Origin of the sequence: Embleya scabrispora (genome assembly GCF_002024165.1) — a bacterium.
Taxonomy (GTDB): domain Bacteria; phylum Actinomycetota; class Actinomycetes; order Streptomycetales; family Streptomycetaceae; genus Embleya; species Embleya scabrispora_A.
On sequence record NZ_MWQN01000001.1, the window covers coordinates 4,129,445 to 4,244,787 of the forward strand.

At 72.1% G+C, this 115,343-nt stretch carries 93 protein-coding genes and 4 pseudogenes (2 of these 97 running past the window's edge); 55 read left to right on the forward strand and 42 right to left on the reverse strand.

Annotated elements, in window-relative coordinates:
• Positions 1 to 556, forward strand: the 3' portion of a protein-coding gene (locus B4N89_RS18280) for a DivIVA domain-containing protein (RefSeq protein WP_235618682.1). The gene continues 104 nt to the left of window position 1, outside the view; only the last 556 of its 660 coding nucleotides appear in the window; its start codon lies off the left edge, out of view; its stop codon occupies positions 554 to 556.
• Complete coding sequence (locus tag B4N89_RS18285; protein ID WP_078976895.1) at positions 553 to 1,143, forward strand: DNA-3-methyladenine glycosylase I; 591 nt, start codon at positions 553 to 555, stop codon at positions 1,141 to 1,143. The genes B4N89_RS18280 and B4N89_RS18285 overlap by 4 nt, the downstream gene beginning before the upstream one ends.
• Positions 1,144 to 1,196: 53 nt before the next feature.
• On the opposite strand, the gene B4N89_RS18290 is transcribed toward B4N89_RS18285, so the two are convergent.
• Positions 1,197 to 1,994, reverse strand: a complete 798-nt coding sequence (locus tag B4N89_RS18290) for an enoyl-CoA hydratase/isomerase family protein (protein ID WP_078976896.1) — start codon at positions 1,992 to 1,994, stop codon at positions 1,197 to 1,199.
• A gap of 282 nt (positions 1,995 to 2,276) precedes the next feature.
• Here B4N89_RS18290 and B4N89_RS18295 point away from each other — a divergent pair, with 282 nt between their 5' ends.
• On the forward strand, positions 2,277 to 2,444 hold the full coding sequence (locus B4N89_RS18295) for a DUF3117 domain-containing protein (protein ID WP_078976897.1): 168 nt from the start codon (positions 2,277 to 2,279) through the stop codon (positions 2,442 to 2,444).
• A 125-nt stretch (positions 2,445 to 2,569) separates the two neighbouring features.
• On the opposite strand, the gene B4N89_RS18300 is transcribed toward B4N89_RS18295, so the two are convergent.
• Positions 2,570 to 3,205 carry an O-methyltransferase gene (locus B4N89_RS18300; protein ID WP_078979442.1) on the reverse strand — a complete coding sequence of 212 codons (636 nt, stop codon included), beginning with the start codon at positions 3,203 to 3,205 and terminating at the stop codon, positions 2,570 to 2,572.
• Between the two features lie 997 nt (positions 3,206 to 4,202).
• Between B4N89_RS18300 and sigE the strand changes: the two genes are divergently transcribed.
• The 5 genes from sigE to B4N89_RS18330 all read left to right on the forward strand — a co-directional run bounded on the left by sigE (position 4,203) and on the right by B4N89_RS18330 (position 9,413).
• Complete coding sequence (gene sigE, locus B4N89_RS18310) at positions 4,203 to 4,820, forward strand: RNA polymerase sigma factor SigE (protein WP_101897113.1); 618 nt, start codon at positions 4,203 to 4,205, stop codon at positions 4,818 to 4,820.
• Positions 4,821 to 4,924: 104 nt separating this feature from the next.
• Complete coding sequence (locus tag B4N89_RS18315) at positions 4,925 to 5,545, forward strand: anti-sigma factor family protein (protein WP_161500751.1); 621 nt, start codon at positions 4,925 to 4,927, stop codon at positions 5,543 to 5,545.
• A 218-nt stretch (positions 5,546 to 5,763) separates the two neighbouring features.
• On the forward strand, positions 5,764 to 7,791 hold the full coding sequence (locus B4N89_RS18320; RefSeq protein ID WP_235618683.1) for a trypsin-like peptidase domain-containing protein: 2,028 nt from the start codon (positions 5,764 to 5,766) through the stop codon (positions 7,789 to 7,791).
• Between the two features lie 214 nt (positions 7,792 to 8,005).
• On the forward strand, positions 8,006 to 8,470 hold the full coding sequence (locus B4N89_RS18325; protein WP_078976901.1) for a sec-independent translocase: 465 nt from the start codon (positions 8,006 to 8,008) through the stop codon (positions 8,468 to 8,470).
• Between the two features lie 298 nt (positions 8,471 to 8,768).
• Positions 8,769 to 9,413, forward strand: coding sequence for a hypothetical protein (locus B4N89_RS18330; protein ID WP_078976902.1), 645 nt, complete (start codon positions 8,769 to 8,771; stop codon positions 9,411 to 9,413).
• A gap of 129 nt (positions 9,414 to 9,542) precedes the next feature.
• Here B4N89_RS18330 and B4N89_RS18335 read toward each other — a convergent pair whose 3' ends face one another.
• Entirely contained in the window at positions 9,543 to 10,691 is a 1,149-nt protein-coding gene (locus tag B4N89_RS18335; protein WP_414646377.1) for an Mrp/NBP35 family ATP-binding protein, read from the reverse strand.
• A gap of 98 nt (positions 10,692 to 10,789) precedes the next feature.
• Between B4N89_RS18335 and B4N89_RS18340 the strand changes: the two genes are divergently transcribed.
• Genes B4N89_RS18340 through B4N89_RS18350 form a run of 3 tightly spaced genes read left to right on the forward strand, consistent with a single transcriptional unit; the run spans position 10,790 to position 13,483 of the window.
• Positions 10,790 to 11,695 (forward strand): amidohydrolase family protein, encoded by a 906-nt coding sequence (locus B4N89_RS18340; protein ID WP_078979445.1) that lies wholly within the window; start codon positions 10,790 to 10,792, stop codon positions 11,693 to 11,695.
• 42 nt (positions 11,696 to 11,737) lie between these two features.
• Complete coding sequence (locus B4N89_RS18345; RefSeq protein ID WP_078976903.1) at positions 11,738 to 12,214, forward strand: macro domain-containing protein; 477 nt, start codon at positions 11,738 to 11,740, stop codon at positions 12,212 to 12,214.
• A gap of 18 nt (positions 12,215 to 12,232) precedes the next feature.
• Positions 12,233 to 13,483 (forward strand): benzoate/H(+) symporter BenE family transporter, encoded by a 1,251-nt coding sequence (locus B4N89_RS18350; RefSeq protein WP_078976904.1) that lies wholly within the window; start codon positions 12,233 to 12,235, stop codon positions 13,481 to 13,483.
• On the opposite strand, the gene B4N89_RS18355 is transcribed toward B4N89_RS18350, so the two are convergent.
• The 3 genes from B4N89_RS18355 to B4N89_RS18365 all read right to left on the reverse strand — a co-directional run bounded on the left by B4N89_RS18355 (position 13,458) and on the right by B4N89_RS18365 (position 15,953).
• A complete protein-coding gene (locus B4N89_RS18355) occupies positions 13,458 to 14,039 on the reverse strand; it encodes a TetR/AcrR family transcriptional regulator (RefSeq protein WP_078976905.1) in 582 nt (193 codons plus the stop codon). The genes B4N89_RS18350 and B4N89_RS18355 overlap by 26 nt on opposite strands.
• A 71-nt stretch (positions 14,040 to 14,110) precedes the next feature.
• Positions 14,111 to 14,689, reverse strand: coding sequence for a DUF1003 domain-containing protein (locus B4N89_RS18360; RefSeq protein WP_201260858.1), 579 nt, complete (start codon positions 14,687 to 14,689; stop codon positions 14,111 to 14,113).
• Entirely contained in the window at positions 14,679 to 15,953 is a 1,275-nt protein-coding gene (locus tag B4N89_RS18365) for a magnesium transporter MgtE N-terminal domain-containing protein (protein WP_078979446.1), read from the reverse strand. The genes B4N89_RS18360 and B4N89_RS18365 overlap by 11 nt, the downstream gene beginning before the upstream one ends.
• A 154-nt stretch (positions 15,954 to 16,107) precedes the next feature.
• On the opposite strand from B4N89_RS18365, the gene B4N89_RS18370 reads away from it, so the two are divergent.
• Together B4N89_RS18370 and B4N89_RS18375 are read left to right on the forward strand one after the other, a co-directional pair.
• Positions 16,108 to 16,887: a hypothetical protein gene (locus B4N89_RS18370; protein WP_078976907.1), complete on the forward strand. Its 780-nt coding sequence runs from the start codon at positions 16,108 to 16,110 to the stop codon at positions 16,885 to 16,887.
• Positions 16,888 to 17,010: 123 nt separating this feature from the next.
• A complete protein-coding gene (locus tag B4N89_RS18375; RefSeq protein WP_078976908.1) occupies positions 17,011 to 17,970 on the forward strand; it encodes a hypothetical protein in 960 nt (319 codons plus the stop codon).
• A 25-nt stretch (positions 17,971 to 17,995) separates the two neighbouring features.
• Here B4N89_RS18375 and B4N89_RS18380 read toward each other — a convergent pair whose 3' ends face one another.
• Positions 17,996 to 18,553 (reverse strand): hypothetical protein, encoded by a 558-nt coding sequence (locus tag B4N89_RS18380; protein WP_078976909.1) that lies wholly within the window; start codon positions 18,551 to 18,553, stop codon positions 17,996 to 17,998.
• A gap of 115 nt (positions 18,554 to 18,668) precedes the next feature.
• On the opposite strand from B4N89_RS18380, the gene B4N89_RS18385 reads away from it, so the two are divergent.
• From B4N89_RS18385 to gltX, 4 genes are all read left to right on the forward strand, one after another.
• Positions 18,669 to 19,637 (forward strand): HpcH/HpaI aldolase/citrate lyase family protein, encoded by a 969-nt coding sequence (locus tag B4N89_RS18385; protein ID WP_078976910.1) that lies wholly within the window; start codon positions 18,669 to 18,671, stop codon positions 19,635 to 19,637.
• Between the two features lie 214 nt (positions 19,638 to 19,851).
• Complete coding sequence (locus tag B4N89_RS18390) at positions 19,852 to 20,193, forward strand: STAS domain-containing protein (RefSeq protein ID WP_078976911.1); 342 nt, start codon at positions 19,852 to 19,854, stop codon at positions 20,191 to 20,193.
• Positions 20,194 to 20,279: 86 nt separating this feature from the next.
• Positions 20,280 to 20,747 (forward strand): ATP-binding protein, encoded by a 468-nt coding sequence (locus B4N89_RS18395; RefSeq protein WP_235618684.1) that lies wholly within the window; start codon positions 20,280 to 20,282, stop codon positions 20,745 to 20,747.
• A 109-nt stretch (positions 20,748 to 20,856) separates the two neighbouring features.
• On the forward strand, positions 20,857 to 22,227 hold the full coding sequence (gltX, locus tag B4N89_RS18400; RefSeq protein ID WP_235618945.1) for a glutamate--tRNA ligase: 1,371 nt from the start codon (positions 20,857 to 20,859) through the stop codon (positions 22,225 to 22,227).
• A gap of 80 nt (positions 22,228 to 22,307) precedes the next feature.
• On the opposite strand, the gene B4N89_RS18405 is transcribed toward gltX, so the two are convergent.
• The 3 genes from B4N89_RS18405 to B4N89_RS18415 form a co-directional block, all read right to left on the reverse strand.
• A complete protein-coding gene (locus tag B4N89_RS18405; protein ID WP_078976914.1) occupies positions 22,308 to 23,624 on the reverse strand; it encodes a hypothetical protein in 1,317 nt (438 codons plus the stop codon).
• A 262-nt stretch (positions 23,625 to 23,886) separates the two neighbouring features.
• A complete protein-coding gene (locus tag B4N89_RS18410; RefSeq protein ID WP_143658007.1) occupies positions 23,887 to 25,485 on the reverse strand; it encodes a hypothetical protein in 1,599 nt (532 codons plus the stop codon).
• 376 nt (positions 25,486 to 25,861) lie between these two features.
• Positions 25,862 to 27,553, reverse strand: a complete 1,692-nt coding sequence (locus B4N89_RS18415; RefSeq protein ID WP_078976916.1) for a hypothetical protein — start codon at positions 27,551 to 27,553, stop codon at positions 25,862 to 25,864.
• Positions 27,554 to 28,150: 597 nt separating this feature from the next.
• Here B4N89_RS18415 and B4N89_RS18420 point away from each other — a divergent pair.
• Together B4N89_RS18420 and B4N89_RS18425 are read left to right on the forward strand one after the other, a co-directional pair.
• Entirely contained in the window at positions 28,151 to 28,699 is a 549-nt protein-coding gene (locus tag B4N89_RS18420; RefSeq protein WP_078976917.1) for a hypothetical protein, read from the forward strand.
• A gap of 907 nt (positions 28,700 to 29,606) precedes the next feature.
• On the forward strand, positions 29,607 to 30,152 hold the full coding sequence (locus tag B4N89_RS18425; protein ID WP_078976918.1) for a hypothetical protein: 546 nt from the start codon (positions 29,607 to 29,609) through the stop codon (positions 30,150 to 30,152).
• Between the two features lie 226 nt (positions 30,153 to 30,378).
• On the opposite strand, the gene B4N89_RS18430 is transcribed toward B4N89_RS18425, so the two are convergent.
• The 4 genes from B4N89_RS18430 to B4N89_RS18445 all read right to left on the reverse strand — a co-directional run bounded on the left by B4N89_RS18430 (position 30,379) and on the right by B4N89_RS18445 (position 37,532).
• Positions 30,379 to 31,506 carry a hypothetical protein gene (locus B4N89_RS18430; protein ID WP_078976919.1) on the reverse strand — a complete coding sequence of 376 codons (1,128 nt, stop codon included), beginning with the start codon at positions 31,504 to 31,506 and terminating at the stop codon, positions 30,379 to 30,381.
• A 340-nt stretch (positions 31,507 to 31,846) separates the two neighbouring features.
• On the reverse strand, positions 31,847 to 34,210 hold the full coding sequence (locus B4N89_RS18435) for a WxL domain-containing protein (RefSeq protein ID WP_143658008.1): 2,364 nt from the start codon (positions 34,208 to 34,210) through the stop codon (positions 31,847 to 31,849).
• Between the two features lie 435 nt (positions 34,211 to 34,645).
• Positions 34,646 to 35,968: a WxL domain-containing protein gene (locus B4N89_RS18440; RefSeq protein ID WP_078976921.1), complete on the reverse strand. Its 1,323-nt coding sequence runs from the start codon at positions 35,966 to 35,968 to the stop codon at positions 34,646 to 34,648.
• A 307-nt stretch (positions 35,969 to 36,275) separates the two neighbouring features.
• Positions 36,276 to 37,532, reverse strand: coding sequence for a hypothetical protein (locus B4N89_RS18445; RefSeq protein ID WP_078976922.1), 1,257 nt, complete (start codon positions 37,530 to 37,532; stop codon positions 36,276 to 36,278).
• 736 nt (positions 37,533 to 38,268) lie between these two features.
• Between B4N89_RS18445 and B4N89_RS18450 the strand changes: the two genes are divergently transcribed.
• The 9 genes from B4N89_RS18450 to B4N89_RS18495 all read left to right on the forward strand — a co-directional run bounded on the left by B4N89_RS18450 (position 38,269) and on the right by B4N89_RS18495 (position 49,786).
• Positions 38,269 to 39,105: a hypothetical protein gene (locus tag B4N89_RS18450; protein ID WP_143658009.1), complete on the forward strand. Its 837-nt coding sequence runs from the start codon at positions 38,269 to 38,271 to the stop codon at positions 39,103 to 39,105.
• 339 nt (positions 39,106 to 39,444) lie between these two features.
• Positions 39,445 to 41,043 carry a hypothetical protein gene (locus tag B4N89_RS18460; RefSeq protein WP_143658010.1) on the forward strand — a complete coding sequence of 533 codons (1,599 nt, stop codon included), beginning with the start codon at positions 39,445 to 39,447 and terminating at the stop codon, positions 41,041 to 41,043.
• A gap of 281 nt (positions 41,044 to 41,324) precedes the next feature.
• On the forward strand, positions 41,325 to 43,214 hold the full coding sequence (locus tag B4N89_RS18465; RefSeq protein WP_078976926.1) for a WxL protein peptidoglycan domain-containing protein: 1,890 nt from the start codon (positions 41,325 to 41,327) through the stop codon (positions 43,212 to 43,214).
• A 23-nt stretch (positions 43,215 to 43,237) separates the two neighbouring features.
• Entirely contained in the window at positions 43,238 to 44,416 is a 1,179-nt protein-coding gene (locus tag B4N89_RS18470; protein ID WP_143658011.1) for a hypothetical protein, read from the forward strand.
• A complete protein-coding gene (locus B4N89_RS18475; RefSeq protein ID WP_078976928.1) occupies positions 44,413 to 45,210 on the forward strand; it encodes a hypothetical protein in 798 nt (265 codons plus the stop codon). Before B4N89_RS18470 ends, B4N89_RS18475 begins: the two co-directional genes overlap by 4 nt.
• Before the next feature lie 47 nt (positions 45,211 to 45,257).
• Positions 45,258 to 46,658: a hypothetical protein gene (locus B4N89_RS18480; protein ID WP_078976929.1), complete on the forward strand. Its 1,401-nt coding sequence runs from the start codon at positions 45,258 to 45,260 to the stop codon at positions 46,656 to 46,658.
• Between the two features lie 170 nt (positions 46,659 to 46,828).
• Entirely contained in the window at positions 46,829 to 47,659 is an 831-nt protein-coding gene (locus B4N89_RS18485) for a hypothetical protein (RefSeq protein ID WP_078976930.1), read from the forward strand.
• Between the two features lie 133 nt (positions 47,660 to 47,792).
• Positions 47,793 to 48,464 carry a response regulator transcription factor gene (locus B4N89_RS18490; protein WP_020556678.1) on the forward strand — a complete coding sequence of 224 codons (672 nt, stop codon included), beginning with the start codon at positions 47,793 to 47,795 and terminating at the stop codon, positions 48,462 to 48,464.
• 56 nt (positions 48,465 to 48,520) lie between these two features.
• Complete coding sequence (locus B4N89_RS18495) at positions 48,521 to 49,786, forward strand: ATP-binding protein (protein WP_078976931.1); 1,266 nt, start codon at positions 48,521 to 48,523, stop codon at positions 49,784 to 49,786.
• Between the two features lie 92 nt (positions 49,787 to 49,878).
• Here the strand turns inward: B4N89_RS18495 and B4N89_RS18500 are convergent, their stop codons facing one another.
• Positions 49,879 to 50,457: a GtrA family protein gene (locus B4N89_RS18500; RefSeq protein WP_078976932.1), complete on the reverse strand. Its 579-nt coding sequence runs from the start codon at positions 50,455 to 50,457 to the stop codon at positions 49,879 to 49,881.
• Entirely contained in the window at positions 50,454 to 50,951 is a 498-nt protein-coding gene (locus tag B4N89_RS18505) for a GtrA family protein (protein ID WP_201260859.1), read from the reverse strand. The genes B4N89_RS18500 and B4N89_RS18505 overlap by 4 nt, the downstream gene beginning before the upstream one ends.
• A gap of 211 nt (positions 50,952 to 51,162) precedes the next feature.
• Between B4N89_RS18505 and B4N89_RS18510 the strand changes: the two genes are divergently transcribed.
• Entirely contained in the window at positions 51,163 to 52,302 is a 1,140-nt protein-coding gene (locus B4N89_RS18510; protein WP_078976934.1) for a 5-(carboxyamino)imidazole ribonucleotide synthase, read from the forward strand.
• Positions 52,299 to 52,802, forward strand: coding sequence for a 5-(carboxyamino)imidazole ribonucleotide mutase (gene purE / locus B4N89_RS18515; RefSeq protein ID WP_078976935.1), 504 nt, complete (start codon positions 52,299 to 52,301; stop codon positions 52,800 to 52,802). Before B4N89_RS18510 ends, purE begins: the two co-directional genes overlap by 4 nt.
• 86 nt (positions 52,803 to 52,888) lie before the next feature.
• Here the strand turns inward: purE and B4N89_RS18520 are convergent, their stop codons facing one another.
• The gene (locus B4N89_RS18520; RefSeq protein WP_078976936.1) at positions 52,889 to 53,320 is read right to left on the reverse strand and encodes a CoA-binding protein; all 432 of its coding nucleotides are present in this window, start codon (positions 53,318 to 53,320) and stop codon (positions 52,889 to 52,891) included.
• 105 nt (positions 53,321 to 53,425) lie between these two features.
• Positions 53,426 to 54,745, reverse strand: a complete 1,320-nt coding sequence (locus B4N89_RS18525; RefSeq protein WP_078979447.1) for a UDP-glucose dehydrogenase family protein — start codon at positions 54,743 to 54,745, stop codon at positions 53,426 to 53,428.
• 216 nt (positions 54,746 to 54,961) lie between these two features.
• Here B4N89_RS18525 and B4N89_RS18530 point away from each other — a divergent pair, with 216 nt between their 5' ends.
• Complete coding sequence (locus B4N89_RS18530; RefSeq protein WP_078976937.1) at positions 54,962 to 56,122, forward strand: acyl-CoA dehydrogenase family protein; 1,161 nt, start codon at positions 54,962 to 54,964, stop codon at positions 56,120 to 56,122.
• Between the two features lie 105 nt (positions 56,123 to 56,227).
• On the opposite strand, the gene B4N89_RS18535 is transcribed toward B4N89_RS18530, so the two are convergent.
• Entirely contained in the window at positions 56,228 to 57,652 is a 1,425-nt protein-coding gene (locus B4N89_RS18535; RefSeq protein WP_078976938.1) for a DHA2 family efflux MFS transporter permease subunit, read from the reverse strand.
• 1,702 nt (positions 57,653 to 59,354) lie between these two features.
• Entirely contained in the window at positions 59,355 to 59,816 is a 462-nt protein-coding gene (locus B4N89_RS18540) for a hypothetical protein (protein WP_143658012.1), read from the reverse strand.
• A gap of 203 nt (positions 59,817 to 60,019) precedes the next feature.
• On the opposite strand from B4N89_RS18540, the gene B4N89_RS18545 reads away from it, so the two are divergent.
• Positions 60,020 to 60,859, forward strand: a complete 840-nt coding sequence (locus tag B4N89_RS18545) for a helix-turn-helix domain-containing protein (protein ID WP_078976940.1) — start codon at positions 60,020 to 60,022, stop codon at positions 60,857 to 60,859.
• Positions 60,856 to 61,050: a DUF397 domain-containing protein gene (locus tag B4N89_RS18550; protein WP_078976941.1), complete on the forward strand. Its 195-nt coding sequence runs from the start codon at positions 60,856 to 60,858 to the stop codon at positions 61,048 to 61,050. The genes B4N89_RS18545 and B4N89_RS18550 overlap by 4 nt, the downstream gene beginning before the upstream one ends.
• Before the next feature lie 389 nt (positions 61,051 to 61,439).
• On the opposite strand, the gene B4N89_RS18560 is transcribed toward B4N89_RS18550, so the two are convergent.
• Positions 61,440 to 62,081 (reverse strand): GntR family transcriptional regulator, encoded by a 642-nt coding sequence (locus tag B4N89_RS18560; RefSeq protein ID WP_101897319.1) that lies wholly within the window; start codon positions 62,079 to 62,081, stop codon positions 61,440 to 61,442.
• A 98-nt stretch (positions 62,082 to 62,179) separates the two neighbouring features.
• On the opposite strand from B4N89_RS18560, the pseudogene B4N89_RS51485 reads away from it, so the two are divergent.
• Positions 62,180 to 62,713 (forward strand): annotated as a pseudogene (locus B4N89_RS51485) (YbhB/YbcL family Raf kinase inhibitor-like protein); the annotation flags it as partial.
• A gap of 51 nt (positions 62,714 to 62,764) precedes the next feature.
• Positions 62,765 to 63,217: pseudogene (locus tag B4N89_RS51490) on the forward strand (SRPBCC family protein); the annotation flags it as partial.
• Between the two features lie 90 nt (positions 63,218 to 63,307).
• Here the strand turns inward: B4N89_RS51490 and B4N89_RS18570 are convergent.
• The 4 genes from B4N89_RS18570 to B4N89_RS18585 all read right to left on the reverse strand — a co-directional run bounded on the left by B4N89_RS18570 (position 63,308) and on the right by B4N89_RS18585 (position 68,280).
• Positions 63,308 to 64,498: a serine hydrolase domain-containing protein gene (locus tag B4N89_RS18570; protein ID WP_414646378.1), complete on the reverse strand. Its 1,191-nt coding sequence runs from the start codon at positions 64,496 to 64,498 to the stop codon at positions 63,308 to 63,310.
• A gap of 304 nt (positions 64,499 to 64,802) precedes the next feature.
• Positions 64,803 to 65,405, reverse strand: coding sequence for an acyltransferase (locus tag B4N89_RS18575; RefSeq protein ID WP_078976945.1), 603 nt, complete (start codon positions 65,403 to 65,405; stop codon positions 64,803 to 64,805).
• 46 nt (positions 65,406 to 65,451) lie between these two features.
• Complete coding sequence (locus tag B4N89_RS18580; protein ID WP_143658013.1) at positions 65,452 to 66,984, reverse strand: glycosyltransferase; 1,533 nt, start codon at positions 66,982 to 66,984, stop codon at positions 65,452 to 65,454.
• 222 nt (positions 66,985 to 67,206) lie between these two features.
• Complete coding sequence (locus B4N89_RS18585; RefSeq protein ID WP_078976947.1) at positions 67,207 to 68,280, reverse strand: glycosyltransferase family 2 protein; 1,074 nt, start codon at positions 68,278 to 68,280, stop codon at positions 67,207 to 67,209.
• 350 nt (positions 68,281 to 68,630) lie between these two features.
• Here B4N89_RS18585 and B4N89_RS18590 point away from each other — a divergent pair, with 350 nt between their 5' ends.
• The 4 genes from B4N89_RS18590 to B4N89_RS18605 all read left to right on the forward strand — a co-directional run bounded on the left by B4N89_RS18590 (position 68,631) and on the right by B4N89_RS18605 (position 76,449).
• Positions 68,631 to 70,157, forward strand: coding sequence for an LCP family protein (locus tag B4N89_RS18590; protein ID WP_078976948.1), 1,527 nt, complete (start codon positions 68,631 to 68,633; stop codon positions 70,155 to 70,157).
• A 78-nt stretch (positions 70,158 to 70,235) separates the two neighbouring features.
• Positions 70,236 to 71,624, forward strand: a complete 1,389-nt coding sequence (locus B4N89_RS52650) for an LCP family protein (protein ID WP_078976949.1) — start codon at positions 70,236 to 70,238, stop codon at positions 71,622 to 71,624.
• Between the two features lie 153 nt (positions 71,625 to 71,777).
• A complete protein-coding gene (locus B4N89_RS18600; RefSeq protein WP_078976950.1) occupies positions 71,778 to 73,610 on the forward strand; it encodes an HSP90 family protein in 1,833 nt (610 codons plus the stop codon).
• 10 nt (positions 73,611 to 73,620) lie between these two features.
• Positions 73,621 to 76,449 (forward strand): hypothetical protein, encoded by a 2,829-nt coding sequence (locus tag B4N89_RS18605; protein WP_078976951.1) that lies wholly within the window; start codon positions 73,621 to 73,623, stop codon positions 76,447 to 76,449.
• 78 nt (positions 76,450 to 76,527) lie between these two features.
• Here the strand turns inward: B4N89_RS18605 and B4N89_RS18610 are convergent, their stop codons facing one another.
• The 7 genes from B4N89_RS18610 to B4N89_RS18645 all read right to left on the reverse strand — a co-directional run bounded on the left by B4N89_RS18610 (position 76,528) and on the right by B4N89_RS18645 (position 86,490).
• Entirely contained in the window at positions 76,528 to 77,001 is a 474-nt protein-coding gene (locus B4N89_RS18610; RefSeq protein ID WP_078976952.1) for a DUF6299 family protein, read from the reverse strand.
• A 70-nt stretch (positions 77,002 to 77,071) separates the two neighbouring features.
• On the reverse strand, positions 77,072 to 77,563 hold the full coding sequence (locus B4N89_RS18615; protein WP_235618686.1) for a GNAT family N-acetyltransferase: 492 nt from the start codon (positions 77,561 to 77,563) through the stop codon (positions 77,072 to 77,074).
• Between the two features lie 470 nt (positions 77,564 to 78,033).
• Entirely contained in the window at positions 78,034 to 79,872 is a 1,839-nt protein-coding gene (locus B4N89_RS18620; protein ID WP_143658015.1) for an LCP family protein, read from the reverse strand.
• A gap of 342 nt (positions 79,873 to 80,214) precedes the next feature.
• Complete coding sequence (locus B4N89_RS18625) at positions 80,215 to 81,720, reverse strand: LCP family protein (RefSeq protein WP_161500752.1); 1,506 nt, start codon at positions 81,718 to 81,720, stop codon at positions 80,215 to 80,217.
• A gap of 156 nt (positions 81,721 to 81,876) precedes the next feature.
• A complete protein-coding gene (locus tag B4N89_RS18630; protein ID WP_078979450.1) occupies positions 81,877 to 83,274 on the reverse strand; it encodes an LCP family protein in 1,398 nt (465 codons plus the stop codon).
• Positions 83,275 to 84,321: 1,047 nt separating this feature from the next.
• On the reverse strand, positions 84,322 to 85,647 hold the full coding sequence (locus B4N89_RS18640) for an LCP family protein (protein WP_143658016.1): 1,326 nt from the start codon (positions 85,645 to 85,647) through the stop codon (positions 84,322 to 84,324).
• Positions 85,648 to 85,743: 96 nt separating this feature from the next.
• Entirely contained in the window at positions 85,744 to 86,490 is a 747-nt protein-coding gene (locus B4N89_RS18645) for a TIGR03089 family protein (RefSeq protein ID WP_078976957.1), read from the reverse strand.
• Positions 86,491 to 86,614: 124 nt separating this feature from the next.
• Between B4N89_RS18645 and B4N89_RS18650 the strand changes: the two genes are divergently transcribed.
• Positions 86,615 to 87,757, forward strand: coding sequence for a peptidoglycan recognition protein family protein (locus tag B4N89_RS18650; protein ID WP_101897116.1), 1,143 nt, complete (start codon positions 86,615 to 86,617; stop codon positions 87,755 to 87,757).
• 31 nt (positions 87,758 to 87,788) lie between these two features.
• Here B4N89_RS18650 and B4N89_RS18655 read toward each other — a convergent pair whose 3' ends face one another.
• Positions 87,789 to 89,021 carry a glycosyltransferase family protein gene (locus B4N89_RS18655; protein ID WP_143658017.1) on the reverse strand — a complete coding sequence of 411 codons (1,233 nt, stop codon included), beginning with the start codon at positions 89,019 to 89,021 and terminating at the stop codon, positions 87,789 to 87,791.
• An 82-nt stretch (positions 89,022 to 89,103) separates the two neighbouring features.
• Here B4N89_RS18655 and B4N89_RS18660 point away from each other — a divergent pair, with 82 nt between their 5' ends.
• Together B4N89_RS18660 and B4N89_RS18665 are read left to right on the forward strand one after the other, a co-directional pair.
• Positions 89,104 to 90,033 carry a DNA-3-methyladenine glycosylase family protein gene (locus B4N89_RS18660; RefSeq protein ID WP_201260860.1) on the forward strand — a complete coding sequence of 310 codons (930 nt, stop codon included), beginning with the start codon at positions 89,104 to 89,106 and terminating at the stop codon, positions 90,031 to 90,033.
• A 123-nt stretch (positions 90,034 to 90,156) separates the two neighbouring features.
• Positions 90,157 to 90,600: pseudogene (locus tag B4N89_RS18665) on the forward strand (SRPBCC family protein); the annotation flags it as partial.
• A gap of 366 nt (positions 90,601 to 90,966) precedes the next feature.
• Here B4N89_RS18665 and B4N89_RS18670 read toward each other — a convergent pair.
• Together B4N89_RS18670 and cofD are read right to left on the reverse strand one after the other, a co-directional pair.
• Positions 90,967 to 92,301, reverse strand: coding sequence for a coenzyme F420-0:L-glutamate ligase (locus B4N89_RS18670; RefSeq protein ID WP_078976961.1), 1,335 nt, complete (start codon positions 92,299 to 92,301; stop codon positions 90,967 to 90,969).
• Positions 92,301 to 93,263, reverse strand: coding sequence for a 2-phospho-L-lactate transferase (cofD, locus tag B4N89_RS18675; RefSeq protein ID WP_078976962.1), 963 nt, complete (start codon positions 93,261 to 93,263; stop codon positions 92,301 to 92,303). Before cofD ends, B4N89_RS18670 begins: the two co-directional genes overlap by 1 nt.
• Positions 93,264 to 95,127: 1,864 nt before the next feature.
• Between cofD and B4N89_RS18680 the strand changes: the two genes are divergently transcribed.
• Positions 95,128 to 96,123, forward strand: coding sequence for an NAD-dependent epimerase/dehydratase family protein (locus B4N89_RS18680; RefSeq protein WP_078976963.1), 996 nt, complete (start codon positions 95,128 to 95,130; stop codon positions 96,121 to 96,123).
• A 49-nt stretch (positions 96,124 to 96,172) separates the two neighbouring features.
• On the opposite strand, the gene B4N89_RS18685 is transcribed toward B4N89_RS18680, so the two are convergent.
• Entirely contained in the window at positions 96,173 to 97,291 is a 1,119-nt protein-coding gene (locus B4N89_RS18685; RefSeq protein WP_078979452.1) for a sensor histidine kinase, read from the reverse strand.
• The gene (locus B4N89_RS18690) at positions 97,288 to 97,980 is read right to left on the reverse strand and encodes a response regulator transcription factor (protein ID WP_078976964.1); all 693 of its coding nucleotides are present in this window, start codon (positions 97,978 to 97,980) and stop codon (positions 97,288 to 97,290) included. The genes B4N89_RS18685 and B4N89_RS18690 overlap by 4 nt, the downstream gene beginning before the upstream one ends.
• A 154-nt stretch (positions 97,981 to 98,134) precedes the next feature.
• Between B4N89_RS18690 and B4N89_RS18695 the strand changes: the two genes are divergently transcribed.
• Genes B4N89_RS18695 through B4N89_RS18705 form a run of 3 tightly spaced genes read left to right on the forward strand, consistent with a single transcriptional unit; the run spans position 98,135 to position 100,157 of the window.
• Positions 98,135 to 98,863, forward strand: coding sequence for a glycosyltransferase family 2 protein (locus B4N89_RS18695; protein ID WP_078976965.1), 729 nt, complete (start codon positions 98,135 to 98,137; stop codon positions 98,861 to 98,863).
• Positions 98,860 to 99,480 (forward strand): TIGR04282 family arsenosugar biosynthesis glycosyltransferase, encoded by a 621-nt coding sequence (locus tag B4N89_RS18700; protein ID WP_078976966.1) that lies wholly within the window; start codon positions 98,860 to 98,862, stop codon positions 99,478 to 99,480. Before B4N89_RS18695 ends, B4N89_RS18700 begins: the two co-directional genes overlap by 4 nt.
• Positions 99,477 to 100,157, forward strand: coding sequence for a class I SAM-dependent methyltransferase (locus B4N89_RS18705; protein ID WP_078976967.1), 681 nt, complete (start codon positions 99,477 to 99,479; stop codon positions 100,155 to 100,157). The genes B4N89_RS18700 and B4N89_RS18705 overlap by 4 nt, the downstream gene beginning before the upstream one ends.
• 26 nt (positions 100,158 to 100,183) lie before the next feature.
• Here B4N89_RS18705 and B4N89_RS18710 read toward each other — a convergent pair whose 3' ends face one another.
• Together B4N89_RS18710 and B4N89_RS18715 are read right to left on the reverse strand one after the other, a co-directional pair.
• Positions 100,184 to 100,657: a hypothetical protein gene (locus tag B4N89_RS18710; protein WP_078976968.1), complete on the reverse strand. Its 474-nt coding sequence runs from the start codon at positions 100,655 to 100,657 to the stop codon at positions 100,184 to 100,186.
• Complete coding sequence (locus B4N89_RS18715) at positions 100,654 to 101,820, reverse strand: molybdopterin-dependent oxidoreductase (RefSeq protein ID WP_078976969.1); 1,167 nt, start codon at positions 101,818 to 101,820, stop codon at positions 100,654 to 100,656. Before B4N89_RS18715 ends, B4N89_RS18710 begins: the two co-directional genes overlap by 4 nt.
• Before the next feature lie 113 nt (positions 101,821 to 101,933).
• Between B4N89_RS18715 and B4N89_RS18720 the strand changes: the two are divergent.
• Positions 101,934 to 103,067: pseudogene (locus B4N89_RS18720) on the forward strand (glycosyltransferase 87 family protein); the annotation flags it as partial.
• Positions 103,068 to 103,288: 221 nt separating this feature from the next.
• On the opposite strand, the gene B4N89_RS18725 reads toward B4N89_RS18720, so the two are convergent.
• Together B4N89_RS18725 and B4N89_RS18730 are read right to left on the reverse strand one after the other, a co-directional pair.
• Positions 103,289 to 103,726, reverse strand: a complete 438-nt coding sequence (locus tag B4N89_RS18725) for a rhodanese-like domain-containing protein (protein ID WP_078979453.1) — start codon at positions 103,724 to 103,726, stop codon at positions 103,289 to 103,291.
• Entirely contained in the window at positions 103,723 to 104,286 is a 564-nt protein-coding gene (locus B4N89_RS18730) for a cysteine dioxygenase (RefSeq protein WP_078976970.1), read from the reverse strand. The genes B4N89_RS18725 and B4N89_RS18730 overlap by 4 nt, the downstream gene beginning before the upstream one ends.
• A 942-nt stretch (positions 104,287 to 105,228) precedes the next feature.
• Between B4N89_RS18730 and B4N89_RS18735 the strand changes: the two genes are divergently transcribed.
• From B4N89_RS18735 to B4N89_RS18745, 3 genes are all read left to right on the forward strand, one after another.
• Complete coding sequence (locus B4N89_RS18735; RefSeq protein WP_078976971.1) at positions 105,229 to 105,498, forward strand: WhiB family transcriptional regulator; 270 nt, start codon at positions 105,229 to 105,231, stop codon at positions 105,496 to 105,498.
• A 132-nt stretch (positions 105,499 to 105,630) separates the two neighbouring features.
• Positions 105,631 to 109,386: a glycosyltransferase family 2 protein gene (locus tag B4N89_RS18740; RefSeq protein ID WP_078976972.1), complete on the forward strand. Its 3,756-nt coding sequence runs from the start codon at positions 105,631 to 105,633 to the stop codon at positions 109,384 to 109,386.
• Entirely contained in the window at positions 109,383 to 110,852 is a 1,470-nt protein-coding gene (locus B4N89_RS18745) for a DUF5719 family protein (RefSeq protein WP_078976973.1), read from the forward strand. The genes B4N89_RS18740 and B4N89_RS18745 overlap by 4 nt, the downstream gene beginning before the upstream one ends.
• 84 nt (positions 110,853 to 110,936) lie before the next feature.
• Here B4N89_RS18745 and B4N89_RS18750 read toward each other — a convergent pair whose 3' ends face one another.
• Positions 110,937 to 111,302 (reverse strand): metallopeptidase family protein, encoded by a 366-nt coding sequence (locus tag B4N89_RS18750; RefSeq protein WP_078976974.1) that lies wholly within the window; start codon positions 111,300 to 111,302, stop codon positions 110,937 to 110,939.
• A gap of 266 nt (positions 111,303 to 111,568) precedes the next feature.
• On the opposite strand from B4N89_RS18750, the gene B4N89_RS18755 reads away from it, so the two are divergent.
• From B4N89_RS18755 to manA, 5 genes are all read left to right on the forward strand, one after another.
• On the forward strand, positions 111,569 to 111,943 hold the full coding sequence (locus B4N89_RS18755; protein WP_174861553.1) for a DUF3499 domain-containing protein: 375 nt from the start codon (positions 111,569 to 111,571) through the stop codon (positions 111,941 to 111,943).
• Positions 111,944 to 112,049: 106 nt separating this feature from the next.
• The gene (locus tag B4N89_RS18760) at positions 112,050 to 113,420 is read left to right on the forward strand and encodes a phosphomannomutase/phosphoglucomutase (protein WP_078976976.1); all 1,371 of its coding nucleotides are present in this window, start codon (positions 112,050 to 112,052) and stop codon (positions 113,418 to 113,420) included.
• A 103-nt stretch (positions 113,421 to 113,523) separates the two neighbouring features.
• Complete coding sequence (locus tag B4N89_RS18765; RefSeq protein WP_078976977.1) at positions 113,524 to 113,709, forward strand: Trm112 family protein; 186 nt, start codon at positions 113,524 to 113,526, stop codon at positions 113,707 to 113,709.
• Positions 113,706 to 114,887, forward strand: a complete 1,182-nt coding sequence (locus tag B4N89_RS18770; protein ID WP_078976979.1) for an SIS domain-containing protein — start codon at positions 113,706 to 113,708, stop codon at positions 114,885 to 114,887. Before B4N89_RS18765 ends, B4N89_RS18770 begins: the two co-directional genes overlap by 4 nt.
• A gap of 2 nt (positions 114,888 to 114,889) precedes the next feature.
• Positions 114,890 to 115,343: the beginning of a mannose-6-phosphate isomerase, class I gene (gene manA, locus B4N89_RS18775; RefSeq protein ID WP_078976982.1), read on the forward strand. It continues 785 nt past the right edge of the window; the window shows 454 of its 1,239 coding nt (coding positions 1–454); its start codon is at positions 114,890 to 114,892; its stop codon lies beyond the right edge, outside the window.

Sequence of the window (115,343 nt, forward strand, 5' to 3'; positions counted from 1 at the left end):
CGAGCTGCGGATGCCCGGCGACCGCCCGCTCACCAGCGCCGACGTCGACCACATCCGCTTCCCGGTGGTCTTCCGGGGCTACCGGATGAGCGAGGTGGACCTGGTGCTGGACCGGCTCACCGGCGAACTCGCGGCGCGCGACGCACGCATCCTGGAACTCGAGTACAAGCTCGCCGGCACCACGCCGGTCGGCGTCGCGTCGGCGATGGCGGGCGTGACCGCCGCCGGGGCGAGCGCGTTCGGCGCGAGCGGGCACGCCCCCGCGCCGCGCGGCTCGGGCACCTCGCCGGCGAAGCCGGAGCGCACCGAGGCCGCGGGCTCGACAGCGGTCGACGCCGAGGCCGCCGAACCGGGGGGCGAACCGCTGGGCGAACCGGCCGTCGACGCGGACGAGACGTCGGAGTCGAACGCGGACGTGCCGGCCGCCGAGCCGGCCCCGGCCCCCGAGGCCGCCGTGGACGAGGCGAGCAACGAGGCGAAGGACCGGGCCGAGTTCGAGCCGGAGGACGGCGGGGCGAACAGGGACGACGAGGCGAAGGGCGACCCGAAGTCATGACCGCCGCCGCCCCCGTCGTCGGTGGTCCGGTCCCGGGACCGGACGGACTGCTGCGCTGCCCGTGGGGCGCCACCGGCCCCGACGACTACCGGCAGTACCACGACACCGAATGGGGCGTCGCGGTCCACGGTGAGGACCGGCTGTTCGAGCGGCTGTGTCTGGAGGCGTTCCAGTCCGGTTTGTCCTGGTTGACCATCCTGCGTCGGCGCGAGGGCTTTCGGGCCGCCTTCGCCGACTTCTCCATCGCGCGGGTGGCGGCCTTCGACGACACGGACCGCGCGCGGCTGCTCGCCGACGAGGGCATCATCCGCAATCGGGCCAAGATCGACGCCGCCATCGCCAACGCGCACGCGGCACAGGCCCTCCAGGGCGGCCTGGACGCCCTCGTGTGGTCCTTCGCACCTTCCGGCCGCCGGAAGGCCCCCAAGGCCCTCTCGGACGTCCCGGCGGTCACCGACGAGTCCACCGCCCTGGCCAAGGAGCTCAAGCGCAGGGGTTTCCGCTTCGTCGGCCCGACCACGGCCTACGCGATGATGCAGGCCTGCGGCCTGGTCAACGACCACCTGGAGGCCTGCGTCTCCCGCTGACCCGCCCCCGCCTCGACCCGGCGGGCGGCGTCCGCCCCGCCGGGTGGTGGGCGTCAGCGGCCGAGGAAGGTGGGCTTTTCCTTGGCGACGAAGGCGGCCACCGCGATGCGGTGGTCCTCGGAGGAGCCCGCCCGCAGTTGCAGTTCGTCCTCCTTGGCCAGGGTGTCGACCAGGGAGTGCGAGGCGCCGTAGGCGACCGATTCCTTGAGGGCGGCCAAGGCCACGGTCGGGCCCTCGGCGAGGCGGTGGGCCAGGTCGCGGGCGGTGTCGAGGACCTCGTCGGCCGGTACCACCCGGTGGGCCAGGCCCAGTTCCAGCGCCTCGGCGGCCTTGACCGTGCGGGGCAGCATCAGCAGTTCGATCGCCCGGGCCTGGCCGACCAGGCGCGGCAGCGTCCAGGACGCGCCCGAGTCGGCGGTCAGCGCGACCCCCGCGAAGGCGGTGTTGAAGCCGGCCGTGTCCGCCATGATCCGGAAGTCGCAGGCCCAGGCGATCGCCGCACCGGCCCCGGCGGCGACCCCGTTGACCGCCGCGACCACCGGCTTGGCCATCGTCGCCAGCGCCGTCACCAGCGGGTTGTAGTGCTCGCGCACGGTCGCGAAGGTGGCGTCGTGGCCGGTGTCCAGCTGACGGATGTGCGCCTTCAGGTCCTGGCCGGCGCAAAACGCCCGACCGCTGCCGGTCAACAGCACCGCCCGGACCGCCGGATCCTCGGCGGCGCGCAGGACCGCGTCGCGCAACGCGATCTTGGTCGGCTCGTCGAGCGAGTTCATCGCCTCGGGCCGGTTCAGCGTGACGGTCGCGACTCCGTCGGCGAGGTCGTACCGCACAATCTCGGCCTTGTCGGTCATGACTTGCCTCCACATCACATACATCGCCGCAGGTGGGATGTGCACAGCATGCCGGAAGCCGGATCCGGCCGGCGTCCCGCCCCTGACGGACCGTCAGCTGCATTTCCGAGCCGGGACGGACCATCTCATTCCGCGCCGTACGGACGGGGTCGGAGAGGTCGACGGGACCCGATGTTGCTCACCCCACCGTTCGATGCGGGATAATGGTCCCTGATCAATGCTCTCGAAGACCGGTGGCCGGTTTGAGCACCGGTGCGTCGATATGCAGGAAGGGGAACGAGCATGGCGGCCATGAAGCCGCGGACGGGCGACGGCCCGCTCGAGGTGACCAAGGAAGGGCGGGGCATCGTCATGCGCGTTCCGCTTGAGGGCGGTGGACGGCTCGTGGTCGAGCTGTCGGCCGATGAGGCCGGCGCCCTGAGCGAGGCGCTGAAGAACGCCGTGGGCTGACCCCCTGGGGCGACGCCCTCGACGAAAGTCGTGATGCGACGGCCCCGGCACGGACATGGAGACTCATGTTCGTACCGGGGCCGTCGGCATGTGCCCGGTCGGGCCGCACGTCGGCCCGGTCCGGCTCAGCCCCGGCGGGCCGCGCACAGCAGGCCGTCGCCGACCGGGAGCAGCGCCGGCACCAGCGACTCGTGCTCGCGGATCACCCGCAACACGTCGCGCACGGCGGCGGTCTCCGCGTCGCGGTGCGCCGGATCGGCCACCCGGTCGCGCAGCAGCGCGTTGTCGAAGCAGACCACGCCGCCGGGCCGCAACAACCGCAGCGCCTCGGCGAGGTAGTCCAGGTATTCGAGCTTGTCCCCGTCGCAGAACACCAGGTCGTAGCCGCCGTCGGCGAGCCGGGGCAGCACCTCCAGGGCCCGGCCCGGGATGAACCTGGCGCGCCCGCTGGGAAAGCCCGCCTCGGTGAAGGTCTCCTTGGCGAGCCGCTGGTTCTCGGGATCGGCGTCGACCGTGGTGAGCACCCCGTCGGAGCGCATGCCGCGCAGCAGGTAGAGGCCGGACACCCCGGTCCCGGTCCCGATCTCGGCGACCGCCTTGGCCTCGACCGCGGCGGCGAGGAAGCGCAGCGCGGCGCCGCCGCCGGGACCTATCGGGAGCACGCCGACTTCCCGGGCGCGGGCGCGGGCGCCCGCGAGGACGGCGTCCTCGCCGACGTACTCTTCCGCGAACGCCCAGCTCGCCTGGCGATTGCCGGAAATGGCTTCCTCCTCTGTCCCGGCCGCCCGTTCGCGCTCGAAACGGGTCGGCCACCTGAGCGCAAGCGTATTACCGAGGCGTCCCCCCACCACCCGGGGAGCGCCGCCCAACCGCCCACCCCACCCCGCCGCCCCCCACCCCACGGCGCGTCAGCGCCCCCGACAGTGGCCACCCACGCGATCGACGCGCGAAGCGCGGAGAGCGGCGGAGCCGCCGCTTGTTTCTTTGGGCTGGGCGACCCGGAGCGAAGCGGAGGGGCGCACAGCCGCGAGCGGGGTGCCGCTTTTCTGCGGAGGAGCGAAGCGGGGGAGCAGAAAAGCGGTGCCTCGCGAGCCGGCGCGAAGCGCCCAACAAGAAGCAACGCCGCGCCCACGACCGCGCCCACCCACCCGTCCCTCGCGCCTCGATCCCTCGCGCCTCGATCCCTCGCGCCTCGATCCCTCGCGCCTCGATCCCTCGCGCCTCGATCCCTCGCGCCTCGATCCCTCGCGCCTCGATCCCTCGCGCCTCGATCCCTCGCGCCTCGATCCCTCGCGCCTCGATCCCTCGCGCCTCGATCCCTCGCGCCTCGATCCCTCGCGCCTCGATCCCTCGCGCCTCGATCCCTCGCGCCTCGATCCCTCGCGCCTCGATCCCTCGCGCCTCGATCCCTCGCGCCCCGATCCCTCGCGCCCCGGTCCTCGCGCCTCGATCCCCGAGCCCCGTCCCTCGCGCCCCGACCCCCGCGCCCCGGCCCCCAACCGCCCGACCCCCGCGCCCCGACCCCCGAGCGCCCCACACGGGAACCCCCCGCGAATATGGTTCGTTGACCCCCACGGAAGACAGGTGAACACGAGGCTCGTGGTCTCGCGGCACCGGAGGTGGGGTCGGACCGGGGCTCGGCGCCCTTATCCGGGCTTAACAGGCAGGACGCTTATGGTGGTTGCGCTACTCGGAAGAGGAGGTGTGGCAGTGGTCGACCGTCGCGGGGAACAATCCTGTACTCGCGAGCCGTCGCCGATGCCGGATCACGTGGCCGAAGCCGCAAACGCAACCAGCAGCCCAGCCCAGGCCGAATGGGTCCCGCCGACGTGGGAGGACATCGTCCGCACCCACTCCGCGCGGGTGTATCGGCTCGCCTACCGCCTCAGTGGCAACCCGCACGACGCGGACGACATCACCCAAGAGGTGTTCGTCCGAGTGTTCCGATCGTTGTCGAGCTACACGCCCGGCACGTTCGAGGGTTGGCTGCACCGCATCACCACGAACCTTTTCCTCGACATGGTTCGGCGCCGTCAGCGCATCCGCTTCGAGGGTCTGGGCGACGACGCGGGCGAACGCCTCGCCGGTCGTGAGCTCTCGCCCGCGCAGGCATACGACGACGCCCACCTGGACGCGGATGTCCAGCAGGCGCTGGACGCGCTCGCGCCGGAGTTCCGCGCCGCGGTCGTACTGTGTGACATCGAGGGCCTGTCGTACGAGGAGATCGCCACCACGCTCGGAGTGAAACTCGGGACCGTGCGCAGCCGCATCCACCGCGGCCGGTCCCAGCTCCGTGCGGCGCTGCGGCATCGTGCTCCCCGGAACAAGGCAGGCCAGGAGACGGCTGCGGAGGTTCGGACCACGGTGCGGAGATGAGGGACCGTGAGCAGTGAGCCCGGCGACCGCTTGGGCAGGGGGGTAGTGAGTGCCACACGGCTGGGGCGCGCCGCGACCCGATGTGGGGCATGCGAGGTGGGCACATGAGCCACCCCGACGACAAGCTCGCCGCCTATGTTGACGGCGAACTGGGCCATGAGGCCCGCGAGAAGGTGCTGGCGCACCTCGCCGAATGCGCGGATTGCCGCGTGGAGGCCGAGGAGCAGCGCCAGGTGAAGCAGTTGCTCGGCAACGCGCGCCAACCCGGCCCCTCCGAGGACCTGATGGCGCGGCTGCTCGCGCTCGGGGAATCCGCCGAGGAGCCGCCCGCGCCGCCTGCGGGCGGCGATCGATTCATGTTCCCGGCCGCCGGGCGACCGACGGGCTCGACCCGCGCACGTTCGCGGTCGACCGGCCCGCGGGCGGGCCGGCCCGGCAACATGCCCGAGCGGGTGCGTCCGCCGGTGAGCCGGCGTCGGCTGACGTTCGCGGCGGCCGGCGCGTTCTCGATGATGGCCGTCGCGCTGAGCAGCGCCTTCGTGCCCGGCGGTACCAGCGGCGGCACCGAGGGCCGACCCGCGGCCCCGGCCGTCGAGCGCTACCTGGTGGAGCAGGCCGCGAGCACCACCGCGCTGCCTGCGGGCAAGTCGGCCAAACGCTCCGAGCCGGTGCTCGCGGGAGCGTCCCTGACCGTGCCGGTCGCCACGATCGAGGCCCGGCCCTAGGCCGCAGGCCGGTACACCCGACCCCGTGCGTCGATGCGCCGGGGCCGGGGCGCCCGCGCGGATCCGCGCGGGCGCGGTGCTTTCGGGCGGGTTCGCGTGCGGGAGGTGACGGGTATCCGCTGCCGCCGGGACGCCGGCGAGCGGCACGCGCAAGACTGTGGCCGGGCCGGAGAAGCAGCGGATGCCCCGGCACACCGGGAGCGGTAGGAAGGCACACGATGAGCGACGCATACGGCCGTGGGGGAGCGGAGCCGCCGCGAGGCGACGACGCGCCGGCCGGACCGGCACCCGAGCACGACCCCGGCGCGGAACCGGCGGCCTTCCCGCCCGGCGGCCCGCGGGTGTCGACCGACCCCGGAGAGGACACACCCGACGGCGCGGCTCCGGACCCTGCGGCTCCCGGCCGGGTGTCGCACGAGGAGCCGCCCACCGAGGTCCGACCGGTGTCGGGGGCCGAGGACTCCGGCGGGGACGACTCCCGGGCGTCGGATGCGGACGCCGAGTCGGCTCGACGGGATGCCGCCGGTGCGGGCTCGGCCGCGCCCGGTGGTTCGCACGCGGCGGGTGAGGATTTCGCCCGGTCGCGGCGGGATGGCTTCGACGGGGTTCGTGGGTCGCGCGCCGCCGACGGCGTTGCCGACTCGGGGCGTCCCGGTGCGGCCGACGACGAGCCCGCCGCGTTTCCGGCGCGGATGTCGTTGGCCAAGGAGGTGCCGGCCGGTGCGGCCGTCGAGCCGCCGCCGGCCGATCCCGCCGTCGAGCCCGACGCGTTCGGGGTGCCGACGCCCGATGTCCGGGACGCGGTGACCGCCGAGGTGCCCGTGGTGCACGGCACCGCCGAGTTGCCGGTCGCGGACGACCCCGGCTACGACCCGTTCGCCCCGCCGCCGCAACCGCCGCCCGCCGGGCCGCCTCCGCAGCAGCCGACCGGGCAGTGGCCGGGATATCCGGGGCAGCCCGCGCAGCCCGGGCAGCCCGGTCCCTACGGTGTGCCGGCCGGCGTCGCGCATCCGGGCTACGGGCCCTATGGGCCGTACCCGTCGTATGCCCCGCAGACCGGCTACGCGCCCTACCAGGCCGTGCCGTACGGCTACGCCGTCCCCGGGGACATGACCGGGGCGGGTGGACCCACGGAGGACCTGGGTCGGCGCTATGGACGCCGGCTGGTGGTGTGGGCCGCGGCCCTCGCACTCGTGGCCGGGTTGATCGGCGGCGGCATCGGGGCCTGGATCGCCGATCGGCACGACACCAAGATCCGCCTGGGCGACCCGCCGCAGAGCGGTCCGGCCCGGGGCAAGGACACCATCGCCGGCCTCGCGGACCGCACGTTGCCCGGCGTGGTGTACATCCACGCCAAGACCGGTCGCGGCGAGGCCACCGGCACCGGCTTCGTGCTGGACACCGCCGGCGACATCCTGACGAACAACCACGTCGTGGAGTCGGCCGCGTCCGGCGGCACGATCACGGTGACGTTCAACGACGGGCAGCGCACCACCGCGACGCTGGTCGGCCGGGACGCCGGTTACGACCTCGCGGTGATCCGGGTATCCGGGGTCCAGGGTCTGCACCCGCTGCCGCTGGGCAACTCCGACGGCGTGCAGGTCGGCGATCCGGTGATCGCCATCGGTGCGCCGTTCAACCTGGAGGGCACCGTCACCTCCGGGATCATCAGCGCCAAGGACCGCGCGGTGAGCGCCGGTTCCTCCGGCAGCGACGTGTCCTACATCAGCGCGCTGCAGACCGACGCGCCGATCAACCCCGGCAACTCGGGCGGGCCGCTGATCGACGCGGCGGGTTCGGTGATCGGGATCAACTCGGCGATCCGCTCGGCCGGCGGCGCCGGCCAGGGCAATCCGTTCGGGGCGCAGCAGGAGGCGGGCAGCATCGGCCTCGGCTTCGCGATCCCGATCAACCAGGCGCGCCGGGTCGCGCAGCAGTTGATCGACACCGGGAAGGCCTCGCATCCGGTGATCGGTGTCTCGCTCGACGTCGCCTACACGGGCGACGGCGCCCGGATCGCGTCGGAGGACGTCAAGGGCACGCCGCCGGTGCGTCCGGGCGGGCCCGCCGAGCGGGCCGGGCTCAAGCCGGGTGACGTGATCAAGGCGATCGACGGCCGCCGGGTGCACGACGCGAACGAGTTGATCGTGGCGATCCGGTCCAAGGCGCCCGGCGGCGTGGTCAAGCTCACCATCGAGCGCGACGGCGCGGAGCGCACGGTCGACATGACCCTCGAGGCGGGCTGACCCGGAGGCCGGCCGGCCCCGAGGGGCCGATCGGCCGCCAAGCAGGATGACTCGGACATGACGTACACATGGCCGGGTGATCACATCTTTTGCCAATAGGCGCCAAGCGACCGGTTCGGTGCCGCCCGCGCCCTTCCGCTCGGGGGGTCGACGACTACTCTGAGGGGGTTCGGTCACCCGACCGAACCCCCTCGCGCAATCTCGTGGAGTCCAGGTGTTCGACGTCGGTGCACCCGAGATGGTCGCGCTCGTCATCCTCGCGATCGTCATCTTCGGTCCCGAGAAGCTGCCGAAGATGATCGGCGACGTGGCCCGCACCATTCGCAAGTTCCGCGAGTTCTCCTCCGGGGCCCGCGCGGACCTGAAGAAGGAACTGGGTCCGGAGTTCCAGGACATGCACCTGGAGGACCTGAACCCGAAGACCTTCGTCCGCAAGAACCTGATGGGCGACGGCGACGACGATCTGGGCATCCGGGAGTTGCGCGACTCGCTCGGCAAGGACTTCGAGGACATCAAGGGTCTGGCGAGCGGCAACCTCTTCGAGCCGGACGTGCCCGACACCTCCCACCGCCCGGCGGCCGGGCAGTCGTCCGCGCCGAAGACCTCGCTGCACAAGAACGCCGGCGCCGCCCGGGTCGAGCCCGGCGAGCGTCCGCCGTACGACGCCGACGCCACCTAGGTCGATCCGCTCGCCCCGGCCGGGGATTCGGGGCCCGGAATCCGGCCGGCCGTCCGGCGCCGGAGACGGCGTCGGAGCATCCCGCGTATTCGGGCACCATGCGGTCTCGGAGCGCCCGCGTATTCGGGCACTATGGAGCCGGAGTACACGGGCAGTGTGTGGTCGGTGACTCGGCGGATACATGTATCGCACGGCTCGTCCACCCGGATCGTCCGGGGGAGTGGTCGCCCGACATGGCAGACCGAGGCAGCCGGCGCGGCGCCGTCGCGCCGCGCGAGAGGACCTGATGAGGCGGAGCATGGACACAATCAGCCACGCGGGCGAGGCGCTGCCCGCCGACGGGGCCGGCAGGCCCGATCTGCTGGCGGAATACCTGAACGCGGACTTCCCCTGGTACGGCCTGGACGAGGGCTGGAACGGGCGGCGTTGGTTGTCCTCGGTGTGTCGGGGTCGGGGCACGATCGACTACGGCACGCTGGGCCACGGCGATCTGCCCAGCCGCCGGCCCGGTGATCCCACGCCCCGCCGGTTCGTGTCCGTGGTGACCGTTCCGCAGCGGCCCAAGCGGCCGGCCGGCGACGGCACGGGGCAGATGGAGGCCACGTCGAAGGCGAGCGCGGCATCACTCGCAGGGGTGGCGCTGCTCGCGGAGAGTTGGCCGTGGCAGTTGGACCGCGCGACCCGTGCGGAGTGGCTGGATCAGCAGACGAACATCGCGTGGGACCTGTCCGACAATCTGCCCGGGCCGGGGTGGACGGACCTGGCGATCCCGGTCGACGGGGTGCCGGCGCGTTTCCGCTACCGGGAGTCGGCGTACGGCTGGGTGCTCGCGGGAGAGAGCGCGGGCGTGTACCTGGGGGTGTACGGCCGGGGCGCGAGCGCGTACGGCCTGGGCCTGTCCCGCTCGGTGGACCTGCGCACGTACGCGACGCCGGACGGGTGAACGCCCGCACCCCGCCGCGCCGCCTCGGAGAAGCAGCCGCATGACGGTTCCGTGCGGCTGCTTCTCCGGCGGTCCGCTGTACGGCACCGGACGACGCGACCCGATCCGACCCGATCCGCCGGGCAGGCGCTAGAAGTTGCGCAGCGGGGTCAGGCCGAGTTGGAGGCCGGAGAGGCCGCGCTCGCGACCGCCGAGCTTCGCCGCGACCGCGTCGAGCGCGACGGCGGCGGGCGAGTCGGGCGCGTCGACGACGACCGGGCGGCCGGTGTCGCCGCCCTCGCGCAGCCGGGTGTCGATCGGGATCGAGCCGAGCAGCGGGACCTTCGTGCCGGTGGCCGCGGAGAGCCCGTCGGCGACACGCTGTCCGCCGCCGGAGCCGAACACGTCGACCATCTCGCCGCAGTGCGGGCAGGGCAGCCCGGCCATGTTCTCGATCACGCCGGCGATCGTCTGGCGGGTCTCGACCGCGATCGTGCCGGCCCGCTCGGCGACCTCGGCGGCGGCCTGCTGCGGCGTGGTCACCACCAGGATCTCCGCGTTGGGCACCAACTGGGCGACCGAGATGGCGATGTCGCCGGTGCCCGGCGGGAGGTCCAGGAGCAGGACGTCGAGGTCGCCCCAGTAGACGTCGGCCAGGAACTGCTGGAGCGCGCGGTGCAACATCGGCCCGCGCCAGACCACCGGCGCGTTGCCGGGGGTGAACATGCCGATCGAGATGACCTTCACGCCCAGCGCCGACGGCGGCATGATCATGTTCTCGACCTGGGTGGGCTTGCCCTCGACGCCGAGCATGCGCGGCACCGAGTGGCCGTAGATGTCCGCGTCCACCACGCCGACCTTCAGGCCCTGCCCGACCATCGCCGCGGCCAGGTTCACCGTGACCGAGGACTTGCCGACGCCGCCCTTGCCCGAGGCCACCGCGTAGACCCGGGTCAGCGAGCCGGGCTTGGCGAACGGCACCTCGCGCTCGGCCTGCCCGCCGCGCAGGTGGCTCGCCAGCTCCTTGCGCTGCGTGTCGCTCATCACGTCGAGTTCGACGCCGACCGAGGTCACCCCGGGCAGCGCGGCCACGGCGGTCTCCACCCGGCTGATGATCGTCTCGCGCATCGGACAGCCGCTGACCGTCAGATAGACCGCGACCTCGACCCGACCGTCGGCCAGGATCTCGACGGATTTGACCATGCCCAGTTCGGTGATGGGCCGGTGGATCTCGGGGTCCTGGACGGTCGCCAGGGCATCCTGGACGTCGTCCGCCGAGGGCAGGGTTGCAGAAGCCATACCGTGAGCTTACGACCCTCGCGCCGGAACCCTTTGCGAGCATCGGGATCCGAGCCTGCGGCGGGGGCTGTGAACCGACGGGGAGGTGCCGCGTGACGATGTCGGCCGAGCGGACGCGAGTGGCGGAGTTCCGCCGGGCCCTGGGCCTGGCGACGCTGATCGACGTGCACACGCACTTCATGCCCAAGCAGGTGCTCGACAAGGTGTGGGCGTACTTCGACGCGGCCGGTCCGCTGATCGGCCGGCCGTGGCCGATCACCTACCGCCTGGACGAGGACGCGCGGGTGGCCACGCTGCGCGGCTTCGGCGTCTCGGCGTTCACGTCGATGCTGTATCCGCACAAGCCCGCGATGGCCGCGTGGCTGAACGCGTGGTCGCGCGAGTTCGCCGCGCGGACTCCCGACTGTCTGCACACGGCCACGTTCTTCGCCGAACCCGACGCGGCCAAGTACGTGCGTGAGGCGATCGACGCGGGCGCGGTGGTGTTCAAGGCCCATGTCCAGGTCGGTGGCTGGGATCCGACCGATCCGCTCCTGGACGACGTGTGGGGCACGCTCGCCGACGCCGGGGTGCCGGTGGTCGCGCACTGCGGATCCGGGCCGGTGCCCGGGGCGCACACCGGGCCGGAGCCGATCGCCCGGGTGCTGGCCCGGCATCCGCGGCTGGCGCTGATCGTCGCGCACATGGGGATGCCGGAGTACGGCGCGTTCCTGGACCTGGCGGCGCGCTATCCGAGGGTGCACCTGGACACCACGATGGCGTTCACCGAATTCGTCGAGGAGGCCGCCCCGTTCCCGCCGGCCGACCGGCCCCGGCTGCTCGACGCGGCGGATCGCATCCTGTGGGGCAGCGACTTCCCGAACATCCCCTACGGCTACGCCGACGCGCTCGCCGCGCTCACCCGGGTCGACCTCGGCGACGACTGGCTGCGCGCGGTGTGCCACGACAACGCGGCGCGGCTGTTCGGGCTCACCCCGGGCCGGGCCCCGCGCGCCCGCCCGTAAACCCGTACCGGCGCGTCGGCGCGGCCGGCTACCGTGCCGGGGGTGGAGACGATCGGGTACGTCCGGGGCGATGCCACCACGCCACTGGGCAAGGGCGTCAAGGTGATCGCGCACGTGTGCAACGACCGCGGCGGCTGGGGCAAGGGCTTCGTGCTCGCGCTGTCCAAGCGGTGGCCGGAGCCGGAGGCCGACTACCGGCGGTGGTATCGCGAGCGGGCGGACAACGACTTCGGGCTCGGCGCGGTGCGGCTGATCCGGGTGGACACCTACCTGTGGGTGGCCAACCTGATCGGTCAACACGGCACCCGTACCGGCAGCAAGGGCCCGCCGGTGCGCTACGACGCGATCGACCGGGCCCTGCGCACCCTCGGCGAGCGGGCGCTCGAACTCGGCGCGTCGGTCCACATGCCGCGAATTGGCTGTGGCCTGGCCGGGGGCACGTGGGGCAGGGTGGAGCCGCTCATCCTCGAACGGTTGAGCGGGCGCGGTGTCCCGGTCACCGTCTACGACCACGACTGACCACGAGGCGGGCGCGCGGTGACCATCCGAACTCCGACGGACACCGACGCGGGCACCGGGGCCGCGGCGCCGGCGGCCCGGCCCAACCTGTGGCGCGACGCCTCCCTCTCGGCGGTGCTCGCCGGCCTGATCGCGGTCCTGGTCTCCTACTCGGGGCCGCTGGTGATCGTGCTGTCCGCCGCGGCCGGCGCGGGGCTGAGCCCGGCGCAGACCGGCTCGTGGGTGTGGGCGCTGTCCATCGGCAGCGGGCTGACCTGCCTGGGGCTGAGCCTGTACACCCGGATGCCGATCGTCACCGCGTGGTCCACCCCCGGAGCCGCGCTTTTGGTGACCAGCCTGGGCTCGTACGCGTATCCCGAGGCGATCGGCGCGTTCGTGGTCACCGGCGTGCTGATCACCGCGATCGGGGTGACCGGCGTGTTCGGCCGGTTGATCCGCAAGGTGCCGAGCGCGGTGGTCTCCGCGATGCTCGCCGGGATCCTGTTCTCGTTCGGCACCGGGGTGTTCACCTCGGTGCGCACCGCGCCGTGGATCGGCGGCGGGGTGCTGCTCGGCTACCTGGTGGCCAAGCGGTTCGTGCCGCGCTACGCGGTGCTCGTCGCGCTCGTGGTCGGGGTGGGTTGCGCGGCGGCCGGTTCGCGGTTGCACGTACACGTGGACTCGTTCGAGATCGCCCGGCCGGTGTGGACCACGCCGCACCTGTCCGTACCGGCGCTGATCGGGATCGCCGTGCCGCTCCTGGTGGCCACGCTCGCCTCGCAGAACGCGCCCGGAATGGGGGTGCTGGCGGCCTCCGGCTACCGGCCCGACGACCGGGTGCTGATCGGCTCCACCGGCGCGGTGTCCACGCTGCTCGCGCCGTTCGGATCGCACGCGATCAATCCGGCCGCGATCACCGCGGCGATCTGTACCGGACCCGAGGCGCACCGCGACCCCCGCAGGCGTTATGTCGCGGGGGTCGCGTGCGGCGTGTTCTACCTGGTCGTGGGGATGTTCGGGTCGACCCTGGTCGCGGTGTTCGCGGGCCTGCCCAAGGAACTGGTCGCCGCGGTCGCGGGCGTCGCGCTGTTCGGCGCGCTGGCGAGCGGGCTCGGCGGCGCGATGGCCGACGACGAGCACCGGGAGGCGGCGCTGATCACCTTCCTGGCCACCGCCTCGGGAGTGACCATCCGGGGCGTCGGGTCCGCGTTCTGGGGCCTGATCGCGGGGGTTCTGGCCCATGTGGTGCTCTCGTCGGGGTGGTTCAGCCGGGCGAGGGCACGCCCATGAGCACGCGCATGCCCTCGGCGAGGTCGCGGCCGGTGGGGGCGTTGTCCGGGTCGAGCATCCACTGGCCGACCACGCCCAGGAGCAGTGCCTGACACAGCGCCCCGACCGTGCCGGTCAGGTGCTCGTTGCCCTCCTCGGGCAGGCCCAGGAAGATCGAGGCGAGGCCGGAGCGACCCTCGTCCTGCGCCGCGCCGAGCACCTTGCGGATCTCCGGCAACTCGTCGAGGTAGGCCAGGATCTCGAAGTTGGCGGCCCACATCATCCGGTGCGACTCCATCAGGTCGACGACCCGCGTCCAGATCGCCTCGAACCGCTCCGGCGGCGCGGCCCGGTTCCCGACCGCCTCGGCCAGCGCACCGGACAACTCGTCGCCCCACCCCTCGATCGACTCCAGGAGCGCCTGCTGCATGAGCGCGTCCTTGGATCCGTAGTGGTAGCCGATCGAGCCCAGATTGGTCCCCGACGCGGCGACGATGTCGCGCGCGGTGGTGCGCATGTAGCCCTTTTCGTACAGGCAGCGTTTGGCTCCGGCCAGCAGGTCTTCGCGATGTCCCATGGCCCGATGGTAGCGCTCTTCTAGACAGATGTCTTATACGAGTGAATGATACAACTGTATAAGACGGGAGACTACTCGGACTCCGGCGGGCGCGGCCCTCGGCCCAGGTGCGCGTCGGTGACCTCGCGGCCCATCAGCCACCCGTCCGTCTCCCGTCGCTCGTCCAACTCCTTGAGCATGGACTGCAGTTCCGAGCGCAGGAAGTCGCGCGTGGCCACCTCGCCGAGGGCGATCCGCAGCGCCGCGACCTCGCGGGTCAGATACTCGGTGTCGGCGATGTTGCGCTCGTTGCGGGCCCGGTCCTGCTCCAGGTTGACCCGGTCCCGGTCGTCCTGGCGATTTTGCGCGAGCAGGATCAGCGGCGCCGCGTACGACGCCTGGAGGGACAGCGCCAGGGTCAGGAAGATGAACGGATACTCGTCGAACCGCAGCGCCGGCGGCACGAAGATGTTCCAGCCGATCCACACGATCACCGTGGCGGTCATGTAGACCAGGAACCGGCCGGTGCCCAGGAAGCGGGCGATCCGCTCGGAGAACCGGCCGAACGCCTCCGGGTCGTACGCGGGCAGCAGCGGACGCCGCCCCGGATCGCGCGGTTGATCCAGGCGCGGACGCCGCCGCTTGTCGGCGCTCGTGCTCTCACGTGCCACGGCGGACACTCCCGTCTCCGTGTATCGCGCCCTCGCGCCAGTCCTCGGGCAGCAGGTGGTCGAGCACGTCGTCGACGGTGACCGCGCCGAGCAGGTGGTCGTCCTCGTCCACCACGGGCGCGGCGACCATGTTGTAGGCGGCCAGGAAGCTGGTCACCTCGGCGAGCGGGGTGTCCGGCCGCAGCGGCATCAGGTCGGTGTCCAGGACCGCGCCGACCAGGGTGAACGGTGGATCGCGCAGCAGCCGCTGGAAGTGCACCGTGCCCAGATACTTGCCGGTCGGCGTCTCGGTCGGCGGCCGGCACACGTAGACCTGACTGGCCAGCGCCGGCGACAGGTCGGCGTTGCGCACCTGCGCCAGCGCCTCGGCGATGGTCGCGCCCGGCTCCAGCACGATCGGCTCGGTGGTCATCATGCCGCCAGCGGTGTCCTCGACGTAGGTCAGCAGCCGGCGCACGTCCTCCGCCTCCTCCGGCTCCATCAGCCCGAGCAGGCGCTCCGCGGTGTCCTCGGGCAGCTCGGAGATCAGGTCGGCCGCGTCGTCGGGGTCCATCGCCTCCAGCACGTCGGCCGCGCGCTCCTCCTGGAGCTGGCCCAGGATCTCCACCTGGTCGTCCTCGGGCAACTCCTCCAGCACGTCGGCGAGCCGGTCGTCGTCCAGCGCCGCAGCCACCTCCGCACGGCGCTTGGCGGACAGGTTGTGCAGCACGTTGGCCAGGTCGGCGGGGCGCAGCTGCTCGAACGTGGCGAGCAGGTTGGCCGCGCCCTGCTGGTCCTCGGGGCGCTCGAAGCCGACCACCGCGTTCCAGTCGACGGTGATCGTCTCGCCGCGTCTGCGGCGCAGCGCCGAGGTGCCGCCCTTTTGCACGAAGAGCTTGGAGATCAGCCAGTCGCGCCCGCGCCCGAGCGCCATCGCCACGTCGAGGACGGTGACCGACTCGTCGTTCTCGGCCAGCGCCACCCGCCGGTCCAGCATCTCGGCGAGCACCAGCGTCTCGCTCGGTCGCTGCTCGAAACGGCGCATGTTGACCAGCCCGGTGGTGATCACCTCACCGGTCTCCACGCTGGTCACCCGGGTCATCGGGACGAAGATCCGGCGTCGGGTGGCCACCTCGACGACCAGGCCGAGCACCCGCGGGGGCAGTTGGGCGGTGCGCAGCATGACGACGACGTCGCGCAGCCGGCCGACGTGGTCGCCGTTGGGATCGAACACGGCCACGCCCGCGAGGTGCGAGATGAACACCCGCCCGGATGACGCACCCATTGCCGTGGTCCCTCCGTTGCCGATGTCCGCCGCCGACGTGGCGCGCCGCCGATGTGTGTGCCCGCTCGTGCCGGGGGCATCCCAGTCGGTCAGGCTACCGGTGAAGGTGGGCATGATTCCGACACCTCGTGCCCGGCTCAGTACAGTGCCGCCCGTGCGCTTGCCTCAGACGAAGACCACGATCGCCCTCCTGACCGCCTGCGTCCTCGCCGGCACGGCGTGTTCGAAGGCGGAGACCGGGCTCGGTTCGGAGTCCGCGGACGCCATCACCGGCAAGGCCAAGGCGGCGGCGGCCGGGACCGGGGCGGTGCACGTGCAGGGGGTGTGGAAGATCCAGACCCAGCAGTTCCGGATCGACCTGCGACTCAAGCGCGACGGCGGGGTGGGCACCGTGGTCACCGCCGACAGCACCATCGAACTGCTGCGCGTCGGCCAGGATCTGTACGTCCGCGGCGACGCCCGGCTGTACCAGGGCCGGGACGGGCGCGGCGGGGCGGACGTCGAGCAGTCGGCACAGGCGTTGCGCGACAAGTTCGTCAAGGTGCCCGCCTCCGACCCCAGTTACGCGCGACTGTCCGGCTTCACCCGGATGCAGGACATGATCACCGATCTGATCCGGCTCAACGGCAAACTCAAGAAGGACGGCCGGGAAAAGGTGCGGGGCGTCGAAACGCTCAAGGTGGTGGCCGATCGTGGGCGTGGCGGCGAGTTGCGGGTGGCGCTGACCGGGACGCCGTACCCGCTCAAGTACATTCCGTCGCCGAGCGGCGGAGCGCTCGAACTGTTCGAGTACGACCAGGACTTCCCGTTGGTGCTGCCCCATGCCGACGAGGTGCTGGACTACGGCACGCTGACCGACGGCAAGGACCCGTCGGGCAAGCCGACCGGCAAGCCCACGGAAAAGCCCGGCGGGCCGGTGCCGGGCACCGACTGAGCCCGGCCGCGCGGGCTCCGGGATACCGTTTCCGGGAGCACGACGCGGGAGCACGACGCCGCGGACGGGCGTCGAGGCGGTCGGCGAAATCTACGAGACATCGAACGACGAGGGAACCAGGCGATGGATCACGTGCGACGCGGCTTCGTGGTGGCGACGGCGGCGGTATCGGTCACGGTGCTGGTCGCCGGATGCAGTCCGGGACGGCCCGCGCACCGCTCGTGGCAGGCGCCGGTGGACGAGCCGACGGCGGGCGCGCCGCTGGGCAACCAGGTGGACGGGCTCGACCCGGCGGCGATCCTGCAGCGGGCCCAGGCCGCGACGGCCGCCGCCAAGTCGGTTCACGTGAAGGGGGAGTTGGCCGTCCCGGGCACGGCGGGCAAGCCGGCCAAGCCGTTCAGTGTGGACATGCGCTTCACCAGCACCGGCAGCGAGGGCCGGATCGTCGAGGACAACACGACCGCGTACATCACCCGGGTGCAGAACCAGGTCTGGTTCCGGGGCGACGCGAAGTTCTGGTCCAGGGTCGAGGGCGCCGGCTCGGAGGTGGGCAACCACGACAAGTTCGTCCAGGTGCCCTCCGGCGACAAGAAGTACGGCGGCATCGTCGAGAACACCTACGTCGAGCGGCTGACCAACAAGCTCATGGGCAAGCCGGGCAAGCTGGAGAAGGGCGCGGTCAAGCAGGTCAACGGACACCGCGCGATCGCCCTGGAGAACCGCACGCCGGGCGCGGGCGGCATCATCTGGGTGGCCACCGAGGGCGCCCCGTATCTGCTGCGCATGGAGTCCGCCGCCGACGCGCGCCAGGCCGGCGCCTTCGACTTCCTCGCCTACGGCGCGCGGGTCGACCTGCACGCGCCGGAGCCCAAGGACGTGGTGGACAAGGACCTGACCACGCCGGGGCGCTCGACGAGCGGCAGCAACGGCTCCTCCACCGGCTCCGGCGGCTCGACCGGGCGCCCGTCGACCGGGGCGCCCGCCACGGGCTCGTCGGGCAGTACCCGCCGACCCGACATCGGGCGCACGTCCAAGCCGCCGGTGCCGACGGGGCTCGGGCGCGATTCGGTGCTGTTCTCCTGAGTCGCGCCCGGTGCGCCGGCGCGGGTCAGTCGCGCCGACGCAGCCGGCCGATCGACCAGTTGAGCGGGGACGCGCCCCGGGTCACCGCGGGTGAGCCGATCGGCACCGCGCGGCCGGCGTCGTGGGGCAGCGCCCGGGCGGACGCGGTGGGGGTGAGCCGGACCAGGTCGCACTCCCGGGCCCAGCGCGCGGGCTGCTCCTCGCCGTCGGGCGCGTTCAACCGGGCGGCGTGCAGGGCGAGTACGGCCGGCTCGTAGGCCGGGTCGCCGGGCGCGACCACGGCGACCCGGGCGGTCCAGCCCGGCAGCCGGCCGCCCTTGTCCTTGCTGCGCACGTCCACGAGCACGGTCGCGGCGGCGGTCAGGCCCGGCACGAACTGCTCCACCGCGCCGGGCTCGCGGGCGGTCACCAGCCACGAGGCGCCGTCGAGCCACACGTGCCAGACGGGGCGGGCCGGGGCGGGGGCGACGGTGAGCCACAGGAGGCCGGACTTCTTCGCGGCTTCTTCGAGCAGTGCCGCCTCTTCGAGCAGGGCCGCTGCTTCGCGCGGGGCGCCTTCGGGCGTGCCGTCGGTGTCCGTCATGCGCCACAGCGTCCCACAACGCGCGAGCCCCGAACGTGCGCCACCTCATAGTCCCTTTCGGGTGACCCGTCGGTAACCTGACCGCACGATCCGCAGCACTGGGAGGACCAGAGACATGGCCGCCACATCGCGTAGCTTGCGTTCCCGCCGTTCCTGTATGGCCGTACCCGGCAGCAACCCGCGCTTCATCGAGAAGGCGCAGGGGCTCCCGGTCGACCAGGTGTTCCTCGACCTGGAGGACGCCTGCGCCCCGCTCGCGAAGGAGGGCGCGCGGCACACCATCGTCGACGCGCTCAACAACGGCGACTGGGGGGACCGGATCCGCGTCGTGCGGGTCAACGACTGGACCACCCACTGGACGTACCGCGACGTGGTCACCGTGGTCGAGGGCGCGGGCGCCAACCTCGACGCGATCATGCTGCCCAAGGTTCAGGACGCGGGCCAGGTCAAGGCGCTGGACCTGCTGCTCACCCAGATCGAGAAGACGGTCGGCCTCGAGGTCGGCCGGATCGGCATCGAGGCGCAGATCGAGAACGCCCGCGGCCTGGTCAACGTGGACGAGATCGCCGCCGCGTCGCCTCGCGTGGAGACGATCATCTTCGGCCCGGCCGACTTCATGGCGTCGATCAACATGAAGTCCCTGGTGGTCGGCGAGCAGCCGCCGGGCTACGACACGGGTGACGCGTACCACTACATCCTGATGCGCATCCTGATGGCCGCGCGGGCCAACGACCTCCAGGCGATCGACGGCCCCTACCTCCAGATCAAGGACGTCGAGGGCTTCCGTCGGGTGGCCGGCCGCTCGGCCGCGCTGGGCTTCGACGGCAAGTGGGTGCTGCACCCCGGCCAGATCGACGCCGCGAACGAGCTGTACCAGCCCACCCAGGCCGACTACGACCACGCCGAGATGATTCTCGACGCCTACGACTGGTGCACCTCCGCCGAGGGCGGGATGAAGGGCGCCGCGATGCTCGGCGACGAGATGATCGACGAGGCCTCGCGCAAGATGGCCCTGGTCATCTCCGCCAAGGGCCGCGCCGCCGGGATGCGGCGCACGCGAAAGTTCGAGCCGCCGAAGGGCTGATGTGTCATCCGTACGACGGCGAGGGGCGGATTTCCGGGCAGCCGGACCCGCCTCTCGGCGCAGACCGGGCGGCTCGGATCGCGCCCCCGGATCGGCTCCGCGCCGGGTCGTTGCGACCGTGGATCGGTGTCCGACGCCCACCGGGGCGGGGCGGTCGTCTATCGTGTGCCCGGGCCGGAGTACTTCGGCGGGCAATGGGCAGCAGGAGGCTGGCATGCAGGGTGGCTTGACGGTGTCCGTGCACACCCAGGGCACCTCTTCGATCGTCACGGTCGCCGGTGAGATCGATGTGGACAGCGCCGCCGCGGTGCGGGACCGTCTGTTCGAGTGTGTCGAACGGGGCAGTGTGCGTCTGGTGATCGACTGCTCCGAGCTCGACTTCTGTGATTCGACCGGGTTGAACGCGTTCCTCGCCGCCCGACTGCGTGCGCAGGCCGCGGGCGGAGCGGTCCACCTCGTGGGCGTTCAACCTGCCGTTGCGCGGGTATTCGAGATCACCGGTGCGGTACAGGGGTTCACTTTCCACGAGACCCTGGCAGAGGCGGTCGGAGAGTAGCCCGTGACTTCTGGTGTCCTCCAGCGGGATGCGGGCAACTATCACCGCGTAGCGGCGTGAGCGAGGTGAGCCAATAGATGTGCGCCATGCGATCGCAGGCGCCCGGCGACGGGGAGGCCTGTTTCTCCACCCCACCGCTTCGTCAGGTGCGGAGACTGCCGTTCGAGGGTGCGGCGGGGGCGGTGGCGCGGTCGCGGACGTTCATCCGCAACACGCTCCACGCGTACGGATGGACGGGCTCCGACGACGAGCAGGTGGTGCTGACCTCGGACGACGTGCTGCTCGTCGCGGTCGAGTTGGTCACCAACGCGTGCCTGCACGCGGGCGGCCCGGTGGAGCTGCGGGTCGTGCGGACCAGCGAACTGCTGCGGATCGAGGTGGACGACCGCAGCGAGGAGCCGCCGCAGGCGAGGGCGCCGCATTCCGGAACGCGACCGGGGGGACACGGGCTGCACATCATCCGCCGGTTGACGCTGGACTGGGGTGTGGTCGTGCACCGGGAGCAGGGCAAGACGGTCTGGGTGGACATGCCCGTTCCCGAGGCGATGCGCTGAGCCGACGGGGCGGGGGCGTACCGGGCCGAGGCCGGTCCGGGCGGCCGATACCCTGGTCCGCATGTCTGCCTCTTCGGTTCGTGTTCGCTTCGCTCCCTCTCCCACCGGCATGTTCCACGTCGGTGGCGCTCGTTCCGCGCTGTACAACTGGGCCGTGGCGCACAAGGCCGGCGGCGTGTTCGTGTTGCGGATCGAGGACACCGACGAGGCGCGCAACCGGCCGGAGTGGACCGACGGCATCCTGAGCGCGCTCGCGGCGATCGGGATCAGCCCGGCCGACCCGGCCTTCGAGGGCCCCTACTTCCAGTCGCGGAACGCGACGCTGCACCGCGAGTCGGCGGTCCGGCTGTTCGAGGCCGGCCGGGCGTACCACTGCGACTGCACGCGCGAGGACCTGGAGGCCCGGACCGGCTCCAAGCACCTGGGCTACGACGGCTTCTGCCGCGATCGCGGCCTGGCGGCGGGCGACGGGCGCGCGCTGCGCTTTCGTACCCCGGACGAGGGCGTCACGGTGGTGGCCGACCTGGTGCGCGGCGACACCGAGTTCCCGAACGCCTCGCTCGAGGACTTCGTGATCGCCCGGGGCAACGGCTCGGCGGTGTTCCTGCTGGCGAACGTGGTCGACGACGTCGACCAGAAGATCACCATGGTGATCCGCGGCGAGGAGCACCTGTCCAACGCGGCCAAGCAGCAGCTCCTGTGGGAGGCGCTGGGCGCGACCCCGCCGCAGTGGGCGCACCTGCCGGTGATCGTGAACGAGAAGCGGCAGAAGTTGTCCAAGCGCCGGGACAAGGTGGCGCTCGAGTCCTACCTGGACGAGGGCTACCTGCCCGACGCGCTGGTGAACTACCTGTTCCTGCTCGGGTGGGGCCCCAAGGACGACATCGAGATCCGGCCGTACGCCGAGCTGGAGCAGTTGTTCGACCTGCGTGACGTGAACAAGTCGTCGGCCTTCTTCGACGTGAAGAAGTTGTCCTCCTTCAACGCGGACTACATCCGCGCGCTGGACGCGGACGCCTTCGTGCGCGCCTGCGAGCCGTGGCTGCTCGGGCCGAAGGCGCCGTGGGCGAAGGAGGCGTACGACCCGGCCGTGTTCGCCGAGGTGGCGCCGCTGGTGCAGACCCGGATCACGGTTCTGGACGAGGTGCCGATGTACGTCGACTTCCTGTTCCTGGCCGAGCCCGCCGACGACGAGGCGGCCTGGGCCAAGGCGATGAAGCCGGGCGCGGCCGACGTGCTCACCAGCGCCCGCGAGGAACTCTCCCGGGCCGAATGGACCGTCGACGCGCTCAAGGCCGCGGTGGAGGCCGCCGGCGCCGCCCACGGCCTCAAGCTGTCCAAGTCCCAGGCCCCGGTCCGCGTCGCCGTCACCGGCCGCACCATCGGCCTCCCGCTGTTCGAATCCCTCCAGGTCCTCGGCCGCGACCGGGTCCTGACCCGCGTCGACCGCGCCGTCGAGCGCCTGGCCGAGACGGAGTAGCCGCCGCCCCCGGACGGGGCGGGCCCGCACACCGGTTGCCGGTGTGCGGGCCCGCTGTGTGGTCGGGTGATGCCGACGCGTCAGCTGATCGAGAGGGTCAGCGTGGCGCTGTAGGTACCGGGCTTTTGGTACGCCGGCACCGCCACGGCGATCGCGGCGCCGGCCGTGAAGGTGCCGCCGCCGTGTGCTCCCGCCGGCGCGGAGGCCAGTGTCGAGCCACCCGCGACCCGGCCGGGGGAGCCCGGTGTCGCGGTGCCCGGGGAGGCCGGATCCGTCCGGACCGAGGGCGTCCAGGTGAATCGGTCGGCCGGAATTCGACCACCCTCGGGCGAGGCGAAGTCGGAGACGTCCGCCGTCAGCGTCCAGCCGAGCGAGCCGCCGCGCACGTCGGTGACGGTGACGGGGTTCAGCGCGCCGGTCATCGCCTGTGCGGTGCCGTTCAGGGTGATGTCGGAAAGCTTTGCCGTACCTGCCTCTTGACGAAGCGTCAGGCCGCCGGGAAGGACCGTTCCGGTCACCCGCGTGACGCTGCCGGGGCTTGCGGTGACCCGGGTCAGCTCCCGGGTCGCGCTGAACGTGCCCACCATGACGCGCAGATACACCTTGTCGAGGACGGGTATGGACCCCGACGTGTCCGCGTCGACCGTCACGGATCCGGCCAGGTGTCCGTTTCGGGCACCGCCGGTGACGGAGCCCACCCATTCCGGGAGGCAGGCTTCGGTCGGTGTCGCGCACACCTCGACCCTGGCGTCGCCGTCGGGCCAGCCCTCACCGGTGAATTCGACGCGCCGGCCGGTGACGATTCGGGTCGGGGTCACGTTCAAGGTGGGTCCGGGGCCGATGTCCACCGTGCGTGAAACGGCGGCCGGGACGGTGGGGGAGCAGGTCATCGCGGGAAAGGGCGAGAGGTTCTCGAACATCTCGTAGGGGCCCGGGGTGAGGGTGATCGGGCCGCTCTCCGGAAGCCGGAACGTGCCGGTGAGGTCGTCCACATCGATGCTCGCTCCGGGCGACTCCGGTTGGCGGCGTGGCCATCCGGAGACGGTGAAGGTGGTCGACCGCGAACCGCCCACCGAAACCTCGGCGCGGACTCCCATCCGCAGGCCGCCGCTGCCGGGTGGGACGGGGACCGACGGGCGGGTCTGCCAGTGCCAGGTCACCGTGATCAGTTCACCGGCGCTGTAGAGCGCCTTCTGCGGTTGCACGGTCAGGTCGATCCGCGGCTCGTCGACACCCCACACGGGGCTGGTGGGGCCGTTGAGGACACAGCGCTCCGGGAAGGCCACCGCGGCAGCGCCCGCCGGGGCCGCGACGACCACGAGGCCGGTGGTCGCGACGGTGATCGCCGTCGCGAGACTCGTCAGGACGCGACGAGTGATGTGTCTGGTTCGGTGCACGAAACTCCTTGCCGGGGTCCGGAATCGGCGGCCGCGACGGACGAGGGGCATCGGGTGGGCAACCCGGCGCAGCGGCCACCGGCGCGATGTTTGGCGGAGTCAATGATTATGGACCGCGGCTTGGATCGCACGCGAATTCGAACGCCGGTTCGGGCGCGTGGCGCGGGCTACGGCACGCCGACGGGATCGGGCCCACGACCGCACGGCGGACGGCCCCCGCGAGCGAAGTCGCGGGGGCCGTCCGGGTGTTCGGGTGCGTGGGTCAGCTGATCGAGAGGGTCAGGGTGCTGGTGTAGGTGCCGATGGCCTGGTAGGCCGGGACGGCGAGGGACAGGTCGGCGTCGGCGGAGAAGGTGCCGCCCGTGCTCGCCCCGGCCGGGGCCGAGGCCAGGGTGGCGCCGGTGCCGATCGGGCCGGTGCTACCGGGCACCGCGGTGCTCGGCGAGCCGGCGCCGGTGGTCACCTTCGGGGTCCAGGTGAACTTGTCGGCGCCGATCTTGCCGCCGTTGCCGTTGCTGAAGTCGGCTACCGAGCCGGTGAGGGTCCACCCGGTGTTGCCGCCGCGGAAGTCCTTCACGGTCACGGTGTTCAGCGCGCCGGTCATGTTCTGCGCCTGACCGTTGAGCGTGATGTCCGACAGCTTGATGGCGCCGGCTTCCTGGGTGATGGTCAGACCGCCGGCGACGACGTTGCCGGTCACCGTCTGGCTCAGGTCGCGGCCGGGAACGGTGACGCGGAACGGCTTGGTCACCGCGGTGTCGTCCGAGCCCTCGTTCACCTTGATCGCGGTGATGGTGTCCTTGCTCACCACGAGGTCGGTGATGTTGATGGTCCCGTCCGCGGCGGCCTCGGTGTACGCGCTGACGTCGTCGTCCTGGACGTCGCCGGCCATGCCGTACGCCAGGACGTAGTTGCCGGGCGTCCAGCCGGAGCCGGTGATCACCACGGTGGTGCCGACCGGGCCGTGGTCGACGCTGAGCGAGATCTTGCGCTCGACCGCCTTGACCTTGACCACGCCGCTCAGCGCCTCGACGCCGCTGCCCTTGACCTTCACCTTGTAGTCGCCGGCCGCGACGTTGTTGTTCAGGGTGACGGTGCCGGCGAGCTTGTTGCCCGCCCCGACGGCGAGCGTGTTGCCGGTGATCCTGCCGGCGTCGCAGGCCGAGCCGTCGGCGGCGCACAGCTCCGGAGTCAGGGTGCCGGCGGGCCAGTTGTCACCGGCGATGGTGATCTGACCGCCCGCGTTGACCTCGCCGGGCGTCGCGGTGACGGTCGGGTCCTCGCTGCTGGAACCCTCGACGTTGATCGTGGTACCGGGGGCGACGGGCGTCACCGGGGTGCACGCCGTGGCGACGTCGCTGCCGATCCCGGCGTCCACGTACGACGTGTAGTTGCCGGGGGCGAGGTTGAGCGTGCCGGGCTTGGTCAGCGTGACGCTCGCCGTCATGTCCGACAGCTTCAACTCCTCGCCGGGCGCGGCGTCGGGGTTGATGCGCGGACCCTCCACGGGCAGGGAGGCGGTTTGCGCGCCGGTGAGCAGGACCTCGCCCTTGGGCAGCGCCTTGTTCTCGCCGACGTGCATGCCGAGGGGCGTGTTGATCGGCACCACGCCGTACTTCAGCCACTTCCACGTCACGGTGACCTGGTCGCCGACCGTGTAGGTCGCCTTCGCCGGGGTGACCTGGATGTCCATCTTGAGGTCACCGTCGGCGATGTTGTCCAGGAACGGGTTGGTGCAGTGCGCGCGGTAGTCGACCGGGGCCGCCGAGGCGGACGGCGCGAGAGCGATCAGACCGGCGGTACCGGCCATCGCCAGCGTGCCGATCAGCGCGGTGCTTCTGCGTGGAGCGATTCTTCGCATTCGGGACACTATTCTCCTCGCCGGGATGGAATATGCCTACCGTCACTGTGGAGCAGAACTTCGACATCCGGGGAGAATGACCTGCGGCGTTTGTCGCCGGCGAGGGCGAGGTCGGCCGAACCCTCGTCCGGAATGTGCGGGGTGCGTGGCGGTGGTCGGCAATAGATGGTCCGACACCGTATTCATCCGGTAATCGCTGACAAAGTCAATAACTGTTCCGCGGGAATCCTGTTGGCACGTGTCAACAAGATCGACTTCCGGTGGAAGCGGGATGGGAATGGTGTATTCCGGTTCCGAAAACGCGGCGGAGGCCGCCGTCCGGGGTGGACGGCGGCCTCCGCGTGCTGTGCGTCGAGCGGTGTGCTTCCCGGTCGGGTCAGGTCACCTTGAACGGGGTGGTGGCCAGCCGGTCGGAGTGGAAGGTCTCCGAGGCGATGATCCCGGTCGTGTTCGACTTGGTGATCAGGATCCAGATGCTGAAGTCGCCGTTGGCGTTGGCCCACGCGCCGGCCCAGTCGCTGGTCTTGGAGTCACCCGCGAGACCGTTGACGTTGACCCACGCGAGCGAGCCGTAGCCGTGCCCGGTGACCAGGACGAACGTGCACGGGCTGCCCGAGGTCTTGTTCAGCTCCAGCCAGCGGCGCTGTACGGTGATCGCGGTCAGCGCCGAGTTGCTGCCGTCGCTGAGCTTGAGCTTGTAGGTGCCCTCGCCCACGTTGCCCGCGATCGTCACATTGCCGGCCAGCGAGCCGTCGGCGGCGACGGTGAGCGGACCCGAGCTGATCCGGGCGGTGCTGCACGCCGAACCGTCGGCCGCGCACAGCGACGCGGTGGCCGAGCCGTTCGGGGTCCAGTTGTTGCCGGACACCGCCACCGTGCCGCCCGCGTGGGTGGACGCCGGCGACGCCGACAGCGTGGCCGGCAGGGCCGTGCCGATGGTGAACGGAGCACCCACCATGGTGGTTTCGTCGGTGCCCTCCATCAGGACGATCGAGGTGATCGAGCCCACGCTGGCGACGAAGTCCGGGATCACGATCGAACCGTCGGCGGCCGACTCGCCGTAGACCAGCGTGTCGTCGAGCAGGTTTCCGGCCGCGTCCCGGCCGTAGGCCAGGATGTAGATGTTCGGGTTGAAGTTCTTGCCGGTGATGGTGACGCCGGTGCCCACGGGTCCGCGGTTCGGGCTCAGCGAGATCGTCCGGGCGACCGCGTTGATCTTGACCGGGGTGAGCGCCTCGCCGGCGCCGACCTTGACCTTGAGTTTGTAGTTGCCGGTCGGCACGGTCGCGACCGTGTTGATCTTGCCGGACAGCGCGCCGTTGGCCACCACGAGGCTGTTCGCCGCGATCTTGTTGGCGTTGCACGCGGCGCCGTTCGCGTCGCACAGCTCGACCGAGGGAGTGCCCGCGGCCCAGTTGGTGCCGGACAGCGCGACCTGCGAACCGGCGTTGAACTCACCGGGGTTCGCGCTCAGGGTGGGCGCGCCCGTCGAGGGGCCGTCCACGGTGAGGGTGCGCGAGACCGCGATGGGGTTGACGGGCGAGCACTTGGTCTCGACCTTTTGCCCGACCGCCGTGGTGAAGGTCGAGTAGATGTCCGGCGTGAGCGCGACCTGGCCGGCCTGGGTCAGCGTGAAGGAGCCGACCGGGTTGCTCAGGATCAGGTCCTGGCCGGGCAGCGCCTCGGGGTTGATCTGCGGTCCCTGAATGGCGAAGTTGCCGGTCTGCGCGCCCGTCAACTTCACCGTGCCGACCGGGTAGGTCGAGTCCTTCGGCACCTTCCCGACGACCGGGATCGACGGCGGCGCCTTCGGGTAGAGCTTCCACTGCCACTCGACCGAGACCACGTCGCCCACCTGGTACGTGCTCTTGGCGGGGGTGACGACCAGGTCGATCTTGACGTTGCCGTCCGGCGGGTTCGAGTACGGGTTGGTGCAGTGCGTCGCGTAGTCGACGGTGTCGGCCTGCGCCGAGGGGGCGATCGCGACGAGCGCGCCGGTGCCGGCGACGGCCGCGGCCGCGGCGATGGCGACCAGTCTGCGGGAAGCGATTCTTCGTATTCGGGACACGGTTCTCCTAGCCGGGTGGGGAACTGCCGAGTGGCGCGTGGTGCGGAGGTCCGGCTCGCCCCGGCGGTGCCCGATGGCTGCCGATTCGCTGATCATCGCCACGTTCGTCCGTCGGGTACGGACGTCGGAAGCGATGACCGAGAAGCGTGGAATGGGACGGGGAAGGCGAACTCCGACGTGGTGCTGGTGTCGAAGATCTAGCGAACAAAGCCCCAGGAAGCAATGCGTAAATGGTGATCATCTTGGTGTCACGTGTCACCATGATCAACTTTGATAAACCACCGAAGGAAACCCTTTCCAAAGTCGACCGTGTCAATGGGTCGGGGCTCTTCGAATGCTGGTTCTTGCCCGGTTAATTCGTCTACAAAACCGTATTGACTTCTTCCGCTTACGCAGTTTCACTCATGGCTGTGCCGGAGGGGCCCCGAAGCGTGGGGCGAAGCGCCCCGACCCGGATCCCGACTCCCTCGGCCGTCCCCTGTGGCGGTCGACGTCGGGATGCCCGCCGGCAGCTCCACCGTTTCCGCCTGCGGTGCAGGCCAGGGAGAACGTGCGCCACCACCAGGTCTCAGGAGATCGACGACAAGGAGCTCCACCATGTCCCGTTCCAAGATCACCACCACCGGCGTCGCCTGCGTGACCGTCGCGTTCGCGGCGGCCGTCGCCCTGTCCGGTACGGCGCACGCGGTTCCCGATTCCCGGGGGGTGACGCTGACCTGCCAGGACAGCACTGGTAAGACCTGGGTCACCGGCGGCGCGGGCACCCTGACGTCGAGCGACCCGGGCGGCACCAACCCGCAGAAGATGAAGCTCGCGTCGCCGATGGTGGCGCCGATCGCCATCCCGGCGAACTCGCTGGCCACGGTTATCCGCACGGTCCAGACCGGCGCGGGCGCGGGCACCATCCGCGACTTCGTCGGCACGGTCAACCCGCCGATGAACGTCGGCAACCCGATCACCCTCGGGGCGATCCCGGCCACGGCGCGCCTGGCCGCGGGCACCACCGTCCGTCTGCAGGACACCTCGGCCGCGGCGCCCAGCGCCACCAACTGGTCGATGAAGATCAACACCACCATTTCCGGTTCGTCGGTCGACATCTACTGCGCCGGCAAGCAGGACGCGGCCTCGGGCGACTTCAGCTTCTAGTCGCCTCCCCGGTCGGGTGCTCCCGGCGAGTACCCGACCGGACCGGGGACGCGGGTGTGACGGTCTGCTGCTGCGAAAGCCTGCCCGGGTGGCGTATGCGCCGCCCGGGCAGGCCCTTTTTCGTTTCCGGCGACCCGCCTCTTTCGGGGCGGCCGGGGCGGGGCGGAAATAGTGTGACCGTTCGAATCCGGTGTCACGTGTCACCGACGGAAAATTCGATAAACCGCGATTCGCATGCGATGTGCGGGTCGCGTTTCGTGTTCCCGGGCGTACATCGAGCCGGGCGCGGTCGCAAGTACCCGGGCGATGCAAACGGCGCTCCTCGGGCCCGTGTGCGGATCGGAGCGGCCGGAAGCCAATGGCTTCCCGCCGGGGGCGCCCGCCGCCGGGAGAGCGGCCTCGGCGGCCGGTCGGCGGCCCGTCCCGGCGATGGCCTCGTCGGAAGCCGTCCGAAAGTCGCGGAGCACAAGATCAAAAGGCGAGCGGACCGACGGGCGAAGCCCTGCCGCACGAGGGCCCATTTCGTTTTCAATGGGCATTCAAACAAGTGGAATCACAGTAAGTAATCGAGCCTGTATGGTGACGCGTGTCACCATGATCAAGATTATGTAATCGATGATCATTGGCAATGGGCGACAGATCTTGGTCAATATGGTTGGAAGGTAGTCGATGATCACTTGGCAATGTAAAAGTGGACAATAGGCATTGACTTCTTTTCGGCATCCCGCTTCACTCTCCCTTGCCGGGGAACCGAACTCGAAGCAATGCGGATCCTTCTGCGGTGACCGAGACATCGACGCACCTGTCGATGTCGAGATACCGGCCGGCGGTACCAAAGCCCTGCCCGCCGCGGGTGGTCGGGCGGGCATGTCTTCGTTCGGAAAGCCGTGAAAGGAGCACTACCTTCATGTCTCGTTCCAAGATCGCCTCGGTCGGCATCGCCTGCACGGCGGGTGCCTTCGCGGCCACGATGGCTCTCTCGGGTACCGCCTCGGCCCTGCCGCCGGAAAGTCGCGCCGTCACCGGCATGACGTGTGTCGACATCGTCAGCAGCACCGTCTGGGTGTCCGGTGGCACCGGCACCCTCTCCTCCAGCGACCCGGGTGCGCCCAACGCGCAGAAGATGAAGCTGACGTCGTCGATGACGGCGCCCGTCGCCATCGCGCCCAACACGCTCACCACCACCATCCGGTTCACCGGCGGGATCACCTTCTCCGGAGTGGTCAACCCGCCGATGAACGGGCCGAACCCGCCCAACCCGGGCAGCCCGATCACCCTCGGTCCGGTCGCCGCCGGCTCCCGGATCGCCTCGGGCACCTCGACGAACATGATCGCCACCACCGGAACCCCGACCGCCACGAACTACTCGGTGCGCATCCAGGCGTCGTTCTCGGGTCTGCCCCCGGCCGACATCCGTTGCACCGGCAGCCAGACGGGGACCTTCACGTTCTGATCCGACCGGCTCTCGACCAGGGAGCCGGAGCCCTCGGCTCCGAACGCACCCCACGCCCGTCGCGGCGGCCCACGGGTCGCCACGACGGGCGTTTCCCATGTCCGCGCCGGCGGTCGACACGGGATGCCACGGGCCCTCGACCGGCGAGCCCGACGGCTCCCGCCACACATGCGACGGCCCCGGTATCCGCATCGGATACCGGGGCCGAACGCGCCCGCAGTGTCGATTACTTCACCGTGATGCCCGCCATGCCGAGCTTGTCGAACTTGAAGCTCGTGTCGATCTCGACCGCCGTGATGCCGGTGGTCTTCCTGCTGGTCACCAGGATCCACGAGCTGAACCTGCCATTGCGGTCGGTCCACGCCAGGCCGAAGTTGAAGGTCGGGTTCGCACCCTCCACGCCGGCCAGCGCGATCGGCGTGTTCGGGGTGAAGTTCTCCCCGGACACCTTCACGAACGTCCACGGCCGCACGGTGCTCTTGCTGAGGGTCACCTTGCGCTGCGGGACCGGGACCTCGACCTTCTTCACCGTCAGCGGCGTGGAGGCGGTGCGGCTGCCGTCGGTGACCCGGACGCTGTAGGTGCCGTCCGCCGTGCCGGGGGCGACGGTCACGCCGCCGGAGAGCACGCCGTCGGCGCCGATCCGCAGGCTGTTGGCGGAGGTGCCCGCCGGGTTGCACGCGGTGCCGTCCGCGGCGCACAGGGACGGCGTGGCGGTGCCGCCCTTGGTCCAGTTGGTCCCGGCGAGCGTGGTCTCCTTGCCGGCCTCCACGGTGCCCGGGGACGCGCTCAGGGTGGCCGTCTCGGGCGTGCTCTGTACGGCGATGCTCTGCACCACGCCGGAGCCGCCGGTGACCGCACACGGCGTGCTGAAGTTGCCGTACGGCGTCACCGTGGCGGTGGTGGTCTTGGTCGGCGTCAGGTCGACGGTGCCGGTCGCGGTGGCCGGGATCTGGAGCCGAACCGAGAACGGCGGGCTCTGGATCGGCGTGTTCGCCGGGATGTCGATCGTGGTCTCGGCGCCGGCGAGGGTGACCGAGCCGGTCGCGCCGCCGGACAGGGCGAAGTCGATCGACGGGGTCATCTTGATGCCGTTGAGCGCGGCGGGGCTGGTCGCCGGGCTCGGGCCGAGGGTGATCTTCAGGTCGACCGTCTCGCCGGGCTTGGCGGTGGTCGGGCCGTCCACGGTCACCGACATCGGTCCGGTCTTGTCGCCCTGGCCGAGCGGCAGCGAGCACGTGACGGTCGGCGTCGCGGTGCCGGCGAAGGCGGCGGGGGCGGCGGCGAGGAATCCGGTGATCGCCAGTGTGCCGACGCCGACTCCGGCGGTCAGGCGCTTGGTGCGCTGCTTCATGAGGTGCGGCTCCCTGTCCTGCGTTCCTTGCCGGCGACGGGCGTTGGCGTCGCGTCGGCGGCATGGGGGCGGATACGCGCGTGGCTAAGTGGAACGTGTTCCAGAAGTGGGGCGGGTCACATTGATGCGCTTTCGCCTGCCGAAGTCAAGAGGTGTGAAACCCCCCGCCGACCCTGCGGGAGGTCTTCGGCGGCGCCCTGACCTGCACTGACACGTGTCGTCCGGAAGCGGTGGAACAAGTTCCACTTTCCTCGGTCGCGAGGCGCCCGGGACCGGGATATGCGAACGGGGCGCCCCCGCACCGAAGGTGCGAGAGCGCCCCGCGTGGGCCGACGTGGCGTCAGGAGACGGTCAGTGTCAGGGTTCCCGTGTACGTCCCGGCCGCCTGGTACGCCGGGACCGCGAGCGACAGGCCCGCGTTGGCGCTGAAGACGCCACCGGTCTTGTGCGCCGGATCCGTGGACGCCGCCGAGCTGCACAGCAGCCCGCCGTTGACCGTACCCGCCGAGCCGGTCACGACCTGGCTCGCCGAGTTCGGCTCGGCCACGCACCGAGGTGTCCAGGACAACGCCGAGGCGGGCAGCGAATAGCCGCCGTCCGCCTTGAAGTCCGAGACCGAACCGGTGAGTTGCCAACCGAGCGTGCCCTTGCGGGCGTCGGTGACGGTGACCGCGTTCAGCGAGCCCGTCATGGTCTGGTCCCGGTTCGCGAACGGCACGTCCGCGAGCAGGACGCCGGTCCCGGCCTGGGTCATCGACAACGTGCCCGGTTCCTCACCGGGCCCGCCGCCGCCCTCGACGGCGAACGGGGCGAGCGCCATCTTGTTGCGGTCGCTCTTCTCCGCCGCCCGAATCTGGGTGGTCCCGGATTTGGTCACCGTCAGATCGACGGCGAACGTCCCGTCGGGGCCCGCGGTGACCTCGGTGGTGTCCCCGGTGAGACCCAGGTTCGCATCCAGGGTCTCCAGCACGACGGCCGCGCCGGGGGAGAAGTTCTGCCCCGTCACGTGCGCCTTCGTGCCCGAGGGGCCACGATCGGGGGTCGCGGTGATCGCCCGGGGCAGGACGACCGCCGAGGTGACCGTGATCGGTGCGGACATCGAGACGATCCCGACGGTGACCTTCACCAGGTATGTGCCCGGCGGCACGTTCGCACCCAACGTGACCCGGGCGGTGAGCGCACCGCCCGGGGCCACCGAACCGGTGCCCGCGGTGAACGCGGATCCGGTGCAGCCCGAGCCGTCCTCCTGGCACAGCTGTACGTGCGGATTGCCCTGACCGGTCGGCCAGTTGTCCCCCGTCAGCAGCACCGGATCGCCGGGCTTGACCAGGCTCCGATCCGGACCCAGGGTCGTCTGGGCCGGCGCGCCCACCATGATCGACTGGGAGACCGCCGGCGTGCCGACGGGCGTGCCGCTCGACGCGACGGTGATCACCTTGAGGCCGTATCCGGCGGGCGCCAGGTCGATCCGACCCGCCTTGGTGATCTTGAAGGTGCCCTTCATGTCGTTGACCTCGAGCACCTGCCCGCCCGGGGTGGCCGGGTTGCCCTTGTCGCCGGCGACCCGTACCTCGCCGGTCTGCGCGCCGGAGATCCGCACGGTGCCGCTGGGCGTCACCGTGTCCTTCAGGGCCACGACCCAGCTGGAGGGGTTGCGCGGTTGCCCGATCCACTTCCAGCCGACGGTGACCTCGTCGCCGATGTCGTACCACGTCTTGGCCGGGCTCACCGAGAGCGCGACCTCGGGACTCCAGTCGAACGCCGGGCCGTTGCCCCACGCCGGGGTGTAACGCACGGTGTACTTGACCGGCTCGGAGTGCCGCAGCGCGTCCTTGGCCACCGAGACCGCCACCAGGATCGAGGTGGTACCCGAGGTGATCCGGACCTGGCGGACGGCGTCCGACAGATCGGCGGCGACCCGGACCTGGCCCGACAACTTTCCGGAGGCGTCGACGGTGAGGGTGGAGCCCGACGCCCCTTCCGCTGTACAGGCGTTGCCGTCCACGTCGCACATCTCGACGCCGACCGGACCGACCGGCCAGTTCTCCCCGGTCACCTCGATCCCCGCGCCCGGCCGGACCACGTTCCAGCCGAACGCGACGGTCGGCGCCTTGACCGCGCCGTCCACCGCGAGCGTCGCGCCCACGCCCGGCGTGCCGTTGGGCGCGCACGGCGTGTCCCAGCTGCCGAACATGTTCGCGGTACTGGTGTAGCCGCCGGGGGAGAGCTTCAACTCGCCAGGCTTGGTGATCTTGAGCGTGCCCGTCATGTTCGACAGCCACAACTTCTCGCCGCCGGGGGTCTGCGCGTTCTTCTGCGGACCCTCCATGGCGATCTCGCCGCCCTGGGCGCCGGAGACGAGGACCTTGCCGCGCGGCTTGACCGCGTCGGCGTTCACGGTCACCGACGACGGGTTCTTCGCCGCGTCCTTCCACGTCCAGGTGACGGTGACCTCGTCGCCGACGTTGTACTTCGGCTTGACCGGGGCGACCGTGAGGTCCACCTGGGCGTCGAAGTCGAACGGACCGCCACCGATGCTCGGCGGTACACAGTGCACGTTGTACGTCACCGGAGCCGCGTTCGCGGACTGCGCCCCCGCGCCCACGCCCAGGGCGCCGGCCACGAGGGCGGTGCCCAATACGCCGGCGACGCGTTTGTTGCGGGATCCGGACCCAGTGCTTTCCCTGGTTCTTGGTCTGAGCATGTGGTGCTGTCCCTCCTCGGGATGCCTGCCTGGCCCGCCGGGGGAGCGAGCAGTCGAACACCACACCGGGACCGGTCCGTCGCCGTCGGTGACCCGCGCGGCGCGGGACGGTCGATTCGGTGCCGTGCGCCGATTCTCGACGTCGGCGGGGTGACACCCGACCCCGCCGCTGTCACCCGGTCTTTCCCTGTGATGAAACCTGTTCCAGAAAACGGCGCCTCCCATTGAGCCCGTGGGCGTTTGCGAAGTCAACAGCGGAACGCGTTCCGACGGCAACGATTTGTGTGCGCCGTCGACCGGTGTCGCATACGCGGGCCCGATGGGCGAAAGGCGTTGGCGCGTACGGGAAATGGGCGACGGGACGCCCACCGCGCAGTGAGGGATTGCGGTGGGCGCCCCGTGCCGATCAGCCGTGCCGGCCGATCGTGACCGTGATCAGGAAATCGACAGGGTCAGCGTCGCGCTGTAGTCGCCGGCGCCCTGGTAGGCCGGAACCTTCAGGTCGATGTCGGCGTCGGCGGAGAAGGTGCCGCCGGTGTTGGTCGCGCCCTGCGGGACCGAGGCCAGGGTCGCGCCCGAGCCGATGGTGCCCGCGCTGCCCGCCACCGGGGTGCCCTTGGACTTCTCGTCGGCCTTGGCGGCCTTCGGCTTCCAGGAGAAGTTGTCGGCGGGAATGCTCTCGCCGGCCGCGTTCTCGAAGTCGGTGACCGAACCGGTCAGCGTCCACCCGGCGTTGCCGCCGCGCAGGTCGGACACGGTGACCGTGTTGAGCTTGCCGGTCATGGTCTGGTCCTGGGCGCTCACCGCGACGTCGGACATGCGGATGCCGCCCGCCTGCTGGGTGATCGCCAGGGAGCCGGCGGTGATCGTTCCGTCCAGCTTCTGGGTCAGATCGCCGGGCTGGGTCGGGTCGACCTTCTTGCGGACCAGCAGCTGCGCCTGGCCGCTGTTGCCCTCGGAGTCGGCCACCGCGAGGGTGTGCGCGCCGTTGGCGACGTTGTCGGCGAGCTTGACGTTGCCGGTCAGGTTGCCGGACGCGTCCACCGTGAGGGTGGAGGACGCGATCCCGGCGGCTGCGCCGTCCAGCATCGCGGTCACCGCGCCGGGCGCGAACTTGCTCCCGGTCAGAGCCACTTCGCTGCCGGGCTCGACCGCGGTCGAGGGCGCGTTCAACACCGGCTTGTCGGCCGCGCCGACCTTGAGCGTGGCCGAGGGGGCGACCGTGTTCACCGGGTTGCACTTGGTCTCGGCGTCCAGGCCGAACGCCTTGGTGAAGGTCGAGTACAGGCCCGGGGTCAGCGTCACGTCGCCGGCCTGGGTCAGCTTGACCTTGCCGGTCATGTTGGTGAGCACCAGCTCCTGGCCCGGCAGGGTCTCCGGGTTGATCCGCTGACCCTCGACCGCGACCGCTCCGGTCGCCGCGCCGCCCAGGGTGACGCTCCCCTTGGGCAGGGTGGAGTCCTTGTCCACCTTGCCGACCACGGGGATCTCCGGCGGCGCCTTCGGGTACGACTTCCAGGTCCAGGTGACGGTGACCTCCTCGCCGACGTCGTAGCGCGCCTTGGCGGGCGCCACCGACAGGTCGATCTTGAGATCGCCGTCCGGGATCACCAGGTTCGGCACGATCTGGTTGACGCAGTGCGAGGTGTAGGCCACGTCGGCGGCGTTCGCGCCGGGCGCGAGGGCCACCATGCCGACGGTGCCGGCGATCGTGACCACGCCGAGCGAGGCGGCGAGTTGCCTGTTTGCCTTGAACATAGGGTGCGTTCCTTCTCTCGGATACCGCTCTGCCGGCGCCGGGGTGGGCGGGGCAGCCGAAACACCACGTCGCAGGACCGGGCACGGGGGGCGGGACGCACACGCCCGCGCGGGCCTCGACGGCGCATGCGCGTCCGGACGGGTGCCGTCGCGAAGTGCGGCCCCGCCGGTCGGTGGAACGTGTTGCAGAAATAGTGCTTGATCATTCCGCTCCACCCGGTGTGCAAAGTCAAGGGATACGGCCGGAAAACCGGAAGGACGCCCTCCTCGGTCAAGCGAGGAGGGCGTCCTTGTGTCCGAGGGTGACTCAGCTCAGACTGAGCGTCAGATTCCCCGTGTAGGCCTCGGAGCGGGTGCCGCCCGGAAGGGACAGGCTCAGCAGGGCGTTGGCCTCGAACGCACCGCCGGTGACGGCGCCGGTGCTCGGGTTCTGCCGACACAGCACCTCGGCGTCGCCGCCGACCGTGCCGGGCACGCCGGTGCCTACGGCGGCGGGCGGGCCCTCGACGGTGGTGCAGGCCGGGATCCAGGTGAGCCGCCGGGCCGGTACGACCTCACCGCCCTGGCCGACGAAGTCGCTGCTCTGCGCGGTCAGCGTCCAGCCGAGGGTGCTGCCGCGCCGGTCCTGGATGGTGACCGGGTTGAGCCGACCCTCCAACTCCTGTGTCGCGTCGCCGGGTCGGAACTCCGGCATGGTCACACCCGCCGAGTTCTGCCGCATGAACAGCGGCCCGGCCACGGCGTCGGCGGGGGTCTGCGGCACCTGTCCCGCGGGCGGGAGCGGGGGAACTCCCGGCGGGGGCGTGATGCCCTCGCTCGGGACGCCCGCGCCGGGGCCGCCCGGGGTCGGGTCGCCGATCGCACCGGTGGCGGGGTCGGAGGCCGCGCCGCTAGGAGGCGGGGCGGACGGGGTACCGCCGGAGCCGGCCGATCCGCCCGCGGACGGGTTGCCGGATCCGCCTGCGCCACCCGGGCCGCCGGTGCCGGGGCCCGAGGTCGGGGGTGTACCGACCTGGATGCTTGTCGAGACGGGCAGACGGTCGGGGTGTACCGGGGTGCACGGCGAGTCCCGGATCAGGGGCTGCTCGAGTACGTACGCCCCGGGAGCCAGGTCGATGCGGCCCTCGGTCGCGAGGGTGAACTTCCCGGTCAGGTCCGCGACGGGCAGGGGTTGTGCGGGGCCGGCTCCCGGATGCTTGGCCGGGCCGGTGAGTCGGATGTCGCCGACCTGGGCGTTGGAGAGCCTGACGGTGGCCTTGGGCGTCTCGACGTTCGGGAGGATGTCGACCCACGCCCACGGGTTGCGCGGCGGCGCGGCCCAGTGCCAGGTGACGGTGACCTCCTCGCCCACCTTGTAGATGTTCTGCTTCGGCGGCGACACGGAGAGCTCGACCTTCGGCTTCCAGGTGAAGGTGGGGCCGCCGGCGAAGGGCGGTTGGCAACTCACCTCGTGCTCCACGGGTGCCGCCTGTGCCGCGGGTGCGACCGCCGTGAGACCTGCCGCGCCGGCGACGAGGACGACCGCCGCCGGTATCGCGAACAGCCTCCTGCGGGGTGGAACCATGTGCGGGACGCTCCCTTCCGGGCCGGCCCCGGGTTCGATCGACCGTGGTCGTCGATGCTCGGGCCGGCTTGAAACGTGTTCCATATATGGGCCAAACGCCCATTGATTCGCCATGCCTGACGTGGTGTCAAGGGATCCGGGCGGGCTGTGTCGCGTTCGGAACGTGCCTGCCCGCGGCCCTGTGCGGTGCCGGAGCGGGGGTTCCGGGGCGAGGTCGTGGCTCGGCCGGCGGTTGGCGGGAAGTCGGCGGGTTCGTAAGGGTTTGGCAAGGCGTGTGTACTCGACACGTGTCGAAAATGTGGGGTCCTGTCAACCGTCTTGTCGACAGAGTGATTTCGCAGGTCGCGCGATATGGAACCGTGTCCGACGGATGCAGATTTTCTGCTTTTCGCTGTTGTCCGCTCATGCCACTTGTCGTACCGTCACCCGAAGATCTGACGTGACATCAAGTACTGGAACAGTCTCGATGTCTCCCGGATGCGCCGAGAAAGCCCCGCTACAGGGAACGCAAGGCGTATCCCCACCGGTGCTTGCGCGGTCCGGTTTTCCCGCCCGGTCCGCGCCTCGAAAGGGGGAAGTCGGGTGTGGCGACCGCGTGTACCCGATGAGCCGGGGCGCGTGCCGGATCGGTGCAGGCCGATTCGCCGAAACGGCCCTGCCGATCGCGCGTCGCTCCGGCCGTTTCGATCAGGACTTCTCGACGAGCAAGAGATCCCCCCGAAGGGAGAACCACCGTATGGGCAGGCCCATTAAGCGCACAGCGGGTGGCTTGGCGGCGCTCGCCGTCATGGCGGGCGCCATGATGTCGTTCGCGCCGCAGGCCGGCGCCGGGACATCGAACACGAAGCTCAAGTGCGACTTTCAGAGTGACCCCACGGTCAAGGCGACCATGGGGTCCAAGCCCGACACCGGCGACCAGGCCTTCACCGTCACCGGTCCGGAGTCGGCCACCGCGGGTGAGCAGATCAGGGTGAACATCGATCCGGGGGTGAGCCCGGCCGCATCGCCGCTCGCCACCACGGTCAAGGTCACCCCGACGGTCACCTTCACCGCGAAGTACACCGGCGGATCGGCCGTGTTGTCCGCGGTGGGTGCGACCCTGGACCTGCCGTTGGTGGCCAACGCCGGGATCGATGTGCCCGCGTTCGCGGCCAACATCAAGCTGCCCGCGGGGGCGTCCGGGAAGGTGGATCTGCTTCCGAAGGCCTTCGCCCTGAAGATTCAGGTCCCCGAGCCGACGCCGCTGACGTTGAACGTCCCGTGTACGGTCACCGACGCCGAACCGAAGCCGGCCTACTCGGTGACGCTCGCCGCCGCGAGCACGGCCGGGGGAAGCAGCACGAACTCGGGCTCGGCCAGTTCGGGCTCCTCTTCCTCTTCGTCTTCCTCCTCGTCCACGAGCAGCACGGGAACCAGCACCTCGGGCACCACCGCCGGCAACGACTCGCTGGCCAAGACCGGTCCGATGGACGACGCGCTCTCGATGGGCCTGCTCGGCGGCACCGTCGGTCTGCTCGGCATCGGCGGCGTGCTGCTCGCGACCCGTCGGGTGCGCTCCTCGCGCAACGCCTGACCCGGATGCGGACGGTCGGCCTCCCCGGCTCGGGAGGCCGACCGCGGCGCTTGCCGACGCTATTGACTCCGCGAGGCGATCGCGGGTGAATGGCTCGCCGCAATCTGTAACACGTTTCAATTCACCGTGTGGGGCCCGTGTCCCGCAGGGGAACCGACGGACAGCGGGACGGCCGCCTCGGCCGTGTGCCACCGAGTTCGAGCGAGGCGACCGCCCAGGTACGACACCGGAGCGCCGGGCTCGTGGCAGTCGCAGTGCTCCTCGGCACCCGCTTCGGTGTGGTGTTCGACCGCCCCGCCCCCGGTGGCGGTGGCAACCCCCAGAAGGGAGCAGCACCACATGTTCAAACCCAGCAGGAAGGTCACCGCGTCGTTCGGCGTCGCGATGATCGCGGGTACCGCGGGACTGGTCGCGGGTGCGCCGGCGGCGTCGGCCGCGTCGGTCAACCCGGACCTGACCTGCACCGAGCCGATCCTGCACTGGAACAAGTCCGGCAAGCAGACGTTCGACGTCACGCTCACGCCGGACACCGGTTCGGCACCGGGGACGGTGCAGGCCAAGATCGACGCGGGCGAGAACCCGTTGCGGACGGACACCGTCTTCGCGAACATCGGATTCGTCGGCCAGTACACCTTCACCCTGAGCACAGGCGGCGAAGTAACCCTGACCGCACCGAAGTTCGTCGCGAACATCGGCCCGACGCAGGGCATCGACCCGCCCGAGTTCACCGCCGACCTGGCCATCCCGCAGGCCGCGCCGGGCACCCGGATCGATCTGACGCTCAAGACGTTCGCGGTGGACGTCTACCTGCCCACCAGCCCGAACACCAAGGTCACCACCGCCACCTGCGCGGTGACCGGGAACAACGATGTCGTCGCCTCGTACAAGGTCGCCGACGCCCCGCTCGACCCGACCCTGACCACCACCCCGGGACAGGTGAAGCCCGGCGACTCCCTCACCGTCGCCGGCGCGAACTGGCCCGCGGGTACGCCCTCGGTCGCCCTGTGCGACGCGAGCGGCAACGCCTGCGACCCGGCCAAGGTCACCGGCGCGCTCACCGTCACGGACGGCGCGCTGGCCGGTACCGCGACCATCGGCGCGACGGTCGCGGACGGCTCGTACCAGCTCAAGGTCACCGTGGGCGACAAGTCCAAGACCTCGAACGTCACCGTCAAGGCGGACGTTCCGAGCAATCCGCGCAAGCTCACCCTGAACCCGACCCACGGACCCGTCGGTACCAAGGTCACGGTCAACGGTGAGGGCTACACGCCGAACGCCGCCGTGTACGTGGTCCCGACCAACGCCGCCCAGCAGCCCGACGTGCCCGGCATGGTGACGGCCACGGCCGGTGCCGACGGCAAGTTCACCGCCGAGGTCACGGTCGGCAAGGCCGACACCACGCTGATCGCGGCGTCGGAGGACACCACCGGCACGCTGGCCGCCGCCGCGCCGTTCACGGTCGACGGGAACCCCCCGGCGGGCACGCTGAAGCAGGACCTCACCGGCTCGATCGCCGGCGGCGGTCTGACCATCTCCCAGGAGAACGGCGGCATCAAGCTGTCCGACGTGACCCTCAACGGCACCGAGCAGAACATGACCGGCGCGCTGAACACGGTGACGGTCAAGGACTACCGCGGTGGCGCCACGGGTTGGACGCTGACCGGCGCGGTCACCGACTTCACCAACGGTTCCGGCGGCACCATCCCGGCGGACAAGTTCTCCTGGACGCCGAAGGTCACCCCGGGCGAGGGCTCGCCCAGCCAGGCGGTGGCCGGCAGCGCGGGTCCGATCGGCAAGACCGGCGCCACCCTGGCCTCCGCGCCCAACGCGGACGTCACCGGCGGCACCTTCGCGGCCGACGCGGGTCTGAGCCTGGCGGTTCCGGCCTACCAGGCGCCCGGCACGTACAGCGCGACGCTCACTCTCTCCATCTCCTGACCGACATCTCCCGTCGGACACCATCGGCGGGAGACCCAGAACGGCCCGGAAACCGGGGGCCCGTGGGGCACGGACACCATCCGTGACCTCCGGGCCGCCGGCGGCGGGCCGCTGCGGATCGACGCAGAGCGGAGGGTGGGGCGGGCAGCCGGCCCGTCCCGCCCACACCGCACTCGGCCGATCCGCGCACGCGACACCCAGGCACACAGCGCGGGCCCTTCGGATCCGCTCCCGAAGCCGGCCCTTTCGATCCGCGGCACACAGACCAGCTGGAGACACCGATGACGGGCACCCCGGCCCCACCGATCCGCCGGCAAGGCGGACGTACCCGATCCCTGGCCACCCTGCTCGCGGTGCTGGCCACGCTGTTCGCGTCCCTGACACTGGTCGCCTCGGCGCCCGCGTCGGCGGCGGGCAACGGCGAATGGTCGGTCGACCCGTACGTGCCGGACGGCACCAGCCAAAACGCCCGCCGCTACTTCTTCCTCGAAGGCGCCGCCGGCACCACCGTCCCCGACGTGGTGACCCTGCACAACACGAGCCAGGCGCCGCTGACCCTGAAGCTGTTCGGCGCGGACGCGTACAACACCGCGCGCGACGGCGGCTTCGCGCTGCGCACGGTCACCGACAAGCAGAAGGACGTCGGCACCTGGATCCAGGTGGCGCCGGAGAACCAGACGCTGACCCTGCAGCCGGGGGAGAAGCGCCAGGTCCCGTTCAACATCGTCATCCCGCCGAACGCGACGCCCGGTGACCACCCCGGGGCCGTGGTCGCGCTGAACACCGCGATCGAGGGCACCCAGCAGCAGGGGCAGATCAAGGTCAACATCCAGCGCCAGATCGGCGCCCGGGTGTACCTGCGGGTGCAGGGTGACGCGCTGCCGGCGATGGACGTGCAGAAGGTCGAGGTCAAGCGCGACTCCGGCTTCCAGGAGTTCTTCGGATCGAGCAAGGCGACGATCACCTACCGGATCGTCAACCGGGGCAATGTGATCCTGCGGCCCAAGTTCGACCTCAAGGTCGAGGGGCTGTTCGGCCGCAAGCTGATGAGCAAGACCGAGGAGGGCACCGAGATCCTGCCCGGCTCGACGGTGGAGAAGGTCGTCGAGTGGAAGGACGCGCCGCGCCTGGACCACGTCACGGTCAAGGTCGGCGCGGTGGCTCCGGACCAAAAGCTCGACGACTCCGCGAGCACTTCGTACACGGCCGCGCCGTGGCCGAGCCTGCTCACGCTGGCCGCGATCCTGATCCTCGCCGGTCTCGGCTGGGGCCTGTGGCGCAACGGGCGCAAGGGCAAGGGCGGGGACCCGGCCGTGCCGAACGGGCCGGTGGGGCCGAACGACGACACGACGGTGCTGCCGCCGATTCCGGCCGCGTCCACGGCGTCCGCCGCACCGGGTGTGACTGCGGCGTCGGCCGAGTCGTCGGGTGTGCCCGCGACGGAGGAACCGGCGAAGCCGGTCGAACCCGCGAAGGCAGAAGCGGGTGAGCCGGCGGCGCACGAGGCCGGGGCCGGCGCGGCCGGGGCTGAGCAGGCGGAGGGTGCTGCGGCTGCGGACAAGCCGGACAAGGTCGGGTCGGGCGACGAGGGCAGGGCCGTTGCGGCCGAGTCGGCGTCGGCCGAAGCGGGTTCGGCCCCGGTTGTGGACGCGAAGGCGGCCGAGGGTACGCCGGCCAACGCCGAGGCGGCTGTCGCCGATTCGTCCGGTGACGCACCGGTCGCGGACGAGGCGGCGGCTCCCGCCGCGAAGCGGTCCGCCCAGGGCTCGGGCGACGCGGCCGAACCCGACGCCGATGCCGCCGCCGACGCAACAGCGGCTCCCGCGGCCGCGGTTGCGCCCGGCGCCGAATCCGCTGCCGCGCAACCGGCCGGTTCCGGAGCGGCGCCCGAGACCGTGGCGGCATCCGACTCCGCAGCCGCTGCGGCGCCGCCGGCCGAAGCGGCTTCCGGGGCGCCCACGTCCGCCGCCGCGCTGCCGACCGAAGCGATTTCCGAGGCCGCTGCGGTCGGAACCGTGTCGCCGGCCGAAGCCGTTGCGGCGACGGGGGCCGAGTCCGCGGCTTCGGGCGAGGCCGGCGAGCGGGCCGCCGCCGAGTCCGTGCCCGTCGGGGACCGCGCGAGCGCGTCCGTTGCCGACGGCTCCGCCGACTCCGCGGGGGTCGGCCGTTGATCCTGGCCAACCGGGTCCGTCACGTGGTTCGAGTCGTCCGCCCCCGCGGGGCCGCGCTCGCGCTGATCGCCGTGTTGCTCCTGGGCTGCATAGCCCTGGGCGGCACGGCGCCCGCGCGTGCCGCCGACCCCCCGCCGCCGGGAGCGGGACCGAGCGCGTCGATCGACCCGGGCAAGGTCGCGGCCGGGGACAAGGTCTCGGTCGTCGGTGGCGACTGGACCCCCGGATCCCTGGTCCAGGCAAGCATCTGCGGCGAGAACGGCCTGCGCGGCACCGTCAACTGCGCCGCCGCCAGTGCCGCGAGCGGAACGGCCGACGCCGGCGGCAACATCTCGATCACGCTGACCGCCGCGATCCCGCCGTCCCCGTGTCCGTGTGTGGTCCGCATCGCGGTGATCATGAACGGCCCGCCGAAGGACGCGAGCGTGCCGCTGGAGATCGACGGCGCGCCGTACGCGCCGCTGCCGGTGACGGTCAAGACGCCCGGTCGGCTGGTCTTCATCGACAGCGCCATGGTCGGCGAGGACTCGATCTTCACCTGGTTCGGCTCACCGGTGCAGCGCCGGTTCCGGATCGAGGTCGGCAACATGGGCCAGACCGCGATCATCAACCCGACCTTCCGGATCGGCTTCTACGAAGGCGTGTACGCCCCGACCTGGGAGGACTACGAGTCGCACGTCACCATCGCGCCCGGACAGCGCACCACCATCTCGCTCCCCGTGGAGCTGAACCCCCGCCAACACGGCACGTTCAGCTGGCGGGTGACCTACGACAACCAGATCGTGGACGAACAGGCCCTGGAGGTCGGCCGCCCGTGGGGCGTGTACATCTTCGGCGCGCTCCTGGTGATCGTGGTCCCGGTGGCGGCCTGGCGGCTGTTCGTGCGTGTCGTCGAACTGGTCGGCGAGCAGCGGGCCCGGCGCACCGCCGAGCGCGAGCGTGAAGTGGGCCTGCCCGGCTCCTCGTTGCGCACGACCGGGAACCGCAAGCCGGTCGAGGGCGAGGCGGATGGCGGCGCGGCGGATCACCTCCCGGCGAACCGCCGCCCGGCCGGGACCGACGTCGAGCCGGTCGACCCGAGCAAGCGCCCGATGCGCTCGATGGTCGAGACGATGGCCATCGGCGGTCCGCTGTACGCGGACTCCGCGCCCGGCGGCGACGATGATCCCCGCGCCGGGGAGTCCGGGGGAGGGGATCGATGACCCCGCGACCCGGCAAGGGCGTCGGCGCCCTCATCGCGATTCCGCTCGTGGTGGGCACCGTGCTGGTGTTCCACTACGGCCCCGGCGGCGAGTTCGGGGCGTCGCGTACCGATGTCAGCGACCAGGCCGGACCGGGCGGCGGCGGTTCGTTCCGCCCCGTGCCGACCGCCGGCGCGGACACGAACTCCGCCCCGCCGTCCGCCGGTTCGACCGGGACGGATCCGTCCGGCTCCGGCCCCGCCGGCGGCGGCGGTACGAGCGGCGGCGGGACCGGCACGACCGGCGGCACGGGTGGCGGGGACCTCGATTGGGACACCAGGATCGAGCAACCGCGTACCCCCGACCGGGTGGACGGCAACGTCAACCCGGGCCCGCTGGCGGTCAGCACCCCGAACGCCGGGCAGAGCCGGCTCGTCGTGGACCGCGGCACCGGCACCGCCAGGGGCGCGCTCAACCCGATGCTCGTCCAGGACTTCCGCGGTTCGCGCAACGGGTGGACCCTCACCGGCGCGATGTCCGACTTCCGCGCGGAGGACGGTTCCCGGATCGAGGCGCACAACCTCGTCTGGGAGCCGTACTGCACGCCACATCCGGGGCGCGGCCCGTATCCCAGCTCGGCGAAGCCCGGAAACCGGACCTCGTCGAGCCGTACCGCGACCCTCTGCTCCACCTCGTCCTCACCGGGTGTCACAGGGGGTGAATTCGATGTCGGCGCGGATCTGACCCTGCGTCTGCCCGACCGCAACACGTCGGCCGAGAGCTATTCGGCGACTTTGACGCTCACGCTCAGCTGACCGAAACGACGGGGTGGGTCCCGCCCCGACGAAGGGAGCACAACCTGATGAGCAAGGCCAAGACAAGACTCGCCATGACGGCGATCGGCGGCATGCTGGTCGCCGGCGGCGGGGGCATGTTCGTGTTCGCGCCGAGCGCGCAGGCCGCCGGGACGAGTTCGACGTCCACGGTCAAGATGACCTGTACGTTCCCCAAGGGGATCGGTATGGACGACCCCATCACCCTGGATCTGACGTTCAAGCTGGAGGCGCCCGCCAAGGTGGCTCCCGGGCAGGACGCCACGATCAAGGTGGACATGGGCGAAACCGTGCCGGCGCCGCTGGACTTCCAGGCCGGCGTGGGCTTCTCCGCGCTGTTCGACACGTCCGCCACGGGTGCGTCCACCTCCCCGGTGAAGATCACCGGGGACCCGGGCAAACTGCCCGCCCTGGTCAAGGGGCAGCCGATCAAGGTCCCGCCGTTCGACGCCAAGGTCGCGGTGCCCGCGAACGCCACCGACGGCAGTCTCGACCTCACCCTTGGTCACCTGACGCTCAACGCCGGCGCCAAGGTCGAGTGCGAGCCCAAGACGTCGCCGAAGTTCCTCAGCCTCAATGTGGACAAGACCACCCCGTCCAACTCGCCGTCCCCGAGCACCTCGGCCTCCCCTTCCACGTCGGCTTCCCCGTCCACCTCGGCCTCCGCCTCGCCGAGCACGTCCACATCGGCCGAGCCGCCCGGCCCGCCCAACGGCAAGGAGATCAACGTCGACTACACCTGCAAGACGGTGGTCGAGGACTTCCCGGTCGAGATCCCGGACACGACGGCGACCTACGGAATCACCGTCACCGTGCCCAGCACCGCCACGAAGGGCGCCAAGCTGGACATCTCGGCCTCGTTCAAGGACAACCTGGTCGGCAAGGCGCCGTCGAGCCTGCCCGGCAGCGACATCGACCTGAAGTTCGTGCCCACGATCACCATCGACGTGGCGCAGGGCTCGACCAAGGTACCGCTGGACCTGGTCGGCCCGGAGAAGGCGGTCAAGGTCAACGGGGGTGACCCGCTGAAGGTGGACGGGCCGATCACCGGCAAGTTCGACGTGTGGGGCGGCGGCGACTACACCTTCACGCCGGGCCAGTTGAAGATCGCGACCAAGGCGTCGCTGGGCTCCATCAACGCCAAGTCCACCACCACCTGCACGGTCACCCACACCGACGTCTCGGCCACCCTCAAGGCCAAGGGCGACGCCGGCACCCCGCCGCCCACGCTGACCCAGTCCCCCACGGGCAACGTCGGCACCAACGGCGGCAGCAGCTCCACCGGCGGCAGCACCGGTGACCTCGCGCACACCGGCGCCTCCGGCGGCGGCATGACCGCGTTCGCGATGGCGGCCGGCACCGCCGTGCTCGCCGCGATCGCGCTGATGTTGTTCGTGCCCTACCGTCGCCGGATCCGCAACCAGGTCTGACGTCCGGTCGGTTCCGGTCGGTTCCGGGCACCATGACCGAATCCGGCCCGAACCGAAAGCGCATGCGAAGGGTCCCCTTGCCGGTCCTCACCCGGCCGGGGGACCCTTCGCCTGTATCCCGCCCCGCCCCGACTCCCGTTCGTCGCCCACGAGAAGGAACGCGACCTCCGATGGCTCTCTCGGCTTCACGCCCGGCCGGCGCCGCCCTCGCCCTGGTCTGCGCGGTCGGCCCGGTGCTCGCGCTCGCCGCGCCCGCCGCGGCGGAACCGCTGACCGTGCCGGTGCACTGCGTCATCCCGCTGGACCAGCCCGCCGTGGACGGTCCACAGCAGATATCCCTCGACGGCCCCACCGACCCGGTCCGCCCGGGGGAGAAGGCGCGGATCAAGGTCACCCTCGGCGGCAGCCCCGCCACCAGCCCGCTGCCGTTCCCCGGCACCCCGCTGACCCCCTCGATCCAGCTCGTCCTCTCCGGCGGCGCGAGCGGCGAACTCACGCTCCAGGGACCGAAGATGCGCGTGGACATCCCCGGTACGCCCGCGCTGATCGTGGTGCCGCCGTACGAGGGCGAGATCACCGTGCCGCTCGACGCCAGGGGCGACATCCGGATCGCCCCCGGCAAGATGGTCACCACCACCGCGATCTTCGGCGACCAGATCACCACGTGCTTCCCGACCGCGCCCGCGCCGCCCGCGATGACGCTGCGGGTCGACCTCGGGGGAGCGGCCCCGGACGGCCCCTCCGCCACTCCGGGCGACCCGACGGCCGGATCACCCCCGGCATCGGGCCAGGCGTCCGTCCAGGCCCCGCCGGAGCGTACCCAGGACCCGACCGCGAGCGCGGCGCGCGGCCCCGACGCGATGGTGGAGAGTCGAGGCGGCGACGACGGCGAGATCTCCGGCGGAACGATCATCTGGATCGTCGCCGGCGGGCTGATCCTGTTGATGGCCGCGTCCACGATGGTGTTCTCCTGGCGTCGCCACAAAGACGACGAATGGTGAGGTAAGCCCCGCCCTCCGCGCGCCGGTACGCCGTCCCGCGGTCGGCGAAAAATGTCCGCCGATCCCGGGCTCCCCCGATCCGGTCGTACGGAGCTCGTCAACGCGGCGCCCCCGCGTCAGTAACATCAAGGTCATGACCCGCGTACTGCTCGCCGAGGACGACGCATCCATCTCCGAACCACTCGCGCGTGCGTTGCGCCGAGAGGGCTACGAGGTCGAGGTGCGCGAGGACGGCCCAAGCGCTCTCGAATGCGCCGCGCAGAGTGGGGTGGACCTGCTCGTCCTCGACCTCGGTCTGCCCGGCATGGACGGCCTGGAGGTGTGCCGACGGCTGCGCGCCGAGGGGCACGGCTTCCCGGTGCTCGTCCTGACCGCGCGCGCCGACGAAGTGGACACGGTGGTCGGCCTCGACGCCGGTGCCGACGACTACGTCACCAAGCCCTTCCGGCTCGCCGAACTGCTCGCGCGCGTGCGCGCGCTGCTGCGGCGCGGCGCGGCCGACGTCGGCCAGGGTGTGCACGGCGTGCGGATCGACGTCGACTCGCACCGCGCCTGGATCGGCGAGGAGGAGTTGCAGCTCACCGCCAAGGAGTTCGACCTGCTGCGCGTGCTCGTGCGCGACGCGGGCCGGGTGGTCACCCGCGACCAGCTGATGCGCGAGGTCTGGGACACCACCTGGTGGAGCTCCACCAAGACGCTCGACATGCACATCTCCTGGTTGCGCAAGAAGCTCGGCGACGACGCGGGCAACCCCCGCTACATCACCACCGTGCGCGGCGTGGGCTTCCGCTTCGAGAAGAGCTGAGCCGGAGCCGGGCCGACCTCGCGCGAGCCGACCTCGAAAAGCTGACGGGATCCACCTTGCGTCGCAGGCTCATCAACACCACGCTCGGCGTGGTCCTGGTCGTCGTCGCCGTACTCGGCGTGCCGCTGGCGTTCGTCGAGACGCACGCGATCGAGAACACCGCGGGCGACAGCCTCAAGGCGGAGGCCGCCCGCATCCTGGAGGTCGTCGAACTGCGGATGGCCTCCGGCGAACACTCCGACGCCGCGCTGCTGCGCCGCCAGGTCGAGCCGCATCGCTACGCGATCGTGCGGCTGCCGGGCGATCCCCCGCTGGTGATCGGCGACAAGCCGAGCGGCCGGGTCTTCGAGAAGACCATGCCCGGCGAGATGGGCGACTCGGTCACCGTCGGCGAGCCGCGTGAGCGGGTGACCACCAAGATCCGCGAATCGCTGCTGCTGATCCTGGGCGTGGCGCTGCTCGCGGTCGCGGCCGCCGCCGCCCTCGCGGTCTGGCAGGCCCGCCGACTGGCCCGTCCGCTGACCGACCTGGCCGAGACCGCCGAACGCCTGGGCTCGGGCGACCCCAGGCCCCGGCACCGCCGTTACGGCGTGCCCGAGCTGGACCGGGTCGCCGAGGTGCTGGACCAGAGCGCCGAGCGGATCGCCAGGATGCTCACCGCGGAGCGTCGGCTGGCCGCCGACGCCTCGCATCAGCTGCGCACCCCGCTGACCGCGCTGTCCATGCGCCTCGAGGAGATCATCGCCACCGAGGACCCGGAGATCGTCAAGGAGGAGGCGGCGATCGCGCTCTCCCAGGTCGAGCGGCTGACCGACGTGGTGCAGCGGCTGCTGACCAGCAGTCGGCGCGGCAGCGGCGGGCGCGACCCGCGCAACATCTCCGCGGTCACCGTCCGGGTGGACGACGTGATCCAGCAGCAGATCGACGAGTGGCGGCCCAACTTCCGCGAGGCCCGCCGCAGCATCCGGGTCGAGGGCGAGCGCGGGCTGACCGCGGTGGCCACGCCGGGCGCGCTGTCCCAGGTGCTGGCCACGCTGGTGGAGAACACGCTGATGCACGGCGCGGGCGGGGTGAACATCCGGACCCGGATCACCGGGACGTCCGTGGTGGTCGAGGTGGAGGACGAGGGCACGGGAGTGCCCGACGAGCTGGGGGCGCGGGTATTCGAGCGGGCGGTCAGCGGCCACAACTCGACCGGCCTGGGACTCGCGGTGGCCCGGGATCTGGCCGAGGCCGACGGGGGGCGGTTGGAACTGCTCCAGCAGCGACCGCCGGTGTTCGCGGTGTTCCTGGCGGCCCACCCGGAGGAACCGCACAGTTGACGGTTCGTCGCGTCGGGGTCGGGCGCGGCGCGGGATACGGGGTGCGCGAGGAAATCGCGCGGGGCCGGGCGCGGGGGAGGTGCGGGCCGGGTTCAGGCCCGGGAGGTCTCGCTCTCGTCCTCGACCAGCCGCGCGGCCTCGGTGACCAGTCGGGTGCCGGCGGGTCCCGCCGGCCGATCGTCCGCGTCCTCCTCGCCCGGCGGCGCGACCACCCGGACCGGCTTGCGGTCGATCTCGCGGGTGCCGGTGAACACCCACGTGCGATACGACCAGAACCGGAACAGGGTGCCGAGCGGCAGGCCGACCGCGTACTTCGCGATGTTGTCCGCGAGCAGCGAGGTGTGGCCGAGCCAGTAGTGCGAGATCGCCACGGTGCCGGCCTCGATCGCCATGCCGACCCCGCTGAACACCATGAACAGCACGAACTCGCGCCGACTGTCGTCGGAGGTGCGGTGCCGGAAGGCCCAGTAGCGGTTGCCGAGGTAGTTCACCACGATCGCGACCGCCGTCGAGATCACCGACGAGCGCACCGAGGCCAGACCCAGATGGTCACGACACAAGTTGAACACGATCACGTTGACGACCACGCCGAACCCGCCGACGGCGCCGAACTTCAGCGTTTCGTGCAGCAGGTGTCCGACCCGGTCGTACCAATTCCGGAGCGCCTTCACGACATGCCACCTTCGGCGACCGGTGCGGGATCCGGCCGTTTGTGCTTGAACACCCACGTGCGGAATGCCCAGAAGCGAAACAGCGTGCCGAGAGCCATACCGACGATGTTCGCCGAGATGTTGTCGGCGAGCTTGCTCTCGTAGCCCATCAGGGTGTGCGACACGAACACGCTCGACGCCTGGATGCCCGCCGCGATCGCGCTGAACACGAAGAAGAGCGTGTACTCGCGTCCGACGCCGGTGCGGTCCCGATGCCGATACGTCCAGTATCGGTTACCGACGTACGCGACGATCGTCGCCGGGATCGAGGACGTGATCTTCGCGCCGACGCCGCCCATCCCCAGGGACAGGCACAGGTTGAACACGAGGACGTCCACCGCGTAGGCCAGGCCGCCCGCGACGAGGAACTGGGTGACCTCGGAGCGCACCCGGGCGATCCGGCTCGCCGGCGGTCCGGCGGCCCCCTCGGACGGGGCGTCGACGGGCGAAGGCACGGACGCTCCTCTGGCACCACGGGTGCTACCGACTTGACGACTCACTCGACGAGGGTAGCCGTCGCGGCCGTTCGACATCGGCGCGCGGTCTCCCTCCCGTTGCACACTCTTTACCGGAACATCCCGTGCCACGTGTGGCACACGTCGCCCGCGACCGGCTCCGCGCCGCCCGGCGCCGCGAGTGTCCGCGGCGGGTCGGTACCCTTCCCCCGTGACGTTCCCAGTCGTCGGCATGGTCGGCGGCGGCCAGCTCGCCCGCATGACGCACCAGGCCGCAATCCCGCTCGGCGCCCGCTTTCGCGTACTCGCCGCATCCCCGTCCGAATCCGCGGCCCAGGTGGTCGGCGACGTCGTGCTCGGCAGTGAGGACGATCTCGCCGACCTGCGCCGCTTCGCGCAGGACTGCGCCGTGGTCACCTTCGACCACGAGCAGGTGCCCACCGCGCTCCTGGAGGCATTGGAGGCCGACGGCGTCGCCGTGCGGCCGAGCTCGCGCGCGCTCGTGCACGCCCAGGACAAGGGCGTGATGCGGGCCAGGCTGGCCGAGATCGGCGTGCCGTGCCCGCGCAACCGGATCGTGGCCGACCCGGCGGAGGTCGCGGCGTTCGCGGCCGAGGTGGGCGGCTGGCCGGTGGTGCTCAAGACCACGCGCGGCGGCTACGACGGCAAGGGCGTGTGGATCGTCCGGGACCGGGACGAGGCGGCCGTGCCGTTCGCGGCCGGGGTGCCCGTGCTGGCCGAGGAGAAGGTGGACTTCACCCGCGAGCTGGCGGCCTGCGTGGTGCGTTCGCCGCACGGCCAGGCGGTGGCCTACCCCGTGGTCGAGTCGATCCAGGTGGACGGGGTCTGCCGCGAGGTGATCGCGCCCGCGCCCGACCTGAGCGAGGAGCGCGCGGTCGAGGCCCAGCGGATCGCCCTGTCCATCGCGGGCGAGCTGGACGTGACCGGGCACCTGGCGGTCGAGCTGTTCGAGACCGCCGACGGCCGGATCCTGGTCAACGAGCTGGCCATGCGTCCGCACAACAGCGGGCACTGGAGCATCGACGGCGCGGTCACCTCGCAGTTCGAGAACCACCTGCGCGCGGTGCTCGACCTGCCGCTGGGCGACCCGCGCGCCCGGGCGCCGTGGACGGTGATGGTCAACGTGCTCGGCGGCGACTACACCGACATGTACCGCCCGTTCCTGCACGTGATGGCCCGCGATCCCGGGGTCAAGGTGCACATGTACGGCAAGGACGTGAAGCCCGGCCGCAAGGTCGGACACGTCACCGTGAGCGGCGACGACCTGGCCGACGTGCGCGAGCGCGCCCGGCACGCCGCCGACTACCTCCGAGGGGACATCACCGAATGAGCACGCAGCCCGTCGTCGGCATCGTCATGGGGTCCGACTCGGACTGGCCGGTGATGGAACTCGCCGCGCAGGTCATGGACGAGTTCGGGATCGGCTACGAGGCCGACGTGGTCTCCGCGCACCGGATGCCGCAGGAGATGATCGCGTACGGCACCGACGCCGCCGGGCGCGGCCTGAAGGTGATCATCGCCGGCGCGGGCGGCGCCGCGCACCTGCCCGGGATGCTCGCCTCGGTCACCCCGCTGCCGGTGATCGGCGTACCGGTGCCGCTGAAGTACCTGGACGGCATGGACTCGCTGCTGTCCATCGTGCAGATGCCGGCCGGCGTGCCGGTGGCGACCGTCTCGATCGGCGGAGCGCGCAACGCGGGGCTGCTGGCGGTACGGATCCTGGCCGCGCACGATCCGGCGCTGCTGGCCCGGATGGGCGAGTTCCAGGCGGAGCTGAAGGCGCAGGCGACCGAGAAGGGCCGCAAGCTGCGCGAGCGGATCGGGTCGTAGCCGGCCGTAGTCGATCCCGGGTGGTGGCCGGGTGGTGGCCGCCCACCGGGGCCCGAGCGGGTGCCCGGGGCCCGGTGTCGGGCGGCTCAGGCCGGGCCGGGGCCCGTGCCCGTCATGGTGATGCGCTGGAGCTCCACCGCCGAGCAGCGGTCCATCACCATGTCCAGTCCCGCGTCGCGGACCCGCTGGTAGGCCTGCTCGTCGATCACGTCCAACTGGAACCAGACGGCCTTCGCGCCGATCTTGACGGCCTGGTCGGCGATATCGCCGGCCTGGTTCGAGTTCACGAACACGTCGACCACGTCGACCGGGAACGGGATCTCGGCGAGCGTGGCGTAGCCCGGCTCGCCGTGCACGGTCTCCGCCTTGGGGTGCACGGGCACCACGCGCTTTCCCCACTGACGGAGGAACGCGGCTACTCCGTATGCGGCGCGGTGGGAGTTGGTGCTGAGCCCCACCACCGCCCAGGTGTGCGTGTCGAGGATCCGTCGGATCGTGGCCTCGTCGCCGTAAGGCATGCTGATGACCTCGCAGTCTTGTCTCGCTGCTCGCGGTGCCCCCCGACAGACGGACGGCGCGGCGCCGTCGGCCCGGTGAGTGTGCCCCCGGGGCGGGCTCGCTACTCAGGGGCGACCGAGAGCCCGGTACGTCCATCCTGCGCCGCGCCAGCGCACCGGGTCGAGGGCATTGCGCCCGTCGAGTACGCGCCGCTGCGCGACGATCCCGCCCAGCTCGGCCGGATCCATCTCGCGGAACTCCGCCCACTCGGTCAGATGGAGCACCACGTGCGCGCCGCGGGCCGCGTCGAAGGCGGTCTCCGCGAAGGTCAGGCCCGGGTACATCTTGCGGGCGTTGTCCATCGCCTTGGGGTCGTACACGGTCACCTCGCCGCCCTGGAGCTGTACCTGGGCGGCGACGTTGAGCGCGGGCGAGTCGCGGATGTCGTCGGAGTTCGGCTTGAAGGCCGCCCCGAACACCGCGACCCGGCGGCCCAGGAAGCTGCCGTCGCACTGCTCGCGGGCGAGGTCGACCATCCGGAAGCGGCGGCGCATGTTGATCGCGTCCACCTCGCGCAGGAAGGTGAGCGCCTGGTCGGCGCCCAATTCGCCGGCCCGGGCCATGAAGGCGCGGATGTCCTTGGGCAGGCAACCGCCGCCGAAGCCGAGCCCGGCCTTGAGGAAGCGGCCGTTGATCCGGGGGTCGAAGGCGAGCGCCTCGGACAACTGCTCGACGTCGGCGCCGGCCGCCTCGCAGACCTCGGCCATCGCGTTGATGAAGGAGATCTTGGTGGCCAGGAACGAGTTGGCGGCGGTCTTGACCAGCTCCGAGGTGGCGAAGTCGGTCACCACGAGCGGCACACCCTCGGCGAGCAGGGACGCGTACACCTCGCGCAGCGAGTCCTCGGCCGCCCGCGAGCGCACGCCGATCACGAGCCGGTCCGGGTGCAGGGTGTCCCGGACGGCGAAGCCCTCGCGCAGGAACTCGGGGTTCCAGGCCAACTCGGCCGCGGCGCCCACGGGGGCCAACTCGGCGATCCGGCTCGCCAGCCGATCGGCGGTGCCGACCGGGACCGTGGACTTGCCGACGATCAGGCAGGGCCGCTCCAGGAGCGGGGCGAGCGCGTTCACGGCCGCGTCGACGTAGGACACGTCGGCGGCGAACTCGCCCTTGCGCTGCGGCGTGTTCACGCAGACGAAGTGCACGTCGCCGAACGCGGCCAGCTCGGCGACGTCGGTGGTGAAGCGCAGCCGGCCGGAGGCGACGTGCGGGGCCATCAGCTCCTCCAGCTCCGGCTCCCAGAACGGGATCCGGCCGCTCGCGAGGGTGGCCACCTTGTCCGGGTCCACGTCCATCCCCAGGACCTCGAAGCCGAGTTCGGCCATGCACGCCGCGTGCGTGGCGCCCAGGTAGCCGGTACCGATGACCGTGATGCGGGGTGCCACGTACGTCACCTGACTTCTTCGTCGGAGGAATGGGTGGGATCCGGATCGAATCTGGATCGTATCGGCCGGGCCCGGGGCATCGTCGCCGAACCGTGGCCGTCCCGGTGCGAGGTTCGACGACGTGCGGCTGAATAATTGTGGGCGTCCGTGTTGTTTACTGAGCGGTAATAAAACAGGCATCCTCCGCAGCCCTTCAGTCCCGAGAGGTAGGCACCCGTGGCCGGACGTAAAGACTTCGACCTGTTCCGCGTCTCCGAGGAGCACGACATGCTCCGCGAGTCGGTTCGCGCACTCGCCGAGGCGAAGATCGCCCCGTTCGCCGCAGAGGTCGACGAGCAGTCGCGGTTTCCGCAGGAAGCGCTCGACGCGCTCACCGCGAACGATCTCCATGCGGTCCACGTCCCCGAGGAGTACGGCGGCGCGGGCGCCGACGCGCTCGCCACCGTGATCGTGATCGAGGAGGTCGCCCGGGTGTGCGCGTCCTCGTCGCTGATTCCGGCGGTGAACAAGCTGGGCAGCATGCCGGTGATGCTGGCCGGGTCCGAGGACCTGAAGCGGCGCTACCTCGGCGCGGTGGCGCGCGGCGACGGCATGTTCTCCTACTGCCTGTCCGAGCCGGAGGCGGGGTCGGACGCGGCGGCGATGAAGACCCGCGCGGTGCGCGACGGCGACTCGTGGGTGCTCGACGGCGTCAAGCGCTGGATCACCAACGCGGGCGTGTCCGAGTTCTACACGGTGATGGCCGTGACCGACCCGGAGAAGCGCTCCAAGGGCATCTCGGCGTTCGTGGTGGAGAAGTCGGACGAGGGTGTGTCGTTCGGCGCCCCGGAGAAGAAGCTCGGGATCAAGGGCTCGCCGACGCGCGAGGTCTACCTCGACAATGTGCGCATCCCGGCCGACCGGATCATCGGCGAGGAGGGTACGGGCTTCGCCACCGCGATGAAGACGCTCGACCACACGCGCGTGACGATCGCGGCGCAGGCGCTGGGCATCGCGCAGGGTGCGCTGGACTATGCCAAGGGGTATGTGCGGGAGCGGAAGCAGTTCGGCAAGCCGATCGCCGACTTCCAGGGCATCCAGTTCATGCTGGCGGACATGGCGATGAAGCTGGAGGCGGCCCGGCAGCTCACCTACGCGGCGGCGGCCAAGTCCGAGCGCGGCGACGCGGACCTGACCTTCCACGGCGCCGCGGCCAAGTGCTTCGCGTCGGACGCGGCGATGGAGATCACCGTCGACGCGGTGCAGTTGCTCGGCGGCTACGGCTACACACGTGACTACCCGCTGGAGCGCATGATGCGCGACGCGAAGATCACCCAGATCTACGAGGGCACCAACCAGGTCCAGCGCATCGTGATGGCCCGCAACCTGCCGAAGTAGGCGCTCGGCTCGACCCCGTCGGGTCGACGCGTCACGGAACGACACGATCCCCCACCGAGACCTCTCGGCGGGGATCGTGTCGTTCGGAGTGGGCGGGGCTTCTCGTCAGCCGACGTGGACGGCCGGGGTGGTCGTCGCGGCCTCGTCGGTCTCCGGGGCAGCGGCGTTGCCGGCGACGACGGTCGTGGGCGGGGTGCGGAGCACCAGCATGGCGATGATCGCCGACGCCGCGAGTAGGACCGTGCCCACCGTGAACGCCAGGTGGAAGCCGCCGGTCAGGGCCTCGGCGGCGGACTTGCCCTCCCCCGCGAGGGTGTCGGCGCGGGAGGTGGAGAGGGTGTTCAGCAGCGCGACGCCCAGGGCCCCGCCGATCTGCTGGGTCGTGTTGAACAGGCCGGAGACCACGCCCGCCTCCTCGGGCCGGGCACCGGACATCGCCAACGTGGCGAGCGCGGGCAGGACCAGGCCGCCGCCGCTGATCAGGACGAACACCGGGAGCAGGTCGATCAGGTACGAGCCGTCGACCGGGACGCGGGCCAGGTAGGCCATGCCGGCGGTGAGCATGAGCAGTCCGACGACCAGCACGTTCCGGGCGCCGAAGCGGCCGATGACGCGAGCGGAGACGCCGAGGGAGACGACGCCGATGGCGAGCGCGGTCGGGAACATCGCCCAGCCGGTCTTGGCCGCCCCGAAGCCGAGGACGTGCTGCATGTAGAGGACGACCAGCACCTGGAAGCCGAACATGGCCGCGATCGTCAGCACTTGGAGGGCGTTCGCGCCGCTCACGTTGCGGGAGCGGAAGGTGCGCAGCGGCAGCAGCGGCGCCGCGACGCGGGCCTGCCGGAGGATGAACAGCGCCAGCAGTGCGAAGGAACCGGCAAGCAGCGCCCAGGTCTTGGCCGAGCCCCACCCGTACGCCTCGGCCTTCACCACGGCGTACACCAGCAACATCAGCCCGCCGGTGACCAGGACGGCCCCGACGATGTCGGCCCTGCCGCGACCGCCGGCGGCGGGGGTGTCGGCATCCAGGACGCGGGTCGCCAGGAGCAGGGTGACGGCGCCGATCGGGAGGTTGACCAGGAAGATCCAGTGCCAGTTCGCCGCCTCGGTGAGCACACCGCCGAGCACCAGACCCAGGGACGCACCCGCAGCACCGATGAAGCTGAACGCGCCGATGGCCTTGCCCTGTTCGGCGGGTTCGGGGTAGAGCGTGACGATCATCCCGAGACTGACGGCGGACGCCATCGCGCCTCCGGCGCCTTGGAGGAACCGCGCCGCGAGCAACATCTCGGGACTCGTGGCCACGCCGCACAGCAGCGACGCGACGGTGAAGACGGCGAGCCCGGCCAGGAACATGCGCTTGCGCCCGAAGAGGTCCCCGAGCCGTCCGGCGAGGAGCAGCAGGCCGCCGAAGGCGATCATGTAGATGTTCATGACCCAGGCGAGATCGGCCGACGAGAACCCGAGGTCCGCGCCGATCGAGGGAAGCGCGACGGTCACGATCGTGCCGTCCAGGATCACCATCAGCATGCCGGCGCAGAGGAGGGTGAGGGCGAGGCCGCGCGGATACGCGCGGGGTGGCGCGGCGGCGTTTTTGCGGTGGCGGCCGACAGTGCCATGGGTTTGTGTCTCCTTGTGTGGTGGGGCGGTGGGGCGGTGGGGTGGCCCGGGGTGGCGCCGGGGTGTCCGGTGGCAAGAGAGACGTTAGCAGATAGTTTTGTTGTAGACGATATGCGTCGGACTTATTTTGAACGGGATGATTGGAGGGTGCTGTTGGGGGTGTGGGTGACGGGTGGTTGGTGGCGGTGGCGGGTGGTTGGTGATGGGTGGGGTGGTGGGGTGGGCGAGGCGGTGGGTCGGAGTTGAGAGGTGGGCAGCGGGCTGGGCTGGGGTCGTGAGGAGGGCAAAGGGGTGAGCCGGAGTCGTGAGGTGAGCAGCGGGCTGGGCCGGGGTCGCAACGGGAGCGAAGGGGTGGGCCGGGGTCGCGAGGTGAGGAAGACGTGGCAGCCGGGGTCGTGAGAAGGGCGAAGGGGCCGCCGGGGTCGTGAGGTGAGGAGCGGGCTGGGGCCGGGTCGTGACGGAGCGAAGGGGGCCGCCGGGGTCGTGAGGTGGGGAGCGGGCTGGGGCCGGGGTCGTGACGGGAGTGACCAGGTGGGCCGGGGTCGTGGTGGCGGCGGCGGCTTTTTATTGGGCGCTTCGCGCCGGCTCGCGGGGGGCCACTTTTTCTCTCCCCCGCTTCGCTCCTCCGAGAAAAAGTGGCCCCCCGCTCGCGGCTGTGCGCCCCTCCGCTTCGCTCCGGGTCGCCCAGCCTAAAAAAACAAGCGGCGGCTCCGCCGCTCTCCGCGCTGCGCGCGTCGATCGCGTGGGCGGCCCTTCTCGTGGGCGCTGACGCGCCACGGGGGTGAGGGGCGGGGAGGCCAGGCTCGCGACACGACGCGGGTCCCGCCCCGCCTGGCCACTGCTGCGATGTGGGCCTTGCCCGGTGAGCCGAGTCGTTGGTGTATCCCGTCGGCGCGTCAGCGCCCACGACCCTGGCCGAGGTGGTGATCGACGCGCGAAGCGCGGAGAGCGGCGGAGCCGCCGCTTGTTTTTTAGGCTGGGCGACCCGGAGCGAAGCGGAGGGGCGCACAGCCGCGAGCGGGGTGCCGCTTTTCTGCGGAGGAGCGAAGCGGGGGAGCAGAAAAGCGGTGCCTCGCGAGCCGGCGCGAAGCGCCCAACAAAAAGCCGCCGCCGCCGTCGCGACTCCGGCCCGTCCCTTCGCCGCCGTCGCGACTCCGGCCCAGCCCGCTCCTCACCTTGCGACCCCGGCCCGCCCCTTCGCTCCCGTCGCGACTCGGCCGCCGTGTCCTGCTCACCTCGCGACCCTGGCCTCCCCCTTCGCTCACCTCACGCCCCCGCCGCCGCGTCTTGCTCACCCCGGGCCGAAGGCGCGATCAGTCGTGGGCGAGGCCGAATTCGATGCGGTCGGCTGGGTTGGGGAGGCGGGCTCGCCAATCGGCGGGGACCTTGTCGGGTGGCACGGTGCCGGTCAGGAGGCGGATCGGTTTCGCGAGGCCGGGCCTGTGCATGATCGCGGCGCGCAACCATCGCACGAGTGAACGGAGTCGGCGACTGGGACACCGGCCGGGTGGTTGTTCTCGGTATCGTGCGTATGCCATTGCTTCCCTTCGGGGTTGCGGGTGTCGCAGGTGGGCGGGCGCTGCTTGGAATCGGTCACCCGCCCACCTGCGGGTCAGTCGGACGTGGGGGTTTCCCCTGCGACGTGTTGGACCTCCCAGCGGTCGACGGTCCATTTGGGTGCGCCATTGGCGGGTTGCACGGTGACCAGTCCGATGCCGGTGAGGACTACGGGGCCGGCCGGATACTCCTCGCGCTGAGCCTCGTGCACGTGCTCGACGATGTCTCCCTCGCAGACCAGTGGTAGCCGGCTCATGTGAACTCCTTTGATGGGGAAGAGGGTTGGCTCGATCGGTGGGGTGTAGACCGCGTCCTTCGCCGCGTCGGGTGAGAGGACGCGCACGTCGTCGGCGCGGGCCGTGAACGACGTGCCGGCGAGCGTGCGGGCGAACACGGTTTGGCTGGTGGACGATTCGCAGACCCCGCACAGGCCGCTGAGACCGTCGCGGATCCATGCGCCCTGGGTGGGTCGACGCCTTGGCATCGCGGGCTCGGGGATCGATTCGGCTTGTGGCATGCCTCCACTCCTGTCTGCCGATCACCGGCAGCACTAGGCAGCAACCACGGACAGATGGTCACGGATGGTGAAACATCCGTTACGATCGACACTGACATGCAACATGTGTTGTTGCAACAACAATCATCGGTCTCCGGCGCAGTGCGTACCGTTGTGATCGCCCGACGGGCGCCGATTGCCGGACATGAGGGAGTGGCCCCCGCATGAGACCCGCAGCGAATCAAAAGAAGCTTGGCGAGGAACTACGCCGCTTGCGTGTCGAGCGGGGTCTCACGGTGGAGGCGGCCTCGACCAGGGTCGGGTGGGACAAGAGCAAGTTGTCGCGCTTGGAGACGAACAAGACCCTGATCGGCAAGCAGCACGTCGATGCACTCGCGGAGGCCCTCGGCCTGACCTCGGCCATGCGTTTGAGGTTGGATCGCCTCCTGGGCGTCGAGACGGGGGAGTCGGGAATCTGGTGGGGCAGGTATCAGGACGTCCTCTCACCGCAGTACGAAGAGTTGATCCTGTTGGAATCACAGGCCGCGAGCATCGAAGTGGCGGCAATGTTGATCCCGGGTCTCATGCAGGCACCGGGCTATGCGCAGGCAACTCTGCTCCAGAGCGCGTTCGTTCCGGACCCTGAAGACGCCGAAATGCTCTTGGACGTCCGTAGGCAGCGGCAGCAGGTGGTGACGGCTGGCGCGGTGAGTCTTCTGGCTACGTTGTCGGAGTCGGTACTACTGAACGCCTTCTGTGGTCGCGTAGCCTTGCAACGGCAGTTGCAGTATCTGCTCGACCTCGGCCAACTGCCCAACGTATCCCTACGTATCGTCCCCTACGATGCTCCCGGCGCCGCCTTCACCGGCACGGTGACCTTGTTGGATCCGCAGCCGGATGCGGGCGCGACCGTGGCCTATGTCGAGTACGAAGGCGGATCCCAGCTTCTCAGTGACCCGCGCACGATCAAGCGATATCGCCGAAATCTCGCGTACTTCGGCCAGGCTGCGTGTTCGGAAGCTGAATCCCGCCGCATGATCTCGGAACGATTGGAAGACTCTTGAGCAGCATAGAGAGCCACGCCTGGCGCAAGTCGGTGCGCAGCCAGAACCAGGAAGCCTGCGTCGAAGTGGCCCCGCTCGAAGCGTCCACCGGTGTCCGTGACACCAAGGACCGCCGGCGCGGCCACCTGGAAATCGGTCCGGCGGCGTGGGGCGCGCTGTTGCAGGGGCTTCGGGGCGAACGCGCGCTCTGACGGGAAGTCCCCGTGTGGCTTTGGTACGCCATGGCTGTCGGTGCCGATCATGTCGGTCCCGACTCGAACGCCATGCCCCACTGACCGGGCCGTTCCTGGGCCGTCCACGGTCTACGGTTACGGCGTCGCGTCCGAAGGCCGCGGCCTCTCGTCGATGGTCGCCCTGGTCATGGCCGGGATCGACTTCTACGCCGTCTTCGGCCTCGTCGTCCGCTCGGCAGTCGCGCGCGTTCACGGCAACGGCCGTGGGGCACACGTCGCTTCTGTTCTGGGCGCTCTTCCTCGTCGGCATCGGCTCCTGGCGCTGGGCGGCGACTCTCCGGTGCGCGCTCACGTCGCCTTCTGCTTCGCGATTCGACAGGTCGGCCCGGTGACGAATCGGAGCCCGATCAGCCTTCCGGCGTGGTCAGGGCCGCGGCGGTTCGGGTGAGGTGTGTGGTCAGGACCTCGGCCGCCGTGTCCGCGTCGCGGGCCAGGGCCGCCTCCTCCAGGCGGCGGTGCTCCTCGATGCCGTCGCGGTCCGGGTTGCGGTAGGCCGACCAGCGGCGGGCCAACTCGCTTGCGACCCACATACGATCGAACGTCTCCATCAGGACCGGATTGCCACAACCCTCCAGCAGCGTGCGGTGGAAGAGCCGGTGTGCCTCTGCCCAAGCGGCGCTGTAGTACTCGCCCTCGGCGGAGTCGTAGGGCGGAGTGCGGGCCAGCCGGTGGTGCGCCGCCCGTACGCGCGCCTCCCAGTCCACGTCGCCGCGCTCGACGGACATGCGCAGCACGATCGGTTCCACGACCCGGCGCGCCTCGGCGACCTCCTGCCACCGCCGATCCGAGAAACCCGGCACGGCGAACCCTCGATTGGGCAGCCGGTCCGCCAGCCCCTCGCCGACCAACCGCACCAGCGCCTCGCGCACGACGGCCAGGCTCACGCCCTGCGCCCGAGCGAGCTCCTGCGGCTTGAGCGCATCGCCCGGCGCATACGAACCGCGCATGATCGCGTCGCGCAGGCAGTCGTACACCTGCTCGGAGAGCATCTGCTTCGCCGGTGCGGGCGAGGCCGGGAACGTCTGGGTCACGTCGCTCACTATAGACGATCCTCCAGATAATCGATTATCCGTGTTATCGTCGATCCATGAGCACCGATAACCCCTTCACCGGCCTCTCCGAGACCGCCCCGTTCACCGTGACCAGCACCTCCGTCGCCAACGGCGCTTCCTGGGCGCCCGCGCAGCTCTCGGGCATGTTCGGCATGCCGGGCGGCAAGGACCTCTCCCCGCATCTCTCCTGGAGCGGAGCGCCGGAAGGCACCAAGAGCTACGCCGTCACGATCCACGACCCCGACGCCCCCACCGGATCCGGTTTCTGGCACTGGGCGGTCGCCGACATCCCCGCCGGCGTCACCGAACTCCCCGAGGGCGCGGGCGACGACACCGGCTCGGGCCTGCCCGAGGGCGCCTTCCAACTGCCCAACGACGCCCGCGCGGCCCGCTTCGTCGGCGCCGCCCCGCCGGCCGGGCACGGCCGGCACCGCTACCTCGTGGTCGTACACGCGCTCGACGTCGAGTCCATCGGCGTCCCCGCCGACGCCACCCCGGCCCTGCTCGGCTTCACCATGTTCGGGCACACCCTCGGCCGCGCGACCCTGACCGCCACGGCGCAAACGCCGGGCGAGGGCGAGGAGATCGTCCCGGTCGAGGCCGGCGAACGCGTCGAGGTCTCCCGCCTCGTCCCGGCGCCCGCCGAAGCCGTCTTCGCGATCCTGACCGACCCGCGGGGCCACGTGGACATCGACGCGTCGGGAATGCTCCTCGACGCCGAGGGCGGACCGGTGGAACGCCCCGGCGACCGCTTCGTGGTCCACATGGACCGGGAAGCCCTCGGGGACTTCCCCCTGGGCAAGTACGACGTCGAGGTCGTGATCACCAAGCTCGTCCCGAACGAGGAGATCGCCTGGACCGTCGAGGGCCGCATCCGACCGCACGTCCGCCACGTCTACGGCTACCGGTTGGAGCCGGCCGAGGGCGGCACCCTCGTGACGTCCTACTACGACTGGTCGGAACTCGCCGAGGAGTGGAAGCGGCGCCTCACCTTCCCGGTGGTCCCCGAGTCGGCGCTCAAGGCCACCCTCGGAATCCTCGAACGCACCGTGCGCCGCCGCGCCGCGGCCTGACCGACGGCCCGAGCACCCCGACGCCCCAGGGGCGTCCGACGAGTCGCACGTCCACCGCCGACTCGTCGGACGCACCCGGGAGGCCCGGGCTCAGCGCCGGCAGAGCGCCCCGGTCACGATGTCGTCGACACGCTGCCTGGCGGCCTCGTCGCCGAGTTGCACGGTGACCGCCACGTTGGCCGCGCGGCCCGAGTCGGTGGCGCCGCCCCGGGTTTCGTAGCCCGGGAAGCTGCCGCCGTGGCCCCAGTACAGCTCGCCGCCGTCACCGCACGGCAGCGGCTTGCTGACCAGACCCAGGCCGTAGCGGGCGCCGGGGCCGAAGGTCTTCTCGGCCGGGCGGGTGTCGGCGCGCATCTCGGCGAGTTGGGCCGGCTCGAGGAGGTCGCCCTTCAGGAGCTTGCCGTAGAAGCGGTTCAGGTCGGAGTCGGTGGACACCATCTGGCCCGCCGACCACGCCCACGACGGGTCCATCTCGGTGATGTCGGTCAGCGGGGCACCCGGCGACTCCCGGTCGTAGCCCCTGGGGTGCGGGCCCCGGATGGTGCTGTCGTGCGGGGCGGGGAAGTAGGTGTCGCGCAACCCGATGCGCTTGATGATGCGTTGGTCGAATTCTCGGGCGATGGGGTGCCTGGTCACCTTCTCGACGAGCATGCCCGCGAGGACGTAGTTCGTGTTGCTGTACTTCCAGCTCTCGCCGGGCGCGAAGTCGGCCGGGTGTCGCAGCGCGATGTTCACCAGCTCGCGCGGCTCGTAGTAGCGCAGTTGCAGGTTGTACTCGGTGTAGTTGGGCAGCCCGCTGGTCTGCTGGAGCAGGTGTCGGACGGTGATGACGTTCCCGTCGATCCCGTCGCCGTGGACCACGCCCGGCAGGTAGGTCTCGATCGGCTCGTCGAGTCGGATCCTGCCCTCGCCGACCAGTTGCAGCACCACCACCGCGGTGAACGCCTTGGTGTTGCTGCCGACCCGGACCCGGCCGTCCCGGGGCACCTTCGCGCCGGTGGCGATGTCGCCCACGCCCGCGGTGTACGTACGGGTGTGCCCGTGCCGGTCCGCCACGCTTGCGAGCGCGCCCGGCGCACCGACGGAGCCCGCCGGCCCGACCAGCGAGTCCAAGCCGCGCTGTACGCCGTCCGGCCGGCCGCCGGCCGACGCCGCGGGCGGCGCCATCACCCCCGCCACGATCAGGCCGGCGGCCAGCGCCGCCACGGCCGAGACCGTGCCGCGCCGGCCGATCCGGGGTCGTCGGGAAGGGTGGTGCGTGTGCCGTGCCGATGAACGCACGAGTCGGCTCCTGTGGGGGTGTCGGTCGGTTGCCTGATCCAGGATCCGCGCCCGCACCCACCCGGCACGATCCGGCCAACCTCCCGACTCGGGGTAGTGCCACCACGAGTGGGCGCTCACCGGAGGCATCGGCCAGGTCGCGGAGGTGGCCCGCCTCGGGGCCGACGGTCAGCAGGCCGCTCGTGGCGCCGGCCTCCTCGGCCGGCCGGGGGCGGTTCGTGGCGGTCGGCCAACCGGTCCACCGCCGGCGCGTGTTCCTCGGTTGCGGCGAAGTCGGCGAGCGCGGCGTGGTCCTGCCTTCGGATCAGGGCCGCGGCTGCGCCGCCGTCATCGTCAGCTCGCCGTCCCGCTCCGTGAACAGGTCGCCCGTCTCCGGGCAGCGCCACGATCCGTCGCCGGTCGGGGTCAGCGGTACGCCGGCGCGGCCCACCCACTTGATGCGGCGGGCCGGTACGCCGGCCATCAGGGCGTAGTCCGGGACGTCGCGGTGGACCACGGCGCCCGCCGCGATCAGGGCCCAGCGGCCGATCGTGACGCCCGCCACGACCACGCTCCTGGCGCCCACGGCGGCGCCCTGACGAACCGTCACGCCCTGTGCGTGCCAGTCCTGTTCGCCCTTGATCCGACCGTCGGGCGTGACCGCGCGCGGATACATGTCGTTGGTCAGCACCACCGCGGGGCCGATGAAGACGCCGTCCTCCAGGACCGCCGGCTCGTACACCAGGGCGTGGTTCTGCACCTTGACGTTGGCCCCGACGCGCACCGCGGGGCCGATGTACGCGCCGCGCCCGATCACGCAGTTCGGGCCCAGGACCGCGTCCTCCCGGATCTGGGCGAGGTGCCACACGCGGGTGCCGTCGCCGATGGTCGCCGACTCGTCCACGTCCGCGCTCGGGTCGATTGCCATGTCCCGAACGCTAGTGCCCGCCCGGTCCCCGCGCCCGGGAAAGCGCTCACTCGGCCGCGACGCCCAGGAATCGGGCGAGGATCCGGGCCGAGCGCCGGCCGTCGTGGTGTTCGGCGACGTAGGCCGGTCCCCGCGCGGCCACCTCGCGCGCCGCGTCGGGCTCGGCGGCGACCTCCTCCAGGACCTCGGCGAGCGAGTTCGGGTCGGCGGCGCGGATCGGCAGGTCGGCCGGCAGGTGCTCGGTCGCCGACTCGTGGAGGTAGCAGATCGTCAGTCGACCGGCCGCCATGCCCTGACACGACGTCATCCCGTAGGAGCCGCAAGCGAATTGGTCGAGCACGATGTCGGCGTCGGCGAACAGCGCCGGGAGTTCGGCGGCGGGTCTGTTCAGGATTCGGCGGTATTCGATCAGGCCGATGTCGTGCAGCCGGCGCAGCGTCGGCTCGATCCGCGCGGTGCCGCGCAGGAAGGGGCCGGCCATCACGTGCACCACGACCGGCCGTTCGCGGGTGAGCACGGGGGTCTCGGTGCGCCAGTCCGCCGGGTCGAGCACGGCCGGCAGCCAGACCGCGTCCGGCACGTCGGCGATCAGGTCGGGCGTGGCCACGAACGTCGGCACCTCCAGGCCGCGCAGGACCGGCAGCAGTCGGTCCACCTTGGCCTGGAGCGCGTGGGTCAGCTCGTAGCGCGGGTCGAACGGGGAGAACTCGACCCGGGCCCGATGCGCCGCCGGATCGCGCACCTCCGAGCCGTACAGGACCAGCCCGAGCGCGATCCCGGCCGCCCGCAGCTCGGCCAGGTCGGTGTCCACCCAGGAGCCGCCGAGTCGGCCGAACGCGGGCATCCCGCACTCGGCGAGCACGTGCGTATAGCGGTCCAGGACCTCGGCGAGCCGGCCCAGCTGCCAGCGGGTGGACAACCAGTCGTCGGTGCCGATCGCCCGATCGGTGGGGTGACCGAGGGTGTTCGCCGAGGTGAGCGCGGCCGACTCGGCCCGTACCCCGGGCAGGTGCCGCTCCACCGCGCGGGCCCACGCGTGGCCCTGCCCGGCGGTGTTGGTCGGCCCGATCCCGAGCACGGGGGAGGGCGTCGGCGCCGGCACCGCGTCGGCCGCGAACGCGCGCACGTACGGCTCGTACGCCCGGGCGCAGCGCGCCGCCCACGCCGTCGCGTCGCGCTCGACCTCGGCGCGGTGCCGGTTGCGGACCGCGTCCAGGTCGCGCTGGGCCATCATCCGGCGCAGGCCGCGGATCACCCCGCCGCCGTCCAGGGCCTCGACCGCGGCCCGGGCCGCGGCCAGTTCGGCGGTCCGGGCCGGGTCGACCGGCACCCGCAGCGACCGCACCACGCCGGTCTCGAAGACCTCGACGGACGTGGTCACCGCGACCGTCTCGGCCGGCGCCACGTGCAGCGTGTACGTGCCCTCGACCGGATCGTGCGGCACCTGCTCGCCCACATCCGTGTGGGTGACGACGACCCGTCGCAGTCGCTCGGGCGGGGTGAATCCACGGTCCTCCGCGGCCTGCCGGGCGTCCGGAATCGCCACACCCGCGGCCACAACCGAGTCCCTGTCGCTCATCGCCGTCGTCTCCCAAGGCCGTGCCGACTGTTCACAGACTGTCACCGGGGACGAGCGGTGACCAGCGCCGCCACGTTACTTGGCTTTACCGATAGGACCCGGTTTCCACCGGGGGGCACGGCGCGTCGGATCGGGAAGCGGGCGCACCGCGCCCGCGGATACGCGTCGGCCCGAGTCGCACACACGGGCGACCCGGGCCGGCGCGATGTTCGCGGGGTGTCCTCAGCCGGACTCCTCGGCGTCTCGTTCCGTACCCGCCTCGACCCGCTCGGCCAGGCTCTTCGGGCTGGTCAAAAAGCCCGCGCCCCACGAGCCGTGCATCGTCGCGAGCACCCCGGGCAGCCGGACCAGCGCGTTCGGGCTCAGATCGCGGCCCTCCCACGCGGCGCCGGCGAGGATGCCCATCGCATACCCGCCCGGCACCAGCCAGCCGACCTTGCGCCCGGACAGGCCCACCACGGTCCCCGCGGCCACCGCGGCGAGCGCGGCCGGCGGGGCCAGGTAGCGCAGGTTGACCGAGCCCTCGTGGTGCCGGGTGACCACCCGGCGCCAACGGCCGTAGTCGAAGTACTGCTTCGCCAGCGCCTTCGTGGTCGGCCGGGGTCGATACGAGACCTCGAGTTCGGGGGAGAACCAGATCAGATAGCCGGCCTGCCGGATCCGATAGTTCAGCTCCCAGTCCTGGGCCCGTACGAACTCCTCGTTGTAGCCGCCCAGTTCCTCCAACACCTCGCGGCGGAAGACGCCGAGGTAGACGGTGTCGGAGGGGCCCGCGCCGCCGCCGGTGTGGAAGCGCGCGTTGCCGACGCCGAGCTTGGAGGTCATCGCCCGCGCGACGGCCTCCTCGTACGGCGTGGTGCCCTCGGCGTGCATCAGCCCGCCGACGTTGGCCGCGCCGGTCTCGGCGAGCAGTCGCACGGCGGTGGAGATGTAGCCCGGCGGCAGGATCCCGTGGCCGTCCACCCGCACGATCACGGGGTGACTCGACGCACGGATCGCCGCGTTGAGCGCACTGGGAGTGCGGCCGGTGGGGTTGGGCACGGTGCGCACGCGGGAGTCGTTCGCGACCAGTCGGGCGGCGATGGCGTCGGTGTCGTCCGTGGACGGACCGAGCGCGATCACCACCTCGATGTCGCCGAGGTAGTCCTGGGCGAGCACCCGCCCGACGGCCTCCTCGAGATGTCGGGACTCGTTGAGCACCGGCATGATCACGGAGACGGGCGGTTTTTCGGGAAGCGGCTCCACCCGGCGAGCAGGAGGCTCGGGCGTGGCGGGCTCGTCGGCGGTGTGATTCATCGTCTCGGAGCGTACTGCGAACGGCCCCCTCGCCGGGCATCGACCGGGCGGGCGAGCGGGTATCGAGCGGACGACGACCGGGCGAGCGGGTATCGAGCGGACGACGACCGGGCGAGCGGGTATCGAGCGGACGAAGCCGGGCGGGCGAGCGGGCGCCGACCGTCGGCGTGCCGCTGCGGTTCGTTCCCGGTCCCGCTTTACGGTGGTTCGACGCCCACCGCAACCGTGGCCGGACGACGAGGCGTCCTTCGGGTGTAAGCGGGTACGGATGCACATCCGCACGGCGCGCGCGACGGCGCGCAACGGAACGGCGGGACGAGATCGGTCCGCGAGGAGGGACACCGCACCCCATGGCGACAACCGGCGGCCGACCCTCGGCGAGAACCCCCCGGGGCGACCGGAACGGGCAGCGTGTCGGCCGCAACTGGCTGGTGCTGCTCACCGGCGCGCTGGCCGCGGCGATCCTGGCCACCAGCGGCATCGGCTGGGCCTGGGTGAAGCACTTCGACGGGAAGATCCAACGGATAGACCCGTTCAAAGGCCTGACGGACCGTCCGGACACCGGCTCCGGCAAGGACCTGAACTTCCTGATCGTCGGCTCGGACAACCGCGAGGGCATCCCCAAGGAGACGCTGAACAAGCTGCACGCGGGCGGCGAGTCCTGCGACTGCACCGACACGATCATGATCGTGCACCTCAACGGCAAGCGGGACCGGGCGACCATCACCAGCCTGCCGCGCGACAGCTACGTGGACTTCCCCGCGCACAAGGACAAGACCACCGGGCAGCAGCGGGGCCCGTCCAAGGGCAAGATCAACGCCGCGTACACGCTCGGCGGCCCGTCGCTGACCGTGGCCACCGTGGAGAAGGCCACCGGGATCCGGATCGACCACTACATCGAGGTCAACTTCGTCTCCTTCGTCAGCGTCGTGGACACCCTCGGCGGTATCGAGATGTGTACGCCCAAGGCGCTGCGCGACCCCAAGTCGGGCCTGGACCTGCCCGCCGGCACCAGCAAACTGGACGGCGTCAAGGCGCTGCAGTTCGTCCGCGCCCGCTACATCGCCAGCGACCCGACCGGCGACATCGGTCGCACCCAGCGCCAGCAGAAGTTCATCACCCAGGTGCTCGCGAAGGCGACCTCCTCCGGCACGCTGACCGACCCGCTCAAGCTCAAGAACGTGCTGGACGCGGTGCTCGGGTCGATCAAGGTGGACGAGGGGATGAGTCCGCAGTCCTTCCTGGAACTGGGCACCAAGATGCGCAACCTGTCCAATTCGGGCGTGACCTACGCCCAGGTGCCGCTCAAGAGCATCGACCACCAGGTTCCGGAGTGGGGCTCGACGGTGTTGTGGGACGACGCCAAGGCCCCCGGCCTGTTCCGGGCGATCCGCGAGGACAAGGACCTGATCGCGCCGCCGGAGAAGAAAGCCGACGGGCCGAGCCCGAGCGTCGCCGTCGCGCCCTCGCCGGTGTCGGTGGAGGTGGCGCCGGGCGACATCTCGGTGCAGGTGTACAACGGCACGCCGACCACGGGCCTGGGTACGCGCGCGTACGACGACCTCAAGGGCGCGGGTTTCGCCGTGGCCGGTCCGCCGCGCGGCTCCAACGCCTCGGACGGGACGCGCACGATCATCCGCTACGACCCCAAGTGGAGCCGTTCGGTCAAGACGGTGCAGGCCGCGCTGCCGGGCGCGACCTCGGAGCAGGTCACCGGCCTGGGCCGGACGATCGAGGTGATCGTGGGCTCGTCGTATCCGGGCCTGACCCCGGTTCGGGTCGGCGCCACGAACGCCGAGACGCCCTCGGCCGACCCGGCCGCGCCGAGTCCGGCATACTCCGCCAAATCCGGTGATGACGTCTCATGTAAGAAGTGAGCATCAAGTGTGGAACAGATGGTCGCCGAGTTCGGCATTCGGTTGCCTCGGGGCTGATCCAGTGACAGCTTCGGGGACATGAACACGTGGCCGCCGGGGTGGGCGGATGGCGACCAGCAGCCGCAGCAGCCTCCCCCGGGAACGATTCCGAGCCGCCCCGGCGGGAACGCCGCGGGCGGCTATCCACCGCCGCCGGCGCAGAGCCCGAGCGGATACCCGCCGCCGCCCCGGACCCCCGACGGCTACCCGCGCCCGCATCCCGGTGCGGCCGGGCCGGGCGGCGTGCCGCCGGTGCAGGGGCCGCCCGGTGCGGACGGCTACCCGCCCCAGCCGTCGTACGCCGACGCGAACGCCGCGCCGGCCGCACCGCCCGGGCCGCCGCCGCAGCGCGCCCCGGGCGAGCCGGGCGGACCGGGTGGTCCCGACGGCCCCGGTGGTCCCGGTGGTCCGGGCGGCCCGCCCGCGCGCCCCCGGCGTCCGGCCAACGTCAAAAAGCGCATCCTCATCGGGATCGGCGTCTTCGTCGCGCTCGTGCTCACGTTCGGCGTGGTGACCTACTTCTGGGCCGACTCGAAGATCCGGCACGAGGACGTCCTGGACAACTACGCGGGCCGGCCCAAGGGCATCGAGGGCACCACGTGGCTGATCGTCGGCTCGGACAGCCGCGAGGGGCTGGACGCGACCGACCGCAAGAAGCTGCACACCGGCAAGGCCCCGGGCAAGCGCACCGACTCGATGATGCTCCTGCACAAGGGCAAGGGCGGCACCGCGCTGATCAGCCTGCCGCGCGACTCGTACGTGGACATCCCCGCGTTCAGCAAGAACGGCAAGACGGTCAAGGCGCAGAAGAACAAGCTGAACGCGGCCTTCGAGAAGGGCGGCGCGCCGCTGCTGGCCCGCACCGTGGAGATGGCCACCGGCATTCGGCTCGACCACTACGCGGAGATCGGGTTCGGCGGGTTCAACAACATCGTCAACGCGATGGACGGCGTGGACATCTGCCTCAAGGGGCCGATCAAGGACCCGAAGTCCGGGGCGGATCTGGAAGCCGGCTGCCAGACGCTGAACGGCGAGCAGTCGCTGGCCTTCGTGCGCTCGCGCTACTACGACCCGGCGCGCTCCGACCTGGCCCGGATGGAGAACCAGCAGATGTTCCTCAGCGCACTGGCCAAGAAGGCCAAGTCGGCGGGGATCCTGCTCAATCCGTTCAGCGCCTTCCCGGTCGCCGACGCCTCGCTGAGCGCGGTGACGGTGGACGAGGACGCGGGCCTGTTCGACCTGTACGACCTGTTCAAGGACATGGGCAGCCTGTCCGGCGGCAAGGGCGTCACCACCACGGTGCCGATCGCCAACCCCGGCCACATGGTCAAGGACATCGGCTCGACCGTGTTGTGGGACGACAAGGGCGCCAAGGCGCTGTTCCAGGCGCTGCGCGACGGCCGCACGGTGGACGCGACCAAGCACTGACCCGGGGGACGGGGCGCCGGATCAAGGTGCCCCGTCCCGCCCGTGGTGACTGATGGTCGACAAGTGACTCGCCGCCTGTCCCCGTCGTTTCGTACCATCGGCACTCGGCCGGGATGTCGGCCGGCGACCCTGCCCCGAGGTGACTGACTCCGCATGAACGACGCCGCGATATCCGACGCAGACCACACCTTCCAGGTCGATCTGCGGGGTCTGGTCGACCTGTTGTCGCACCACCTCTACTCCAGCCCGCGGGTATACCTGCGCGAGCTGCTGCAGAACGGCGTCGACGCGGTCACCGCGCGGCGGGCCGTCGATCCGCAGGCCGAGGCGGCGATCACCATCACGGTCGCCGACGGCGGGCTGCGCGTCGCCGACACCGGGGTCGGGCTGACCGAGGCCGACGTGCACCGCTTCCTGGCCACCATCGGCCGCAGCTCCAAGCGCGACGCGCTGGAGAGCGCGCGGCGCGACTACATCGGCCAGTTCGGCATCGGCCTGCTGGCCTGCTTCGTGGTCGCCGACGAGATCACCGTGGTGACCCGCTCGGCGCTGACCGACGCGCCGCCCGTGGAGTGGAAGGCGGGCGCCGACGGCCGCTACACGGTGCGCACCCTGGACCCGAGCGCACACGAAGTGCCGGGCACCACCGTGTTCCTGACCCCGCGTCGGGGCAGCGAGGCGTGGTTCGCCCCCGAGCGGGTGATCGAACTGGCCCGCGACTTCGGCGCGTTGCTGCCGTACCGGGTCACCGTGGTGGCCGCCGGCGAGCACATCCCGATCACCGAGACCCCCGCGGTGTGGGATCGCCCGTACCCGACGGTGGGTCTGCGGCGGGCCGCGCTGAGCGCCTACTGCGAGAGCCGGCTCGGCTTCACCCCCCTGGACGTGATCGACCTCGACGTACCGCTCGCCGGCGTGCGCGGCGCCGCGTTCGTCCTGCCCGAGGCGGTCAGCCCCGCGATGCGCGGCAAGCACCGCGTGCACCTCAAGGGCATGCTGCTCACCGAGAACGCCGACGGGCTGCTGCCCGACTGGGCGTTCTTCGTGCGCTGCGTGGTGGACACCGACACGCTGCGGCCCACCGCGTCGCGGGAGAGCCTGTACGACGACGAGTCGCTTGCCGGGGTGCGCGACGCGCTCGGCGGGCACATCCGGGACTGGCTCGCGGACCTGGCCGCGCACGACCAGCCGCGCCTGGCCCGGTTCCTGAGCGTGCATCACCTCGGCGTCAAGGCACTGGCCCGGCACGACGACGAACTGCTGCGCCTGGTGCTGCCGTGGCTGCCGTTCGAGACCACCGACGGGCGCATCGCGCTGGACGAGTTCGCCCGCCGGCACCCGGTCGTGCACGTGACCTCGACGGTCGAGGAGTATCGGCAGGTCGCGCCGATCGCGGCGGCGGCCGGCCTCGGCGTGGTCAACGGCGGCTACACCTACGACCTGGACCTGGTGTACCGGCTGGCCGAGATCCGGCCGGGCACCACCGTCGCCGAACTCGACCCGGACACCGTCACCGCGCATCTGGACGCGGTCGACCCGGCCGTGGAACTGGGCGCGGCGAGCTTCCTCGCGCACGCGCGGGCCGCGCTCGACCCGCTCGCGTGCGACCTGTCGCTGCGTACGTTCCAGCCGGTGACCGTGCCGGCGCTGCTGCTCGACGGGCGCGACGCGCGCGGGGAGCGCGGTCGGGCCGAGGCCGAGCAGGAGGCGGCCGGGCGGGGCGACGACCTGTGGTCGGGGATCCTCGGCTCGCTGCGCGACCAGGGCCCGCGCGCGCAGCTCGTGCTCAACCACCTCAACCCGCTGGTCCGCCGGATCGCCGGCCTGGCGGATCCGGAACTGGCCCGGGCCGCGGTCGAAGGGCTCTACGGCCAGGCCCTGTTGCTCAGCCACCGTCCGCTCACCTCGGCCGAGACCGGCCTGCTCGGCCGGTCCTTCCTCGGCCTGCTCGAGCGCGCCGTCCACCAGCCGAACCCCGCCGAATAGGAACCCTGGAATGGAAATCCGTGACGACGCCGGGTTCTTCGCTGCCCTGGACGCGAACGAGGAACAGCCCTACGGCAAGGCCCGTACCGCCCGCGCCGAGGAACTGGTCACCGTCGCCGAGCGCATGGGCAACGACGAGAACCTCGCCTGGGCGTTGCTGCGGCTGATCACCGCGTACAACTACGGCGGCGAGTCGCCGCGCACCCCGGTGCCGCTGTCCCGGCTGCTCGGGCTGTGGGACGAGCACCCCGAGGGCTTCGACGAGCAGCTGACCCACCACCTGTTCTGGGATCTGAAGTGGATCACCAGTTCGCTGCTCTCGGTGCCCGAGGTGCCGCTGACCGCGATCCGCGGCTACCTCGCCGACATGGAACGCCGCTACCGCACGGCCGGACACAGCCTGCGGCCGGTGCACCAGAGCCGGTTCTACCTGGCCCGGCACATCGGCGCCGACGCGGAGACCACCGAGGCGTTCGAGGCTTGGCTGGCGGCGGACCGGGACCGGCTGGCCGACTGCGACGCGTGCGAACGGCGCGAGCAGGCCCGCTGGTTGATCGCCCGGGGCCGGGACGCGGACGCGCTCGAACTGCTCGCGCCGACCCTGGACGGGGAGCTCACCTGCGCGGAGGAGCCGCAGGTCTCGCTGGCCACCTCGATGTTGCCGCTGGTGCGCGAGGGCAGCCCGGACCGGGCCCGGGCGCACCACCTGCGCGGCTACCGCTCCGTGCGGGGCAAGGTGAGCACGTACGCGGCGGTCGCCGAGCACATCGAGTTCTGCGCGCTGACCGGCAACGAGGGGCGCGGGATCGAGATCCTGGCCGAGCACCGGGCCTGGCTGGCGCGTCCGCAGAGCGATCCGTCGGACCACTCCGACTTCCTGGCCGGGGTCGCGGTGTTGCTGCGGCGCCTGGTCGCGGTGGGCGGGCCGGAGTTGGTGGTGTTCGAGGACACCACCGCCGGCGGGTTGGGGGAGACGGTCGAGCGGGAGTTGTTCGAGATCGCCGCGCGCTTCGACGCGCGCAACGGCAACGACGCGGTGAGTTCGCGGGTACGGCGTCGGTTGGCGGCGGTCCCGGTGGCGGATTCGCTGCCGCTGGGCCTGCGTTCCGTGCGGGTGGCGACGCGGGTTGCCGTCGGCCCCGCGGCAACTGTGGTCTCCGGTAGGGGGGTTGAGGAACTGCTCGCCTATGCGCGCGAGTTGGACGAGAAGGGGCATCCCCGGGCGGAGGCCGCCTGGCGGGACTACGCGGCGGCGGCGCGGGCGCGGGGGCAGGACGTGGATGTGTTCGCACTGGCCGCGATCAGCGAGGCGGACGGCATCGAACTGGTCGAGGAGGGCGAGTTCGCGGCCGGCGCCGCGGCCCTCGACCGGGCCGCGGCCGGCTATCTGGCGGCGGACGCGGCAGGCCGGGCGGTGGGCGCCGAGGTGCGGCTCGCGATGGCCCGGTTCCGCGCCGACGAGCCGGACGCGCTCGCGCTGTTCGAGGCGGCGCAGGTCAAGGCCGCCGGATTCCTGCCGGACGACGCCGCGCCGCTCGCGCTGGTCCTGCACCATCGCGCGATCGTGGCGCTGGCGAGCGAGGCCGAGGACGCGGACGCGATCCTGACCGAGCTGCACGACCTGGGCCGCGACCACGATCTGCGGCACCGCCAGTCGGCGGCGCTGCACATCCGGGCCGAGCGGGCACTCCAGGCCGATCGCACGGCGGACGCCGAGGCCGATCTGAGCGCGGCCATCACGCTGTGCCGGGAGGCCGAGCGGCCGTGGCTGGCCTGCCGGCCGCTGTTCCTGCGCAGCCAGGTGTGGATGCGGCTCGCCGACCCGGTGGCGGCCGAGGCGGACATGCGGGCCGCGCTGGAGACGGCCGCGTTCTACACCGAGCCGCAGTTCCCGGTCGGACACGCGCTGACCATGCTGGCCAACGCGATCGGGGCGCAGAACCGGCCCGAGGACGCGCTGCCGTTCGCGCTGGAGGCCGCGCACGTCTTCGACGACGAGGGCGACCCGGAGATGGCCGCGGCCTGCCGACGAGGTGCGGTGGGCATGTTGTTCGGCCTGGGTCGGGACGCCGAGGCCGCGGCGATCCTGGAGGAGCTGCTTCCGGAGGTCGAGGAGCACCACGGCCCCGAGCACGCGATGCAGGAGCGCTGGGCGCTCGGGTTGTGCCTGCGCCGACTCGGCGACACCCGGGAGGCGGCCCGGCACCTGGCGATGGCGGCGGAGACCGCGGTGAAGGTGGCCGACCGGGCGACCCAGGCGGAGCTGGCGGTGGCCGCGGCGCACGCGCTCGACGACGCGGGGATGGCCCCGCAGGCCCAGGCGGCGTTCGGACGGGCGATCGAACTGCTGCGCGCCGAGGGCGATGTGCGCGAGACGGTCCGGGCGCTGCGGGCCAAGGCGTGGAACATCGCGAGCAGCACCGACCGGGAGGACCCGTCGGGGGTGGATCGGGCGGTGGCGCTGTTCGCCGAGGCGCTGCGGGAGCTGGCGGGCGCCGAGACCGGTGCGGGGGCGGCGGACGACGAGGCGACGATGGTCGCGGTCGAGCGGGCGGGTACGCACCACCAACTCGCCCACCTGCTGGCCCGCGCCGACCGGCTGCACCCCGCGCGGGCGGCGGCCGACAAGGCGGCGACGGCGTACGTGGCGGTGCTGCCCGAAGAGGCGGACGGCTACCTCGACGCGGTGCAACTGGCGGCGCGGATCGAGGCGTTCGGCCTGGACGAGCGCCCGGCGGCGGTGGCCCGGTTGGATGTGGCGCTGAAGGTGTGCGCGACGAGCGGGATCGCGGCGGTGGAGGAACTGACCGAGCTGCGCGAGGAGTTGATCCGGGTCTGAGCCCGGGAAAGCGCGTCCGGTCGTGGTGTCCGGGGCGGCCGAGGGGCCGGATCGGACACCACGCCGGGCGACGGCGGCTCAGACGCGGGTGATCGTCACGTCGCGGGTCTCCTGCGCGAGGACGTTCGGCAGCACCGGGACCACGCCTTCGCCGCTTCGGAGTTCGAGCAGCGTCGCGTCGCCGCGCGCGGGACCGGGCACGAAGTCGAGCGGGGGCCGCTCGGAGCTGCGCCAGTCGTGCGTCAGGCCGTCGCACGTGGCGGCGTTCGCACCCATCGCGATGTGCAGGCCGGCCTGGCTGACGCTGCCACCGACCAACACGGTCCCGGCGTGGTCGGCCGAGCAGCGGTAGGTGCCGGAGATGGTGACGGTCCCGTCGGCCGTCACCCACACGGTGGGGTCGAGCGAAACCTGGTCGCCCGCGACCGGGAGCCGCCGCGCCTGCGGCTGTGCCTGTGCCTGTGCCTGTGCGGCAACCGGGACGAACGCGAGTGCGAGCCCGGCGAATCCGAGGGACAGGGCCACGGCCGTACGGCCGGAACTGATCATCATGCCGACGCCAACGATCCCCACCCCCGAAGGTTCCGCTCACGCATACGAACGGGGGACGCCGCCCGGGGAGTCAGTCGACGTCGAGGGTGGCTTCGAGGGTGTCGCCGTTGGGGGTGGGGGTGGCGCGGGTGCGCACCTGGGCGCCGGCGCCGGTGAGCAGGCGGCGGGCGGCGGTGTTGGTGTCGGTCGTGGTGGCGACGACGCGGGGTGCGCCCTGGGCTCGCGCTTCGGCGCGCAGGAGGGCGACGACGGCGCGGCCCACGCCTCGGCCCCGGTGTTCACGGCCGATCCACAGGCCGGTCTCCAGGTCGCCGTCCGGGGTCGGCTGGAGGCGGGCGGCGCCGACCACCACGTCGTCGACCAGGATCGCGTAGGTGGTGGGGGTGGCGGCCCATTCGTGATGGAAGGCCAGGAAGGCGGCCCGTCGATCGGCGGTCCACCCGGCCGCCCCGACCTCGACCGGCATCACCTCGCCCGGCTCGGCCCCGCGCACGGCCGCATCCAACAGGGAGGCCAACAACTCCTCATCCAACCGCCGAAGCACCACCCGGGAGTCATCCACCCCCAAAGCCTCCCCACCCCCAAAGCCCCCGTCAAACCCATTCCCACCCCCGCGACCACCCCGACACCGCCCACCCACCCCGCGCCCGACCGTGGCCGCGCCCGCAAGTCCAGTCGGCATCAGGCCGATCACCCGCGCGCCTCGCGGTCCGGTCCGCGCCCGGCAGCGCCGGTTCGCCCCCGGCCGGCCACCCACCCGCTCCGCGTCCGGCCGTGTCCGCGCCCGGCAAGTCGCGTTGGCGTCAGGCCGATCACCCGCGCGCCTCGCGGTCCGGTCCGCGTCCGGCAGCGCCCGTCCGTCCAAGCCGGCCGCCCACCTGCTCTGCGTCCGGCCACGCCCGTCTGCCCCCAGCCGGCCACCACCCACTCCGCGCCCCCGCTTCCGGCAAGGGTCGTCTTGGGGGCGGGGGCGGGGTGGCCGCGCCTCTTTCCTGCTTTTGGGGGGTGAGGCGCGGCCGTTGGTGGGGTGTGTCAGCGGTTTTTCTTGGGCGCGCAGACGTTTTTGTCGGCTGTTTCCATGTCGATGTTCTTCGGGGGATCCGTGGGTGGGGCCGCGTTGTTGGGCGGGGCGGTGCTCGGGTAGTCCTTGCCGATCAGGAGTTCGAAGCGGGTTACCGCGGTGGAGGTGCTCTCGGTCAGGGCGCTGTCGGGTAGGCCCGTTGCGGCGGCCAAGGCCTTGGCGGCGTCCAGGCGACCCTTGGGGTAGGTGATCGAGCTGGTCGCGTGGGTCTTGCCGTCCTTCGCGTTGCCCGCGCTGACCGCGACGAACTTGCGGCCGACCAGGTCCGCCGCCACCTCGTTGGCCCGCTTGTTGACCCCGCTGCCGTTGCGGACGTCGACCTTGAGCGTGGCCGGGTCCACCTTCGGCGCCTCCGGCGTCGGCGCGGTCGCCGGCTGCTGCTCCGCGGGCTTGTCGTCCTTGGTGACCGCGGTGTCCGTACGCAGCATCGCCATCAGGTTGTTGGCCTCGGGCTGCTTCGGCTGCACCTTGACCTTGGGCAGTGGCGGGTATTCCTCGACCGGAAGCGTGGTGAACGCCATCCGCTTCTCGGGGACCTTCTTCAACTGGTTGCCCAGCGAGATCAGCTTGTCCACGCCGCCGAGACCGTTGTCCACGGTCAGCGACTCCACCGCGATGTTGGCGATCTTGAACATGCCCTGGACGTTGGTCAACGACGCGCTGTTCTTGAGCTTGCGGGTGAGCGCCATCAGGAACGCCTTCTGCGCCTTGATCCGGGCCAGGTCGCTGCCGTCGCCGAAGGCGTGCCGCGCGCGCAGGAACTTCAGCGCGGTCTCGCCGCTGAGGTTCTGGTTGCCGGCGTCGAGCTTGAGGTCGGTGCCGCCCTGCTGGTTCGGCAGCACCGGGTCGTTGATCGGCTCCGAGATGCACATGTCCACGCCGTCGACGGCGTCGGTCATCTTCTTCACGCCGGTGAAGTCGATCATGATGTAGTGGTCCACCTGGACCCCGAGCATCTTGTCGACCGTGGACACCGTGCACGGCGGACCGCCGTTGGCCAGGCTCTCGTTGAACGACTGCGGCCCGTTGGAGGGGGGATACGTCTTGCCGTCCACGACACACTTGGGTATCTGCACCATGGTGTCGCGGGGGATGCTGACCAGCGTCGCGTTGCTGCGGTCGGCCGAAACGTGCATCAGGATCGTGACGTCGGCCAGGCCCTCGGTGTGCTCGGACGCGCCGTACTTCTTGCCGAGACCCTTACGGCTGTCGTTGCCGATCAGCACGATGTTCAGCGGCCGGCGCCCGAACGCGTCCTCCTCGGCCTTGGGGACGCCTTCGCTGCCCGCGTTCTTCGCGGTGGTGGATATTTTGCTGTCCAGATACTTGATGTAGCCGTACGCCGTGCCGGCCAGCACCACGATCAGCCCCACCACGGTGATCGCGATCCACTTGAGCCGCTTCTTCACCGTGCTCTTGGGCGCGGCCTTGTCCTTGCCCGCGGCGGCGTTCCGGGCGCCCGCGCGCCCGACGGGGGCCGTTCCCGCGCCACGCCGACGCGATGCCGACGGCGGCGCGTCGGCGGCGCCCTGATCCGAACCGGTACCCCGGCCCGAGGCGGCCTCCACCGCCGACGGCCGCCGCCGGCCCTCGGACGTACCCGCCGCGCCGGGGGTGCGCGGCCGGGTCGTGCCGGGGGCATCGACCGCACCGCCGCCCGGCGCCCGCAGCTCGAAGCTGCCGGTGTCCGGGTTCATCACCCACATGTCCGCGACGTCCGCGTCGTCCATGCCGCCCAGGGGATCGTTGTCCCCGGGCGCGCCACGATGCGGCCCGTTCCCTCTGTTCACGCCGAGATCCCCTCCGGCTGTACCCGCCGCACGGTCCCCCCGGCTGTGCACGGTCCTCTTGGCGACACCGGGGTTCCGGAGCCACCCACACGGAACCCGACGGTGATAAGTGATGGTCGGTATGAAGCAGCCACCATAACCGGCGAGATCTCGCCATGGTCACCGAGACTGCGAAGTCCTGACACTCGGATCATCGGAAAAGGCACAAAAACCTGATCCGACCGTTCCCGATCCGTCGTCAGTCGGTCGACAGCCGGTCATGGACCGGTCGTCGACCGGTCGAGGAGGAGCACGCACGAGCGTCCTGACCCGCACGTCGCGCCCTCCTCGACCAGGCACCGGTCATTTCCGGCGCGGTGAGGCGCACTTCGTGTCGTCGGCCGTCTCCAGGTTCAGGTCGGCGGCCCTGGGCGGCTCCGGCACCCGCTCGGGCCCGGCGCTCGCCGAACCCGTCGGCGCGCCGCTGCCGCCGGTACCCGCGTCGGGCAGATCCGCCCCGATCAGCAGCCTGATCGTGGTCTCCCCCGCGCGGGCCGCCTCCAGCGCGGTCTCCGGCAGGTTCAGCGCCACGGCGATCGCCTTGGCCTGTTCCTGCCTGCCGTCGGGATAGGTGATCCGACTGTTGGCGTGTTCCCGCCCGTCCGGCATGGGGGAACCCGAAGTCGCCTTGAAACCCAGCCGCTTGAGTGCGTCGACCACCGGGGTGATTCGTTTCCCCGCACTCCCGCTGTCCACCGTCACCCGGATCTGCGCCGCGTCGGACGGTGCGATCGTCTGCGGCGGTGCCGGCGTCTCGGTCACCGGCGCGGGCGGCGGATCCGTGGCCGGATCGCCCGTGGTCAACGGCCGATCGGCGCGGATCGCGGCCCACAGGTTGTCGGCGGCGGGCCGTCTGGGCTGGACCTGGTCCGGCGCGGGCCGGTAGGTCTCGGTCGGCAGCGTAGTGAACGCCATGCGTTTTTCCGGCACCTTCTTGATCTCGTCGGCGAGGTCGATCAGCTTGTCCACGCCCGCCAGGTCGTTGTCGACGGTCAACGCGCCGACCGCGCTGTTGGCGATCCGGAACATGCCGTCCACGTTGGTCAGTTTCGCGTTGCTCTTCAACTCGCGCGCCAGCGACGCCAGGAACACCTTCTGCGCCTCGATCCGCGCCAGGTCGCTGCCGTCGCCGAACGCGTGGCGCGCGCGCAGGAATTGCAGCGCGTCGTTGCCGCTCAAAGTGTTCGGGCCGGCCGGCAGGTCCAGTCCGGTGCCGCCGCGCTGACCGGACAGGACCGGGTCGTGGATCGGCGCGTCCAGGCAGATCGGCACGCCGCCGACCGCGTCGGTGAGGTCGCGGACGCCCTTGAAGTTCACCTCGATGTAGTGGTCGATGCGCACCTGGAGCATCCGGTCCACGGTCGCCACCGTGCACGGCGCGCCGATGCTGCGGAAGCTGTCGTTGAACTGGCCGAACCGGGCCTCGGTGACCTTCTTGTCCTTGCCCTTGCCGATCTCACACCGCGGGATGTCCACCATCGTGTCCCGGGGGATGTTCACCAGCGTGGCGTTGGAACGGTCGGCGGACAGGTGCATCAGGATCGCCACGTCGGCGAGCCCTTCGTGCCCCTCCGCGCCGTAGCGCCGGCCCTCGCCGATCCGGCTGTCGTTGCCGATCAGCAGGATGTTCATCGGACTTCGGCCCTGGGCGTCCTTCGGGGACGCCGGTGGCCGGTTGTTCTTGTCGGCGGTGATCTGGGTGTGGTGCAGCTTCCCGTTCAGGTACCGGATGTACCCGTACGCGCTGCCGGCCAGGATCAGCAGGACACCGACCACGGAGATCGCGATCCATTTGAGGCGCTTCTTCACTGTGCTCTTTCTGCGTCCGTCCCGTCCACCGGGTGCCGTGGGTCCCCCGGTTCCGGTCTCCGCGTCCGTGCCCATGCGTGGCGTCCCCTCCGGCGACCTGCCGGGGGCGTCGTGGTCCGCGACGTCCCCGGCTCTCCCTGATGCGGTGTCGATGAATCAGCCCGCGCACACGTCCTGTTCCGCCGTGCGTCCCGAGACGGTGACGATGGGGCTCGTGTCCGCGGGCGTGGTCGGCTTGGCCGACGGGATGCCGCTGGTCGAAGTGGGGTCTGCCGTGGACGTCGACGGGGGCGCGGTCGACCCCGGCGGGGAGGAACCGGCCGGGGACCGCGTGGTCGCGCCCTTGCCGGTCGCGCCCGTGCCCGGGGCGGTCGGGGTGACGGTCACCCGTTCGCCGTTCTCGTCGATCGTGGTGCGCGCGGACGGCAGCGGGGTCGCCGGCTGCTCGATCCGCACCTCGCCGTTGTTCTCGAAGCCGTTCTCGTCCTTGCCGCTGACGCCCTCGCCGACCGCGACCCGGTCGAAGCGGATCGCCTCGAACAGCCGGTCCGCCTTGGGCTGGACCAACTCGTCCCGGTCGGTGTCGAAGCGGTACGGCTGCCTGGGCACGGTCAGGAACGCGACCTTGTCGTTCGGGATGCCCTTGATGCTGTCGGACAGGTCCATCAGCTCCTTGAGCGAGCTCAGTCCCGGGTCGGCGGTGATCGACCGGGTTCCGGCGTCGAGGAGGTTGTACAACTTCCACGGCTGGGTCAGCATGTCGCCGACCTTGACCTTCTTAACGAGCGCGGCCAGAAAACGCTGCTGTCGGGTCATCCGTTGGGTGTCGCTGCCGTCGTCGACGTTCTTGCGGGCGCGTACGTAGCCGAGCGCCTGCTCGCCGTCGAGCTTGTGCTTTCCGGCCGGCAGGTCGAGTTTGGCCGCGGTGTCGCGCATCGGGCGGCTCAGGCACACCTCGACGCCGTTGACCGCGTCGACCATCTCCTTGAAGCCGGAGAAGTCGATCACGATGTGGTGGTCGACCCGGACCTTGGTCATCTGTTCGATGGTCTTGATCGTGCAGGCGGCGCCGCCGATCTCGAACGCGTGGTTGAACTGGTCCCGGTACGCCCGCGACTTGCTGCCGTCCGGCCGGACGCAGGAGGGGATGTCCACCATCAGGTCACGCGGAATGCTGACCGCGACCGAGCTTTTCCGGTCGGCGGCGAGGTGCAGCAGGATCGTGGTGTCGGAGCGCTTGGTGCCCTCGCCGATGTCGCCGTACTGCTTGTTGTCGCCGCTGCGGTCGTCCGAGCCCATCAGCAGGATGTTGGCCGCGTTGTGCGCTCCCGCCACCACCTGCGGGCGTTCGGCCTCCGGGCCGAGCTTCGCAGTCAGGTCCTCGGTGGTGATGTTGCCGTCCAGCTTGCGGTACAGGGTGTAGACCACCACGCTGCCGGCGACCAGGCCCAGGGCCACGGTGACGGTGACGCCGATCAGGACGCGCTTGTACACCCGGCGGCGCCGGTCGCGCCGGGCCCGCCGGTCGGCCGCCTTGCCGCCGTCGGCGGCCATCGCGGCCACGGCGGCGGTGAGCGGATCGCCGGCCGCCGGGGGAGGGTGGTGGCGGGGGCGGTGGAGGGCCCGGCCGCACCCGCCACGACCGGGGCCGCGCCGTCGGCGCCGTCGGCCGTGGTGGTGTGACCCGCCGCGCCGACAGCCGCCTCGGCCGCCGCGCCCTCGGCCGGCTTGGCTGCCGTGCCGGGAGTTGTCGTGTCTGCCGTGTTGGAGGCCACCTCGGCTGTCGCGCCTGCCGCGTCGGCCGTCGTGCCCTCGGCCGGAGTGTCTGCCGTGTCGGGGGCTGCCTCGGCTGTCGTGTCTGCCGTGTCGGGGGCGGCCTCGGTTGCCGTGTCCCCGGCTGCCGAATCTTCGCCCGAGTCGTCCGAGTTGCCTGCTGTGCCCTCGCTCGGGACAGCTGCTTTGTCCGCCGTGCTTTCGTCGACCTCGGCCGATGCGCTCGCTTCTGTGGCATGGGCGACCACGGCGGCGTCCTCCGCGCCCGGTGCGGGTGCGGGGCCGGCGGCCGCGGATTCGCCTGCCGGTTCGGCCGTGTCGGGCCCGGTCGCCGCACCCGAAGTCGGCGCCGCGGGCTCCGCGTCCGCCGAGGCGGCTGCGCCCGAGGCGCCCGGTGCCTCCGCGCCCGGTGCCTCCGCGTTCCGCGCGTTGCCGACTTCCGCGTTCTCCACCGGCCCGTTCGGGGGCGGAGTCGCGGATATGTCCGGTTCGGTCGGGGTCTCGGGCGCCGTTTCCGGGCTCGCGTCCCGACCGGATCCGGCCCGCTTGCCGGCCCGTTCGCTGTCACTCACGTCGTGTCTGCTTCTTTCCCCAAGGCGCCCAACGCTCATCAAGCGACGAACCGCGCATGGAGCGGTCGTTGCATTGATAGACGTGGCGCCGGTTCTTCGAGTTGCGTGCAGCCTTGTGCGTGTGACACAGGTCACGCCAAATCGCCGCAACATCAGGTGCCCACCCCGCCCGCACGGCTGCCGGCACGTTATCGTGCGCGACTCCCCGGGCCGGCCCCCAGGTGCGGCGCCGGCATCCGGTCGCGATGACGCGCGATCAGTTCGCCTTGCAGATGTCCTGGTCCCCGTTGCGGATGTCGGCCTTCACCGGCGGCTTCACCTGCGGCTTCACCGACCCGCCCGGACCGCCGGGCGGTCGCGCGGGCGCACCGGCCGGGGCCGCCCCACCCGCCGGCGCCACCGGGGCCGGCGCCGGTTCCGCGCCCGGTTTGCGCCTGCCGTCCAGCGGCTCGTCGTGGTTGATCGCGTCGAACAACCGCCGTGCGTCGGGCTGGACCAGCGCGACCCGGTTGTTGTCGTCCGGCGGGTTGTACACCGGGATGTGCGCGAAGGTGATGTTCTTCGTCTCCAGGTCGCGCATCCCGCGCGCGAGATCGACCAGCGCGGAGACCGAGTCCAGGCCCTCGTCCGCCCGGATCGACTTGGTCAGCGCGTCGGCGAGGGCGAACAGCCGGGTCGGGCTGGTCAGCGTGTCGCCGCTGCGGATCTGCTTGGCGAGCGAGGCCACGAACGCCTGTTGCCGCTTGATCCGGCCCAGGTCGCTGCCGTCGCCGCCGAGCCCGATGTCGTGGCGCAGCCGTACGTAGTCCAGCGCCTCCCGGCCGTGCACCCTGCGCCGGCCGGCCGACAACGAGATGTTGCCTTCGCGGTCCTGCACGGTCCTGGGCAGGCAGATCTCCACCCCGCCGACCGCGTCGACCATGCCCTTGAAGCCGGAGAAGTCCACGATGATGTGGTGGTCCACGCGCATCGCGGTGACCTTCTCGACGGTGTTGCGCGTACAGGCCGCGCCGCCCAGTTCGAACGCCGAATTGAACATCACCCCGCGCTGCTCGACCGAGCGCGCCCCGTCCCGGGTCACACACGAGGGCACGGTCACCAGCAGGTCGCGCGGGATGCTCATGACCACCGCGTGCTCGCGGTCGGACGTCAGGTGCACGAGCAGCGTGGTATCCGAGCGCTCGCCCGTGTCGCCCCCGCCGCCGAGCGCGCGGTTCTCGCCGGCCCGCGAGTCCGAGCCGATGATCAGCAGGTTCATCGGCTTGCCCGTGCCGTTGCCGCCCACGTCGGGACGGTCGGCGTTGAGCTTGCCGTCGACCGGGTCGGTCTTGATGTTGCCGTCGAGCCGCTGGTACGCGACGTAGGCGGCCGAGACGCCGGTCAGCAGGATCAGCGCGATGCCCACCCCGATCGGCAGGAACACCCGGCGCCGCCGGTTGCGCCTGCGGCGCGCGCGCCGGACGGCGGCCCGACCGGCGGTGGCGTCGACCGGGGTGGACTCGTACGCCGGGCACGCCGCCGGTTCGGGCACGTCGGGTTCGGGCGCATGTTCGGACCGGTACAGGTGATCCCACGCGTCCACGAACCCCACGCCTCCCCGCCTGCTGAGGGACCGCCGGGCACGGCACTACGGGCGGTCGGGGCCACGAAAGCGCAGCCCGACCCGTCTTGTCATGGACTAGTCGGCGGAACGGGTGACGGCGCGCGTGACGCGCTCCGCCTCGATGCGCCGATCCAGCAGGGATTCGTCCAGGTGACGGCATACGACGACCGGTACGCACGCGGCCAGGGGCGCGAGCAGGCCCGCTCGCAATCCACCCGTTCGGGCGAAGCTCGAAGAGGTGAGCAGCCGATCGCCGGGGCCGAGGTTCCACTCCCGCGCGGCGGCCTCGCCCGACGCGGCCAGGTCGCCGGCGGTGTACTCGCGGCCGGCCTCGATCAGCGCCGGCGCGTCGGCGCGCGCCGAGCCGTCGGGCACGAACCTGTCGCCGTGTCCGGCCACTTCCGCCGCGTAGTCCAGGAAGCCGGCCGGCGGCTCGGGGAAGCGCCCGCCCATCGGCCGCAACGCCAGGGCGACCCGCTCGCCGGGGCAATTCGCCGCCCGGTCGAGCGTGTCGGGGCCGGACACCACCACGTCGGCGTCGGCCGGATCGCCGTCGAAGGTCACCACCAGGCCGAGCGACCACGCGGCGAGCAGCCACACCTGGGTCTGCCAGTGCGCGGGCAGCAGCAACGACACCCGGGCGCCGGGCTCGACCGCGAGGTCGTCGCGCAGCAGATTCGCGGTCTTGGCGACCCAGTTGTCGAACGTCGCGACGGAGAGCTCGACCCGCTCGCCGGTGGCGTCGTCGTAGAAGGTGGTGAAGGGCCGCGCGGAGTCGGCGGCGAGCGCTGAGCGCAACTGATCGACCGGAGTGCTGGGCATGCGCCCAGCCTATCGAGCGGATGAATTCGTACGACAAATGGGTGTAATTGCTGCATTTGGTACAAGCGTTGTGGCGGACCGGGCACCCGAACGACTCCACCGCCCACGATGGAGGGGCCCGCCCGTGTTCACCAGAATCGTGTTGTCGATCGTCGCCCTCGCCGTGCCGACCGTGCTCGCCGGACCTCCCGCGCAGGCCGACGCGGGGCCGAGCACCCCCGGTACCACGATCACCCTCCCGCTGACCGGGATCGAACAGGAGTCCGACCTCGCCGCGCCCCGCGAGGGCCGGACCGGGGTGCTGACCGCCCAACGCGACACCGCGGCCTTCTCGTTGCTCGGCGTCACCTGGGCCGACCCCGACCCGGCCGCCGGCACGCGCGTGGCCGTCCACGTACGCACCCGCACCGGCGGGGTGTGGAGCCCCTGGCACGCCCTGCACGCGAGCGGCGACGGGATCGGGCCGGACGAGGGCCGCGTCCGCGGCGGCACCGAGCCGTTCTGGGCCGGTCGTTCCGACGGCGTGCAGATCCGCGTGGGCGTGCTCGCCGGGGCACTGCCGGCCGACCTGCGGGCCGAACTCGTCGATCCCGGCGAGTCGATCGTCGACCGCATGCCGCCGCGTCGGACCAAGCCCGACCGGGTCGACGGCCGGGTCAAGGGGCGCGCCGAGCGGCCCGCGATCGTGGCCCGTCGCGACTGGGGCGCGGACGAGTCGCTGCGGGACACGAAGTTCAAGTACACCGGCACCGTGCGCGCCGCGTTCGTGCACCACACCGCCGACGGCAACGACTTCCCGTGCAGCGACTCGGCCAAGGTGCTCCGCTCGATCTACCGCTACCACGTGCAGACCAACGGCTGGGCCGACGTGGGCTACAACTTCCTGGTCGACCAGTGCGGCACCGTCTTCGAGGGCCGCGCCGGCGGGGTCGACAAACCGGTGCTCGGCGCGCATACGCTCGGCTTCAACACGGACAGCATGGGTGTGGCCGCGATGGGCACCTACACCAGCGCCGAGCCGCCCGGGCCGATGCTGATCGCCCTGTCCGGCCTGATCGCCTGGAAGCTCGGCCTGGACGACCGCGACCCGGCCGGCCGGGTCACGCTGACCTCCTCCGACAGCGGCAGCCGCTATCCGAAGGGCTCGACCCACTCCTTCGACGTGATCTCCGGCCACCGGGACGCGTTCAACACCGAGTGCCCCGGCCAGGCGCTCTACGAGCAACTGCCCGCGATCCGCAAGGACGTGGCCGTGCGGCTGGGCTGACGGCGGCGCGGCCTCGGCGGCCGCGGACGGGCTACCGTACGCCCTTGTCGACGATCTCCCGCAGGCGCTCCACCAGCGGCTCGACCACCGCCTCGGGGACGAACCGCTCCCGCGCCAACGCCACCGCCGCCGCACGCAGTCGGGCCACCTCCGGCGGATGCTGGGCCAGCCGGCGCAGCACGTCGGCCAGCGCGTCGGAGTCGCCCGCCGGGACGAACAACCCGGCCGGGCCGAGCAGTCGGCGCTGCGGCGCGGTGTCCGAGGTGAGCACCGCGCACCCCGCCGCGGCGCCCTGGAAGACCTTGTTCGGCACCAGCCGCAACGCCTTGGCGCCGGTGCCGAACACCCCCAGGCACACGTCGTGCGCGGCGACCAGGCGCGGCAGTTCGGCCTCCGGCACCCAGGTCCGCCAGGTCACCCGGGGCGCGTTCGGCCCGACCAGGTCCTTCGTGCGCTGGGCCTGGAGGCCGCGACCGATCATGGTCACGGTGATCGGATAGCCGTCCAGCCGACTGAGCGCGGCGCCGATCACCGGCGCGCCCTGCACCGGCGAGTACAGTCCGACCGAGATCACCCGCAGGTCCTCGCCCGGCCGGAAGTCCGGCTCGAAGTCGGCCGCGGCTTCGCCCGCCCGCTCGGCCGACTCCGGCCGCGAGTGGGCCCCCGGCTCGGCCGGCGCGTCGCCGAACGGGCCCTCGGGCGCGGGCACGCGCCGGTCCGCCGCCCGCCCCGCGTCGAACCACACCGGCGCGGCCCCGATCGGCACCACCACGGCCCGATCCCGCTGCGGCGGGGCGAGCACCCGGCGGTGCTCCTCGGTGTCCACCAGGACCAGTCGCGCCGCGGCGATCGCCGCCTGCTCGATCCGGTCCACCTTGCGCAGTTCGGCCTGGGCGGCGTGGCCCAGCCGATCGGCCACGTCGTCCACGCTCTCCAGGTGGTCCAGCACCAGCGGCACCCCCGGGAACAACCGCCGCGCGATCTGGATGTCGAGCCGACCCTGATAGCCGACGATCACCACGTCCGGCCGCGGCGCGCGCCGCGCCTTGGCCACCAGCTCCGCGATGCACCGCGCGTGCCGTATTCGCTGGCGGGGGATCCCGGGATGCGCCGACGGCGGCGGGACCATCGGGCCCGCGTCCATGTGACCGAGCGGAACGTTGCAGGTCACCACCTCGATGCCGTGCCGCCGCAAGCCCTCGACGAGGATTCCCACCCGGGGGTGGACGGTCGTGTCATAGGTGCCGAACGCCATCACCCGCATAGCTGAAGTCTGCTCTGCGCACATCGGCACAAAACCGGGAAGGTACCGTGGCGGTCCGAACCCGGACCCCGAGGAGAGCCCGTTGCACCCCAGTGCCCACCGGCGCGTGTGGCGACCCGGGTTCGCCCTCGATCTCCGGCTCACCCTCGGCCAACTGCGCCGGGGACACAGCGATCCGACGTACCACGCCGGCGCCGACGGCTCGGTGTGGCGTACCTCGCGCACCCCCGAAGGGCCGTGCACGCTGCGCGTGATCGACCGGCCCGGGACCGGCGAGATCGAGGCGAACGCGTGGGGGCCGGGCGCCGAATGGCAGCTGCACGCACTGCCGGCACTGCTCGGCGCCGACGACGACCCGGGCGCGCTCGTCGCCCGCCACCCGATCGTGCGGGACGCGCAACGCCGGTACGCCGGCCTGCGGATGCCGCGCAGCGCGCTGGTCCTGGCCGCCCTGGTGCCCTCGATCCTGGAGCAGAAGGTCACCACGATCGAGGCGCGCCGGGCCTTTCGGCTGCTGCTGGGCAAGTACGGCGAGGCCCCGCCCGGCCCGGCGCCGGCGGGCCTGCGGGTGATCCCCGACGCGCGCACCTGGGCGCTGATCCCGTCCTGGGACTGGGCCCGCGCCGGGGTGGACGGGCGCCGCTCGCGCACCGTGATCGAGGCGACCCGGGTGGCGAGCCGGCTGGAGGCGACCACCGAGGTGCCGCACCCCGAGGCGGCCCGGCTGATGCGCCTGGTACCCGGGATCGGCGTGTGGACCGCGGCCGAGACCATGCAGCGCTCGCACGGCGACCCCGACGCGCTGTCCGTGGGCGACCTGCACCTGCCCAAGACCATCGGCTTCGCACTCGCCGGGCGCGCCGTGGACGACGCCGGAATGCTCGAACTCCTCGCCTGCTACGGGGGAAACCGGCACCGGGCCGCACTGCTGATCCGCATGTCCGGGGTCAAGGTCCCGCGCCGCGCGCCCCGCTACGCCCCGCGCCCGCACTTCACCGGCAGGACCCTGTGAACGCTCGTCCCCCGGCGGGTAGCACGTTTGTCCCCCGAGGCCTCGGGCAGCCGTTCGGGTGAAGGACCCGGCTGCGCAGTACGGCAGCTCGGAACCGACACCGAGAACGAGGAGGAAGTGCTCGTGACGACCGTCCAGCACTCGATCGACGTGGACGTGCCGGTCCGCACCGCCTACAACCAGTGGACCCAGTTCCGGGAGTTCCCGCGGTTCATGAGCGGGGTCGAACGGATCGACCAGATCAACGCCACACACACCCACTGGGTGACCAAAATCGCCGGGGTGACCCGGGAGTTCGACGCCGAGATCACCGAACAGCGGCCCGACGAGCGGGTCGCGTGGAAGACCGTGGACGGCCCGCATCAGGCGGGTGTGGTCACCTTCCATCGGCTCGACGACGTACACACCCGCGTGATGTTCCAGATGGAGTTCGACCCCGACGGCCTGGTGGAGACGGTCGGTGACAAGCTCGGCTTCGTCCGCGGCCGGACCAAGGGCGACCTGGAGCATTTCAAGACGTTCGTGGAGGAGCGGGGCCAGGAGACCGGTGGCTGGCGCGGCGAGGTCGAGCCGCCCGGCAGCCACGGCTCCGCCGACCTGCCGCAGACGCCGCCTCCGCCCTACCCCGGCCCCGACGCCATGCCGCCCACTCCCGGGCGGACCGGAGCCCCGGGCGGCGGGCACATTCCGCCGCCGCGCCCGCAGGCTCCGCCGACCGTCGGCGGCGGGACGCAGGGCTACTGATCAGGCGTGAAGCCCCCGGACATCGGCCGGACACCGCCGTAGGCGGCGGTGTGGGCCCGCCGATTCCGGGCCGGCAGCGCCGAGCGGTGACAAACCGCGGTGAACCATGACGAAAGGGTGGGCCCGTCGCGAGCCCACCCCTTCGCCATGTCCGGGCGTCCCGGCTCCGTCGTCTCCCCGGCGCCGCGCTCAGCGCACCACGATCACGTCGTCCACCGTGCGGGCCGGACGCTCCCGGGGCGGCTCGGCCGGCCGGCCCACCGCGACGGCGCCCATCGGGTCCCAGTCGGCGGGCAGCGTGAGCGTGGCGCGCACCACGTCCGGACAGAACATCGTCGACGACACCCACGCGGACCCCAGGCCCTCGGCGGTCAGCGCGATCAACAGGTTCTGTACGGCGGCGCCGGCCGCGACGGTGAACATCTCCCGCTCGGCCCGCGAGCGCACCGGGTCGGGGTAGGCGTGCGCGCCGTCGGTGACCAGGCACGGCACCACCAGGTAGGGCGCGTTGCGCAACACGTCGCCGCGCCCGACGCGCCGAGCGATCCGGTCCTCGTCCAGGCCGTCCGCGCGCAGATCCGCCACCCACCGCGAGCGCATCGCGTCGAGCAGGGCGGTCCGGGCCGGCGCGGTCTCCAACAGGACGAAGCGCCACGGCACGGTGTGATGCGGCGCGGGCGCGGTGATCGCGGCGGCCACCGCGCGGCGCACCGCCTCCGGATCCACCGGATCGTCGGTGAACGCGCGCACCGTACGCCGGGCGGTGATCGCGGTGCGGGCCCCCTCGGCGACCGCCTCGGCGGTACCGAGTCGGAACATGTCGTCCCCGGCGCCGCGCACCAGCGGGCGCACGCCGGCCCCGTCGGCGGCGGTGACCAGATGTGCGAGGCCGCGCACCACCGCCACCGGGACGGCGCCGGCCTTGCCCTTGACCAATTCGGCGGCGCCGGCGAGTTGGTCGACCACGGCGGTGATCGTCACCGCCAACTCGTTGCCGTGCGTGTCGATCCGGCCCCGGTGGTCGTCGACCGCGTCCAGTCCGGCGACGCCGATCGCGACGTCGGTGACGCCGTTGCGCCACGGCCGGCCGAAGGTGTCCGACACCACGACGCCCACCCGCACGCCGACCCGCTCGGCCAGCGCCGCGCGCAACCGCCGGGCGGAGGCGTCCGAATCCTCGGGCAGCAGCAACAGCGTGCCCGGCTCGGTGTTGGAGGCGTCCACGCCGGCCGCCGCCATCACGAAGCCGTGCCGGGTCTGCACGATCCGGGTCGACCCCTTGCGGGCGACCAGGCGGACCGCTTCGGCGTCGATCACCTTCTCCCGGTCGACCCCGCGCAGCAGTCGCCCCTCGGCCTTGCTGAAGATCTTCGAGGTGACCACGAGCACGTCGCCGTCGCGCAGCCCGGGACCGTCGGGGGCGGCCGCCGCGTCCGCGATCAGCGCGGCCAGGTCGGCGCCTTCGCCGATCTCCGGCAGTCCGGGCACGCCCAGGATCGAGTAGCCGCTCGGCGGGGCGCCCATCACCGCACCTCGTCCGCGAGGGCGAGCGCGGCCCGGGCCATCTCGGAGGTGGCCTCGACATCGCTCATCAACAGCGGGATCGCCCGGCACGGGATGCCGGCGGCCTCGACGCTCAGCACGGCCGCCGCGTCGGCGGTGTCCACGAGCCAGCCGTCGAGCAGACCGGGGCCGTAGTGCTGCGCGACCGCCGCCGCGCTCGTCTCCACGCCGACGGCCTCCAGGACCCGGTCGGCCATGCCGCGCACCGGGGCGCCCCCGACGATCGGCGACAGGCCGATCACCGGCGCCTCGGCGGCCACCAGCGCCTCCCGGATGCCGGGCACACCCAGGATGGTGCCGATGCTGACCACCGGATTCGACGGCGGGAACAGGATCAGGTCGGCCTCGGCGATCGCCTCCAACACGCCGGGCGCGGGCTTGGCGGTCTCGATCCCGACCGGCACGATCGCGTGCGCCGTCGGCGCGGCCCGCAGCCGCACCCAATACTCCTGGAAATGCACGGCTTTGCGGGTGCCGGGCTTGTCCGGATCATCGATCACCACGTGCGTCTCGACGCGGTCGTCGCTCATCGGGATCAGCCGCACCCCCGGCTGCCACCGCGCGCACAGCGCCTCGGTCACGGCCGACAGCGGATACCCGGCGCCGAGCATCTGGGTCCGCACGATGTGGGTCGCGTAGTCCCGATCACCGAGCCCGAACCAGGTCGGCTCGACCCCGTAGGCGGCCATCTCCTCGCGAACACTCCACGACTCGTCCCGACGCCCCCAGCCCTGCTCCTCGTTGATGCCGCCGCCGAGCGTGTACATGACGGTGTCGAGGTCCGGACACACCTTCAGCCCGAACAGGTGGATGTCGTCCCCGGTATTGCCGACGACGGTGATCTCCGCTTCCGGAACGGCCGCCTTGAGCCCCCGAAGAAACCGAGCCCCGCCGATACCGCCGGCCAGTACAACGATGCGCATGGGTCCAGTCTGGCAGGACACAGGCCGGAACCGACGGGGTGGGCGGGGTGGGGGCGGGGGAGTTGGGGGCGGGAGTGGCGGGGCGGGGGTCGTGGCGCGAGTGGAGCGTGGGGTCGGGGGCGTGGCGTGAGCGAAGCACGGCAGCGGAGTCGTGACGCGAGCAGTGGGGGAAGCCGGAGTCGTGAGGTGAGTGAAGCGTGGCACCGGAGTCGCAAAGTGAGCAAAGGGGGTGGGGACGGAGTCGTGGTGTGAGCAGTGGGTGGGGCTGGGGTCGTGGCGTGGACGACGCACGCCAGCAGAGTCGTGACGCGAGCAGTGGGCGAAGCCGGAGTCGTGAGGTGAGTGGAGCGCGGTAGCCGGGGTCGTTAGGTGAACGATGGGGGAGCCGGAGTCGTGAGGTGAGTGGAGCGCGGCACCGGAGTCGCGGCGGGAGCGCAGGGGTGGGCCGGGGTCGTGTTGGCGGCGGCGGCTTTTTGTTGGGCGCTTCGCGCCGGCTCGCGAGGCACCGCTTTTCTGCTCCCCCGCTTCGCTCCTCCGCAGAAAAGCGGCACCCCGCTCGCGGCTGTGCGCCCCTCCGCTTCGCTCCGGGTCGCCCAGCCTGAAAAAACAAGCGGCGGCTCCGCCGCTCTCCGCGCTTCGCGCGTCGATCACCACCTCGGCCCCACTCGTGGGCGCTGACGCGCCGACGGGATGCACCAACGACTCGGGTCACCGGGCAAGGCCCACATCGCGACGGTGGCCGGTTCGGGCAAGGCCCGTGTCGCGAGGGTGGCCGCCTTTCGGGTGAGGCCCGCGTCGTGCCGCGAGCCTGGCCTCCCCGCCCCTCACCCCCGTGGCGCGTCAGCGCCCACGACCCGGGCCGCCCACGCGATCGACGCGCGAAGCGCGGAGAGCGGCGGAGCCGCTGAGTTTGGGTCGGATGGCCCGGAGCGAAGCGGAGGGACAGCCGACCCCGAGCGAGGGGCCGCTTTTTCTCGGAGGAGCGAAGCGGGGGAGCAGAAAAGTGGTGCCTCGCGAGCCGGCGCGGAGCGCCCAATAAAAAGCCGCCGCCGCCGCCACGACTCCGGCCCACCCGACCCGCTCCTCACGACTCCGGCCCACCCGACCCGCCTCACGACTCCGGCCCACCCGACCCGCTCCTCACGACCCCGGCCCACCCGGTCGCTCACCTCACGACCCGGCTGCCGTGCTCCGCTCGCCTTACGCCTTCGGTGCCATGCTCCACTCACCTCACGACTCCGGCCTCACCCTTCGCTCGCGTTGCGACTCTGGTGCTGTGCCGGCTCGTGTTGGGGCTTCGGCCCTGCCTTTTGCTCGTGTTGCGACTCTGGTGCTGTGCCGGCTCGTGTTGCGGCTTCGGCCCCGCTTTTCGCTCGTGTTGCGACTCTGGTGCCGTGCTTGGCTCGTGTTGCGACTCCGCCCCCGCCCTTCGCTCGCGTCGCGACTCGGGTTGCCTGCTTCGCTCGCGTCGCGACTCCGTCCCCGCCCTTCGCTCACGTCGCGGCTCCGGTTGCCCGTCCGGCTCGCCTTGCGCCTGTGGCACCCCGAATTCCTCACCTCACAACCCCCGCACCCCACCGCGCCCGCCCCGCAACTCCCCTCCCCCGACTGGCTCACCTCGCGACTCCGCCCCGCCCTTCGCTCGTGTCGCGACTCCGGTTACCTGTCCCGCTCGCGTTGCGACTGCGACACCCCGACCCGCTCACCTCGCGCCTCGGGCTCCCGACTTCCTCACCCCACCGCCCCTACTCGCCACCCCGACTCGCCCACGCCCCGACCCCACCACCCCCGCAGGTCTTACGAACGAGTGACATCCGCGCGTATCCCCGCAGCCACACCCATCCGGCGAACTACTTTGGGCGGTATGAGGATCCTTGTCACCGGTGGAGCCGGGTTCATCGGGTCGCATGTCGTGGAGTGTCTGGTCGAGGCCGGGCACGAGGTGCGGGTGTTCGATGTGGTGTCCGTCGACGGTGTGGACGCCGTGGTCGGGGACGTGCGCGATGCCGATGCGGTGGCGCGGGCGTTGGTCGGTGTGGATGCCGTGTGTCATCAGGCGGCCAAGGTCGGGCTCGGGCTGGATCTGGGGGACGCGCCCGACTACGTGGGCTGCAACGACCTCGGTACCGCGGTGCTGTTGGCCGCCATGGCGCGTGCCGGTGTCGGGCGGCTGGTGTTGGCCAGTTCGATGGTGGTCTACGGGGAGGGCCTGGGGCGGTGTGCCGAGCACGGTGACGTGGTGCCCGGTGCGCGGCCGATCGAGGCCCTGGAGGCGGGGCGGTTCGAGCCGCCGTGTCCGGTGTGCGGGATGGAGGTGACGCCGGGACGGATCTCCGAGGAGGCGGCGCCCGACCCGCGCAACGTCTATGCCGCGACCAAGCTGGCCCAGGAGCACCTGGCCGGCGCGTGGGCCCGGAGCACCGGCGGTGTGGCGACCGCCCTGCGCTACCACAACGTCTACGGCCCGAGGATGCCGCTGGACACCCCGTACGCGGGCGTGGCCGCGATCTTCCGGTCCATGCTGCGCGCCGGGCTGCCGCCTCGGGTGTACGAAGACGGCGGCCAGCGGCGCGACTTCGTGCACGTGCGGGACGTGGCCACGGCCAACCTGGCCGCCTTCGAGCGGTCGGCGCCCGGTCTGCGGGCGTACAACGTGGCCACCGGCGTGCCGCGCACGGTGGGCGAGATGGCCGTCGCCCTGGCGGCCGCGCACGCCGGCCCGACGCCGATCACCACCGCGGAGTATCGACTGGGCGACGTGCGCCACATCACCGCCTCGGCGGCCCGGCTCGAGGCCGAACTCGGTTGGCGTGCCGAGATCGAATTCGCGGACGGCATGGCCCAGTTCGCCCACGTGTGAGCGACCCGACCGGCGGGCCCGGAAGCCCCGCCGGCCACCGTCCCCGCGCTCACCCCGCCGGCAGGCGCACCTCGAAGCGGCAGCCCGTGCCCGTGTTGGCGACCGCGACCCGGCCCGCGTGCGCCTCGACGATGCCGCGGACGATGGCCAGGCCCAGGCCCGCGCCGCCGGCCGGGGACGGGGTGCGGGCGTGGTTGCCCCGCCAGCCCGTGTCGAACACGCGGGGCAGGTCCTCCTCCGGGATGCCGCCGCACGCGTCGGTGACCGAGACCACCACCTCGCCGGCGGCCGTGCGTACGCCGACCGCCACCGTGCCGTCCGACGGGGTGTGCCGAATCGCGTTGACCAGCAGGTTCGTCAACGCCCTGGACATCTCCCGACCGTCCACCCGCACCGGCACCGCGACCATGTCCTCGCCCGCCACCCGGACCGAGCGGGACCGGGCCAACTCCTCGGTGCCCGCCATCGCGTCCGCCACCAGGTCGTAGAGCGAGACCCGGGCCGGGGACAACTTCAGCGCGCCCGCCTGGATCCGGGACAGCTCGAACAGGTCGTCCACCATGCCGCTGAGCCGATCCACCTCGGTGCGGATCCGCCGGTGGTAGCGCGCCGGGTCCTCGGGCAGGCCGTCCTCCAGCGCCTCCGCCATCGCCCGCAGGCCCGCCAGCGGAGTGCGCAGATCGTGCGAGATCCACGCGATCAACTCGCGGCGCGCGTGTTCGACCGCACGCTCGCGGGCGCGCGACTCGGCCAGCTGTACCCCCGCGCGCTCCAACTCGCGTCCCAGTTCGGCCAGTTCCGCCACGGCCGAGACCTGCCGAGGCGGCGAGGGCGGCGGTGGACCGCCGCCGAGCGCCCGGGCGGTCCCGCGCAGCGCCCGTACGTCGGCCACCACCGGCCGGCCCAGCACCATCGCCGCGCCGATCGCCAGCACCGCCGACACCGCGCAGACCACCATCACCACGGTCAGGTCGTGCGAGGACAACAACATCGCCTGGGAGACGCCGACGGTGCCCGCGGCCATGCCGGCTATCGTCACCACCGACATCGCGGCCAGCGCGATCGACAACGAGCGGTTGCGCAACCCCCGCAGGCCGAGCAGCCCGAGCAGGGTGACGCCGAGGCCGCTGCCCGCCGCGATCAGGCAGATCAGGGCGAAATCCCTCACCGGCACCCGGGTTCGACCTCCAACCGGTATCCCACGCCCCACACGGTCACCAGGAGCCGGGGCGCGGCCGGATCGTCCTCGATCTTCTCCCGCAGGCGCCGTACGTGCACGGTCACCGTGGACTGGTCGCCGAACTCCCACCCCCACACCCGGCGCATCAACTCCTCCCGGGTGAAGGCCCGGCCCGGCGCCGCCAGGAAGAAGCACAACAGATCGAACTCGCGGGCGGTAAGCGAGAGTTCGCGGCCGCCGCGGAGCACCCGGTGAGCGCGGACGTCCACCTCGACGTCGGCGTGCCGAAGCACCGACGGCACCGCCGCCGCGACGGGTCCCGCGACGCGGCGCAGCACCGACCGCACCCGCAGGACCAACTCGCGCGGGCTGAACGGCTTGGTGACGTAGTCGTCCGCGCCGACCTCCAGACCGAGCACCCGATCGCCCTCGTCGCCCAGCGCGGTCAGCATCACGACCGGGATCGGGCCGCGCTCGCGCAGCCGTCGGCACACGTCGAGGCCGTCCATGCCCGGCAACATCAGGTCGAGCACCACGAGGTCGGGCCACTCGGCGGCGGCCAGATCGAGGGCGGACGGTCCGTCGGCGGCGTGCGCGGTGTCGAACCCCGCGCGTTCGAGATAGCCGACGACGACCTCGGCCACGGTCGGGTCGTCGTCGACGACGAGCACCTTCATGCCGGCGAGTGTAGGTGCGCGAAGGGGGACGATTCCGGCGCGGGTCGGATCCGTAAGCGGCCCGTAACCCACACGGCCGTATCGACGCGACGTCAGTACTTCGTAAGCACGTCATGCCTGGGTACACGGCTCACGCCTACCTAGCGTGAGCCGCATGGACGCCTCTTCAGCACATGCCGCCGAGCAAGCCGCGGCCCATCCCGCAGCGCCCTCCGCCCACACCGTGGACGTGGTGCTGCCCTGCCTCGACGAGGCCCGCGCGCTGCCCTGGGTGCTCGCGCGGATGCCGGCCGGATATCGCCCCCTCGTGGTGGACAACGGCTCGCGCGACGGCTCGGCCGACCTGGCCCGCTCACTGGGCGCCGAGGTGGTGGTCGAGCGGCGGCGCGGATTCGGCGCCGCCTGCCACACGGGCCTGCTCGCCGCCACCGCGCCGATCGTCTGCTTCTGCGACTGCGACGCGTCCCTCGACCCCGCCCAACTGCCCGAGGTGGTGGACCCGGTACGCACCGGCGACGCGGACCTGGTGCTCGGCCGCCGCCGTCCGCGGACCCTGAACGCCTGGCCGATCCATGCCCGCCTCGCCAACGCGGTACTCGCCCGCCGACTGCGCGGGCGCACCGGCGCCCGTCTGCACGACCTGGGACCGATGCGTGCCGCCCGGCGCGCCGACCTGCTCGCGCTGGACGTCCGCGACCGGCGCTCCGGCTACCCGCTGGAGACGGTGGTCCGCGCGGCCGACGCCCGCTGGCGGATCGCCGAGGTGGACGTGCTCTACCACCCGCGCGCGGGCCGCTCCAAGGTCACCGGCACGGTACGCGGCACGGTCACGGCCGTGCGCGACATGAGCGCGGTGCTGGTCCGCCCCGGGCGGCCCGCATGACCACCCTGCTCGTGATCGCCAAGGCCCCCGTCCCGGGCCGGGTCAAGACCCGGCTGACCCCGCCGCTGACCCCCGAGCAGGCCGCCGCGGTGGCCGAGGCCGCCCTCGCCGACACGCTCGCGGCGGTGCTGGCCACGCCCGCCCGCCGCCGCGTCCTGGTGCTCGCGGGCGCGCCGGGGCCGTGGCTGCCGCCCGGCTTCGAGGTGCGCCCGCAGCACGGCGGCGGCCTCGACCTGCGCCTTGCCGCCGCGTTCGCCGGCTGTACCGGGCCGACCCTGCTGGTCGGCATGGACACCCCGCAGATCACCCCCGACCTGCTGAGCGTGGACTGGTCGGCCGCCGACGCGTGGTTCGGCCCGGCTACCGACGGCGGGTTCTGGGCGATCGGCATGCGCCGACCGGATGCGTCGGTCTTCCCCGGCGTGCCGATGTCGGTGCCCGAGACCGGCGCGGTACAGCGGGCCCGGCTGCTCGCCGCCGGCCTGACCGTGCGCGACCTGTCCACCCTGACCGACATCGACACGGCCGACGACCTGGCCGCCGTCACCCGCGACATCCCCGGCACACACTGCGCCGGCGTGGCCCGCGCGCTGCTCGGCGACGGGGTGTACGCATGACCCTGGTCCACGAACCGCCGCCCGGGACGAACACCCCCGCCGATCCCTACGCGGACGCCGCCGATCCCTACGCGGTCGCGCTGCGCGAGGGCGGCCCGCTCTACCTGCGCCGGCACGGCGGCCGGCGGCAACGCCTCGAACTGGCCCGCTGGTGCGCCGAACCGGACGCCGCCGACGACACCCTGCTGGCCCGCTGTACCGGCCCCACCCTGGACGTCGGCTGCGGCCCGGGCCGGCTGGCCGCCGCGCTGACCCGGCGCGGCGTGGCCGCACTCGGCGTGGACCCCGTACCGGCCGCCGTGGCCCGAACCCGGGCCGCCAGCGCGAGCGCGCTGTGCCGCTCGGTGTTCGAGCCACTGCCGGGGGAGGGCCGCTGGGCGGTCGCGCTGCTCGCCGACGGCAACATCGGCATCGGCGGCGACCCGGCCCGGCTGCTCGACCGGATGCACACCCTGCTCGCCCCCGGCGGCCTGCTCCTGGTCGAGACCGACCCCCAGGACGTCCACGAACGTTTCGCGGCCCGGGTCGAGAACGCGGGCGGCGGCCACGGCGGCGCCTTCCGCTGGGCCAGGATCGGCACCCCGTCCCTGTGCCGCCTCGCCCCCGCCCACGCGTTCACCGCGCCCGAGACCTGGACCCACACGAACCGCACCTTCGCCGCCCTGCGCCGGCACTGACCCGAGGCCGAGCCCACCGCCCCCGCTCAGCCCCGCCCCCGCCCCCGCGCATACCGCCACCCCACCACCAGCGCCGTCCCCGCCACCACCACGCCCCACACGATCGCCAGCCCGTCCGCGTAGTCCAGCGGCAACACCGACGGATTCTGCGTGGGCAGCGGCCGCAACAGCGCCGGCAGCGCGATCAGCGTGCCCGCCACCCCCACCGCGAGCCCGCCGAGCACCGTCCGGCGCACCCACGCGGGCGGCCCCGGCCGCACCCGCATGACCACCGCGCCGACCACGAAGACCACCACCGCGAACGCCGCGTCGTGCAGCACCAATCCGCCGACCAGCCACTTCGCCAGACCCACCCGATCGCGCAGGAACGGGTCGTCGCGCACCCCGACCACACCCCACCCGATCCCGGCCAGGCCTGCCGCCCCGAGCACGAGGCGAACGACCGTGACCACCCGCCCCGTACGCGGCGCGACCGGCGGCGGTTCGAAGGCCGTACTCATCGCACCACCTCCATCCGGGCGACCCACTTCGTCTGCAACACGCCCGGTCGGTTCGGCGCGATGATCCGCGCGGGATACCCGTGATCCTCGGCCAACGGAGCCCCGTTGAGCGTCAGTGCCAGCAGGGTCAGCGGATCGCCGGTCCACTCGCCCGGCATGTCCATCACCGAGTACGGACTGAACCGCTCGTGCGAGAACACCCGCAGCCGATCCCCCGGCGCCGCGCCCGCCCGCTCCAGCAGATCCCGGATCCGCACCCCCGACCAGTGCGCCGACGCGCTCCAGCCCTCGACACACGTGATCGGCAACACGGCCCGGCTCTGCGGCATGGCCGACAACTCGGCCCGGGTCAGCGCGAACGGTCGCGGCCCGACCACCTCCAGCCGCCACCCGGGATCCCGCACGGCCGCGAACACGCCCGCCGCGGCCGCCGTTCGATTCACCGGCAGCCCCTGCGGGCCCAGATCCGCCCGCCGCGGCGCCAGTACCGACACCCTCCCCAGCGGCGTCACCGTCTGCCCCACCGTGGCCAGCGTGACCACACCCACCCCCGCGCCGAGCACGGTCAACAACCCGCGCCGCGACGGCCCCTCCGGATCCACCGGTGCCCCGCGCGGCCGGCGCCAATGCGCCACGATCAGCGGCAACTTCACCGCCACGTGCAGCGTGATCGCACCCGCCGCCACCCAGGCGATCCAGTAGTGCGCCGGCACGAACGGGAACGGCCACGGATACCACTGGACGACGTTCAACAGCCCGGTGCCCAGCTCGAAGATCGCCGCCATCATCAACACCGCGACGGACAACCGCTCCAGCGCGTGCACCACCGACTTCGCCGGCGGCCAGGCGAACAGATGCGGATACACCACCCACAACTTCACCAGCAGCAGCGGCACCGCCGCGATCCCGGTCGCCACGTGCAGCCCCTGGGTGACCCGATACCCCCACACCGGCCGCGCGGGCAACGCGAGCCAGTGCGGCTGATGTTGCAGCACATGGCTGAACAGCCCGGTCAGGAAGCAGACCAGGAAGGCCGGACCGAGCAACCGGCCCACCACCACGGCCGTGCGCGGATCGTGCAGCGTGTCGCGAAAGGCCCCGGCCCGGAACGGACCCCGCCGCAACACGGCGGGCGGCTCCGGCAGGCGGATGTCGAGCTTCATGGGTCCAGCCAACGCGCAAAACCCGCCGCAGACCCCCATTGACCGCCTTACGGAGTGCTGACGGCCGGCCCGGGATGCCCCGACAACGGCCCGCCCGCCGACAGACTCGCCGCATGCCACCGAGCCCGCCGCCCACGAACACGACCACGCCCACGGGCACGCCGACGCCCACGGGCACGCCGACGCCCACGACCGCGACCCCCGGCCCCGCGGCCACGATCGCCGCCGCCGGCACCGGGCTCGCCCTCGCGGCGGCCGTCGGCTGCGCGGTGTACGGGCCGTGGACGCACCCCGGCAGCGCCGGCGTGTTCGTGGTGTACGGCGTCGCCTGGACGCTGTTCGCCCTCGGCGCCCACCTCGTGCGCCGACTGCCCGTACGCCGCGCGGTGCTGCTGATCCTGCTCGGCGCGGTGGCCCTGCCCTTCCTCGCGACCGGCGCCGAGCCGCGCACCAGCGACGACGCCTACCGCTACGCCTTCGACGGCCGGGTCCAGGCCGCGGGCCACTCGCCCTACACGCACACCCCCGCCGACCCGGAGGTGGCCCGCCATCGCGACGACTGGCTGTTCCCGCAGGGCGAGTGCGCCGGGTGGTTCCGGCACCCGCTGCCGGACGGCGGCTGCACCCGGATCAACCGACCCGAGGTGCACACCATCTACCCGCCCGTGGCCGAGGCCTACTACCTGCTCGTGCACCTGGCCACACCCCCCGGCCGGCACGAACCCGTCCAGGCCGCCGCCGCGCTGCTCGCCGTCGCGGTCACCGCGGCCCTGCTCCTGGTGCTGCGCCGCTTCGGGCGCGATCCCAGGAACGCGGTGTGGTGGGCGTGGTGTCCGATGGTCGCGCTCGAAGCGGGCAACAACGCGCACGTGGACGTGCTCGGCGTACTGCTCATGGTGCTCGGCCTGGCCGCGGTCGCCGCCCGCCGGCCGATCCTGGGCGGCGTACTGCTCGGCGGCGCGGTCGCGACCAAGATGTTCCCCGCCGCGGCCCTGCCCGCCGGACTGCGCCGCGCCCCGGTGCGGCTGCTCGGCGCGGCCGGGCTCACCGTCGTCCTGGTCTACCTGCCGCACGTGCTCGCCGCCGGGCACGCGGTGCTCGGCTACCTGCCCGGCTACCTGGCCGAGGAACGCTACGACGACGGCGCCCGGTTCGGCCTGCTCGGCCTGGTGCTGCCGGTGGAGGCCACCCCGTACGCCGCCGTCGTCGTGCTCCTCGCCCTCACCGCCGCGGTGATCGCCCGCGCCGACCCCGACCGGCCCTGGCACGGCGCGCTCACCCTCACCGGCGGCATGCTGTTCGTGCTCACCCCGGCCTACCCCTGGTACGCGCTGCTCGTGGTCGCGCTCGTGGCCCTCGACGGCCGGCGGTGGGAGTGGCTGGCGCTCGGCCCGGCCGGCTACGCGCTCTACCTCACCTGGGGCCTGGACCTGTCCGCGGACCAGGTCCGCGCCACCCACCGGATCGGCTACGGCGTGGCGCTGCTCGTCGTACTCGCCGCCGCGCTCGTGCGCCGGCCGCGTCCGGCGGACGGCACCACGGGCAGCCCCGCCGCCTTCCACGCCTGGAAGCCGCCGATCAGGTCGGTCGCCCCGGACAGCCCCAGGTCCACCAGGGACGCCGCGGCGAGGCTCGATGCGTAGCCCTCGTCGCAGAACACCACCACGCGCACGTCCCAGCCGGCCGCCTCGGGCACCCGGGCCGTGCCCTCGGGGTCGAGTCGCCACTCCAGATGGTTGCGCTCGATCACCAACGCGCCGGGGATCGCGCCGTCGGCGTCGCGCTGGAAGTCGGGACGGGTGTCCACCAGGATCGCCCCGTCGTGGAACGCGGCGTGCGCCTGTTCGGGGCTCACCCGCACGAGTCGGGCCCGGGCCCGGTCCAGGAGTCGGTCGACGGCGCTCACCACTGCTCCCCCGAACGCTCGACGCCGACCCGACGCAGCGGCGCGAAGCTCGGCCGGGCGATGTCCTCGCCGGCGTCGTAGAGGTTCATCGACGCCAGGCGCGGGCTGTACACGTGCACGCTGACCGCGGGCTCGGTGCCCATGTTGGTCACTTCGTGCACGTAGGTCGGCCCGAATACGCGGGTCGCGCCCGGGGCGAGGACCCGTTCGCGGGCGCCGGCCCGACGCAGCGGGGTGACCACGAGCGAGCGCTCGTGCAACTCGCCGGAAACCACGGTGAACACGCCGGACGAACCGCCGTGGTCGTGCAGACCGGTGCCCTGGCCGGGCAGCCAGCTGAGCAGCCACACCTCCAGGTCCTCGGTCGCGGCGAGCCGCTTGTACCAGCGGGTGATCGGGTCGTATCGGACCTGGTCGAGCTCGGCCGCGACGAGGCCGGCATGCTGCCGGGCGAGCGCGGCGAGCCGGGCGACGGCGGGACGGACCGGGGGAGCGACGGGGAGGGCGAGTACGGCGGGGGCGGCGAGCGGGTCGCCGGCGACGGTGATGTCGCTGGACATAAGGGGGAGTCCTTCGGGATGTCTGCGCGAAATCTCACGCGCGGCGGATCTGGCGAACGCGGCGGATCGAAAACGAACACGCGAGCGGCAGACGACGCCCCGAACGGACAATCGACCGAATCGAACGGTCGTGTCGATAAAGGGGGAAAGGGGAGAAGCCCCTTCAAGAAGTGCCGCCGCTTGCGCGGAGGACTGCCGAAATGGCGTCCTCTCAGGCGTTACAGCCGGTACAACAGCTGTACACGTGGTCACACGGCGGACACAGCGCACAGAAGACCCGACGGGCGTCGACAGGACGGCTCCGGAACAGGCTGCAGCGTGCGGACATGGGAAAAGGACACCGTCTGGGGGGTGGCCCTGTCAACTCGCCACGGTCCGCCGGGCCCCGTCGGTCCCCGATTCGGGTGACCGGGGTGGTGGCCGAGGGTGAACCCGAGGGTGTGGCGGGGCCGTGGACGAGACCGGGCACGGGTCCTCGGCGTGATCGGACCCGAGGCCGCGAACTCGGGTGACCGCCGGCCGATTCGGGTGAGGAATCCGGGGAAGGGATTGAAGCTCGTGGGGCACGGGGAGGCCCATTTCCGTGTGACGTCGGTCATCATCGCGGTTTTCCGGTCCCGCCCGGGAACTGCGTGGATGGTGCGAGGCGTAGTCCCTTGTAGAGGTCATCACGGGTTGGCATCGAATGGTGTCGCGTCTCCCGCCGGTACGCTCCCCGCCCGGAACGTCGAGGCGATTGCGCGGCACAACGGGTTGTCCGGATGTGTCCATTTATGTGGTCAATCCGGATTGTTGTGGTCCCGGGGAGTGAATCCCCGCCCTAATAGCAGAGCCCGGCTTGACGTCGCAGCAACGACGCGCTTGTAATTTCACACACGTCGTGAACCGTTACCGGTAACGGCTTAATCACGGGGACGCAAAAACGGGTCGAGGAGGCACGCGATGGGCGAGCTGTTCCAGCTACTGGTCGCCGACGGCGAGAGTGAGGAGGAGGAGTTCGGTTGGCAGGAGCGCGCCCTGTGCGCGCAGACCGACCCCGAGTCCTTCTTTCCGGAGAAGGGCGGCTCGACGCGGGAGGCCAAGAAGGTCTGCCTGGCGTGCGAGGTGCGCGACGAGTGCCTGGAATACGCGCTGGCCAACGACGAACGCTTCGGAATCTGGGGCGGACTGTCCGAACGCGAGCGGCGCCGGCTCAAGAAGGCGGCCGTCTGACGGTCGCCGGTTCGGGCCCGCGCCCGATCCGGGCGGGGCCGAGGTGCCCGTCGCGTAGTGTGTGGGCCGTTCGGCCGGATGCCGGACCGCTGGTACCACGCCGCTACGAGCCCCCCGGGGTCCCCGCACTCGATGTCACTTTTCAGCCATCAGTCGGCATACGCGCAAGCTCCGGCTTTCCCACGGCACATCGTCACCGCGATCCTCGTCGCCCATGACGGGGCCCGCTGGTTGCCCCGCACACTGACCGGCCTGCTCGGTCAGGAGCGCCCGGTCCAGCGCGTCGTCGCGGTCGACACCGGCAGCACCGACGCCTCGGCGGGTCTGCTGGAGGACGCCCTCGGCCGGGACTCGGTGCTGCACACCGAGCGACGGACCGCGTTCGGTGCCGCCGTGAGCGAGGCCCTGCGCGCCGCGCCGCACCTGGACCCCGCGTCCCTGCCGTACCGCACCGACACGTACGACGTGTCGGATCCGTACGGCGACACCGACGAGGACCGCCCGCCGAGGTCGACCGAACCGGTCGAGTGGCTGTGGCTCCTCCACGACGACAGCGAACCCGCCCCCGACGCCCTGCACCTGCTGCTGCGCGCCGCCGACGAACTGCCCTCGGTGGCCATGCTCGGCCCCAAGGTGCGCAGTTGGTACGACCGCAGGCAACTGCTCGAAGTCGGCACCACGCTCACCGGCAGCGGCCGACGCTGGACCGGTCTGGAGCGCCGCGAGCAGGACCAGGGCCAACACGACGCGATCCGCGGCGTGCTCTCCGTCTCCAGCGCCGGCCTGCTGGTGCGCCGCGACGTGTGGGAGAGCCTGGGCGGCTTCGACCCGCGCCTGCCGCTCTCGCGCGACGACACCGACTTCGGCTGGCGCGTCAACGCCGCCGGGCACCGCGTGGTCGTGGTCCCGGACGCTGTGGTCCAGCACGCCGAGGCGGCCACGCGCGAGCGCCGGCCGATCGACGTCGCCGCGAACCGACCGCACCGCGTGGACCGCGCGGGCGCCGCCTTCACGCTGCTCGCGAACACCTCCGGCGCCGGCTGGCCGCTGCTGTGGCTGCGCCTGCTGTTCGGCGGCCTGCTCCGCAGCCTGGGCTACCTGCTCGGCAAGCTGCCCGGCATGGCGCTGGACGAACTGCTCGGCACCGTCTCGGTGTTGCTCCGCCCCGCCGGCTTCCTGTCCGCGCGGCGGGCCCGGGCCCGCACCCGCACCATGTCCGACAAGGACCTGGGCGACCTGTTCCCCAGCCGCGCGGCCACCGTGCGGCACGCCGCCGAGGGCCTGATCGGCGACCTGCGGCGCAGCGAGGAACCGGAGAACCGGTCCGGCCGGCACAGCAGCGCCGAGTCGGGCCCGGTCGACGAGGACGCCGAGTCGCTCGACACGGAGAACTTCGTCAAGCTGCGCGTGCTGATGCGCCGCCCCGGCCTCTCGCTCGCCGTCGCGCTCGTCCTGATCACCCTGTTCGCCGCCCGTGATCTGCTCTCCGGCGGCAGCCTGTTCGGCGGCGCCCTGCTGCCCGCGCCCGAGGGCGCGTCGGACCTGTGGGACCGCTACGCCGACACGTGGCACGGCGTCGGCTTCGGCGAGGCGGCGAGCGCGCCGCCCTACGTCGGCGCGCTGGCCGCGTTCGCCACGCTGCTGTTCGGCAAGGCCGGCACGGCGGTGGCGGTTCTGCTGATCGGCAGCGTCCCGCTGGCCGGGATGAGCGCCTACCTGTGTTCGCGCCGCCTGGTGTCCGCGCCGGGCGTGCGGGTGTGGGGCGCGTCCGCGTACGCACTGACCCCCGTCGCCACCGGTGCGATCGCCGGCGGCCGGATCGGCACGGCCGTCGCCCTCGTCCTGGCCCCCGTGGTCGCGCGCGGCGCGGCCCAGGTGCTCGGCGCGGGCGACCTCAAGGCGTCCATGCGCGCGGCCTGGGCCACCGGCCTGGTGCTTGCCGTCGTCGCCGCGTTCACCCCGCTGCTCTGGCTCGCCACGGCGCTGCTCGCGCTGATCGCCGTCGCGGTGTCCTTCGCCGGACTGCTCGGCCCGCGTCCCGGCATCGGCCTGCTGCTGCGGCTCGGCGTGGTGCTGGGCACCCCGCTCGTGCTGCTCGGCCCGTGGACCCTGGCCCTCGCGGGCAAGCCGGCGCTGTTCCTGAGCGAGCCCGGCCTGGCCGGCGACGCGCTGGCCGAGAAGGGCACCAGCCCGATCGGCCTGCTGCTGCTCGACCCGGGCGGCCCGGGCACACTGCCGGTCTGGCTCACCGGCGCGCTGCTGCTCGCCGCGCTGGCCGCGCTGTTGCGCGACTCGCGTCGGGCCGCGGTGCTCGGCGCGTGGGCGGTGGCCCTGGTCGGCCTGGTGCTCGCGGTCGTGGTCAGCCACGCCGAGGTCACCGTCGAGGCGACCGGCGCCAAGGTGCCCGCGTGGCCCGGCGCGGCCGTCGTGGTGATCGCGCTCGGCTACGTCACCGCGGCGATGGTCGGCGCCGAGGACGCCCGCACCCGGGTCGCGGCCGGCAGCTTCGGCTGGCGGCAGCCCACCGCGGTGGTGCTGGCCGTGGTCGCCGGCCTCTCCCCGCTCCTGGCCGCCGGGACCTGGCTGTGGAAGGGCGCCGACGGCCCGCTCGAGCGGCGCGACCCGGTCGTGGTGCCCGCGTTCGTGGCCGAGGAGGCCACCGGCGCGCGCCACCCGCGCACCCTCGTGCTGACCTCGCCCGAACCGGGCAACGTCAGCTACACGATCGTGCGCGGCTCGGGTCCGGCGCTCGGCGACGCCGAGCTGGCGCCCAAGGCGTCCACCTACCGGCGATTCGACGCCTTCCTGGGCAAGTTGATCGCCGGCGGCGGTGGCGCGGACGCGAGCATGCTGGCCCCGTACGGCATCGAGTTCATCCAGCTCAAGCCGCCCGTGGGCAGCGAGTTGACCGCCCGGCTCGACGGCACCCCCGGCCTGGCCCGGGTCGGCGCCACCCAGGGCGCCACGCTCTGGCGGCTGCAATACCCGGTCGGGCGGGCGCTGATCGTCGACCCCGACGGCAAGGCCAAGGCCCTGCCGACCACCCGCGAGGGGGTGTCCACCCGGATCGAGGCGGGCCCGCAGGGGCGGATCCTGCGGCTCGCCGAACGCGCCGACTCCGGCTGGCAGGCCACCCAGGGCGGGAAGAAGCTCACCGCCCGCACGCTGGACGGCTGGGCCCAGGGCTTCGAACTGCGCCCCGAGGCCGGCCGGCTCGAACTCACCCACTCCTCGGGCGGACACGGCATCTGGCTGCTCGTACAGGGCCTCCTCGTGGTGGTCGTGTTCGTCATGGCGCTGCCCGCCCGCCGGCGCGGCACCGACGACGACCTGCCCGAGGCCGCCGCGGCGCCGGTCGCGGCGGGCGGCGCGGGCGAGGGCGGCGGGCGGCGCGGCCGGCGCAAGGCCGAGCCGGCCGAGCCGGTGGAGGTGGCGGAGGCGGTGCCGGTCGCGGCGGCCGCCGACGGGCTCGACGCGTACGGATTCCCCCGGTTGCCCGAGCAGCGCGCCGACCCGGCCGAGGCGCCGGTGCCGGTCGAGGCCTGGCAGGGCACGCCCTACGACGGCACCACGACGCCGGCGTACGAGCAGTACCCGCAGCAGGACTACGGGCAGCAGTACCAGGACTATCCGGACTACCAGGGGTACCAGTACGACCAGCCGGCCCCGGGGGCGCCGGACGGCTCGGACGCGGCGGGCTCCTTCGGCTGGACCGGGCAGCCGTACCAGCAGCCGCAACAGCAGCCCGCCTACGACGAGTACGGCAACCCGCTGCCCCCGCAGCAGTACGACCCGACCGCCTACCAGGACCCCGGCACCGGTCGGCCGCCCGAGCCGCGCTCGGGTGACGATCCGTGGCCGCCGTCCCCGCAGGGAGACCGCCCGTGAAGCGCACCACCCTCTCCCTGGCCGCCGTCGTCGCGCTGCTGGCCGTCGTCGTCGGCCTGGCGGTCGTGACCCGCCCGACCGAGAGCAAGGCCGCGCCGCCGCCCGCGGCGCCGAGGGTGACGGTGCAACAGGCCGAGGTGTCCTGCCCGTTCGTCCGCCAGCTGCCCGGCAGCTCGACGGTGGTATCCGCACTCGCCCCGCCCGCCCAGGCCGGGGCGGGCGGCGGCGAGGCGAACGTCGTCGAACTCGGCGACCGGACCAAGGTGCGCACCAAGGTCGAGGCTCCGGGCAGGCTCGCGAGCGTCGGCGTGGACAACACCGACGTGCCGCCGCTCCTGGGCACCGCCTCGGGCGCGTTCGCCCCGGGCTTCGGCGCGGGCGCGGTCACCCGCGTGCCGAGCAACGCCGGCCGCGGGCTGGCCGGGGTCACCTGCGAGGCGTCCACCACCGACCGCTGGTTCGTCGGCGCCGCCACGACGGACAACCGGGAGGCGTACCTGTACCTGTCCAACAGCCGGGACACCCCCGCCGTCGTCGACGTGGAACTGTTCGGCCGCAACGGGCCGATCGAGTCCGAGGCCGGTCGCGGCATGTCCCTGGCGCCCGGCGCCTCGACGGCGATCCTGCTGCGCACGCTCAACCCGAGCGCGATCGAGCCCGGCCTGGCGGTGCACGTGATCGCGCGCTCCGGGCGGGTCGGCGCGGCGATCCGCGACCAGGAGGGGGCGGTCGGCACCGACTGGCTGCCCTCGACCGGCGCCCCGGGCCGCAACCTGGTGATCACCGGCCTGCCGGCGATCACCGGCGACGCCGGCAACGTGCAGCTGATGCTGTTCTCGCCGAGCGGGGAGAGCACCGACGTGCAACTGTCCGTCGCGGGCAAGGTGAACACCTTCAAGCCGGTCGAGCACGAGACCACCGAGGTCAAGGGCAACAAGCTGACCGTGTTCGACCTCGGGCCGGTCAACCGCGGCGACGCGGGCGCGCTCCGGCTGGTCTCCGGCCGCGCGGACATCATCGCCGGCGTCCGGGTGGTGCAGGGCGCCGGCACCGACGCGGAGGTGGCGTTCCTGGGCGCCACCCCGGAGCTGACCGGCCGCGCGGTGATCGCGGAGAACCGCACCGGCGGCGCGGTCGCCACGACCGTCACGCTGACCGCGCCCAAGGGCCCGGCCAAGGTCAAGCTCACCGCGTTCGGCGACAAGGGCGACCCGGTCTCCGCCGACGTCGAGGTGCCCGCCGGCACCACCCTCCAGGTCAACGCCCCGGCCCCGGCCGGCGCCACACGGTTCGCCCTGGTCGCCGAACCGCAGGCCGGCTCGCAGCCGGTGCACCTGGCCCGCACGGTCACCGAGACGATGAACAAGACCACCGCGTTCACGGTGCAGCCCTTCGTACCCGGTGTGGAGACCGTGGTGGTGCCCAACGCCCGCCAGGACCTGTCCCTGCTGGTCCCGCAGCGCTGAGATCCGCGCCGACCACATCTTCGCGAGACGACGAAGGCCCGGGCCCCTCCAGCGGGGTCCCGGGCCTTCGCGGTTCCGGCGCGCTCAGTCGTCGGGGTCGATGGTGTCCGGATCCATCCCCAACAGGTCCGCGACCTGCTCCACCAGCACGTCGTTGACCAGCATCTCCAGCTCCGCCCGACCCTCCGCGCGCAGCTCCAGCGGGCGCCGGTACAGGATGATCGTGGCGGGCACGGCCTTGGTCGCCGGCACCAGCCGGCCCAGCGCCACCGCCTCGTCGCCGTTCACCGCCGTCTCGGCCTCGGGCACGTCCAGAACCGCGAAGCGGACCTCCTCCAATTGCGGCCAGCGCTTGGCGAGCCGTTCCACGACATCGGCGGCGAGGTCGTCGAACCGCTGCGCGCGGGTCAGCGCGATCGGCACGGGGGGCGGGGCGAGCGGGCCGCGCATGCCGCGGCCGTGCCGGTCGCGCCGACTGCGACGGCGCGAGTCGCGCTCGCGGGGGGAAGAGGGCACCGAGTGCTCGTTGTGCACGGCACGAGCTTAGGGCCTGGCCGCCCGATCCGGACCGGTCCGCGCCGCCCCGTCGAAGGACGGCGCGGACCGCCCCGAACGGGTGTCCCCATGCCGCCGACATCCTGTGAGGAGCGACACGTGAGTCACACCGCACCCGGATACCACGCGGGTTCGGCCCGCTTGCGGTACCGTCCATCGTCGTGAGCCCTGTACGTCGCTGTTCGCGGACCGCCTGCGGCCGAACCGCAGTCGCCACGTTGACGTACGTCTACGCCGACTCCACGGCCGTCCTGGGCCCTCTCGCGACCTACGCCGAGCCCCATTGCTACGACCTGTGCGCCGAGCACTCGGAGCGGCTGACCGCGCCGCGCGGCTGGGATGTCGTGCGCCTGGCGCCGGACCCGAGCGCGGGCAAGCCCAGCAGCGACGACCTGGAGGCGCTGGCCAACGCGGTGCGCGAGGCCGCCCGCCCGCCGCAGCCTCCGCAGCCCGCGCCCGAGCCGCCGGACCGCGACGGCCGTCCCGAGACCGGCCGCCGGGGCCATCTGCGCGTTCTGCGCTCACCCGAGAGCTGACCGCCGGCCGATAGGGTCTGAGGCGTCGTCCGCGGGGCAGGGGTCGACGGACAACGGCCAACACCGCGGCGAATCGGGACCGCGGTCGAGCGAGTGGAGTCTTCGGGTGCGCGACCTCTCCCAGATCGTGAAGGCGTACGACGTGCGGGGCGTGGTCCCCGACCAGCTGGACGCCGACACCGCGCGGGCACTGGGCGCGGCATTCGTCCGGGTCACCGGGGCCGAGGCGATCGTGGTCGGCCGGGACATGCGGCCCTCCTCGCCCGAGTTGTCCGGCGCGTTCGCCGAGGGCGCCGCGGCCCAGGGTGCCGACGTCACGCTGATCGGGCTCGCCTCCACCGACGAGCTGTACTTCGCCAGCGGCAGTCTGAACCTTCCCGGCGCGATGTTCACCGCGAGCCACAACCCGGCGCAGTACAACGGCATCAAGATGTGCCGTGCCGGCGCCGCCCCGATCGGCCAGGACAGCGGCCTGGCCGACATCCGCGCGCTCGCCGAGGCCGGCGTGCCCGACTTCGCCGGCACGCCGGGCACGATCGGCGAGCACGACGTGCTCGCCGACTACGCCGCGCACCTGCTCGGCCTGGTCGACCTGACCGGCATCCGGCCGCTGAAGGTGGTCGTGGACGCGGGCAACGGCATGGGCGGGCACACGGTGCCGACCGTGCTCGGCGCCGCGAGCGGGCTGCCGCTCGAGATCGTCCCGCTCTACTTCGAGCTGGACGGCTCCTTCCCCAACCACGAGGCGAACCCGCTGGACCCGAAGAACCTGGTCGACCTCCAGGCGAAGGTCCGCGAGAGCGGCGCCGACCTGGGCCTGGCCTTCGACGGCGACGCCGACCGCTGCTTCGTGGTCGACGAGCACGGCGACCCGGTGTCCCCCTCGGCGGTGACCGCGCTGGTCGCGGTCCGCGAGATCGCCCGGGCGAAGGCCAACGGCGAGGCGCGGCCGATCGTCATCCACAACCTGATCACCTCCCGCGCGGTGCCCGAGATCGTCGCCGAGCACGGCGGCGAGGCGGTGCGCACGCGGGTGGGCCACTCGTTCATCAAGGGCGAGATGGCCGAGACCGGCGCGATCTTCGGCGGCGAGCACTCGGCGCACTACTACTTCCGCGACTTCTGGCGGGCCGACACCGGGATGCTCGCCGCGATCCACGTGCTCGCCGCGCTCGGCGGCCAGGACCGCCCGCTGTCCGAGTTCGCGAGCGAGTACGACCGCTACCCGGCCTCCGGCGAGATCAACAGCGAGGTGCTCGACCAGGCGGCGGCGACCGCGCGGGTGCGGGCCGCGTTCGCGGACCGGCCCGGGGCCGCCGTGGACGACCTGGACGGGATGACCGTGGTCGCCGACCGCTGGTGGTTCAACCTGCGCGCGTCCAACACCGAGCCGCTGCTGCGGCTGAACGTCGAGGCGGACGACGAGCCGACCATGATCGCGATCCGTGACGAGGTGCTGGCACTCGTCCGGGACTGACCGGTCGGCTCGGTAAGGTGATGGGTTCAATCGGACGACTGCCACACCGGACCCGGACGAACAGGTACGAACGGTACGAACAGTCGGAAATGTGGGAGATGTCGTGAATCTGGAACCGTCGCAGTTGGCGATCCTGACGTGCCCGGTCTGCCACGCCTCGCTGCACCGGGACGGGGACGCCGCGCTGGCCTGCGACGACTCCGCCTGCGGGCTGGTGTACCCCGTCGTCGACGACATCCCGGTACTGCTCGTGGACGAGGCTCGCCGGTCGGGCACCGATCGGGCATGAACATCCTCGACGAGGCCCTGCTGGACGACCAGGACGGCATCGCCCGGGCCGACACGGCGGAGACCCTGCGGGCGCTGGCCGGTGCCGGCGCGCAGGTCCGCCGGGCCGTGCAGGCCGCGCGCGAGGCGCTGCCCGCGGCGATCGCGCCCCGGGACCGGCCGCGCACGGTGATCCTGTCCGCGCCCGCGTACGGGCCGCTCGGCCATGCGCTGCGCGCGGTCACCGGCACCGACGCGGCGCTGCCGGTGATCCTCGGCGCGGGCGGCACGCTGCCCGGCTGGGCCGGTCCGATGGACCTCGTGTTGGCGGCCGGGCGCGGCGACGAGCCGGGCCTGATCGACCTCGCCGGCCAGGCCTACCGGCGCGGCTGCCAGACGGTCGCGGCCACGCCCGCGGGGTCGCCCCTGGACGCCGCCGTACAGCAGAGCCGGGGCGTGGTGGTCCCGGTCCCCGTCGACGCCGGCTCCGTGGGCACGGCCGGCTACGCCGACGAGACCGTGTTCGCGGCGCAGACCGCCTTCTGGCCGCTGTTCACCGCGCTGCTCGCGATCACCGGCGCGTGCGGCGCGAGCGCGTTCACCCCCGGCGACGGCCTGGCGAGCGTGGACGCGATGGCCGACCGCCTCGACGAGACGAGCGCCCGCTGCCGGCCCGCCGCGGAGGCGTACCTCAACCCCGCGAAGGGCCTGGCCGGCGCGATCGCCGGCACCATCCCGGTCGTGTGGGGCGCGGGCGCCGTGGCGGGCGTGGCCGCCGAGCGCTTCGCCACGATGCTCACGGGTGTGGCCGCCGCACCCGCGCTGTCCGGTCCGCTGCCCATCGCCGGCCGCTACATGGACCGGGTCTTCCAGGCGGGCGAGGCCGGTACCGCCGACGACCCCGACGACTTCTTCCGCGACCGGGTGGACGAGCCCGACCCGGTGCGGATGTACCCGGTGCTGCTCGTCGACCACGACGACCCGGCCGCCGCCGGCCCCGCCGACCACGCCCGCCGCACCCTGGGCGCGCTGGGCCGGGCGGCCGTCGGCGAGGTCGGCGCCCGCGGCGGCAGCCCCGTGGAGCGGCTGGCCGAGCTGATCGCCGTCACCGACTTCGCCGCCGTCTACCTGGCCCTGGGCACCGGCGTGGGTCCCGCCGCGCCGGGGCTGTTCCCCTGGACCGAAGGTGGACCCCGCTAGCCATGGACCGCCTTCTCAACCGGATCCGCGCCAACGCGTGGGGTTCGCTTACGGCCATCCCCGAACTGCTCGGCGTCGCCCCCACGGGCGAGCCGCAGGCCGAGCTGTGGATGGGCGCCCACCCGGGCGCGCCGTCCCGGGTGGATCGCGGCGCCGGGGCCCGCTCGCTGGTCGAACTGATCGCCGCGGACCCGGCCGGCGAGTTGGGCCCGGACACCGCCGCCCGGTTCGGCCCGCGCCTGCCGTTCCTGCTCAAGGTGCTGGCCGCCGAGGAACCGCTGTCGCTCCAGGTGCACCCCGACGCGGTCCAGGCCCGACAGGGCTTCGCCGAGGAGGAGGCGCGCGGCGTCCCGATCGACGCGCCGCACCGCAACTACCGCGACTCCAGCCACAAACCGGAGATGATCTGCGCGCTCGGCGACTTCGAGGGCCTGGTCGGCTACCGCGAGATCGCCG

Coding starts and splice junctions, on each gene's coding strand:
- B4N89_RS18285 (WP_078976895.1), top strand. CDS start 553: ATGACCGCCGCCGCCCCCGTCGTCGGTGGTCCGGTCCCGGGACCGGAC.
- B4N89_RS18290 (WP_078976896.1), bottom strand. CDS start 1,994: ATGACCGACAAGGCCGAGATTGTGCGGTACGACCTCGCCGACGGAGTC.
- B4N89_RS18295 (WP_078976897.1), top strand. CDS start 2,277: ATGGCGGCCATGAAGCCGCGGACGGGCGACGGCCCGCTCGAGGTGACC.
- sigE (WP_101897113.1), top strand. CDS start 4,203: ATGCCGGATCACGTGGCCGAAGCCGCAAACGCAACCAGCAGCCCAGCC.
- B4N89_RS18315 (WP_161500751.1), top strand. CDS start 4,925: ATGAGCCACCCCGACGACAAGCTCGCCGCCTATGTTGACGGCGAACTG.
- B4N89_RS18320 (WP_235618683.1), top strand. CDS start 5,764: ATGAGCGACGCATACGGCCGTGGGGGAGCGGAGCCGCCGCGAGGCGAC.
- B4N89_RS18330 (WP_078976902.1), top strand. CDS start 8,769: ATGGACACAATCAGCCACGCGGGCGAGGCGCTGCCCGCCGACGGGGCC.
- B4N89_RS18335 (WP_414646377.1), bottom strand. CDS start 10,691: ATGGCTTCTGCAACCCTGCCCTCGGCGGACGACGTCCAGGATGCCCTG.
- B4N89_RS18340 (WP_078979445.1), top strand. CDS start 10,790: ATGTCGGCCGAGCGGACGCGAGTGGCGGAGTTCCGCCGGGCCCTGGGC.
- B4N89_RS18355 (WP_078976905.1), bottom strand. CDS start 14,039: ATGGGACATCGCGAAGACCTGCTGGCCGGAGCCAAACGCTGCCTGTAC.
- B4N89_RS18365 (WP_078979446.1), bottom strand. CDS start 15,953: ATGGGTGCGTCATCCGGGCGGGTGTTCATCTCGCACCTCGCGGGCGTG.
- B4N89_RS18375 (WP_078976908.1), top strand. CDS start 17,011: ATGGATCACGTGCGACGCGGCTTCGTGGTGGCGACGGCGGCGGTATCG.
- B4N89_RS18380 (WP_078976909.1), bottom strand. CDS start 18,553: ATGACGGACACCGACGGCACGCCCGAAGGCGCCCCGCGCGAAGCAGCG.
- B4N89_RS18385 (WP_078976910.1), top strand. CDS start 18,669: ATGGCCGCCACATCGCGTAGCTTGCGTTCCCGCCGTTCCTGTATGGCC.
- B4N89_RS18390 (WP_078976911.1), top strand. CDS start 19,852: ATGCAGGGTGGCTTGACGGTGTCCGTGCACACCCAGGGCACCTCTTCG.
- B4N89_RS18395 (WP_235618684.1), top strand. CDS start 20,280: ATGCGATCGCAGGCGCCCGGCGACGGGGAGGCCTGTTTCTCCACCCCA.
- gltX (WP_235618945.1), top strand. CDS start 20,857: ATGTTCCACGTCGGTGGCGCTCGTTCCGCGCTGTACAACTGGGCCGTG.
- B4N89_RS18410 (WP_143658007.1), bottom strand. CDS start 25,485: ATGCGAAGAATCGCTCCACGCAGAAGCACCGCGCTGATCGGCACGCTG.
- B4N89_RS18420 (WP_078976917.1), top strand. CDS start 28,151: ATGTCCCGTTCCAAGATCACCACCACCGGCGTCGCCTGCGTGACCGTC.
- B4N89_RS18425 (WP_078976918.1), top strand. CDS start 29,607: ATGTCTCGTTCCAAGATCGCCTCGGTCGGCATCGCCTGCACGGCGGGT.
- B4N89_RS18430 (WP_078976919.1), bottom strand. CDS start 31,506: ATGAAGCAGCGCACCAAGCGCCTGACCGCCGGAGTCGGCGTCGGCACA.
- B4N89_RS18435 (WP_143658008.1), bottom strand. CDS start 34,210: ATGCTCAGACCAAGAACCAGGGAAAGCACTGGGTCCGGATCCCGCAAC.
- B4N89_RS18440 (WP_078976921.1), bottom strand. CDS start 35,968: ATGTTCAAGGCAAACAGGCAACTCGCCGCCTCGCTCGGCGTGGTCACG.
- B4N89_RS18445 (WP_078976922.1), bottom strand. CDS start 37,532: ATGGTTCCACCCCGCAGGAGGCTGTTCGCGATACCGGCGGCGGTCGTC.
- B4N89_RS18450 (WP_143658009.1), top strand. CDS start 38,269: ATGGGCAGGCCCATTAAGCGCACAGCGGGTGGCTTGGCGGCGCTCGCC.
- B4N89_RS18460 (WP_143658010.1), top strand. CDS start 39,445: ATGTTCAAACCCAGCAGGAAGGTCACCGCGTCGTTCGGCGTCGCGATG.
- B4N89_RS18465 (WP_078976926.1), top strand. CDS start 41,325: ATGACGGGCACCCCGGCCCCACCGATCCGCCGGCAAGGCGGACGTACC.
- B4N89_RS18475 (WP_078976928.1), top strand. CDS start 44,413: ATGACCCCGCGACCCGGCAAGGGCGTCGGCGCCCTCATCGCGATTCCG.
- B4N89_RS18480 (WP_078976929.1), top strand. CDS start 45,258: ATGAGCAAGGCCAAGACAAGACTCGCCATGACGGCGATCGGCGGCATG.
- B4N89_RS18485 (WP_078976930.1), top strand. CDS start 46,829: ATGGCTCTCTCGGCTTCACGCCCGGCCGGCGCCGCCCTCGCCCTGGTC.
- B4N89_RS18490 (WP_020556678.1), top strand. CDS start 47,793: ATGACCCGCGTACTGCTCGCCGAGGACGACGCATCCATCTCCGAACCA.
- purE (WP_078976935.1), top strand. CDS start 52,299: ATGAGCACGCAGCCCGTCGTCGGCATCGTCATGGGGTCCGACTCGGAC.
- B4N89_RS18520 (WP_078976936.1), bottom strand. CDS start 53,320: ATGCCTTACGGCGACGAGGCCACGATCCGACGGATCCTCGACACGCAC.
- B4N89_RS18535 (WP_078976938.1), bottom strand. CDS start 57,652: ATGCTGATGGTGATCCTGGACGGCACGATCGTGACCGTCGCGCTTCCC.
- B4N89_RS18540 (WP_143658012.1), bottom strand. CDS start 59,816: ATGCCACAAGCCGAATCGATCCCCGAGCCCGCGATGCCAAGGCGTCGA.
- B4N89_RS18545 (WP_078976940.1), top strand. CDS start 60,020: ATGAGACCCGCAGCGAATCAAAAGAAGCTTGGCGAGGAACTACGCCGC.
- B4N89_RS18560 (WP_101897319.1), bottom strand. CDS start 62,081: ATGCTCTCCGAGCAGGTGTACGACTGCCTGCGCGACGCGATCATGCGC.
- B4N89_RS18575 (WP_078976945.1), bottom strand. CDS start 65,405: ATGGCAATCGACCCGAGCGCGGACGTGGACGAGTCGGCGACCATCGGC.
- B4N89_RS18580 (WP_143658013.1), bottom strand. CDS start 66,984: ATGAGCGACAGGGACTCGGTTGTGGCCGCGGGTGTGGCGATTCCGGAC.
- B4N89_RS18585 (WP_078976947.1), bottom strand. CDS start 68,280: ATGAATCACACCGCCGACGAGCCCGCCACGCCCGAGCCTCCTGCTCGC.
- B4N89_RS18590 (WP_078976948.1), top strand. CDS start 68,631: ATGGCGACAACCGGCGGCCGACCCTCGGCGAGAACCCCCCGGGGCGAC.
- B4N89_RS52650 (WP_078976949.1), top strand. CDS start 70,236: ATGAACACGTGGCCGCCGGGGTGGGCGGATGGCGACCAGCAGCCGCAG.
- B4N89_RS18600 (WP_078976950.1), top strand. CDS start 71,778: ATGAACGACGCCGCGATATCCGACGCAGACCACACCTTCCAGGTCGAT.
- B4N89_RS18605 (WP_078976951.1), top strand. CDS start 73,621: ATGGAAATCCGTGACGACGCCGGGTTCTTCGCTGCCCTGGACGCGAAC.
- B4N89_RS18610 (WP_078976952.1), bottom strand. CDS start 77,001: ATGATGATCAGTTCCGGCCGTACGGCCGTGGCCCTGTCCCTCGGATTC.
- B4N89_RS18630 (WP_078979450.1), bottom strand. CDS start 83,274: ATGGCCGCCGACGGCGGCAAGGCGGCCGACCGGCGGGCCCGGCGCGAC.
- B4N89_RS18645 (WP_078976957.1), bottom strand. CDS start 86,490: ATGCCCAGCACTCCGGTCGATCAGTTGCGCTCAGCGCTCGCCGCCGAC.
- B4N89_RS18655 (WP_143658017.1), bottom strand. CDS start 89,021: ATGCGGGTGATGGCGTTCGGCACCTATGACACGACCGTCCACCCCCGG.
- B4N89_RS18670 (WP_078976961.1), bottom strand. CDS start 92,301: ATGGGCGCCCCGCCGAGCGGCTACTCGATCCTGGGCGTGCCCGGACTG.
- cofD (WP_078976962.1), bottom strand. CDS start 93,263: ATGCGCATCGTTGTACTGGCCGGCGGTATCGGCGGGGCTCGGTTTCTT.
- B4N89_RS18680 (WP_078976963.1), top strand. CDS start 95,128: ATGAGGATCCTTGTCACCGGTGGAGCCGGGTTCATCGGGTCGCATGTC.
- B4N89_RS18690 (WP_078976964.1), bottom strand. CDS start 97,980: ATGAAGGTGCTCGTCGTCGACGACGACCCGACCGTGGCCGAGGTCGTC.
- B4N89_RS18695 (WP_078976965.1), top strand. CDS start 98,135: ATGGACGCCTCTTCAGCACATGCCGCCGAGCAAGCCGCGGCCCATCCC.
- B4N89_RS18700 (WP_078976966.1), top strand. CDS start 98,860: ATGACCACCCTGCTCGTGATCGCCAAGGCCCCCGTCCCGGGCCGGGTC.
- B4N89_RS18705 (WP_078976967.1), top strand. CDS start 99,477: ATGACCCTGGTCCACGAACCGCCGCCCGGGACGAACACCCCCGCCGAT.
- B4N89_RS18710 (WP_078976968.1), bottom strand. CDS start 100,657: ATGAGTACGGCCTTCGAACCGCCGCCGGTCGCGCCGCGTACGGGGCGG.
- B4N89_RS18715 (WP_078976969.1), bottom strand. CDS start 101,820: ATGAAGCTCGACATCCGCCTGCCGGAGCCGCCCGCCGTGTTGCGGCGG.
- B4N89_RS18730 (WP_078976970.1), bottom strand. CDS start 104,286: ATGTCCAGCGACATCACCGTCGCCGGCGACCCGCTCGCCGCCCCCGCC.
- B4N89_RS18735 (WP_078976971.1), top strand. CDS start 105,229: ATGGGCGAGCTGTTCCAGCTACTGGTCGCCGACGGCGAGAGTGAGGAG.
- B4N89_RS18740 (WP_078976972.1), top strand. CDS start 105,631: ATGTCACTTTTCAGCCATCAGTCGGCATACGCGCAAGCTCCGGCTTTC.
- B4N89_RS18750 (WP_078976974.1), bottom strand. CDS start 111,302: ATGCGCGGCCCGCTCGCCCCGCCCCCCGTGCCGATCGCGCTGACCCGC.
- B4N89_RS18770 (WP_078976979.1), top strand. CDS start 113,706: ATGAACATCCTCGACGAGGCCCTGCTGGACGACCAGGACGGCATCGCC.